This window comes from Rhodovulum euryhalinum (assembly GCF_004342445.1).
Taxonomy (GTDB): domain Bacteria; phylum Pseudomonadota; class Alphaproteobacteria; order Rhodobacterales; family Rhodobacteraceae; genus Rhodovulum; species Rhodovulum euryhalinum.
On the sequence record NZ_SLWW01000004.1, the window covers coordinates 111,590 to 224,238 of the forward strand.

The window sequence follows — 112,649 nt, forward strand, 5'->3', positions numbered from 1 at the left end:
AACCTGCGGCGCACCACCCGCGATGCCGCCGCCGCCGCGCTGGCCGAAGAGGGGGTCGAAACGCGGCCGCATCCGCTGTCACCGGCCGCGCTGGAGGTCACGGCGAATGCCCGCCGGGTGCAGCAGAGCCGCGCCTATGCCGAGGGCCTTGTCGAGTTGCAGGATGCCGCCTCGCAGGCGGTGGCCGACCTGATGCCGCTGGCCCCGGGCGACCGCGTGCTGGACTATTGCGCGGGCGGGGGCGGCAAGACGCTGGCGCTGGCCGGCCGGGTTGCGGCGCGGTTCCACGCCCACGATGCTGCGCCGGAGCGGATGCGCGACCTGCCCGTCCGGGCGGGGCGCGCGGGTGTCGAAGTGACACTGCTCGGGGCGGGCGGCCTGGCGGCGGCAGAGCCCTTCGACCTCGTGCTCTGCGACGTGCCCTGCACCGGAAGCGGCGCCTGGCGTCGCAGCCCCGAAGCCAAGTGGCGCACCGGCCCTGCCGATCTGGCGCGGTTGACCGAAGTTCAGGCGCAGATCCTCGACCGCGCGGCGCCGCTGGTCGGGCCCGGCGGTGCGCTTGGCTATGCCACCTGCTCGCTGATCGGGGCCGAGAACGCCGCGCAGGTCGCGGCCTTTCTGGCCCGCCATCCGGGCTGGACGGTCGCCGCCGAACGGCGCCTGACGCCGCTGGATGGCGGGGACGGGTTCTATGCGGCGGTCTTGCGCCGCGGCCAGGCAGCGGTTCGTGCGGGGGGCGCCCCGTTAACACATGGTTAACCGCCCTTGGCCCACACTGGAGCGCCGATCCGAATCCAGCCGGAGCAAGCCCCCTTGCCGCGTCCCGCCCCCGCCTTCCCGAGCCTTGGCCAAAGCGCCGCCGCCTATGCCGAACGGGCCTGGGCGATCCTTTTGTGCGGGATCGGGCTTGCGCTGATCGCGCGGGCGGTGCCGATGCCGTGGCTTGCGGTGCTCTTGTTGTCGGCGGCGGCGACGCTGGCCGCACTCGCCACCTTCCTGCGTATCGCCGACATGTGGGGCCGCCGGTTGCCGGCCGGCCGGCTGCGGCGGCTTTGTGCCGGGGCACCCGGCGCCTGCGTGCTGACCGACGGGCGGGGTCGGATCCTGCTGGCGAACACCGCGGCGCTGCGCCGGGTCCCGGCCAACCGCGGCCAACCGGTCGCCACGGCGTTCGCGGCGGTCTTTGCCGATCCCGATCGGGCGGTTGCCGGTCTTATCTCGGCCGCCGCGCGGGGCGAGAGCGCGGCGCATGCCCGTCCCGGGCCCGAGGGTGCGCTGCGTCTGACGGTCGAGCGCGCGGCGCCCGGCGTGTTCATCTGGCATCTCGATGGAGGCGAGCCGCCGGCATCCGACAGCGCGCTGCCGATGCTGCGACTTGACGAGTCAGGGCGGGTGCTGTCGCTGAACGCCGCCGCGCGGAACCTGCTGGGGCACATGCCGGCGACTCTCGACGCGCTGCGCCGCAACCGGCCGGCGGCCGCCCACCCCGATGGCGAGGAGATCGAGATCGATACCGTCGAGGGCCCCTTGTGGCGGCGGCTGATGACCCTGCCGGGCCGGGATGGCCAGCGCGAACTTTACCTCTTGCCGCCCGGCAACGTCGCCGGTGAGGCGCGCCCCCCCGAGGGGCTTCTTGATGCGTTGCCGGTCGCGATCCTTCAGATCGACACCGACGGAACCGTGCGGCTGGCGAACGCCCGTGCGCGGCAGCTGCTGGGCGCCGAACCGGGCGAGGCGCTGAACCTGTGCGACCGCCTCGAAGGGCTTGGCCGCTCGGTTGGCGACTGGCTGGCCGAGGCGGCCGAGGGGCGTGCCAGCAACATGGCCGAGGTGCTGCGGGTTGCCCGCGATGACCGCGAGCTGTTCGTTCAGGTGGCGCTGGCGCGGATGGAGGGCAACGGGCTGGTCGTTGTGCTGCACGATGTCACCGAGATGAAGACACTTGAGGCGCAGTTCACGCAAAGCCAGAAGATGCAGGCGATCGGCCAGCTTGCGGGCGGTGTGGCGCATGATTTCAACAACCTGCTGACCGCGATTTCCGGCCATTGCGACCTGCTGATGCTGCGCCATGACGCGGGCGATCCGGATTACGGCGACCTCGTCCAGATCCACCAGAACGCCAACCGTGCAGCGTCGCTTGTCGCCCAGCTTCTGGCGTTCTCGCGCAAGCAGACGCTCAGCCCCGAGGTGCTGGACCTGCGCGACACGATGGGGGAACTGGCGCATCTGCTCGACCGGTTGGTGGGCGAACGGGTGCGGCTGCGCATCCGGCATGGCGATCAGCTTCCGCCGATCCGGGCCGACAAGCGCAAGCTGGAACAGGTCGTGATGAACCTTGTCGTCAACGCCCGCGACGCGATGCCGAGCGGCGGCGAGATACGGCTCGAGACCGCGGCGGTCGAGCTTGCGAGCGACCTTCACCGGGACCGCGCCGTGGTCCCCGCGGGCACCTATGCGGTGGTGCGCGTGATCGACAAGGGCGAGGGCATCCCGCCCGACCGCCTGCCCAAGATCTTCGAGCCGTTCTTTACCACCAAGCGCCCGGGCGAGGGAACGGGGCTGGGGTTGTCCACCGTATATGGAATCATCAAGCAGACCGGCGGCTTCATCTTCGTCGACAGCCAGGTGGGCGCGGGCAGTACCTTCACCCTCTACCTGCCTGCCTATCGCGGCAGTCTCGACGAGACTACGGACACCGAGGCCGAGGGTGAGGACGATGCGCGCGACAGCGGCGTGATCCTCCTGGTCGAGGACGAGGCGCCGGTGCGTTCGTTCGCGGCGCGGGCGATGAAAATGCGCGGCCACACCGTTCTCGAGGCTGAAAGTGGCGAGCAGGCGCTCGAGATCCTCGCCGATCCCGGTCTCAAGGTCGACGTGTTCGTTTCCGACGTGGTGATGCCGGGGCTGGACGGGCCGGGCTGGGTCGCGCAGGCCTTGCAGGATCGTCCGGGCACCAGGGTGGTCTTCGTCTCTGGCTATGCCGAGGACAGCTTTGGCGAGATCCGGGCGCGCATCCCGAACTCGGTCTACCTGCCGAAACCGTTCTCGCTGGCCGACCTGACCACGACCGTCCAGCGCCAGTTGCGCGCACCGGCCGCCAAACCCGCCACGGGCGCCGGGCGTCAGGGCGCGGCGAGCGCCTCGTAAAGCAGGAAATCCTCGGCCCGCGCCGTCCGCAGCATCGCCCGGGTCTCTCTCGAAAGCGCGGTGTCCATGACCGGCGAGCGATTGCTGCGTGGCAGAGTGATCGGTCCGCCGAGCCGCGACTCGAGAAAGGCGATCAGCGCGTCCGGATCGTCATGGCGGAACAGGTGATCGACGCCGCGCCCGTCCCGCCCCGGCGCCACGAACCGGGCCTGGGAGCCGAGATCGGCCCAGGGTGGCCGGGTCTCGGCTAGATAGGCGCGTACGAAAGCGTCGAAACCGATGCCCCGCGTGCTGGTGGGCTTGCCGTCCAGCGCAGGGCGCTGGCGATAGCGATACCAGCTTCTCAGCCAGTCCTCGGGTTCGCGGATCACCGCGGCCGTCTCGATGCCGGTGATCCCCGCCTCTTCGACCAGCGGCAGGAGCCGCGCCCGGAACCGGCGCAACGTCACGTGCTTGAGCCGGGGCGGGGCGCGCACCACCATGTCCGCACGATCGCACAGCGCCGCGGCCAGCGCCGTCGACCCGGTCTTGGGCACCGCCAGAACCGCAAGTCTTTCCCGCACAAAGAGCAGCATCAGCCTCTCCGGTATGGCCCGGCAACCATGCCCGAGCCCCGTGAACGATTCCTTAACCGTTTCCGCGAATGCTGAAGCCACTCGAATTTGACTTGAAATGTTCGTGTTTTGATCTCATAGGTATGAGAACAAGAGGCGAACAAGAGCGATCATTGCCGCCCGCTTCCGGGTGTGGAATAAGGATGGGAAACATGGGCACAGCGAACCTTCTCGACATGGTGGACAAGCGCAATTCCGACAAGCAGAAGGCCCTCGACTCGGCGCTCGCGCAGATCGAGCGGCAGTTCGGCAAGGGCTCGATCATGAAACTCGGCGCCGACAACCCGGTGGCCGAGATCGAGTCGACATCCACCGGTTCGCTCGGGCTCGACATCGCGCTGGGGATCGGCGGGCTGCCCAAGGGCCGGATCATCGAAATCTATGGCCCGGAAAGCTCGGGCAAGACGACGCTGACGCTGCATTGCGTGGCCGAGGAGCAGAAGAAGGGCGGCATCTGCGCCTTCGTCGATGCCGAGCACGCGCTGGACCCGATCTATGCCCGCAAGCTGGGCGTCGATCTGGACGAGTTGCTGATTTCGCAGCCCGATACCGGCGAACAGGCGCTTGAAATCGTCGATACGCTGGTCCGCTCGGGCGCGATCAGCATGGTCGTGGTCGACTCGGTCGCGGCGCTGACGCCCAAGTCCGAACTCGAGGGCGACATGGGCGATTCCAGCGTGGGCGTGCAGGCCCGCCTGATGAGCCAGGCGATGCGCAAGCTGACGGGCTCGATCAGCCGCTCGAAATGCACGGTGATCTTCATCAACCAGATCCGCATGAAGATCGGCGTGATGTTCGGCAGCCCCGAAACCACCACGGGCGGCAACGCGCTGAAGTTCTATTCCTCGGTCCGGCTCGACATCCGCCGGATCGGATCGATCAAGGACCGCGACGAGGTGGTGGGCAACGCCACCCGCGTCAAGGTGGTCAAGAACAAGGTCGCGCCGCCGTTCAAGCAGGTCGAGTTCGACATCATGTATGGCGAGGGGATCTCGAAGACCGGCGAGTTGATCGACCTTGGCGTCAAGGCAGGCGTGGTGGATAAATCCGGCGCCTGGTATTCCTTCGGCGACGAACGGATCGGCCAGGGCCGCGAGAATGCCAAGCAGTTCCTCAAGGACAATCCCGACATCGCGCTGTCGATCGAGGACAAGATCCGCGCCGCCCACGGGCTTGATTTTCACATGGGCGCCGAAGACGGCGACGAGGCGGTGATGGAGGCCTGATCCGGCCGTCACCGCGGAATGACGGGCCCGCCGGGGCGATTCGGCGGGCCTTTTGCATGCGGGCCGGACATCCGCTTGACCGGCCATGCGCGGCGCAGTAGCCACCGCCCATGGCGCGCGCACCCCTTCTTCAGCTTTCCGACATTTCGCTGACATTCGGCGGCGACCCCGTCTTTGCGGGGCTCGACCTTGTGATCCAGCCGGGCGACCGGGTGGCGCTGGTGGGCCGCAACGGTTCTGGCAAGTCGACGCTGATGAAGGTGATGGCGGGGCTGGTCGAGCCTGACAGGGGCGCGCGCGTCCTCTCGCCCGGCACCACCGTCGGCTACATGGAGCAGGATCCCGACCTGGCGGGCTTTGCCACGCTTGGCGATTTCGCGGCAAGCACGCTGGCCCATGGCGAGGAGTACCGGGTGGCTATGGTGGCCGAGGGGCTGAAATTCGACCCCGCGACGCCGGTGGCCACCGCCTCGGGGGGCGAGCGGCGGCGGGCGGCTCTGGCCAGGCTGCTGGCCGAGGCACCCGCACTGATGCTGCTGGACGAGCCGACCAACCATCTCGACATCGAGGCGATCGGCTGGCTGGAATCGCAACTGGCCGAGACACGCTCGGCCTTCGTGCTGATCTCGCACGACCGTGCGTTCCTGCGCGCGCTGGCGCGCGCGACGCTCTGGATCGACCGGGGCGAGGTGCGCCGCCAGGAGCGCGGCTTCGAAGCGTTCGAGGAATGGCGCGACAAGGTCTGGGCCGACGAGGACGAGGCCCGCCACAAGCTTGACCGCAAGATCAAGGCCGAGGGCCGCTGGGCGGTCGAGGGGATTTCCGCCCGGCGCAAGCGCAACCAGGGGCGGCTGCGGGCGCTGCAGGCGATGCGGGCGGATCGCGCGTCGATGATCCGCCGGCAGGGCACCGCCGCGATGGCGCTGGAGGCCGGGCCGCAATCGGGCAGGCGCGTGATCGAGGCCAAGGGCATCTCGAAACGCTTTGCCGACCGCGTGATCCTGCGCGATTTCAGCCTGCGCATCCACCGGGGCGAGCGGGTGGCCCTGGTCGGCCCCAACGGCGCGGGCAAGACCACGCTGTTGAAGATGCTGACCGGCGAACTGGCCCCGGACACGGGCGAGGTGATGCTGGGGACGAATCTCCAGATGGCGGTCTTCGACCAGAATCGCGACGCGCTCGACCCCGAAATGACGCTGTGGGAAAGCCTGACCGGCGACCCCGGGATGCGGGTCTCGGGCAAGGCCGACCAGGTGCTGGTGCGCGGCCAGCCGAAACACGTTGTCGGTTACCTCAAGGAGTTCCTGTTCGACGACGCGCAGGCCCGCGCGCCGGTCCGCTCGTTGTCCGGCGGGGAACGCGCCCGGCTGTTGCTGGCGCGGATCATGGCGCGGGAATCGAACCTTCTGGTGCTGGACGAGCCCACCAACGATCTCGACGTCGAGACGCTGGACCTGCTGGAGGAACTGGTTTCCGAATTCGACGGGACGGTGCTGCTGGTCAGTCACGACCGCGATTTCCTGGACCGGGTGGCCTCGACCACCATCGCGATGGAGGGCGACGGGCGGGCGACGGTCTATGCCGGTGGCTGGTCGGACTATCGCGCGCAGAGGACCGATCCGGCCCCGTCGCCGGCGTCCGTCAAACCGGCGGCCCCGGCCCCGAAACCGGTGGCGGCCAAGGCGAAGAAGGCGGCACAAGGCCTTACGTTCACCGAAAAACACAGGCTGGACGCGCTGCCCGCCGAGATCGAGCGGCTTGAAGCCGAGATTGCCAAGCTTGAGGAACTGCTTGCGGAATCCGATCTTTTCATCCGCGAGCCGGTGAAGTTCAGGAAGGCGACCGAGGCGCTTGCCGCGCGGCAGGCCGCGCTGTCCGAGGCCGAGGAGGAGTGGCTCGACCTTGCCGGGAAGGCCGAGGGCTAGGCCTCAGCGCATCCGCAGCGCGCCGTCCAGCCGGATCACCTCGCCGTTCAGGTAGCAGTTCTCGATGATGTGGCAGGCCAGCCGCGCGAATTCGGCGGGTTCGCCCAGCCGCGGCGGGTTCGGCACGTCGGCGGCCAGCCCGTCCATCACCTCCTGGCCCAGCCCTTCCAGCATCGGCGTGCGAAACACGCCGGGCGCGATGGCCATGACCCGGATCCGCAGGTTCGCCAGGTCGCGCGCCAGCGGCAGGGTCATCGCCGCGATACCTCCCTTGGACGCGGCATAGGCAGCCTGGCCCTTCTGCCCGTCGAAGGCGGCGATGGACGCGGTGTTCACGATCACGCCGCGGCAGCCATCGGCCTCGAAATCGTTGTTCGCCATCTCGGCGGCGGCAAGGCGCAGCACGTTGAAACTGCCGATCAGGTTGATCTCGACCGTGCGGCGAAAGCTTTCCAGCGCGTGCGGGCCGCTGCGGCCCAGCACGCGTTCGGCGGTGGCGATGCCCGCGCAGTTGATGCAGGCGGTGATGCCGCCCATCTGCGCGGCGGCCTCGCCGATCGCCTGCGCGACCGAGCCTTCGTCGGTGACGTCGACCGGCTGGAAGCCAGCGCCGATCTCGGCGGCCAGCGCCATGCCGCGGTCGGTGTCGCGGTCCAGGATCGTCACCGCCGCCTCGGCGGCACAAAGCACGCGCGCCGTCGCCGCCCCAAGCCCCGAGGCCCCGCCCGTCACGATCGCCTTGCTGTCGCTGATGCGCATGGATCCGTCTCCCTGTCTGCCTGTGCGGCCAGACCTAGCCGCGCGCGCGGCGGATTGTCCATGCGTCCTTGCGGCCTACCAGCGTCCGCTCGCGCCGCCGCCCGAGGACCGGCCGCCGCCGAATCGGCCCTGCGATCCGCTGCTCCGGTTGATCGCATAAGGCTTCTCGTCGCGGTGGCCGCAGGCCGGGCAGGACGTGACCGCGCGGCCTTCGCCCGGCTCGGCGGCGGTGGCGGGGCGCACCTCCTCGCGGGTGACGCGCAGTCCGCGATGGCCGCAATCGGGGCACCGCCGCAGCCGGTCCCGGAGAGAGGAAAGCCGGCGGCGGAACACCGCCGCGGCCACGAAGGCCGCGAAAAGCAGCGGCGGCAAAAGCCCCGCGCCCCCGCCGCCGCCGGACGTGCCCGGCGCCGTGCCCGCGGCATGGGGCCGGGCGATCCGCGCGATGGTCGCCGCGGTGCCGGTCTCGATTCCCTGGGCATACCGGTCGGCGCCGAAATCCGGCAGGAAGCTGTCATCCACCACGGCACGCGCGACGCGGTCCCATTCCGCCGGATATCCCGCGCCCAGTTCCAGCCGCATTTCCCGGTCGCGATGGGCGACCAGCACCAGGATGCCGTCGTCACGGTCAGCGTCGCCCACGCCCCAGGCGTTGAAAAGCGCGGTGGCAAAACTCTCGATGTTGTTCCAGGCGCCGTAATCGGCGCGGCGCGGGATGGTCAGCACGGTCATCTCGACGCCGGTCTCGTCCTTCAGTGCCGCGAGCGTCGCGCGCAGCCGGTCTTCGGTCGCCGCGTCGATGATCGTGGCGTGGTCGTTGACGTAAAGATCGTCAAGCGCGGGCCAGTTCCCCGACTGTGCCCCGGCGGGAACGGCCGCGAGAATCAGGATCGGCAGGGCGGCGGGGGCGAGGCTGCGGAACATGGGTGCTTTCCCGGGGGGGCGGTACGCCGACAAGGCTGGGCCAGGTCTTGCCGGTTGTCCAGCCCCGGGGTGGCGGCAAGGTGCCGATCCGGGCGGCGCGGCGGGGGAGAGCGTCACATCCCCGTGTTCGCCCGTTGCGTGCCGCCCGCGTCGCCCTTTGTTTGGAGACAAGGCGCCGCGAGGACGCCTTGCCGGACCGTTTGGCCCGGACACCGGATGAGAGGCAAGGAGAGACAACATGAAATTCGATCGCTTCACCCTTCCGCTGGCAGCCGCGCTTGCCACTGCGGTGGCGGCTCCGGCGGTCGCCGGAAGCTATGACCCGGCCCCGGAACCCGTTCAGGTAGCCCCCGCTGCACCAGCGCCGGTGTTGGGCGGCGACTGGGGCGGCGGCTATGCGGGTCTGCAGCTCGGCTTTGCCGACGTGGATGCGGATGGCGGCCTCAACGGCGACGGCGAGATCTATGGCGTCCATGCGGGCTATCGTTGGGACATGGGCACGCTGGTCTACGGCGTGGAAGTCGACTACGACGACGCCGGGATCGACATCGGCAATGGTGCGGCCGAACTTGACGACGTGATGCGGCTCAAGGGCCAGGTCGGCTATGACATGGGCAGCACGCTTCTTTACGCAACGGCGGGCGTGGCCAATGCCGACACCACGCTTGGCGACGAGACCGGCTGGCTTGCGGGTGGCGGTCTGGCCTGGGCGGTTTCGCCATCGTGGACCGTGGGGGGCGAGATCCTCTATCACGATTTCGACGAGTTCGGGAATTCCGGCATCGGCGCGGACGCCACCACGGCGACGCTGCGCGCCTCGTTCCGGTTCTGAGAGTTCGTCCGGGGCGGCGTCTACGCCGCCGCCCCGGACAATTCGCCCAGGACGCGCGGAATCGTCATCACGTCCTCGCGCGTGCAATCGAACTGACCCACCTGTACCCGGATCACGAAGCGTCCCAGGTGCCGCGTCTGGGTCAGATAGACCCGCCCGTCATCGTTCACCTCTTGCAGCAGGGCCGCGGTTCTGGCCTCATCGCCGAAGGCGAAGGTGAACAGCGACAGGCGCGGCTCGGTCACGATCTGGAATCCGGGCAGGGCGGCGATCGCGTCGCGCGCCTCGGCGGCCCAGGCGACATGGTTGCGGATGCGCGTGCGCAGGCCTTCCAGCCCATAGGCGCGCAGCACGAACCACAGCTTCAGCGCCCGGAACCGGCGGCCGAGTGGCACCGTCCATTCGTTGAAATCGGTGACGTCCGACCGGCCCAGCGTTTGCAGGTAATCCGGCCGCAGCCCCAGCGTGCGCACCTGGGGCGCGGGGTCGGCGAGGAACTGCACCGAACAGTCGAACTGTGCCCCCAGCCATTTGTGCGGGTTCATCACGACCGAATCCGCCGCATCCACACCATCCCACAGGGGCCTGAACTCCGGACAGATCATCGCCGAGCCCGCCCATGCGGCATCGACATGGGAATACAGCCCCTGCGCGCGTGCCACGGCCAGCGCCGGACCGATCCGGTCGAAGGCACCGATCCCGGTGCCGCCCGCGCAGAGGATGACGCCCGCGGGCAGATGACCGGCCGCCCGGTCGGCCCGGATCGCGGCCTCCAGCCGCTCGGGGTCCAGCGCGAAATCGGCATCGGTGGCGATCCTGACCAGGTTTTCCTGCCCGATGCCTGCGATCCGGGCGGCCTTGTCGATCGAGGAATGACCCTGCGCCGAGGCATAGAGCCGGATGCGGGGCTGTCCCGACAGGCCGCCGGCATTTCCCGCCCAGTCCAGCGCGCGCTCGCGCATGGTCAGCACCGCCGACAGCGTGGCGGTGGTGGCGCTGTCGTGGATCGTGCCGGTGAACCGGGCGCCAAGCCCCAGCGCGTCGCGCAGCCAGCCCACAATCACCTGTTCGATCTCGGTCGCGGCGGGGGCCGTCTGCCAGAGCATGCATTGCGCGGCCATCGCGTTCGCCAGCTGTTCGGCCAGCATCGAGGCGGGTGCGGCGTTGGCCGGGAAATAGCCGAAGAACCGGGGGTGCTGCCAATGGGTCATCGCGTCCGGTACGATGCATTCGAAATCGGCAAAGATCGTCTCGATGGGCTCGGGCGCCTCGGGGGCGCGCTGCGGAAGCCTTGCGGCGGTCTCGCCCGGGGCGGTCTGCGCCCGCACCGGCCGGTCGCGCAGGCCCCGGTGGTAGTCTCGCGCCCAGTCGGCGGCGCGTTTCGACCAATGCGCCAGATCGTCGTGGTCCATCGCCGCTGTCTCCCGTCGGATGCCTCCGGCGGGGATATTTCCGGCCAGAAGAAGGGGCAAGGGGGCAGGGCGTCTCAGCCGAGTCCGGCCTGCACCCGTTTCGGCAGGCTCGCGCGGACCACGTCATAGCTTTCGGTCAGGCGCCGGGTCATCTCGGCGTCGTCGCACGCGGTGCAATCGACCGCGATCCAGCCGCCCCGCGGCAGGTAGGGCGCCTTGCCCGCGCGGCCGACCGAGATCAGCATTTCGGCAAAGTCCGGATCGGCGCATTTGACCGACACGCGGCCCGAGCCGGGCGCCATCAGCGCGAAGATCTTGCCGCCGACCTTCCAGACATCGGTTTCCGGCCCGAACGGGCGTTCGCGCACCGCGCCGGGCAGCGCGTCGCAATGGGCGATGATCTGGTCTTCGGTCATGGCCCGAGCCTGCCGCGAGTCGCGGGGCCGTTCAACCCGCTTGGCAGAAGGATGGACCGTTGCTATGACGTGCCCATGACGCAAGGCCGCTTCATTCCCTGCCGCATTACCGGCTGACACCCCCGGGGGCGGGCCGCGCGTCGTATTTCCATCGAAAGGGATATGTGCCAGAACCCGCCGCGGGACGCGCGCGAAGGACGGACGCATGACCGAGATCACCCTCTACAACACCCGGACCCGCAGGAAGGATCCGTTCGAGCCGATCGACCCGGCCAACGTGCGGATGTATGTCTGCGGCCCCACGGTCTATGACCGGGCGCATCTGGGCAACGCGCGGCCGGTGGTGACCTTCGACGTTCTGTACCGGCTCTTGCGCCATGAGTATGGCGAGGGAGCGGTGACTTATGTGCGCAACTTCACCGATGTCGATGACAAGATCAACGCCGCCGCCCGGGCGATGAAGGAGGCGGGCGATCCGCGCACGCTGGAGGAGCTGATCCGCGAGCGGACCGACCAGACCATCGGCTGGTATCATGCCGACATGGACGCGCTGGGGGCGCTGCGCCCGACCCACGAGCCGCGCGCGACCGAGTGGATCGGGGCGATGATCGCCATGATCAAGGGGCTGATCGCGAAGGACCACGCCTATGAGCGCGAGGGGCATGTGCTGTTCCGGGTGCGGTCCTATACCGGGTATGGCGCGCTGTCGGGCCGGTCGGTCGACGACATGATCGCGGGCGCGCGGGTCGAGGTGGCGCCGTTCAAGGAAGACCCGATGGATTTCGTCCTGTGGAAGCCCTCGGACGACGAGTTGCCGGGCTGGGACAGCCCCTGGGGCCGCGGGCGGCCGGGCTGGCATATCGAGTGTTCGGCGATGGCGCATCAATTGCTGGGGGCGTCGTTCGACATTCATGGCGGCGGCATCGACCTGCAATTCCCCCACCACGAGAACGAGATCGCCCAAAGCTGCTGCGCCCACCCCGAGGGCGGTTTCGCCCGGGTCTGGATGCACAACGAGATGCTGCAGGTCGAGGGCAAGAAGATGTCCAAGAGCCTGGGCAATTTCTTCACCGTGCGCGACCTGCTGGACGGAAATTGGAGCGGCGGCTGGAAAGTGCCGGGCGAGGTGATCCGCTTCGTGTTCCTGTCCACGCATTACAGAAAGCCGATGGACTGGACGGCGGAGAAGGCGCAGGAGGCGGAAAAAATCCTGAAAAGATGGTGGGCAGCCGCCCGCTTTGACGAAGGAGAAGGGCAAGTCTCTGAGGAGTTCATCGGAGTACTCTCTGATGACCTCAATACGGCTGGGGCAATTGCGCAGCTTCACATGCTCTATGCCTCCGGCGATTATCCGGCGCTTGTAGCCTCGGCCCGCTTTCTTGGGCTTCTTCCGGTCGAAGGGGGTGATTGGGTCTTACCAAACCCGGAAACGCTCGCCATTGTCGGAATTCCCCTCCTCCTTCGCGAAATCGACGCTGCACGTGCGGAACGAGATTTTGCACGTGCGGACGAAATCCGCGCAGTCCTTCAGAGTGCTGGTGTGATCGTGAAAACGAGCAAAGAAGGAAGCAGTTTTGAAATTGGTGCAGATTTCGACCCAACAAAACTCGAGGCACTGAAGTGACTCTGCTATCGGCGTCGAAGCGGCGCAGCGCCCGGCCCGGCGGGGCGGGCGGGAAGCGCCCGTCCCTTGGGGTGAGACGGGACCGTCGCGCCGGTGGCGCGGCGAAAGCCCGTCGAACGGTCGGGCGCTGTCCGGGCCTGCGGCCCGGACGGGATGATCTCGGAGCGCGGGCGATCCGATGACCAAGGAACGCCTCACCCTCTACGACACCACGCTCCGCGACGGGCAGCAGACGCAGGGGGTGCAGTTCTCGACCGCTGAGAAGGTGCGGATCGCCGAGACACTCGACGCGCTCGGCGTCGATTACATCGAGGGCGGCTGGCCGGGTGCCAACCCCACCGACAGCGCCTTTTTCGAGACCGCGCCCGCGACCCGCGCGCGGCTGACCGCCTTCGGCATGACCAAGCGGGCCGGGCGGTCGGCCGAGAACGACGAGGTGCTGGCCGCCGTCCTGAACGCGGGCACGCAGAGCGTCTGCCTCGTCGGCAAGACCCACGATTTCCACGTCACCACGGCACTCGGCATCTCACTCAACGAGAACGTCGAGAACATCGCCAAATCCATCGCCCATGTTACCGCCCGGGGCCGCGAGGCGCTGTTCGACGCCGAACACTTCTTCGACGGCTGGAAGGCCGACCCGGCCTATGCGCTCGACTGCCTCAAGGCCGCGCACGAGGCGGGCGCCCGCTGGATCGTGCTGTGCGACACCAATGGCGGCACGCTGCCGCGCGAGGTGGGCGAGATCACGGCCGAGGTGATCGCCCGCGGCATCCCCGGCGCGCAGATCGGCATCCACACCCATGACGATACCGGCAACGCGGTGGCGGGCAGCCTGGCGGCCGTGGACGCGGGCGCGCGGCAGGTGCAGGGCACGCTGAACGGGCTGGGGGAACGCTGCGGCAATGCCAACCTGACCACGCTGATCCCGACCTTCCTGCTGAAGGAGCCCTATGCCAGCCGGTTCGAGACCGGCGTGACGGCCGAGGCGCTGACCGGGCTGACGCGGGCCTCACGGCTGCTTGATGACATCCTGAACCGGGTGCCGCGCAAGGCGGCGGCCTATGTCGGCGCCTCGGCGTTCGCGCACAAGGCGGGGCTGCACGCCAGCGCGATCCTCAAGGATCCCGCGACCTACGAACATGTGGATCCTGCGCTTGTCGGCAACATCCGGGTGATCCCGATGTCGAACCAGGCGGGGCAGTCGAACCTGCGCCGCCGGCTGTCCGAGGCGGGGCTTGATGTGCCCGAGGGCGATCCGCGGCTCGCCGCGATCCTCGACGAGATCAAGACGCGCGAGGGCGAGGGCTATTCCTATGACGGCGCGCAGGCCAGTTTCGAACTGGTGGCGCGGCGCATCCTCGACCGCCTGCCCGCCTATTTCGAGGTCAAGCGCTACCGGGCAATGGTCGAGCGGCGCAAGAACCGCTATGATCGGATGGTCAGCCAGTCCGAGGCGGTGGTGGTGGTCAAGGTGGGTGGCGAGAAGAAACTGTCGGTTTCGGAAAGCCGCGATGCCGAGGGACGCGACCGCGGCCCCGTGAACGCGCTCTGGCGGGCACTGGCCAAGGATCTGGGCCCGTACCAGCCCTATATCGACGACATGAAGCTGGTGGATTTCAAGGTGCGGATCACCAATGGCGGGACCGAAGCCGTGACCCGCGTCATCATCGACAGCGAGGACGGGCAGGGGCGGCGCTGGTCGACGGTGGGGGTGTCGCCGAACATCGTCGACGCCAGTTTCGAGGCGCTTCTGGATGCGGTGGTGTGGAAACTGGTGCGCGACGGGGCGCGGGCGTGATGGACTGGGATGCGTTCTTCACCCTGCATGACGGATTGCCGCGCGAGGGGCCCGGCGATGGCGAAAGCCTCGACTGGGCGCTGGCGCTGGCAGGCGTGCCCGAGGACGGCGTGATCTGCGACGCGTGTTGCGGCCCGGGGGCGGATATCGCGGGTCTGCTGGCCCATGTGCCGCAGGGCCGGGTCGAGGCGCCGGACCTGCATGGCCCCTTTGCCATCCGGGCAGCGGCGCGGTTCGCCGACGACCCGCGGGTCACGGTGCGGCAGGGCGACATGGGCGATCTGTCCGGGGCTTACGACCTGATCTGGCCGGCCGGCGCGCTCTACTTCCTCGGGGTGGCCGAGGGGCTGGCCCGCTGGCGCGGCGCGCTGTCGCCCGGGGGCGCGGTGGCCTTTTCCGAAGCCTGCTGGTGCACCTCGGCGCCGTCCGCGGCCGCGCGCGCCGCCTGGGCCGAGGAGTATCCCCAGATGACCGACGAGGCCGGTGTCACGGCACAGGTGAGCGCGGCGGGCTACCGCATCCTTGGCCAGCGGCGGCTGTCCGACGCGGCGTGGGAGGCGTATTGCACGCCGATGGAGGCGCGCATCGCCGCCCTGCGCCCCGGGGCCGATGCGGCGCTGGCAAGTGTGCTGGACGAGGCCGAGACGGAAATCGCCACCTGGCGCGCCTGCCGCACCGAATTCGGCCATCTGCTGACCGTCGCGCGGCCGGCATGAGCCTGGACGCCTGCGCCGAGATCGTCCGCCGGGGCGATCCCGACCGGTTCCTCGCGGTGATGGCGGCGCCGGTGGCGGCGCGGGCGCGGCTTGTGCCGCTCTATGCCTTCAACGTCGAGGTGGCGCGCGCCCCCTGGCTGACCGAGGAACCGATGATCGCCGAGATGCGCCTGCAATGGTGGCGCGACGTGCTTCAGGAAATCGCGGAGGGCGGGCCGGTCCGCCGCCACGAGGTGGCGACACCGCTGGCCGAGGTGCTGGGGCCCGACGAGGCGCGGCTGCTGGACAGCCTCGTGGCCGCGCGGCGCTGGGATGCCTACCGCGACCCGTTCGAGGATCAGGCCGCCTTCGACGCCCATATCGATGCGTGTTTCGGCACGCTCATGTGGGTGGCGTCCCGCCTGCTGGGCGCGGATCGGGGCGAGACGGCCTTGCGCGATCTGGGCACGGCCCAGGGCGTCGCGGCCTGGCTGCTGGCGGTGCCCGAGCTTCGGGCGCGGGGCCGCGCGCCGCTGCCCGATGCCCGGCCCGGGGCGGTCGCCGCGCTGGCGCGCCGGGGGCTCGACCGGCTGGCCGCGGCCCGCGCCGCGCGCTCCGCCGTCCCCGCACCCGCCATCCCCGCGGCGCGGGCGGCCTGGCGTGCGGGCGCGATTCTTGCCCGGGCCGCGGCCGATCCCGCGCGCGTGGCCGAGGGGCGGCTCGCCACCTCGGAATTCCGCCGCCGCGCTGCTCTACTGGTCCGGTCCCTGGCGGGGCGCTGGTAACGGAGGCGGCCTGCATGGCGTCCCATGGCGACGGGGCGTGCCGTCCGCTCCCGGATGCCGCAATGGAGATCTGCCCCCGTCGTTGCGGTTCGCCTGGAAAGCCCAACCGGACGAAGCGCCTTTCGGTCTTCTTCTTGGCGGAAATACTCCGGGGGGTCGCGGGGGGCAGCGCCCCCCGCGCGGGTCGCCCCGGCGTCAGCCGGGGCGAAACCCGAGGGCCCAGATGGGGGTCCGGACCGCCAACCGGCCAGGGACGCGGCCGATCCTACTCGCCCTCGCGCCGGTCCTTCAGCCGGGCCAGCGCGGCAAAGGGTTTCGTGTCCTCGTCCCGCAGTGGTGCCACGCCAGGCGGGCCAAAGACCGCCGCGGCGATCCCGGCCCCCTCGGCGCGGGGATAGAGCGGCAGCGCCAGCGCCAGCGCCTCCTCGACGACCGCCATCAGGTCCAGCACCTCGGGCAGCGGTTCCTCGGTCTCGTCCTCGGGCATCTCGACCTCGTGGCCCGGCGGGGGGGGCGGCATGTCGGCGCGGTAGCTGCGCACCACATCGGCCTCGATCCGCGTCGTCACCGGTGCCAGCGTCACCACGCAGGGCTGCACGACGGTCGCGCCCAGATGACCCGCAAGCCGCCAGTCGCGCCGGCCCTCGGGTGCAAGCGTGCCCTCGAACCGCAATTTCCGCAGCGCCTCTAGCCCCAGCCGCGCCGCGATCCCGGCCCGTGTCTCGGCGTCCGGCACCAGACGCACCGGCATCGGGGCGCGTCCGGATTGTGCCGACAACCGGATTTGCGCTGGGGTCTGTTGATCCTCGGCCATGGGCGGCGTTCCTTTCTTGAACCCGGGTGGCTGTCTGATGTAAGCGGGATAGGAGGCAAGAGCCCTTGTGACAAGAGGTTGGCATGGCAAGGTCCCGGGCAGGTACCGCCAGACTGGCGTTGATCGCCGTGCTTACTGCGGCGCTCGCCGCCTGTTCGCCCATCGTTCGCACCCACGGATACGCCCCCTCCGAGGAGGACCTGTCCGCGATCGTCGTGGGGGTCGATACCCGCGACACCGTGGCCGAGGTGGTCGGAACCCCGTCGGCGAACGGGGTTATGCGCGACAATGCCTGGTATTACGTCGCGAACACCTGGGAAACGGTGGGCCCGCGTGCGCCCGAGAATGTCGACCGCCAGGTGGTCGCGGTCTCATTCGCCGAGGATGGCACCGTCGAGAATGTCGAGCGCTTCGGCCTGGAACAGGGCCGTGTGATCGCGCTGAACCGCCGGGTCACCGACTCGAACGTCAAGGGCATCTCGTTCCTGCGCCAGTTGCTGGGCAATATCGGGAACTTCCGGGCCGAGGACGTGATCGGGCCCGATTCCTGATCCCCTAGCCCGACTTCTCGAAGTCCAGCGCGACCCCGTTGATGCAATAGCGTAGACCGGTGGGCCGCGGCCCGTCGGGGAAGACGTGGCCGAGATGCGCGTCGCAGCGCGCGCAATGGACCTCGGTCCGCGTCATCAGGAAGCCGCGATCGATGCTTTCGCCCACCGCCTCTGCATCGAGCGGCCGGGTGAAGCTGGGCCAGCCGGTGCCGCTGTCGAACTTGTCGGCCTGATCGAACAGGGGGGCGCCGCAGCAGACGCATTTGAACCTGCCCGCCTCCTTTGGGAAATCGTCATGGGTGAAGGCCCGCTCGGTGCCGTGTTTCCGCGTCACCTTGTAGGCCAGGTCCGAAAGCTGCGCGCGCCATTCGGCGTCGGTCCTCGTGATCTTCTGGGTCATGATGTCTCGCGTCCCCGTCGTTCTGGTGTCACATCTTGTGTGCTATCGCCTGCCCACGCATATTTAGGCGGGCGGACGTCCTCCGCCAGTCCGGTGGAGAGGTCACGATGCTGTCACTTCGCAAGGGGCGCTACGCCGCCCGCCTCGCCGGGACGCCGGCCGATGTCGAGGCGGCCCAGCGGCTGCGCCATCGCACCTTCCGTGCGCGCTCCGGGGCTGACGAGGGGCTGGATGCCGACGCCTTCGACGCGCTCTGCCACCATGTGCTGGTCGAGGAGGTGCGCAGCGGAACGCTGGTCTGCTGTTTCCGCCTGTTGCCGCTGAAGGGCGGGGCCGAGATCGGGCAGAGCTATTCGGCGCAGTATTACGAATTGTCCGCGCTGGCCAAATTCGACGGCCCGATGGTCGAGATGGGCCGGTTCTGCATCCACCCGGACTGGAAGGATCCCGATATCCTGCGCGTCGCCTGGGGGGCGATGACGCGGTTCGTGGACGAGACCGGCGTCGAGATGCTGTTCGGCTGCTCGTCCTTCAAGGGCACCGAGGCCGAGACCTACATGGACGCCTTTGCGCTGCTCAAGGACCGCCACCTTGCCCCCAATCGCTGGCTGCCGCGGGTCAAGGCGCCCAACGTCTTCCGGTTTGCGCAGATGCTGGGGCTGGTGAAGCCCGACGCCAGGCGCGCCATGCTGGGCATGCCGCCGCTGTTGCGCACCTACCTGGTGATGGGCGGCTGGGTCAGCGACCACGCGGTGGTCGACCGCGATCTCGACACGCTGCACGTGTTCACCGGGCTCGAGATCCGCGCGATCCCGCCCGCCCGCAAGCGGCTGTTGCGCGCCGCCGCGGGGTGATGGTCGGGCGGCCGCCCACGCCGCCTTGCCCATGGACAGCCCCCGCGCACGGTTATACATCGGGGCGAACATCCCGAGACCCCGAGGCGCGACCGACATGCCCAGCCTGAACGACATCCGTTCGACCTTCCTGCGCTATTTCGAGAAGAACGGCCACGAGGTCGTGGACAGCTCGCCGCTCGTTCCGCGCAACGACCCGACGCTGATGTTCACCAACTCGGGCATGGTGCAGTTCAAGAACCTGTTCACCGGCGTCGAGAAGCGCGCCTATACCCGCGCGACCACGTCGCAGAAATGCGTCCGCGCGGGCGGCAAGCACAACGATCTCGACAATGTGGGCTATACCGCGCGGCATCATACCTTCTTTGAAATGCTGGGGAATTTCAGCTTCGGCGACTATTTCAAGGAAAACGCGATCCCCTTTGCCTGGGAATTGCTGACCCGCGATTTCGACATCCCCGCCGAGCGGCTGCTGGTGACCGTCTACCACACCGACGACGAGGCGGCGAACATCTGGAAAAAGGTCGCGGGCCTGCCCGACGAGCGGATCATCCGCATCCCGACCTCGGACAATTTCTGGCAGATGGGCGATACGGGCCCCTGCGGCCCCTGCACCGAGATCTTCTACGACCACGGCGATCACATCTGGGGCGGCCCTCCGGGCAGCAAGGACGAGGACGGCGACCGGTTCATCGAGATCTGGAACCTGGTCTTCATGCAGTTCGAACAGTTCGAGGACGGCACCCGCCGCGAACTGGCCGCGCAGTCGATCGACACGGGCATGGGGCTGGAACGGATCGGGGCGCTGTTGCAGGGCAAGCACGACAACTATGACACCGACCTGATGCGCGCGCTGATCGAGGCCTCGGCGCATGCGACCTCCACCGAACCCGACGGCCCGGGCAACGTGCATCACCGGGTGATCGCGGATCACCTGCGGTCCACCTCGTTCCTGCTGGCCGACGGGGTGACGCCGTCGAATGACGGGCGCGGCTATGTGCTGCGCCGGATCATGCGCCGCGCGATGCGGCACGCGCACCTGCTGGGCGCGTCCGACCCGGTCATGCACCGGCTGGTGCCGGCGCTGGTGACCCAGATGGGTGCCGCCTATCCGGAACTCCGCCGTGCACAGGCGCTGATCGAGGAGACGCTCAAGCTGGAGGAAACCCGGTTCAAGCAGACGCTGGACCGGGGCCTTCGGCTGCTGGACGACGAACTCGCGCGGCTGCCCGAGGGCGCGGCGCTGCCGGGGGATGCGGCGTTCAAGCTCTACGACACTTACGGCTTTCCGCTGGACCTGACGCAGGACGCGCTGCGCGAGATGGGGCGCAGCGTCGATATCGCCGGGTTCGACGCCGCCATGGCCGAGCAGAAGGCCAAGGCGCGTGCGTCCTGGTCGGGCTCGGGCGAGGCAAAGGAGGCGCGGGTCTGGTTCGAGGTGGCAGAGCGCGTCGCGCCCACCGAATTCCTGGGCTACGACACCGAGGTGGCCGAGGGTCAGGTCATGGCGCTGGTCGTCGAGGGCAGCGAGGTGGATGTGATCCCCGCGGCGGGCGAGGGCTGGATGGTCGTCAACCAGACGCCGTTCTATGCCGAATCCGGTGGCCAGGTGGGGGATACGGGTACGTACCTGAAACCCGAGGGCGCCGGGACGATCCTTGACACGCAAAAGATGCCGGGCGGGCTTTTCGCCCACAAGGTGTGCCCCGAGAAGGCGGCGCTGGCAGTTGGCGACGCGCTGGAACTGCGCGTCGATCATGCGCGGCGCAGCGCGATCCGGGCGCACCACTCGGCCACGCACCTGCTGCACGAGGCGCTGCGCCAGACGCTGGGCGATCACGTGGCGCAAAAAGGGTCGCTGAACGCGCCCGACCGGCTGCGCTTCGATTTCAGCCACGGCAAGGCGATGACGGATGCGGAACTGGCGGCGGTGGAGTCCGAGGTCAACGCCTTCATCCGGCAGAATTCCCCGGTGGAAACCCGCATCATGACGCCGGATGACGCCCGCGCCATCGGGGCGCAGGCGCTTTTCGGCGAGAAATACGGTGACGAGGTGCGCGTGGTGTCGATGGGCCGCGCGCCGACCGGCAAGGGGCAGGACGGCAATACCTGGTCGCTGGAACTCTGCGGCGGCACCCATGTCCGGCAGACCGGCGATATCGGCCTTTGCGTCGTGCTGGGCGACAGCGCGTCCAGCGCGGGCGTGCGCCGGATCGAGGCGCTGACCGGTCAGGCCGCGCTTGACCACCTGATCGCCCAGCAGAACCGGCTGGCCGAGGTGGCCGAACTGCTGCGCGCCCAGCCCGCCGACGTGGTGGCCCGGGTGCGTGCGCTGGTCGAGGACCGCCGGGCGCTGGAGAACGAGGTGGCGACGCTGCGCCGCGACCTTGCGCTGGCCGGACCGGCCGGCGCGGCGCCCGAGGCCCGCGCGGTGGGCGGCGTGCCGTTCCTCGCGCAGGTGCTCAAGGGCGTTTCGGGCAAGGACCTGCCGCCGCTGATCGACGAACACAAGGCGCGGCTGGGATCGGGCGCGATCCTGCTGATCGCCGAGGCCGACGGCAAGGCCGCGGTCGCCGCGGGCGTGACCGCCGACCTGACGGCGCGCGTCTCGGCCGTCGATCTGGTCAAGGCGGCGGTTGCTGAACTGGGCGGCAAGGGCGGCGGCGGGCGGCCCGACATGGCGCAGGGCGGCGGCAAGGATGCCGTGAACGCCGAGGCTGCGATCAAGGCCGCCGAAGCCGTGCTGGAGGGCTGAACCATGGGCGCACTCTGGATCGCCAACGTGCATGTCACCGACGAGGCGGCCTACAAGCGCTATGCCGCACTTGCGACCGAGGCCATCGCCGAACATGGCGGCGTCTTCCTCGCCCGCGGCGGCCGCTACCGGCAACTGGAAGGCCGGGACCGGGCGCGCAACGTGGTCGCGCGGTTCCCCAGTCTCGAAGCGGCCGAGGCCTGCTACAATTCGGCGAAATACCAGCAGGCGCTGGACCATGCCCGCGGCGCCTCGGAACGCGATCTCGTCATCGTCGAAGAGGTCTGAGCGGCGCGCGTCTCAGCCGTTGCCGCGGCGCACGAAGCGCGCGGCTTCGGCCGCGGCGGTTCGCAGTGCGCGAGCCTTGTTGACGGTTTCCTGCCATTCGGCCTCGGGGTCGCTGTCATAGACCACGCCGCCCCCGGCCTGGATGTATAGCTTGTCGTCCTTGACCACCGCCGTGCGCAGCGCGATGCACATGTCCATGTCGCCGCCGGCGGCGAAATAGCCGACGCCGCCGCCATAGACGCCGCGCTTTTCGGGCTCCAGTTCGTCGATGATCTCCATTGCGCGGACCTTGGGCGCGCCCGACACCGTTCCCGCGGGCAGCCCCGCCAGCAGCGCGGACAGCGCGTCCTCGCCCTCGGCAATCTCGCCCACGACGTTCGACACGATATGCATGACGTGGGAATAGCGCTCGATCACGAACTGTTCGGTCGGCCGCACGGTGCCGATCCGGGCCACCCGGCCCACGTCGTTGCGGCCGAGGTCGAGCAGCATCAGGTGTTCGGCCAGTTCCTTGCGGTCGGCCAGCAGGTCCGCCTCTAGCGCGCGGTCCTCTTCGGGCGTTGCCCCGCGGGGGCGGGTTCCGGCGATGGGCCGGATCGTTACTTCGCCGTCGCGCAGCCGCACCAGGATTTCAGGGCTGGCGCCCACCACCTGGAAGCCGCCGAAGTTGAAGAAGAACATGAAGGGCGAGGGGTTGGTGCGCCGCAAGCTTCGGTAGAGCGCGAAGGGCGGCAGCGGGAAATCCTGGGTCCAGCGCTGCGCCGGCACGACCTGAAAGATGTCGCCCGCGCGGATATAGTCCTTGGCCTTTTCCACCGCGGCCATGTAGCCGTCCTTGGTGAAGTTCGACACCGGCTCGCCCACCTCGCGCGCCTCGCCGAAATCGCGGGTCTCGGCGGGTACCGCGCTGTCCAGATCGCGCAGCGCGTCCATCACCCGTTCGGCGGCCTGCGCATAGGCGGCGCGCGCCGACAGCCCCGGTTCGGGCCGGGCGGGCGAGACCACGATGACCTCGCCCTTGACCCCGTCGAGCACCGCGACGACCGAAGGACGCAGCATCACCGCGTCGGGCAGGCCCAGCGGGTCGGGGTTGACGTTGGGCAGGCGTTCGACCAGCCGGATCATGTCGTAGCCCAGATAGCCGAACAGGCCCGCTGCGATCGGCGGCAGGTCCTCGGGCATCGGGATCGCGCTTTCGGCCAGCACCGCGCGCAGCGTCGAAAGCGGGTCGCCCTCCATGTCCTGCCACGCGTCGGCGTCGAAGCGGGCGGCGCGGTTCACGCGGGACGCCTCGCCCCGACATTCCCAGACCAGATCGGGCTTGAAGCCGACGACCGAGTAACGCCCGCGCACCTCGCCGCCGGTCACCGATTCCAGCATGAAGCTGTCGGGCCGGGCGCCCGCAAGCTTCAGCATCAGCGATACCGGTGTGTCCAGGTCGGCGGCAAGCCGGGCATGGACGACCTGCGCCTTGCCGGCATTGTAGGCGGCTTCGAAGGCCGCGAATTCGGGGATGATCTTCGCCATGGTTCTACCGGAACTGCGCATGGACGGCGTTGATCGCCGCCTGGTCAAGCGTCAGGCCGCCGGAATTGACCAGCTCCTGCGCGAAATAGGCATATAGATCCTGGGCCATACCCTGGCCGGCCTGGGCGGCGATGGTTTCGCGCAGGAAACCGGCGGCGGGATCGTCGGGATCGGGGGGCAGGACCGCATCCAGCCGGATCAGCCACGCTGCCTCGTCCGCGGTCACAACGCGGGTCTCGCCGGGCTCGGCCATCGCGAACAGCGCATCCGAAAGGGCAGGCGGCGTCAGCCCGCCGCGCGACAGGCCCTCTTGCACCTCGACCTCGACGCCGAGCGTCTCGATCGCCTCGCCCGCGGCCAGCCGGCCGGCCAGCGCCTCGGCCCGCTGGCCAAGCCGGGCCAGCGTCTCGGCCGCCCGCGCGTCGGCCGCCACCTGGTCGCGCACGGCATCCAGCGGGCGAAGGGTGGGGGGAACCTCCTCGTCCAGCCGGATCGCAAAGATGCCGCCATCCTCGAGTTCCAGAATCTCGGGGAAATCGTCCTCGGCCAAGGCCATGGCTGCGTCGCGAAATGCCTGGTAGGCGGCGATGCCGTCCTCGTTCGCGCCGGTGAAGTCGACCTGGCCAAGTTCCATGTCGGTCTCGGCGGCCAGGTCCTCCAGCGTCGCACCCGCCGCCAGCCTGTCCTCGAAATCAGCCAGCATGTCGCCGATCATGCGGGTGGCGCGGTCGCGGGCGGCCTCTTCCACCAGGCTTTCGCGCGCGTCCTCGAACGGTGTTTCCTGAGCGGCAAGGATGCCGTTCACCCGGAACAGCGCCGGGCCCAGATCGGACATGTGGGGCCCCGTCACGCCCGGCGCCGTCAGCGCAAAGACCGCCGCGCCCGCCGCGCCGCCGATATCGACCTCGGCGATGTCGCCCATGTCGATATCCGCAAGTCCGAGCCCGCGCGCCTCGACCGCCGCATCGAAGCTGGTCTCGCCCGCCGCGATCGCGTCCGCCACGGCCTGCGCCTCTGCTTCGTCCGGGAACACGAGCCGCTCGACCAGCCGCCGTTCGGGCTGGACGAACTCGTCGATCCGTTCCTCGTAGAGGGCGCGCAGCATCTCCTCGTCGGGTTCGATCCGGTTCAGCATCATGTCGGGCGTCAGCCAGGCATAGGTGATCCTGCGGGTTCGCGGCGCGGTATAGGCGTCGGGGTTGGCCTCGTATTGCTGGGCGATCCGGGCCTCGGTCGGCTCGGGGACCGGCGTCTCCAGGTCGTCGGCGGTCAGCCGGATCAGGCTGGCGCTGCGCCGCTCGGCGATGAAGTCGTACAGCGTGTCGGCATAGGTCTCGGGCGTGCCGAGCCCGGCCACCACCCCCGCCTGCAACAGAGACCGCGCAGTATCCTTGCGGATCTGGGTCTCGAAAGCGCTTTCCGTCATGCCGTTCTGCTGCAGCACGAAACGGTAGGTCTCGCGGTCGAACTGGCCGTCCGGACCCTGGAAGGCCGGCACTGCCAGCACCTCGCGGGCGACCGTCGCGTCGCCGACCGAAACGCCAATGCGCCGAACCTCGTTGTCCAGCGCGGCGTTGGCAATCACGCGCGCGCGCACCTGCTCGACCAGCCCGCCCGCCTCGGCCTCGGCAAAACTCAGCGCCTTGCCGGTGGCGGCCTGCTGGGCGTTCAACTCCTGCCGCAGGGCACGGGCATAGGAGTCGACGGCGATCTTCTCGTCCCCCACGGATCCGATCGCGTCGATCGAGCCGCCGAAATTCGAGATGCCGAAGCCGCCCAGCCCGAGGATCAACAGGCCCATCAGAACCCAGACGGCGGCCTTTGATGCCTGCTTGCCGACGGATTTGGACATGGGGCTCGCCTCCCTGCGCTGACGCGGTTTCCGAAGGTGTGTAGGGGCAAGAGGCCCCGCCCGCAAGGGTCAGGGGCGGAACGCAGACAGCCGGTCGAACATCCGCCCGATGCCCTGCCGGTCGATATTGGCGAAGGCGATCCTCACCTGCTTGCGTGCGCCGGTATCGGTCTCGGGCAGGAACATCGTGCCGGGCAGCAACAGCACCCCCGCCTCGGCCACCAGCCGGCGGGCCAGGTCGTCCGAGGGGATCGGCCAGGGATGGGCGGCATAGGCGAAATAGGCCCCGGCCCCCATCAGGGTCCAGCCCTCCAGCGCCGGGAACCCCGCCTCGATCGCCGCGCGCCGGTCGAGGATTTCCGCGCGTTCCCCCGCCAGCCACTGGCCGAGGTTGCGCATCCCCCAGAGCGCCGCGCGCTGGCCCAGCTGGTTCGGGCAGATCGCGACCGTGTCGAGGAATTTCTCGACATGGGCCAGCCGGTCGCGATGCGCCACCATCGCGCCGACCCGGTGGCCGGTCAGCCGGTAGGCCTTGGAGAAGGAGTAAAGGTGGATCAGCGTGTCGGCCCAGTCGGGATCGGCGAACAGGTCGTGCGGCGCGCCGCTGCCGGAATGAAAGTCGCGATAGGTCTCGTCGAGGATCAGCGCGATGCCATGGCGGCGGCAGAGCGTCCGGAAGTCGGCGATCACCTCGGCGGGGTATTCCACGCCCGCGGGGTTGTTCGGGCTGACAAGGACGATGGCGCGGGTCCGGTCGGTGATGAGTTGCCCTGCGCGGCTCGCCTCGGGGATCAGGTTGTCGCCGGTGGCCAGCGGCACGGTGCGGATGCCGGCCATGTCCAGCCACATCTTGTGGTTGAAGTACCAGGGCGTCGGCAGGATCACCTCGTCGCCCTCGCCGGCGATTGTCGCCATCACCGCGCAGAAGGCCTGGTTGCAGCCCTGGGTGATCGCCACCTGCGCGGGCGCGATCTCGCCGCCGTAGGCCGCCGACCATTGCGCCGCCAGTTCCGCACGCAGCTCGGGCAGGCCCAAAACCGGGCCGTAGAGATGCGCGGCCGTTTCGGTCAGCGCGGCCTCGGCGATGGCCTGGCGCAGCGGCTCGGGCGGGGGTTCCATCGGGGCGGCCTGGCTGACATTGATCAGCGGCCGGTCGGCGGGGAACTCGATCCCCTCCAGCCAGCGCCGCGCCTCCATCACCGGGGGCGGGAAGGTCGCGGCCATCCGAGGGTTCAGCGGGCCGAACACGCCTCAGGCTCCCCGGTAGGGTTCGACATATTGCAGCGCCATGTCCCAGGGGAAGAAGATCCAGGTATCCTGGCTGACCTCGGTGATATAGGTGTCGACCATCGGCTTGCCCTTGGGCTTGGCGTAGACGGTCGCGACATGTGCCTTGGGCATCAGCTTGCGCACGACTTCCAGCGTCCGGCCGGTATCCACCAGGTCGTCGACGATCAGAACGCCGGTGCCGTCGCCCACCAGCTCCATGTCGGGGGTCTTGATGACGCGCGGCTCGGTCTGGGCCTGGTGGTTGTAGGATTTCACGCTGATCGTATCGACCATGCGGATGTCGAGTTCCCGCGCCACGATCATCGCTGGCGCCATGCCGCCCCGCGTGATCGCCACCACCGCGCGCCAGGCCCCGTCATCGGGCCCGTGCCCGTCCAGCCGCCAGGCCAGCGCGCGCGCGTCGCGGTGAATCTGGTCCCAACTGACGTGAAAGCCCTTTTCGTGGGGCAGGCGGTCGGATGGCGACATGGGCGTTCCCCTTCTGGCTGGCGTTACTTGCGCCCGGTGACCGCGTCGATATCCGGCGCATCCACGGCCTTCATCCCCACGACGTGATAGCCCGCGTCGACATGGTGCACCTCGCCGGTCACGCCGCTGCCGAGATCGGACAGCAGGTACAGCGCCGACTTGCCGACCTCGTCCTGGCTGACATTGCGCCGCAGCGGCGAGTTCAGTTCGTTCCACTTCATGATGTAGCGGAAATCGCCGATGCCGCTGGCCGCCAGCGTCTTGATCGGCCCGGCCGAGATCGCGTTGACCCGGATGCCGTCCTTGCCCAGATCCTCGGCCAGATAGCGCACCGAGGCCTCGAGCGCAGCCTTGGCCACGCCCATCACGTTGTAATGCGGCATCACCCGTTCGGCGCCGTAATAGGTCAGCGTCAGCGCCGAGCCGCCCTCGGTCATCATCCGCGCCGCGCGCTGGACGACGGCGGTGAAAGAGAACACCGAGATGTCCATCGTCATCGCGAAATTGTCGCGCGTGGTGTCGACATAGCGGCCGCGCAGCTGTTCCTTGTCGGAAAAGCCGATGGCGTGGACGATGAAATCCAGCCGGTCCCAGCGTTTCGCCAGGCCGTCGAACAGCGCGTCGAGCGAGGCTTCCGCGGAGACGTCACATTCCAGAACGATGTCCGAGCCCAGGCTTGCGGCCAGGGGTTCGACGCGCTTCTTCAGCGCCTCGCCCTGGTACGAAAACGCAAGTTCCGCCCCGTGGGCGGCGCAGTGCTGCGCGATGCCCCAGGCGATCGACTTGTCGTTGGCAAGCCCCATGATAAGACCGCGCTTGCCTTCCAAGAGTTTCGTTGACATCCGGCGTCCCTCGATCACCTTGCAGAAAGTTGACGCCGGTGTAGGGCAATTGCCCCGACCCATCAAGACCGCCAAGACAAGCGGGCAGGAGCGCGCACAGATGACCGACCGACAGGGACTATTCGCCGGCGACGACCCGTTCGCCATCGCCCGGGCCTGGTTGGCCGAGGCCGAGCGGACCGAGCCGAACGACCCGAACGCCATCGCGCTGGCGACCGTCGATGCCGCGGGGCTGCCGAACGTGCGGATGGTGCTGCTGAAGGAGATCGAGCCCGACGCCTTCGTCTTCTACACCAATTACGACAGCGCCAAGGGGGCAGAGATTTCCGCAACCGGCAAGGCCGCTTTCGTGCTACACTGGAAAACGCTCAGGCGTCAGGTTCGTGTCCGGGGCGTGACCGAGCGTGAGGAGGGGGAGAGGGCGGATGCCTATTTCGCGTCGCGTGCACTGAAAAGCAGGCTGGGGGCCTGGGCCTCGCGGCAGTCGCAGCCGCTGGGATCGCGGGGCGAGCTGATGGCAGAGGTGGCGCGGGTCACGGCGCAGAAAGGCATCGCACCCGATCGCCCGCCGTTCTGGGGGGGTATCCGGATCCGGCCGCTGGAAATCGAGTTCTGGGCGGACGGGGCGTTCCGGCTGCACGACCGGTTCCGCTGGCGACGCGAGACGATTGACGCGGACTGGACGATCGCGAGACTGTTCCCCTGACATTCGCGCTTCGTGAATTGCAGGGGAATCGAGGCTGACGGGAATCTGCTTGCATCGCGTCCAGCGTCTGTGAAAAGGGATGCTCGGGAGGTAATCGGTTCACTCCGGTTTGGGGAAGATGACCAGGGATATCGAGATGCCGCCCCGCCGTGTGCAGGGGCACGTTAAATGGTTCGACCCGACGAAAGGGTTCGGATTTGTCGTGGCCGAAGGCGGTGGACCGGACATCTTGCTGCATGCCAATGTGCTGCGCAATTTCGGCCAGAGTTCTGTCACCGACGGTGCCGGTGTCGACCTGATGGTGCAGGAGACCGCGCGCGGTCTGCAGGCGACCGAGGTGCTGCGCATCGACCCGCCCGCACAGGGCAATGGCCCGGTCTTCGAGGATGCGCTGCGGCTTGATCCCGACGAGCTTGAGGCGCTGCCGCTGGAACCGGCGCGGGTCAAGTGGTTCGACAAGTCCAAGGGCTTCGGCTTTGCCAACGTGTTCGGCCGGAACGAGGACGTGTTCGTTCACATAGAGGTGTTGCGCCGGTCGGGCCTTGCCGATCTTCAGCCCGGCGAGGCGATCGCCATCCGGGTGACCGAGGGCCAGCGCGGCCAGCTTGCGGTGATGGTAGGGCCATGGGAATGTGCGGTTTCACCGGTCTCGCAGGACTGATCCTGGCGCTCGGGTTCGCGGGCACCGCGGTCGCGCAATGCGCCGAGGGCCAGGTTGACCTGCGGGGCGACTGGGGCAGCGCACGGTTCGCCGTAGAGATTGCCGATGACGACGCCGAGCGGGCGCAGGGACTGATGCACCGCACGTCGATGCCCGCCTCGGCGGGCATGCTGTTCGTCTATGACCGTCCGCAGCGCGTCGCCTTCTGGATGGAGAACACGCTGATCCCGCTCGACATGATCTTCCTCGGTCCGCGGGGCCGGGTGCTGAAGGTGCACGAGAACGCGCGCCCCCGCGACCGCACGCCGATCGACGGGGGCGAGGGGGTGCTGGCGGTGCTCGAGATCAATGGCGGGCTGGCCCGCCGGCTGGGCATCGGCCCGGGCAGCGAACTGCGCCACCCGGCCTTTGGCCCGGACGCGGTCTGGCCCTGTCCGTAAATCGCTTCCCTTGGCGCCCGCCCGGCGCTATTGAGGCGGCCACGGGGCGTAGCGCAGTCTGGTAGCGCGTCGGTTTTGGGTACCGAAGGTCGTGGGTTCGAATCCCGCCGCCCCGACCATCCCACCCCCTGATTCCCTGTTTCAGCCCCCGAATCCGGTCTGGCTGACCCCCGTTAACCCCTTCTGCCGACGTTAATTTTCGTTACTGCGCCGACTCGGTCGCGCGCATCCGAAAATGCAACCTGGACGTGTAACCGCTTGTTCCCGGCGGTTTTTCACCAATGCGCGCGGCGGCCCCGGGGATGGCCATGCGCCGGGTGAATCGTCGGGCTGTGATCCCTCTGCCCGGTCAACCCCAAAAACTTGTGGGAAACCGTGAAAATTGCGTTGACGAATTGTGGCAGTCTACGTCACCTTGTGTTGGCCGGGCGCGATAACACTATATCTAGTGGCGGCGCGGGGCGAGACGACACACCGGAACAGGGGCGCCACCCGCGGGGCGGGGGCGTGGCCCGGCGGCTTGGGGGCCGGGCAACGGCTACGTCTTGCGCAGCGGCATGGATTTCGGGGCCCGGGCGCCGCTGCGGCGGGCGGGCTTGCGACAGGATAGAACGGGGCAGACGCATGAAGATCGAACGCAGATTCACCACCGAAGCGACCGGCGCCTATGGCGCGATCGAGTTCACCACCACGACCTCGGAGATCCGCAACCCGGACGGCACGGTGGTGTTCCGCCTCGACGCCGTCGAGGTGCCGGCGGGCTGGAGCCAGGTCGCCTCGGACGTGATCGCGCAGAAATACTTCCGCAAGGCGGGCGTGCCCGCGCGGCTGAAGAAGGTGCGCGAAAAGGACGTTCCGGAATTCCTGTGGCGGTCGGTGCCCGACGAGGCGGCGCTGGCCGACCTCCCCGAGGAGGAGCGCTTTGGCGGCGAGACCTCTGCCTGCCAGGTCTTTGACCGGATGGCCGGGGCGTGGGCCTATTGGGGCTGGAAGGGCGGCTACTTCACCACCGAGGCGGACGCCCGCGCCTATTACGACGACATGCGCTACATGCTGGCCACGCAGATGGCGGCGCCGAACAGCCCGCAATGGTTCAACACCGGGCTGCACTGGGCCTATGGCATCGACGGGCCGGGGCAGGGGCATTTCTACGTCGACTGGAAGACCGGCAAGCTGACCCGGTCGAAATCGGCCTATGAACACCCCCAGCCGCATGCCTGCTTCATCCAGTCGATCAAGGACGACCTGGTGAACGAGGGCGGCATCATGGACCTGTGGGTCCGCGAGGCGCGGCTGTTCAAGTACGGCTCGGGCACCGGCACCAACTTTTCCTCGCTGCGCGCCGAGGGCGAAAAGCTGTCGGGCGGCGGCAAGTCGTCGGGGCTGATGGGCTTCCTGCGCATCGGCGACCGGGCGGCGGGCGCGATCAAGTCGGGCGGCACCACGCGGCGCGCGGCCAAGATGGTGATCTGCGACATGGATCACCCGGACATCGAGGACTTCATCAACTGGAAGGTGATCGAGGAGCAGAAGGTCGCAAGCCTCGTGGCCGGATCCAAGATCCACGAACAGCACCTGAACGCGATCTTCGCTGCGATCCATGCCTGGGACGGCAAGGAAACCGACGCCTATGATCCGGCGGTGAACGGCGGGCTGAAATCCGCGATCCGCGCGGCGAAAAAGGCGCTGATCCCCGAGGCCTATGTCAAGCGCGTGCTGGACTACGCGCGCCAGGGCTATGCGTCGATCGAGTTCCCGACCTACGACACCGATTGGGACAGCGACGCCTATGCGACCGTCTCGGGCCAGAACTCGAACAACTCGGTCCGGGTGACCGACGCCTTCCTGCGCGCGGTCAAGGAGGATGCCGACTGGGAACTGGTGCGGCGCACAGACGGCAAGGTCGCCAAGACCATCAAGGCGCGCGATCTGTGGCAGCAGGTGGGCCACGCCGCCTGGTCCTGCGCGGATCCGGGCATCCAGTTCCACGACACGATCAACGGCTGGCACACCTGCCCCGAGGACGGTGCGATCCGCGCCTCGAACCCGTGCTCGGAATACATGTTCCTCGACGACACGGCCTGCAACCTGGCCTCGATGAACCTGCTGACCTTCCAGAAGGACGGGGTGTTCCAGGCCGAGGATTACGTGCATGCCACGCGGCTGTGGACCCTGACGCTGGAAATCAGCGTGATGATGGCGCAGTTCCCCTCGAAGGAAATCGCGCAGCTGTCCTATGACTTCCGCACGCTGGGCCTGGGCTATGCCAATATCGGCGGGCTCCTGATGAACATGGGGCTGGGTTATGACAGCGACGAGGGCCGCGCGCTGTGCGGCGCGCTGACCGCGATCCTGACGGGCATCGCCTATGCGACCTCGGCCGAGATCGCGGGCGAACTTGGGCCCTTCCCGGGGCATGCCCGCAACGCCGACCACATGCTGCGCGTCATCCGCAACCATCGCCGCGCGGCGCAGGGCAAGACCGACGGCTATGAGGGGCTTGCGGTGCGGCCGGTGCCGCTGGACCACCATCATTGCCCCGACCGGCGGCTGGTCGAGCTTGCCCGGGGGGCCTGGGACGAGGCGTTGTGCCTTGGCGAAAAGCACGGTTTCCGCAACGCGCAGGTGTCCGTGATCGCGCCCACCGGCACGATCGGCCTGGTGATGGATTGCGACACCACCGGCATCGAGCCCGACTTCGCGCTGGTCAAGTTCAAGAAGCTGGCGGGCGGGGGCTATTTCAAGATCATCAACCGCTCGGTCCCCGCGGCGCTGGAAACGCTGGGCTACGGTCCCGCGCAGATCGAAGAGATCGTTGCCCATGCCGTGGGCCATGGCAGCCTTGGCAACTGCCCCGGCATCAACCACACCGCGCTGATCGGCCATGGCTTCGGCCGGGCGGAACTGGACAAGATCGAGGCCGCGCTGCCGTCCGCCTTCGACATCCGCTTCGTCTTCAACCAGTGGACCCTGGGCGAGGCGTTCTGCAAGGACGTGCTCGGCATCCCCGCCGACAAGCTGAACGATCCCACCTTCGACATGCTGCGGCATCTGGGCTTCTCGAAGGCCGAGATCGAGGCGGCGAACGACCATGTCTGCGGGACGATGACGCTGGAAGGCGCGCCGCATCTGGACCCGGCGCATTACCACGTCTTCGACTGCGCCAATCCCTGCGGCAAGAAGGGCAAGCGGTTCCTGTCGGTCAACAGCCACATCCACATGATGGCGGCGGCGCAAAGCTTCATCTCGGGCGCGATCTCGAAGACGATCAACATGCCCAACTCGGCCAGCATCGAGGATTGCCTCGACGCCTACGAACTGTCCTGGTCGCTGGGGGTGAAGGCCAACGCGCTGTACCGCGACGGCTCCAAGCTGTCCCAGCCGCTGGCGGCGTCGCTGGTCGAGGACGACGAAGAGGCCGAAGAGGTGCTGGCCACCGGCACGCCCACGGAAAAGGCGCAGGTCATCGCCGAGAAGATCATCGAAAAGGTCATCGTCAAGGAGATCGTCCGCTCGAACCGCGAAAAGCTGCCCGAGCGGCGCAAGGGCTACACGCAAAAGGCCATCGTCGGCGGGCACAAGGTCTACCTGCGCACCGGCGAATACGCGGACGGCAGCCTTGGCGAGATCTTCATCGACATGCACAAGGAAGGTGCCGGTTTCCGCGCGATGATGAACAACTTCGCCATCGCCGTCAGCGTCGGCCTGCAATACGGCGTGCCGCTGGAAGAGTTTGTCGAGGCCTTCACCTTCACCCGGTTCGAACCGGCGGGGATGGTGCAGGGCAACGACTCGATCAAGAACGCCACCTCGATCCTCGACTACATCTTCCGGGAACTGGCCGTGTCCTATCTCGACCGCACGGATCTGGCCCATGTCAAACCCCAGGGCGCGTCCTTCGACGATCTGGGCGGCGGCGATGCCGAGGGCAAGCCGAACGTGGCCCCCGTGTCGGAAAGTGCGGCGTCGAAATCGCTTGAGGTGCTGAAACAGATCAGCTCGACCGGCTACCTGCGCAAGCGGCTGCCGCAGGAACTGGTGGTGTTCCAGGGCGGCATCGGCGGCGCGGCGACCGCGCTCGACAGCACGGCCGACGCCTTCGCGGCGATCCAGACGCTGGCCCCTGCAACCGGTGCCGCGACGGCGGTCGCCACCGCGCTCGACCCGCGCACCAAGGCCCGCATGCAGGGCTACGAGGGCGACCCCTGCGGCGAATGTGGCAACTACACGCTGGTGAGGAACGGCACCTGCATGAAGTGCAACACCTGCGGGGCGACGAGCGGGTGTAGTTGAGAGATTGGGGGTCGTGGGGATCGGTGTTGCAGCACCGACCCCCGGCCCATCCCGCAAGAGCGAAGCACGCTGCGGGAAAGGCTAGTTCGGCCCTCTCGGGTCGACTGATGGAACGAGGAACACGACCGGACGAGCGGATCAATAGCGTGCTGAGAAATACAGGATCGGTCCACAGGAATGTGGGCTCACCTGGGGAAAAGAGGAGTGACAGTGATGTCGCGACGCAAGAACTCGGAGGTTACCAGCGCAAAAGCGGCCTCAGCCGCATCCAAAGTGCTGGGCAATCCGAGATCCTCGAAAGCTGCCAAATCCGCAGCCGCGTCGGCGCTGACTCAGCGACCGAACAAGAAATAAACTGGCTGGGCGGATCTTCCTGCCCCGCACTACGTGAGATCCGAGGCGGGTGCGCTCGCCTTTGACGTCGAGAAGGCCCAGGCAAAGCCATAGAGCATCGAGCGGTAAGCACAGAGCCTGATCGACGATCCTGGCCCCCTCATATCCGAGGGGGCCTTTCTTTTGCGGACGCGGGTCACCTCTGGCGACAGGGGGGCAGGCGGCCCGGGCATGATTTCAGACATATGCAAATCGGCTTGTGGATGCGAGAAAAGACCGGATCCCGGCCGGAGGTGCGCCATGATCCGTCTTGCCCTCGCGCTGTCCACCCTGGCCATGCCCCTTGCGGCCGCCGCGCAGGGCCACGCCCCGTCCCCCTATGCCGGGTGGGAGGGCCGCGAGATCAAGAGCCTGTCCGACAGCGACCTCGACGACCTGCGCGCGGGCCGCGGGTGGGGCCTTCGACGCCGCGTTCCGCGCGGGCGACGTGACCCCGGACCGGTTCGCGCGCTGATCGACGCGGCCGCACGCGCCCGGGCCGAGCTGCGCTTCGTCCACCTCGCGCGCCACCTTGACACACCGCCCCTGCTGACGGACGACCAGATCGCCCGCTACAACGCCTTGCGCGGCTATGGCGCCGCCGCCCCCTGCGCCGCCGTTCCCCGGGGCCACGACCCCGCGATGTGGCGGCGTCACAATACTTGCGAGTGAGGTGCGCCCGATGTCCCTGCTGACGATCCCGATCCGCGCGGCCGCCGTCCTGGCCTTTCTGGGCCTCGCCATCCCCGCGCTGGCCGATCTGCGCCCGGTGCCGGTGGCCGAGGGCGTCTGGGCCATCGTCGGCGACAAGGGCCAGCGCAGCCCCGACAATTTCGGCAACAACGCGACCTTCGGGCTGATCGTCACCGACGCGGGCGCGGTCCTGATCGACGCGGGGGGCAGTTGGCGGGGGGCCGAAGACCTGCACGACGCGATACGGCAGGTGACCGACCGGCCGGTGATTCTGGTCATCAACACCGGCGGGCAGGACCATCGCTGGCTCGGCAACGGCTACTGGGCCGCGCAAGGGGCCCGTATCGTCGCGTCCGCGGCGGCGGTCGCGGATCAGACGGCGCGCGCCTCGGTGCAGATGACGATGCTGAGCCGGTTGATCGGCGCGGGCCTTGCGGGCACGCAGCCTGTCCATGCCGCCGAGACGTTCGAGGACCGGCTGGATCTGACCATCGGCGGCCGCCTTGTCGAGATCGTCCACCCTGGCCCCGCCCACACGCCGGGCGATGCCTTCGTCTGGCTGCCCGAGGCGCGCGTCGTCTTCGCCGGCGACATCGTCTTTGCCGAGCGGCTTCTGGGCGTGCTGGAGTTTTCCAGTTCGGCGGGCTGGATCGAGGCCTTTGCGGCGATGGCCGCGCTCGGGCCCCTGCACGTCGTCCCCGGCCACGGCGATCCGACCACGCTGGACCGCGCCCGGGCGGATACCTACGACTATCTCGTCACGCTGCGCGAGCGGATGCGCGCCCATATCGACGCGGGCGGCGACATCCTCGGGTCGGTCGCGGTGGAGCAGTCCGCCTTCGCGCATCTGGAGCAGTTCGGCAGCCTCGCGGGGCGCAACGCCCAGCAGGTCTTCACCGAGATGGAATGGGAGTGACCGGAGGGACGCGACCGCAGCCGGTGCCGGTGCCCGATGCCGTTTGTCCGGACGCGACGAAGCTCCCCGCAGGGGCGGGACGGCAGGCACGCTCAGGGTCACATGAAGCCGGGATCCAGCATGGACATCCCGGTGCTTCCGTCCTCGGCCGCCCCCGGAGACGGCCAGCGGCCGGTGCGATCCCTTTCCGTGCATGGCGGTTCTTCCCTGTCCGGTCCCCGATGGCGAGGGCCGGGGCAGGGTGATCGCGGACGGCCTGACCGCGGATATCATCAACGCGCTCGCGCGAAACCGCTGGATGCGGGGGGCCACCTGCAACGCCGCCTTTGCGCTGGGCCGTTCCGGCGAACCGCTTGACGAAATCCTCCAGCGCCCGAACGCGGACGTTGGGCCCCGGCGTCAGGCGCCGCGCGACAGCGCCGCGATCCCGGTCCGTGCCATTTCCTTGAGCCCGAGCGGGCGCATCAGTTCGGCGAAGGCGTCGACCTTCTGCGGCGTGCCGGTGATCTCGAAGACGAAGCTTTCCAGCGTCGAATCCACCACGTTGGCGCGAAAGATGTCGGCCAGCCGAAGCGCCTCGACCCGCTTCTCGCCCGCGCCATGGACCTTGAAGAGCGCCAGTTCGCGTTCGACCGATGGGCCCTCGACGGTCAGGTCGTGCACCTCGTGCACCGGGACGATCCGGCCGAGCTGGGCCTTGATCTGCTCGATCACGGCGGGCGTGCCGGTGGTGACGATGGTGATGCGGCTGGTGTGCCCGGTGTGGTCGACCTCGGCCACGGTCAGGCTGTCGATGTTGTAGCCCCGCCCCGAGAACAGCCCGATCACGCGCGCCAGCACGCCCGGTTCGTTGTCGACGATCACCGCCAGCGTGTGCCGCTCGACGGTATCGGCGTTGGGGTCGCGCAGGTCATAGGCCGAAAGCTTCGAGGTGCCCTTCTGGATGTTCAGTGCTGCTGCCATGTCTGTTGCGTCGTCCTTGTGCCCCGGCGGGGGCGTTTCGGTTACGGGCGGCATGGCCGCCCTGTCGCGGCCCGGTTCAGAACCGCATGTCGATCTCGGCATAGCCCGGCGTTGCCACCGGCGGGCCGCCCCAGATCAACGACTGGTAGCTCGCGTCCGACAGGATCACCGAGTCCAGAAACGCCATGTCGGGCGGGGCGCCCGTGGGACCGACGAAGGCGAAGGTCGCGATGATCCCCGGCCGCCCGGCCAGCCCGTAGCTGTGGAAATAGACCGTTTCGGCGCCCATCGCGACCTGCGGCCCGCGGCCCGGGAAATACATCCCGCCCGAACCCGCCAGCGGCAGGAATTCGCCCCGCATCGTCGCGCCAAAGCGCAGGCCCGTTCCCACCGAAGGCGGCACGCCGTCGCCGCGAAAGCTCTCCATATAGACGATGCGGCCGGCCGCGTCGGTCGTGACCGACAACTGGTTGCCGGCCGGCTGCTGCCAGCGCGTCGCCGTGTAGCCGGGGTTGGCCACCCCGACGGCGGTGGGCGGGCCGAGCGTGGCGAAGGCCGCCGCGCTTTGCCCGATGTCGAGACCCGCGAAATCCTGCGCCGCCGCGGCAAGCGGCGCGCATGCGGCCAGCGCCGCGAGGATGACGCGGCGCCGGATCACACCAGCACCGCCCCGCCGGCCTTGATCGCGTCCTCGCCGGTGTCGTCACCCAGCAGCATCCGGTTGTGCGGCTCGCCGGACGGGATCATCGGATAGCAGTTCTCGTGCTTTTCCACGAGGCAGTCGAAGATCACCGGCCCGTCATAGGCCAGCATCTCGGAAATCGCGTCGTCCAGATCGGCCGGGTTGTCGCACCTGATCCCCTTGCAGCCGAAGGCCTCGGCCAGCTTGACGAAGTCGGGCAGCGCCTCGGACCAGGAATGGGAATAGCGTCCGCCATGCAGCAGGGTCTGCCACTGGCGCACCATTCCCAGGCGTTCGTTGTTCAGGATGAACTGCTTGACCGGGGTGCGGAACTGTACCGCGGTGCCCATCTCCTGCATGTTCATCAGCCACGAGCCTTCGCCGGCCACGTTGATCACCAGCGCGTCCGGATGCGCGACCTGCACCCCGATGGACGCCGGCAGGCCATAGCCCATGGTGCCCAGCCCGCCCGATGTCATCCAGCGGTTCGGCGCCTCGAAGCCCAGGAACTGCGCGGCCCACATCTGGTGCTGGCCGACCTCGGTGCAGATGTAGCGGTCCTTGCGGTGGCGGGTCAGCGCCTCCAGCCGTTCGAGGGCGTATTGCGGCTTGATGACCGTGTCCGAGTTCCGGTAGCGCAGGCACTCGACCTTCTTCCAGTCGGCGATCTGCGCCCACCAGCGGGCCAGACCCTCCTTGTTGACCTTGCGGCCGCGCGACTTCCAGATGCGCAGCATGTCCTCCAGAACATGGGCGACGTCGCCGATGATGGGAATGTCGGCGCGGATGGTCTTGTTGATCGACGAGGGGTCGATGTCGATATGCGCCTTGACCGATCCCGGGCTGAAATCGGCCAGCCGCCCGGTGATCCGGTCGTCGAACCGCGCGCCGATGTTGATCATCAGGTCGCAATCGTGCATCGCGAGGTTGGCCTCGTAAAGCCCGTGCATCCCCAGCATGCCCAGCCAGTTCTTTCCGCTGGCCGGGTAGGCGCCCAGCCCCATCAGCGTCGAGGTGATCGGAAAACCCGTGGCGTCCACCAGTTCGCGCAGCAATTGCGTCGCCGCATCGCCCGAGTTGATGACCCCGCCGCCGGTGTAGAAGATCGGCCGCTCTGCGGTCTCCATCGCCTCGACAAGGCGGGTGATCATCTCGCGGTCGCCCTTCACCTGCGGGTGATAGTGGCCCTGGCCTGCCTCGCGCGGGCCGACATAGCTGCCGGTGGCGAACTGGACGTCCTTGGGAATGTCGATCAGCACCGGGCCGGGACGGCCCGAGGTCGCGACATGGAACGCCCGGTGGATCGTCTCGGCCAGCTTGTCGGTCTCCTTCACCAGCCAGTTGTGCTTGGTGCAGGGGCGGGTGATGCCGACCGTGTCGGCCTCCTGGAAGGCGTCGTTGCCGACCATGAAGGTGGGCACCTGGCCGGTGAGCACGACCAGCGGGATCGAATCCATCAGCGCGTCGGTAATGCCGGTCACCGCGTTGGTCGCGCCCGGCCCCGAGGTGACCAGAACGACGCCCGGCTTGCCGGTCGAGCGGGCATAGCCTTCGGCCATGTGCACCGCGCCCTGTTCGTGACGCACCAGGATGTGGCGGATGTCGTTCTGCTGGAACAGTTCGTCATAGATCGGAAGCACGGCGCCGCCCGGATAGCCGAAGATTACCTCGACGCCCTGGTCCCTGAGCGCCTGAACCACCATCCTCGCGCCGGTCATCTGTGTCATCTGTCGTCTCTCCGTGCTGTCCGCCGTCGGTGCCTTGCTTCGGCCGCGCATAAAAAAACCCCCGGTTGGAGCGGGGGCGCATGGGGGAAACCCTGGGGTCCGTCTCTACCGGCCCATGCGCCTGTCTTTCGTGCCTACAAGTACGATCGCCATCGGGGCTCTCCAGTTTTGCGTGCGCGGGACATTAGGAGTGCTCTGGCCGGGGGTCAACCCGGAATGGCCAGAATTTTCGTACCCTGCGGCAACGGATCCTTTGCATTTGTTGCCCCCGGGGCGGGTCTGGCGCAAAGTTCGCAAATCCGTCGGGCCGGGCGACGCCGGCGCGGATGCGGGCGGGGTTCCGGGCGGCTGCCCATTCGCCGGGCGGGACGGACCGCCGCATGCCCGGTTTTCGGGCGCCGGGCGGACATGCCGCGCAAGGAAATATCCCATCCTGACGATTCCGCCTATTTATCTGCTGGAAACGTGCCGCTAGATTGCGCCCACTCAAAGGATCCGCCCGCTCGATCGGCGGGCGCCAAACCGGGAGGAATATTATGGATCGCCGTTCTTTTCTGAGGACTTCCGCGCTTGGCGGCTCGGCCGCGGCCGCCGCGACGCTGGCCGCCCCCGCCTATGCCCAGGGCAAGCGGACGCTGACACTTGTCACCACATGGGGCCGCGGGCTGGCGGGCGTGCATGACGCTGCGCAGTATTGCGCCGACGCGATCACCGCGATCACCGACGGCCAACTGACCGTGGACCTCAAGGCCGCGGGCGAGCTTGTGGGCGCGTTCGAGGTGTTCGACGCCGTCTCGGCGGGCCAGGCCGACATGTACCATGGCGTGGACTACTACTTCCTCGGCCAGCACCCGGCGCTGTCCTTCTTCAGCCAGGTGCCCTTCGGCATGACGTTCCAGGAATACAACAACTGGTTCCACCACGGTGGCGGCCGTGAACTGGCGGACGAGCTTTACACCATCTTCGGGCTCAAGTGCTTCTCGGCGGGCAATACCGGGCCGCAGTCGGGCGGCTGGTACGCCAAGCAGATGAACAGCCCCGAGGACTTCCAGGGGCTCAAGTTCCGGATGCCGGGCCAGGGTGGCCAGGTGATGGGCAAGCTCGGCGCCTCGGTGCAGAACCTGCCGGGCTCCGAAGTGTACCAGGCGCTGGCGTCGGGCGCGATCGACGGCACCGAATGGATCGGGCCCTGGGCCGACGAGAAGGCCGGTTTCCAGGAGATCACCAAGATCTACTACACCGCCGGTTTCCACGAGCCCGGGCCGAACCTGAACCTGACGGTGAACCTCGAGGTCTTCGAAAGCCTGACGCCGGCACATCAGGCGGCGATCCAGAACGCCGCGGGCGCCTGCAACATCTGGAACATGTCGCAGTTCATGGCCAACAACGCGGCCGCGCTGACCCGTCTTCAGGCCGGTGGCGTGCAGGTGATGGAGTTCCCCGACAGCGTCTGGGATGCCTTCGGCGCCGCCGCGCAGGAGGTCATCGCCGAACCGATGGGCGACGAACTCTACAAGAAATGCTACGACAGCTACATGGCCTCGCTGAAAAGCTCGGCCAGCTGGAGCGGCCGGTCCGAAGCGGCCTTCTCGGTGCAGCGCAACCGGATCATGGGCCTCTGAACCACGATTGACAGGACCGCGCCCCCGCCCCAGGCGGGGGCGCCTTCTTTGGCGTCGCGCATCGGACCCGCGGGGGGACGAAGGGCCCGATCCGCGACGCCTGAGCAACAGGGGGTTGGATCATGGAAGAGAGCGCATCGCCCGGCGCGCTCGGCGCGCTTCTGGACGGCGGGGTCTGGTTTCTCAAGAACCTTGTCCTTGCCTTCTACCATTTCGGCTATGCCGTCACCCATCCGGGGCTGTGGCTCGACTGGTCGAACAACGAGGCGATCATGCGGGTCGTCTATTTCGGCGGCTCGGTCGAGTTCTTCTTCGTCGTGCTGGCGGCATTCCTGGTGCTGACCGGCCTCGGGCTGTGGCGGCGGTCGATCATGTGGGGGGCGGTCCGGGTGCTGGAAGGCTTTGCCAACACGGTGGGCCGGTTCTTCGCCTGGGCCGGTCTTCTGATGGTGCTCCAGCAGATCATGATCGTGTTCCTGCAGCGCATCTTCCGCGTCGCCGAGATCCAGCTTGGGCCGCTCGGCTACGGCTTTGCCAAGGACCTGTCCTGGTGGTCCGAGGAACTGAAGCTTTATAACGCGATGATCGTCTGCCTGTGCGCGACCTACACCTTCGTGCAGTCGGGCCATGTGCGGGTCGACCTGGTCTATGCGGGCGTCAGCTTTCGCACAAAGCGGCTGATCGACATGTTCGGTGCCCTGTTCTTCATGATGCCGGTGGCGGTGCTGACCTGGCTTTATTCCTGGTTCTTCCTCTGGCGCCACCTGATCACGCCCAAGCCATCGGCCTCGGAGTCGTTCGACCGGCTGATGATGAAGGCGCGGGCGCTGCGCTGGAACGTCGAGACCATCGGCTTTTCGCCCAACGGCTTCAACGGCTACTTCCTGTTCAAGGTGCTGCTGCTGGCGCTGACGGCGATGATCTTCGTGCAGGCGGTGGCGTTCTTCTACCGCTCGTTCCTCGAATATGTCGAGGGCGAGGACAGCGCCGGAAAATACCTCGACCGGGACAGCCTCGGCGCCGGTGAAGAAGCCTATGAAGGCACGCATTAAGGGGGCAGGGCGGGCATATGTTCTTCGGACTTGACGGTATCGAGATCGGCCTGATCATCGTTTTTCTCTGCCTGTTCGCGGGGATTCTCTCGGGCTTTCCGGTGGCCTTTGCCATCGGCGGGGCGGCGGTGATCTCGTTCGGGATCGTCGCCGCGCTGGACAGCGCAGGGCTGTTGATCCACCAGGCGATCGACACCGGAAGCGCGGCCTATAACGGGCTGATCGCACAGGGGATCCATCCCAACGAGATATCGGTGTTCCGATACCCCGAATTGCCGCGCTACGAGACCGCGCTGTTCCCGCAGGGCTGGGAAGTGGCGATGGACCGCAACGTCAGTTTCATCGTCAACCGGATCAACGAGCGCGTGCTGGCGGGCCAGTCCATCGAGACGCTGCTGGCGGTGCTGATGTTCGTGCTGATGGGCATCACGCTGGAACGGTCCAGGATCGCCAACGACCTGCTCACGACCATGGCGCGGGTCTTCGGGCCGTGGCCGGGCGGGCTGGCGGTGTCGGTGGTGGTGGTGGGTGCGTTCCTTGCCGCCTCGACCGGCATCGTGGGCGCGACCGTGGTGACCATGGGCCTGTTGTCGCTGCCGACAATGCTGCGGAACCGCTATTCGCCCGAACTGGCGACCGGGGTGATCGCGGCCAGCGGCACGCTGGGCCAGATCATCCCGCCCTCGATCGTGATCGTGCTGCTGGGCACGCTGGCGGGCGATCTCTACGCCACCGCGCAAGAGGAACGCGCGCAGACCGTCGGCTGTTCGGACGCGCTGACCTATCTGGGCGAGGCGGCGGTGGTGTCGGTCGGCACGCTGTTCCAGGCGGCGATCCTGCCGGGCATCCTGCTGGCGGTGCTGTATGCCGCCTATGCCTTCGGCTTTGCCCTTCTGTTCCCTGCCAAGGCGCCGCCCGTCAGTTTCGGCGGGCCGTCGGGTCCGGCCAAGTCGCGCGCCGAGTCTCTGACCTGGTTTGTCGGTGCACCGGTTGCGCTGGTCGGCGGCGCGTTCCTGCTGGGCGCGGTCGGGCTGGTCGGCAGCCAGGATGTGACCGTCAGCGCCTATACCGAGTCCGGCCAGGCGGCCGAGTTGCGCACCAATGTCTCGGATCAGTGCAAGGCCGCGATGATCGAACTGCACGGCCAGCAGAAATGGGACCGCGCGGTGGCCCAGCAACAGACGATCGAGGCCGCAGGCGGCGCGGTCGGCATGCACGAGCGGACAGAGGACGAGATCGCCGCCGCCCGCGCCGACAAGATCGCCAGTGCCGCGCCGCTGTCCACGCCGATCATGGTGACGCTGGTGGCGCTGGGGCTGTTGCTGACCACCGCCCGGGGTGTCGTGCCTGCGGCCGATCCGCGGCCTCTCCTGATCGGTGCGGGGGGGCTGGTGCTGGCGGTTCTGGTCGACGCGGCGCTGATCTCGCCGCTGACCTCGCCGGGGCTGACCTTCCTGTTGCTGGCGGTTCCGGTCGGCATCGCGCTTTATGGCGTCAGGCATGCGGTGGGGATGCTGGCCCAGTCCGATCTGTTGCGGGTGGTGTTTCCGCCGCTGGTGCTGATCGTGGCGGTGCTGGGGTCCATCATCGGCGGCATCACCAACCCGACGCCCGCGGCGGCGCTGGGGGCGGGCGGGGCGCTGATGCTGGCGGCCTATCGCAAGCTGAGGGAAGAGAACCGCACCGGCCGGGTGATCATCTGGGCCTCCTTCGCGATTGTCATCATGATCCTGGTCGGCGTGAATTTCGACCTGCGGATGACCCGCGGCAGCGTGTCCTTCGAGGACTGGGTGGCGTTCTTCGTGGCCCAGGGCGCCTATCACTTCGCGATGTTCGGCATCCTTTATGCCTGCTGGGTGCTGTTCCGCTCGGGCGTGCTGCCGCCTGTGGTGCGCGAGACCGCCAAGGTCACGAGCATGGTGTTCATGATCCTGATCGGCTCGCAGCTTCTGAACCTCGTGGTGATCTCGTTCGGAGGCGAGCACTACATCCAGCAGTTCCTGCGCAGCTTCGACAACGAGTTCACCGTGTTCCTCGTGGTGATGCTGGTGCTGTTCATCCTGGGCTTCGTGCTGGATTTCCTCGAGATCATCTACATCGTGGTGCCGATCGTGGGCCCGGTGATCTATGGCGGCACCTTCGATCCGTCCTGGGTGACCATCATGATCGCGGTGAACCTGCAGACCTCGTTCCTGACGCCGCCCTTCGGATTCGCGCTGTTCTACCTGCGCGGGGTGGCGCCCAAGGAGGTGACGACGATGCACATCTATCGCGGCATCATCCCCTTCGTGCTGATCCAGGTGGCAGGGTTGGCGATCCTGTGGCTGTTCCCCGGGATCGTGACCATCGTGCCCGACCTTCTGCCCTCGGGCTGATCCCTGAAATCCGGGCAGCGCCTGCCCAACCCCCCTGCAGGCGCTGCCCTTCGTACGGGAACGGGAGTGCCGCGCGCCGGTGGCCGATCCGGACGCGGGCCTGTCTCAGCCGTCCCCGATCGGGTTGATGTCGCCGACCAGCCGCAGCATGTCGGCCATGGTGAAGTCGCCCGGCGTGGCGGACGGCAGGCTGGGACGCCAGCCCGGGCCGCGCTGCCACAGATAGGACTGGTGGTCGCCGTGCACGAGGCCGACCAGCACCTCGGCCACGATGGCAGAGCCCACAGGCCCCAGCCGCGCGCCGCCGCCTTTCACCTCGGCCTCTTTCAGGATGTAGTACCAAAGCGGCGTCTGGGTGTGCAGCCCGTGCCGGGCCGCCACCGCGCCATCGGGGCCGCTGGCCAGTTCGTCGGCGGTGATCCGGTTCGCGATGTTCATCGCGTCCGCGACCGACTGGCCCGAGGGCAGGCCCATCTGCACCCCCCGCTTGAGGTTGCGGAAGGCAAGGTTGCCGCCGCCGCCCGGCAGGGTATGCAGTTCCGCTGCGAGGAACGGGTCAAGCTTGCGCGTGGCCTGGGGCGTCATCGTGTCGTCGAGGTCGTAGAACCGCCGCCAGTCGATGATCCAGTTCGACGGCAGGTGCGATACCGGCAGGGGCGCGGTGGGCGATTGCGGCGCCAGATCGCCGATGATCTGCCCGGAAAGCCCGGTAAAGCCGAACAGCAGAGAGAAATCGGCGTTCGGGAAGACGCGGTTGTAGTCGTAATCCTGCCGGACCATGGAATGGCCCAGCCGGTAGGCCGCGCCCGAGAATTCCACCGGCATGTAGGGGAACTTCTTGAAGCGGTAGAACTTGCGCCCGTCATGCAGGATCCGGTCGACGGTTCCGGGCTGGGTCAGCCGGCCCAGGAAGTCGTGCAGCACCAGCCACTGGTAATGCCAGGTCACGGTCTGGCGGGCCTCGTGGAACAGGTGCTCGTCCGCGATCCCCTGGTCCGCCAGGTGGTCCACCACCTTGTTGTGGAACTTCAGGAAGGAAAGATGGGTCTGGGCGACGATCAGGTTCTCGTCGTTGCGATGGTCCCCGATCAGCGCCTGGCCTTCGGGGCTGCGCGGCAGGTCATTGCGGAATTCGCCCGTGACGTTGCCGAAACCGACGGTGATGTTGCGGCCGAGCAGGAGTTTCGGCGTCGTCTTGCCGGTCGCGGGGTCTCGGGCATACATGTGCGGGCTGCCATCGGGCCCCCGGCCATAGATGCTGTCCAGATCGAGGCTGGGGCTGCGGAAGTTCTGCACCGCGGTCGGGTCGCGCATCTTCTCGCCCAGCGAGGTCAGGTCCAGCGTGATGTCGTGGTCGATGAACTGGCCGAAATAGGTGAAGCCCGCCGGGATGCGCGGGTTGTCCCCGCTGAGGCCGCCCGGGTCCAGCATCGCCTGGGCCAGCGCCTGCAGGCGGTCGTCGTCGACATGCAGCCCGGGCAGCCCCGGGAACATGCGGCCGAACTTGCCCGGATCGTCATGGCCTGACAGCGTGTCAAGATAGGCGCGGGTCGGATGGCGGCCCGCGCCGCCGTGATGGGGGTTCAGATTGACGGCGTAAGTCAAAGCAGTAGCCTCCCTTGAAAACGGGTGATCCCTGGTTGAATGAACCGGCTTCAAACTCGTTGGAACTGTTCCAAGACTACCACGGATCGCCCGTGCGGACGGGTGCGACTTTCCTTACCTTGGGGCAAGTTGGGGGTCGGGTATTCCGGAACATGATCGCGGCCCGCGCGCGGCGGTGCCGTTCCGGCCCCGATCCGGGTGCGCTCAGCCGCGGATCGGGCGGGTATCGGGCAGGGTGATGCGCGCAACCTGTTCGGCGATCGGCGCGACCGACAGGGGATGGGTTTCGCCCGAATGGGTCTCGGGGTCGCCGATGTCCTGCCACGTGCCGTTCTTGTAGATTTCGAGCGCGTCGTAATTCGCCTTGTAGCCCATCTTCGGGCTGCCCGGCACCCAGTAGCCGAGGTAGACATAGGGCAGGCCCGCCTCGCGCGCGATCTCGACATGGTCGAGGATCACGTAGGTGCCGACCGAGGCCCTGATCCGGTCGGGTTCGTAGAAGGAATAGACCATCGACAGCCCGTCATCGAGGATGTCCGTCAGGCTGACCGCGACCAGCGGGCGGTGGCGGCTGCCGGGCTCGGGCGGGGCGCTGTATTCCACGACGCGCGAGCGGATCGGCGTTTCCTCGATCATCGCGGCGAATTCGAAGATGTCCATGTCGGCCATGCCGCCATTGGCGTGCCGGCTGTCGAGATAGCGGCGGAACAGCGCGTATTGCTCTTCGGTGGCCCAGGGGGCGCTGGCCTGCCGCTTCAGGTCGGCATTGCGGTTCCATGCCTTGCGCTGGCTGCGGCTCGGCTTGAAATCGGCGACCCGGATGCGCGCCGACAGGCAGGCCGCGCAATCGGCGCAGGCCGGCCGGTACAGCACGTTCTGCGACCGCCGGAAGCCCTGTTTCGACAGCGAGTCATTCAGCGTCTCGGCATTGTCGCCTTGCAGCGCGGTAAACAGCTTCCGCTCCATCCGCCGGGGCAGATAGGGGCAGGGCTGCGGAGCCGTCACGTAGAATTGTGGCGCGAGGGGGAGAGTGTGGCGCATATCCGTCGGGGTCGGGCAGAATTCGGACTTGGTTTCGCCACAAAGCTAACACCCGATCGCGCGCGATGCCAAGGGGATCGGGTTCAGTTCCGTGCAGGACGGTTAATGGCGGCGGTCCCCAGCATCAGGTCGTGCAGGCCCTGGGCGCGCGCGCCGGTCAGCATCAGCACGATCGAGGCGACCTGCGGCAGCACGAAGGTCATGCTGAGCGAATAGAACAGCGTGTGCAGCGCGGCCGTCCGGGTATCCAGCCGCTCGCCGCGGGCGTTGCGGAGTTCGATCGCCATCAGGCGCATCCCCCAGGTGGCCGACCCGCGGGCGAGTGTCACCGTGCGGTAGACAAAGCCCACCAGCGCCACGAAGAGCGGCAGCACGAACACTGCCGCAAAGGCCGTGAACGGCAGCGCCAGCAGCGAAAGCAAGATCACCAGCACCGTGTCCACCACCCAGGCGACAAGCCGCTTCGACGGCACGTCCTCGTAGAACTCGGCATGCAGGACGGGGTCGGGCAGGCCCCAATAGGGATCGTGCTGGTCGGTCATGGGCAACATCTAGGCGGTCTCGCGGCGTGAGGGAAGGGCCCCGCGCCCAGGGGCGGGCGCGGGGCCGTCGCGGGGTCAGGCGCCGGCGGGCGCCTCGGGCGTCTCGCGGGCGCGGCGGGCGCGGTCGTCCATGAACTGGTCGAACTCGGCCTTGTCCTTGGCCTCGCGCAGGCGTTGCAGGAACTCTTCGAAGGCCTGCTGTTCCTCTTCGAGGCGGCGCAGCGTTTCGGCCTTGTAGGTGTCGAAGGCCGAATTGCCGGTGCTGCGCCAGGCGTGGCGGGCATTGTGAAACCGGTCGTGGCGGGACGTGCAGCGTCCGTTGAACATGCGTCTGCTCCAGATCATGTAGAAGAGAAGGGCGAGGCCGACGGGCCAGAACAGGATGAAGCCGAGCACCATTGCGGCGATCCAGGCCCCTTTCCCGCGCTCGTCGAGCCAGGTTTCGGCCCGGCCGGGCCAGGTGGCGACGGAAGACATGTGCGTTCTCCTTGGGTCGTGGTCGGGTCGGATGTGAATGATGTTCACATTTCCGCAGATCGGTATTCCACCCCGCCCGGTCAAGGGCTGATGTAAAGGTTTTTCACATCTTGCCGGTCAGAGGGTGAAATCGGCCACCCGCGCCCCGGTCAGCCCCGGCAGCACATGCGGATCCAGCGGGAAGACATGGCGCGGCGTGCCCGCGGCCGCCCAGACCGTGTCGAACTCCAGCAGGCGGGGGTCGAGAAAGGCGCGGATCGGCGTCAGGTGGCCCACCGGCGCCACGCCGCCGATGGCGAACCCGGTCTGGGCACGGATCAGGTCCGCATCGGCCTTGCCCAGGGGTTCGCCCGCCAGCGCCGAAGCCTTGGCATCGCAGACCCGGTTGCCGCCCGCGGTCAGGAACAGGATCGCCTCGCCCGAGGCCTCGCCGCGAAAGACGATGGACTTGGCGATCTGGTCAAGCGCGCAGCCTACCGCGGCCGCGGCTTCCTCGGCGGTGCGGGTCTGGCCAAGCTCGCGGATATCGGCGGCGATCCCGGCCGCCAGCAGGGCGTCGCGCACCCGTTTCAGGCTCTTGCTCATGTCCTGTCCCTTGGTTCCTTGCCGTGGACTATCCGCAGGCGCGGCGTGGGGTGCAACCCCGTTGACCCCCGCGCCTGCGCCCGGCATCAAGAGGCCATGAGCCTAGCGTCCCGCCTGACCCGTTCGCCCCTCCCGCACGAACCCGACCGCGCCGCCGAGGCGGCCGGCCGCTTTGCCGGCCAGCCGCCCGAGATCCGCGCATTGCTGGAAGGCACGGCGGGGTGCAGCCCCTATCTGTGGGGCCTGATGACCCGCGAGGCCGACTGGCTGGAGGCCGCACTTGCCGATGATCCGGACGCGGTTTTCGCCGCACTGCTGGACGAGGTGCGCGCGCTGCCGCTCGACGCGCTGAAATCGGGGCTCAGGCAGGCAAAGCGGCGCGCGGCGCTGTGGATCGCGCTGGCCGATCTGGGGGGCGCCTGGCCGCTGGAGCGCGTGACCGGGGCGCTGACCGATTTCGCCGATACCTGCGTGGACGTGGCGCTGAGGCGGCTGGTCGCGGCCGAGATCGCGCGCGGCAAGCTGCCCGGCCTGACCGAGGCGGATGCGGATACCGCAGGCGGAATGGTGGCGCTGGCCATGGGCAAGCAGGGCGCGCACGAGCTGAACTATTCCTCGGATATCGACCTGATCATGCTGTTCGACCAGGACCGCTTTGACGAGGCCGATTTCCACGAGGTGCGCAGCGGTTTCGTCAAGATCACCCGCCGGATGACCGCGCTGCTGTCCGAACTGACCGGCGAGGGTTATGTGTTCCGCACCGACCTGCGGCTGCGCCCCGATGCCAGCGTGACGCCTGTCTGCATCTCGATGGAGGCCGCCGAACGCTATTACGAAAGCCTCGGCCGGACATGGGAGCGGGCGGCCCATATCAAGGCCCGGCCCTGCGCGGGCGATATCGCGGCGGGCTGGGCCTATCTCGACCGGCTGCGCCCCTTCGTCTGGCGCAGGCATCTGGATTTTGCCGCGATCCAGGACGCCCATGACATGCGGCTGAAGATCCGCAATCACAAGGGGTTGCACGGCGCGCTGGCGCTGGAAGGCCATGACATGAAGCTGGGGCAGGGCGGCATCCGCGAGATCGAGTTCTTCACCCAGACCCGGCAGTTGATCGCGGGCGGGCGCGACCCCGACCTGCGCGTGCGCGGCACCGTCGAGGGGCTGGCGCAGCTTGCGGCCAAGGGCTGGATTCCGCAGGACGTGGCCGACAGGCTGACCGCGGATTACCGCGCCCATCGCGAGGTCGAGCACCGGTTGCAGATGGTCAACGACGCCCAGACCCACAAGCTGCCGGGGAACGCGGACGGGATCGCCCGGATCGCGCATTTCTGCGGCTGGGCCGATGCCGATGCCTGGGGGGGCGCGCTGAAGCAGCGGCTCGTGCGCGTGGACGGGCTGACCGAGGACTTCTTCCAGCCCGACCGGAGCGGCCGCGCCGATGGTCTGCCGGAGCTGCCGGAAAACGCCGGAGAGTTCGTCGATCGCTGGCCGCATTACCCCTGCCTGCGCTCGGCCCGGGCGCGCGAGATCTTCAACCGGCTGAAGCCCGACCTGCTGACCCGCCTGACTGCCGCCCCCCGGCCCATCGAGGCCTTCGCCGCCTTCGACGGCTTCCTCAACGGCCTGCCGGCGGGGGTACAGCTTTTCTCGCTGTTCCAGGCGAACCCGCAGCTGATCGACCTGATCATCGACATCACCTCCGTCTCGCCGGAACTGGCGCAGTACCTGTCCCGCAACGCGGGCGTTCTGGACGCGGTGATCGGCGGCGATTTCTTCCAGCCCTGGCCCGGGCGCGCGGCGCTGACAACGGCGCTGGTCCGCAGGCTGGCCGCGCTTGATGACTATGAGCGCCAGCTTGACGCGGCGCGGGCCTGGGTCAAGGAATGGCACTTCCGCGTCGGCGTGCATTTCCTGCGCGGGCTGATCGACGCGGCCGAGGCCGGGCGCGAATATGCCGATCTGGCCGAGGCGGTTCTGGCGGCGCTGTGGCCGCATGTGGTCGCGGGGTTCGCGGCCAAGCACGGGGCCCCGCCGGGCAAGGGGGCGGTGGTGCTGGGCATGGGCTCGCTGGGGGCGGGGTCGCTGACCGCGAAATCCGATCTGGATCTCATCGTGATCTACGATGCCGACGGGGTCGAGGCGTCGGACGGCCGCCGTCCGCTGGCGGCACGCGCCTATTACGCGCGGCTGACCCAGGCGCTGGTCACCGCGCTGACCGCGCCGATGGCCGAGGGCAAGCTTTACGAGGTCGACATGCGCCTGCGCCCCTCGGGCAACCAGGGCCCGGTGGCGACCTCGCTTCAGAGCTTCCGCAACTACCAGACGGGCGAGGCCTGGACCTGGGAACATCTGGCGCTGACGCGGGCCCGCGCGGTGGCGGGGGATCCGGCGCTGGCCGACGAGGTCGAGGCGTTCCGCCGCGAATTGCTGGCCCAGAAGGCCGATGTGGGCCGGGTGCTGGCGGGCGTCGTCGACATGCGCCGCAGGCTGGCCGAGGCCAAGCCCGCGAAATCGGCCTGGGATGGCAAGCAGGGGCCGGGCCGGGGGCAGGACATCGAGCTGATCGCCTCGGCCGCGGCGCTGATCGCGGCCAGCCCGGCCACGGCGGTTGCCGACCAGATCGCCGCCGGGGTCGCGGCGGGCTGGCTGCACGAGAACGAGGCGCGGGTGCTGTGCGATACCTACACGCTGTCGCGCAAGGTGCAGGGCGCGGCCAAGCTGATCTCGGACGCACCGCTTGAACCCGCGAAGCTTGGCGAAGGCGGGCGGACCTTCCTGTTGCGGGGTACGGGGGCCGCGGATGCTGTGGCGCTCGAGGCGCTGCTGGACCGGGCGCGGGCGGCGGCGGCGGATGCGATCGAGGCGGTGATCGCGCGCGGGCCGGTGGAGGAACGCCATGCGGATTGAGGTGGCCGACCCCAAGGGGCTGATCCGCGAGGCCTATCGCATCGAGGGCATCGGGGCGGGCGATTGCCGGTCGATCTTCCTCGACTGGGCGCTGTCTCTGCCCCCCGGGGTCGCCGCGGCGCAGGCGTTGAAGCGGCTGATCGCGGAATATGGTCCGGCCGCGCCCGACCACCCGATGACGGCGGTTCTGCGCGCCGGGCTCGACGACGGCCCCGACGCACGGCGGCGGGGCGGGGCGCGGGGGCGGCGAAGCTGAACGACCGGCCGGCGGCTGCCGCTAGCGCCCCAGCCCGGCGGCGGCGCGGGCCAGTGCGGCGATCCCGGTCCAGTCGCCGGCGGTGACCATCTCCTTCGGGGCGACCCAGGATCCGCCGACGCAAAGCGTGTTCGGCAGCGCGAGGTAGTCGGCGGCGTTGCCCGCCCCCACGCCGCCCGTGGGGCAGAACCGGATGCGGGGCAGGGGACCGGCCAGCGCCCTCAGCGCCGCCACCCCGCCCGCGGCCTCGGCCGGGAAGAACTTCTGCACCGTGTAGCCCCGTTCCAGCAGCGCCATCGCCTCGGTCGCGGTCGCGGCCCCCGGCAACAGCGGCAACTCGCCCGCCCGCGCGGCGTCCAGCAGCATCGGCGTCGCCCCCGGCGAGACGCCGAAGCGCGCGCCTGCGCCTTGCGCGGCCTCGACATCGTCGGGCGTGATCAGCGTGCCCGCACCGACGATGGCGCCCTCGACCAGGGCCATCTCGCGGATCGCCTCCAGCGCGGCGGGGGTGCGCAGCGTGACCTCCAGCACCGGCAATCCGCCCGCCACCAGCGCCTCGGCCAGCGGCCGGGCCTGGGCGGCGTCCTCGACCACGAGGACCGGGATGACCGGGGCGCGGCGGCAGAGGGCTTCGGTGATCTCGCTGGCGGCGTGGGGGGTCATCTTGGGCCTTTCGCAGGTGGGTCGGGTCGGCGTTGCCATCCAGGGCAGGAAGGCGGGGCTAGACAATCAGGCTTGCGCCATCGGTCGCGGGGCTGGCATGGGCGCGGAACGCGGCGAAAAGCTCGCGCCCCAGTCCCGTGCCGTTGGCCGAGAGATCGGGCGTGACGGGCGCGCGGTCAAGCGCGCCGGGGGTCGTGACGTCCAGCGTGCCCGCGCTGGCATCCAGCCGGATCACGTCGCCGTCCCGCAGCCGCGCCAGCGGTCCGCCTTCGGCCGCCTCGGGGCTGATATGGATCGCCGCGGGCACCTTGCCGCTTGCTCCCGACATCCGCCCGTCGGTCACCAGCGCGACCTTCAGCCCGCGGTCCAGCAGCACCGACAACGTGGGGGTCAGGGCGTGAAGCTCGGGCATGCCGTTGGCCTTGGGCCCCTGAAAGCGGACGACAACGATGGTATCGGCGGTGAATTCTCCGCGCCTGAAGGCGGCCTTGACCTCCTCCTGGTCGTGGAAGATGCGCGCGGGCGCCTCGATCACGTGACGCTCGGGCGCGACCGCCGAGGTCTTGACGATGCCGCGGCCAAGATTGCCCGACAGCGCCCGAAGTCCTCCGGTCGCCTGGAACGGGTCGCGTGCCGGGCGCAGAATCTTGTCGTTGAGGCTGGCCGTGGGGCCATCTTCCCAGGTCAGCGTGCCGCCCGCGAGTTTCGGCTCGCGCGTATAGGCGGCAAGCCCAGCCCCCGCCACGGTGCGCGTATCGGGGTGCAAGAGTCCCGCCTCCAGCAACTCGCCGATCATGTAGCCAAGCCCGCCCGCCGCGTGGAAATGGTTCACGTCGGCCAGCCCGTTCGGATAGACCCGCGCCATCAGCGGCGTCACCTCGGACAGCCGCGCGAAATCCTCGATATCAAGGACGATCCCCGCCGCCCGCGCCATCGCGGGCAGGTGCAGCACCAGGTTGGTCGACCCCCCGGTCGCCATCAGCCCGACGATCCCGTTGGCGAAGGCGCGTTCGTCCAGCACATGGCCCGCGGGGGTATAGGCGTTGCCCAGCGCGGTGATCTCCAGCGCGCGTTTCGCCCCGGCCACGGTCAGTGCGTCGCGCAAGGGCGTGCCGGGGTTGACGAAGCTCGCGCCAGGCAGGTGCAGGCCCATCACCTCCATCAGCATCTGGTTGGAATTCGCGGTGCCGTAGAAGGTGCAGGTGCCGGGGCCGTGATAGGAGGCCATCTCGGCCGCCATCAGCGCGTCGCGCCCGATCTCGCCGGCGGCGAAACGCTGGCGCACCTTCGCCTTTTCGTCGTTGGGCAGGCCGCTGGTCATCGGCCCCGCGGGCAGGAACACCGCCGGAATGTGGCCAAAGCTGGCGGCGGCGATCACCAGTCCCGGCACGATCTTGTCGCACACCCCCAGGAACACCGCCGCGTCAAAGCAGTTGTGCGACAGCGCCACTGCCGCCGACAGCGCGATCACGTCGCGTGAAAAAAGCGACAGCTCCATCCCCGTCTGGCCCTGCGTGACCCCGTCGCACATCGCGGGCACCCCGCCCGCGACCTGCGCGGTGCCGCCCGCCTCGGCCGCGGCGGCCCGGATCAGGTCGGGGAAGCGTTCGAAGGGCTGATGCGCCGACAGCATGTCGTTATAGGCGGTGACGATGCCGAGATTCGGGGCGCGGCCTTCGGCCAGCCGGTCCTTGGCGCTGCCCATCGCGGCATAGGCATGGGCCTGGTTGCCACAGGCAAGATGCGCGCGCGCGGGGCCTGCCTCGGCGGCCCGCGCGATCCGGTCGAGATAGGCGGTGCGCGTCGCCTGCGACCGCGCGGCGATCGCCTCGGTCACCTCGGACAGCACGGGGTGAAGCGCCATGGCATCTCTCCTTCGGGCCGGTGGGGGCGTGGCCGTGCTATACAGGGTTAGCGCTAACAATGGAACCCCGCCGCATCGCGCCACAATTCCGATCCCTCTTTTCGCCGCGCACCGGCGGGCGTATGGGAAGGGCATGACAGAGACCCGCCCCACCGTCCGACTTCGCCCCAAGGCCGAGGCCCGCGCCATCCGCCACGGCTTTCCCTGGATCTATGCCGACGAACTGGTGACCGACCGGCGCACCAGGGCGCTGGCGCCCGGCAGTCTTGCCCGGCTCGAGGATGCCGAGCGGCAGCCGCTGGGGCTGGTGACCGTCAATCCGAACTCGAAGATCATCGCGCGGATGCTTGACCCCGATCCCGAGGCCGAGATCGGCGCCGACTGGCTGGCGGCGCGCCTGTCGCAGGCCCTGGCGCTGCGCGAGCGGCTTTATGAGGCGCAATATTACCGGCTGGTCCATGCCGAGGCCGACGGGCTGCCCGGCGTGGTGATCGACCGGTTCGGCGACGCGGCCGTGATCCAGCCCAACGCCGCGTGGGCCGAAACCCATCTGGATGCGCTGGTCGCGGCGCTGGTCGCGGTGACGGGCGTCTCGACCGTGGTCAAGAACGGCACGGGGCGCGCCCGCGGCCTGGAGGGGCTGGCCGAGGAAACCGTGGTCGTCCGCGGTGCGCTGGCGGGGCCGGTGCCGGTGCCGATGAACGGCGCGACCTACATGGCCGACCTTCTGGGCGGGCAGAAGACGGGGCTGTTCTACGACCAGCGGCCCAACCATGCCTTCGTGCAGGGGCTGGCGCGGGGGGCGCGGGTGCTGGACGTGTTCTCGCATGTCGGCGGCTTTGCACTGGCCGCGCTGGCCGGCGGCGCAGAGCGCGCACTGGCCGTCGATGCCTCGGCCCCGGCGCTGGCGCTGGCCGGGCAGGGCGCGGCGGCGATGGGCGCGGAAAACCGGTTCGCCACGCGGCAGGGCGACGCCTTCGACACGATGACGGCGCTGGCCACCGAGGGCGCGTGCTTCGATCTGGTGATCTGCGACCCGCCTGCCTTTGCGCCGTCGAAACAGGCGCTGGAGGCGGGGCTGCGCGCCTATGAACGGGTGGCCCGGCTGGCGGCGGGGCTGGTGGCGCCGGGCGGTTTTCTGTGCCTCTGTTCGTGTTCGCACGCGGTCGATCTTGCGCGGTTCCGCGCGGCGTCGGCCCGCGGGATCGGCAAGGCCGGGCGGCGGTCGCAGATCGTCTTTACGGGCTTTGCCGGGCCAGACCACCCGGTGCTGCCGCACCTGGCCGAGTCGGGTTATCTCAAGGCGCTGGTGTTCCGGCTCACGGCATGAAGGTGCTGCTGGACGCCTGCGTCCTCTACCCCACGGTGCTGCGCGAGATCCTGCTGGGCGTGGCGGCCGAGGGGCTGTTCACGCCGCTCTGGTCGGCGCGCATCCTGGAAGAATGGGCCCGCGCCGCGCGCAAGATCGGCCCCACCGGCGAGGCGCAGGCCCGCGCCGAGATCGCGCTGGTCCGCGCCGCCTGGCCCGGGGCCGAGGTCGCGCCGCGCAAAGGGCTGGAGGCGCGGCTCTGGCTGCCCGATCCGGACGACATCCACGTGCTGGCCGCCGCGATCGCCGGGGGGGCGGACCTGATCGTGACCTTCAACGCGCAGGATTTCCCGCGGCAGTCGCTGGCCGAAGAGGGGCTGCACCGCGAGGGGCCGGACGCCTTCCTGATGGGACTCTGGCTGGCCGATCCCGACCCCATCGCGCGGGCGGTGGCGCGGGTTCACGCCGAGGCCGAGCGGCTGTCGGGCGAGGCGCTGCCCCTGCGCGCCCTGCTGAAACGCGCCCGGCTGCCGCGTCTGGGCAAGGCGCTGGGCTAGGGGCCCCGTCACTCGACCGTGACCGCCGCCCAGCGGGCTTCCAGCTCCTCGATGGCGCGCACCCGTTCCGCGGTCTTCGGATGGCTCATCAGCCAGGCGGGCATCACCCCGCCGCGGCCTGCGGTCAGCCGGTCGAGCTTGTCGAACAGCGATTTCTGCGGCCCGGTTCCGATCCCCGCCTTGGTCAGAAGCGCCGCGGCATAGGCGTCGGCCTCGTATTCGTCCTGGCGGCTCAGCCGGGCGGCCAGCACGGAGGCCAGCGTGTTGGCCACGACAACGCCGATCCCCGGCAGGAACCGGCCCAGAACCATCGCCAGCGCCGTTCGCAGTGCGTTCTGCCCGGAAAAGTCGATCATCCGACGCCGCGCATGTCCCAGCGCCACATGGCCCATCTCGTGCGCGATCACGCTGGCCAGTTCCTCGGCGGTGACCTCGCCCGCCCGGTAGCGATCGTAGAAACCGCGCGTCAGGAAAATCCGCCCGTCCGGCGCGGCCAGCCCGTTCACCGGCGCGATCTCGTAGATGTGAACGCGGATCCGCGGCAGATCCAGCGCCTCGGCCATCCGGTCGGTCAGGCGTTTCAGCCGCGCATCGGCCAGTTCCGACGATCGCGCGTCCAGCTCGCGCGCCGTCCGCCAGGCCGAGAAGCGGTACATGGCAAGGGCGTAGAGAACGGCCAGAAGGATCGGCGTGAGCTTCAGCATGGGGGGGATATGGGGCAGGGGGCGTGCGCTGGCAATCCGCGCGGCGGTGTCGGGGCAGGTGCTTCGCAACGAAATGTGAACCTCTTGCGCCGATCCTTGCCGCGATGCGACACGCTCAGAACGAGGTGCGAATGATCCTGCGCGGCCAGGCGCTGGCATTGCTGCTGATCGCGGCCATCGGGGCGCTGCCCCGGGGCGGTGCGGCGCAGGCGGTGTCGCTGCTGGGCGATGGCGGACTTTTCGCGGCGCGGGGCGCACTGGTTGCGGTCCGTAACCCCGATCCGTCGACGGGCGGCGGGGCAAGCCTTTTCGCCGGCCGCGAGGGCGCCAGCCTGTTTGCCCCTCTGCCGCCGCGGGCGGAACCTTTGCCCGCCCCGGGTGCGGCACAGCGCCCCGTCGCCTTGCCGCTGACCGGCGCGCGCGGCTTCTTCGCAGAACGCATCCGCGACCTGATCGCCAAGGCCGAGGCCGGGCCGAAAGGTTATGACGCGGTACAGCACGGTGCGCGGATCGGCCCCCCCCGCCGCCCGACCGACATGACCATCGGCGACATCTATGCCTGGATCAAGGCGACCCCGGGACAGCCCCACGCCATCGGCCGCTACCAGTTCATCCCCTCGACGCTGCGCCGCCTGGTGGCCGAGCTTGGCCTCGACGAGCGTACGCGATTCTCGCCCGCGGTGCAGGACCGGCTGGCCGACGTGCTGCTGGAAGACGCCGGGTTGAGCGATCTGCTGGCGGGCGCCATCGACCGGCGTGCCTTCATGAACAACCTTGCCCGGATCTGGGCCGGGTTTCCCAATTCCAGCGGCAAGTCACACTACCACGGCCTTGCCGGCAACCGCGCGACAATGAGCTGGGCACAGTTCGAGACGCAGATGGGCCGCATCTTCCCGGGCTGAACGCGCGGGCCTCAGCGCCCCAGCGCCTTCATGCCCCGTTCGATCCCCTCCAGCGTCATCGGGACCATCTGTCCCTCGAAGATCTCGCGGATCATGGCGATTGACTGGGTATAGCCCCAATGGGCCTCGGGCACCGGGTTGATCCAGAGGTTGTCCGGCCAGTGCGCCCGGGCGCGCTCCAGCCAGAGGCGGCCCGGCTCGGCATTCCAGTGCTCGCTGGCGCCGCCGGCAAAGGCGATCTCGTAGGGGCTCATGCTGGCGTCGCCGACGAAGATGCACTTGTAGTCCGGCCCGTAGGTGCGCAGCACTTCGGCGGTGGGGATCACCTCGGACCAGCGGCGGCGGTTGTCGCGCCAGACGCCTTCGTACAGGCAGTTGTGGAAGTAGTGGTATTCCAGGTGCTTGAATTCCGACCGCGCGGCCGAGAACAGTTCCTGCACCACGCCCACATGGTCGTCCATCGACCCGCCCACGTCGAGAAACAGGATCACCTTGACCGCGTTGTGCCGCTCGGGCCGGGTCCGGACGTCGAGATAGCCATGGTCAGCGGTCGCGCGGATCGTCTCGTCGAGGTCCAGTTCCTCATGCGCCCCCTGGCGGGCCCAGCGGCGCAGCCGCTTCAGCGCCACCTTGATGTTGCGCGTGCCCAGTTCCACACTGTCGTCGAGATTGCGGAACTCGCGCCGGTCCCACACCTTGACCGCCTTGCGGTGGCGCGAGACGTCCTGGCCGATGCGCACGCCCTCGGGGTTGTAGCCCCAGGCGCCGAAGGGCGAGGTGCCCGCGGTGCCGATCCACTTGTTGCCGCCCTGATGGCGGCCCTGCTGGTCGCGCAGACGCTCCTTAAGCGCCTCCATCAGCTTGTCGAATCCGCCCAGCGCCTCGATCTCGGCGCGCTCTTCCTCGGTCAGGTGTTTTTCGGCGAGCTTGCGAAGCCACTCCTCGGGCAGGTCCAGCGCGTCCAGAACGTCCTCGGGGGCGATCTGTTCCAGCCCGCCGAAACTCTCGGCAAAGGCGCGGTCGAACCGGTCGAGCAGGCGTTCGTCCTTCACCATGGCGGTGCGGGCGAGGTAGTAGAACCCCTCGGCATCATAGGTCACGAGCCCGGCCTTCACCCCTTCGAGAAAGCCGAGGAACTCCCGCAGGGAAACGGGAATTCCGGCATCGCGCAGGGTCTGGAAGAACGGCAGGAACATGGACGAAGACTAGGGCGGAAGGGGCGTGCCGGGAAGGGGTTGCAGCAGCCGGGCGCGCGATTTCGCGGTGCGGCCCTGCCTCAGCCCGCCCCGCCGGGGGTCAGTGCCGCGATTTCCTCGATCCGGGTGCGCACCTCGGCGTCCGAGCCGAACCCGTAGCGCGCCCAGCCCAGCGCATCCTCGCGCACGATGCGCGCCTCGCCCGGACGGCCAAGCGCGTCAAGCGCCCCGGCCTTTATCATCAGCATCGTCGCCAGCAACGAGGCGTTCTGCCCGCGCATCGCCGCGCTGATATTGCGGTTGACCAGATCCAGCGCGGTGCGGGCCTGTCCGGCCGACAGCGAGAACGCAGCGAGATGCATCGCCACATGGGCCTCGTGAACCCGCGTGTCGGGCCGCGCGGCATAGATCTGTCCGGCCCGCAGGAAGGCCGCCAGCGCCACCTCGCCGTCGCGGCCAAGCGACATCCGGCCCAGCGCGAACAGGCTGAAGGCCAGCCGCGAATCCTGCCAGCCGCGCGCCTCGGCGATCTGGACGGCGCGTTCCGCGGCGGCCCGGCGGCGCGGCATCGGGGTGGCGGGACCAAGCGCTGTCTCGATCGCGTCGATCCAGTCGCGGGTGGTGGGCGGGACGGCCGCGCCGGTGCGTCCCTCGCCCCGCGGGTTCAGCCGTGCCAGCAGCCCGGGCAGCACGCGCGCCACCTCGGCCCGCGTCATCCCCGAGCGCAGGTCGGGCGCGGTGTAGAGGCGCAGGATCAGCATGTCGAAGCCGGTCAGCACCGTATGGAAATTGTCGTCGTTGAAGACGGAATCGGGCAGCCGGTAAAGGTCGTTCAGCGGGCCGATCGCCTGGGCCAGTTCCTCGTGCAGGCAGTCGCGCACCTCCTGCGGGCTGACATCGCCGGGCAGGAAGATCGCCACCTCGTCGCGCGTGACCAGCGTGGTCCAGTCCACCGTGCCGGTGCGGCGGGCCTGGCGATACTCGTCCCAGCCCGAGACGCGCGGCGCGACGAAGCAGGCCGCCTGCGGCACCAGCCGTTGCAACCGGGCCCGGGGCACGACCTCGATCGTCACCTCGGCGGGCCCGTCGGCGCCGACGCGGGTGATGTCGATCCCCGCCTCTTGCCGCAGGCGCGCCAGCAGCGCGGCAAGGTCCGGGCCCAGGCTGGGCGGCGCGGTCCCGGTCACCCGCACCCGCACCGGCCCCTCGAAGCGGGACATCACCGCCAGCGGTCGGCCGCTTTCCATCCGGAAGGACAGGTCCAGGAAATCCCGCGCGATCTGGGCGTTCGGGCGCGCCGGCGCCTCGGGCGCGCGGGCGGCGAAGGTCTTCATCGGCGGCAGCGTGGCGGGCAGGGTCGGCAGGCGGCCCGGCATCTCGGACACCGGGACGGCGCAGGCGGCAAGCGCAAGGCACGCGGCGACCAGGGCGGAACCGCGCATCAGCGCGGCCCCCTCTGGTACTTGATGAACGGCGTAAGCTGCCCGATCCGGTCATAAAGCGCGCGCGCCTGCGCATTGTCGGCACTGGTCATCCAGTAGACCGTGGGCACGTCGCGCGACTCTGCCACCGCGTAGACCGCCCGGATCAGCGCCGTGCCGACGCCTTTGCCGCGCACGCTGACATCGGAGTAGAGATCCTGAAGGTAGCACACGCCCTCGGGCTTCCAGCAGTGGCGGTGAAAGATGAAATGCACCAGCCCCACCGGCCGCCCGCCCATCAGCGCCAGCCGGCAGCCCATGTCCGGGTCGCCCCCGTGCAGCAGCCGCGCAAAGGTCGTCTCGTAGACCTCGGGCGCGACAGTGGTGTCGTAGAAGTCGAGATAGGCCGTCCACAGCCGCCGCCAGTCGGGCAGGTCCTCGGGGCGGAGCGGACGGACGGTGATATCGGACAAGGATGGACCTTTCGCAAGCGGCGCGGGCGTCTGCCCACACCCCATCTTGCGAAAGCTGGCGCCCGGGCACAAGGGCGCGGCGCGGGGCGGCTGATTTCGGCGAGCGGCGTTGCCGCGCTGCCCCGTTGACGTCCCGCCCCCGCACGGGCGAGGGTCGGGGCAGGGCGGGTGCAGTCTTGACGAGACTACGCCATTGGCGTATATATATTTCGGAACGATGGTGTGAAACGGGCGCAGCTTGACTATTTCATCCTGCCGGTGGTGCTGGACGAGGATGCGCCGCATCTGCATCTCGACGAAGGCGACATCGCGCAAATCGTGACGTTGCTGTTGCGCGATCCGACGGCGGGGGTGGAGACCGCGAAGGGCCTGATCCGGTTCCGCTGGCGCGGCCACGACGTCTATCACCGGTTCCATATCGGCGATGACGGCATCCGGGTCTACCTGTTCCGCATCAAGCCCGCGCCGCGCCCGCCGAACCGGCTGGCGGCGCTGGCGCCGGCGGCGGGGCGGATGTCCGAGGCGCTGATCCGCGACAAGGTGAACCGGCTGCTCTACATGGAGGAGTGACGATGGCGAAGGCACAGAGGAAACCACGGGCGGACGAGACCGCCGGACAGGATTCCGGGCGCGATATGGCGCTCGACGCACTGGCCGAGGCGCAGTTGCGTGCCCACATGTCGGGCGAACTGGCCCTGAGCCCGGTCGCCGCAATTCCCTATCCGATGATCGACCTGCCGGCGCTGCGCGCGCGGCTGGGGCTGAGCCAGCAGGGATTCGCGGACCGCTTTGGCTTTTCGCTGGGCGCGCTGCGGAACTGGGAACAGGGACGGCGCCTGCCCGACCGCTCGGCCCGGATCCTGTTGCGCTTCATCGAGCGCGAGCCCCAGACGGCGGCCGAGATCGCGGCCGAGATGGGCGCCTAGGGTCCGGGCCTGCGGCGCACCTGTCCACGGGCCGTGCCCGGCCTCAGCCCCGCCGCGCCATGAAGGCCAGCCGCTCGAAGAGCTGGACATCCTGTTCGTTCTTCAACAGCGCCCCGTGCAGCCGCGGCAGCGCGTTCCGCCCGTCGCGGCGCAGATCCTCGGGCGCCAGATCCTCGGCCAGCAAGAGCTTCAGCCAGTCCAGCACCTCTGAGGTCGAGGGCCGCTTCTTCAGCCCGTCCATCTGGCGGATCTCGTAGAACTGGGTCAGCGCGGCGTGCAGCAGATCCTGCTTGATCCCCGGATGGTGCACCTCGACGATCCGCTTCATCGTGTCCACGTCCGGAAAGCGGATATAGTGGAAGAAGCAGCGCCGGAGAAACGCATCGGGCAACTCCTTCTCGTTGTTCGAGGTGATGATCACCACCGGGCGGTGCACCGCCTTGACCGTCTCGCCGGTCTCGTAGACATGGAATTCCATCCGGTCGAGTTCCTGAAGCAGGTCGTTCGGGAACTCGATATCCGCCTTGTCGACCTCGTCGATCAGCAGCACCACCCGTTCGGGTGCGGCAAAGGCCTGCCACAGCTTGCCGCGCTTGATGTAGTTGCCGATGTCGTGGACGCGTTCATCGCCAAGCTGGCTGTCGCGCAGCCGACTCACCGCGTCGTATTCGTAAAGCCCCTGCTGGGCGCGGGTCGTCGACTTGATGTGCCATTCGATAAGCTTCATGCCCAGCGATTGGGCAACCTCGCGGGCAAGCTCGGTCTTGCCGGTGCCGGGCTCGCCCTTGACCAGCAGCGGGCGTTGCAGCGCGACCGCGGCGTTCACGGCCACCCGCAGGTCGTCCGAGGCCACGTAACTGTCCGTCGAGCTGAAGGCCATGCCAGATCCCCGCCAATTCCGACCGTTTTCCAAGCGACCTTAGCGCCCCTTCACAAACTGGCAAGCGCCATGTATTTGGCCACAACACTAGTGACACGGTGCGGCGATGGGGCTATAGCCAGCCCCGTGATGTGCCGGGGGAGAGATCGTGATGAAGGAGTTTTCGCCCGGTCCGAATGAGGGAGCAGGGATGAAAGCCGAAGTTTTCTTGCCCGACGATTACCGTCCTGCGGAAGACGAACCCTTCATGAACGAGCGTCAGCTCGAATACTTCCGCCGCAAGTTGATCGCCTGGAAAAACGACATTCTCAACGAAAGCCGCGAAACCCTTGAAGGGCTTCAGGATTCCAGCCGCAACATTCCCGACATCGCCGATCGCGCCAGCGAAGAGACCGACCGCGCGCTGGAACTTCGCACCCGCGACCGGCAACGCAAGCTGGTGGCAAAGATCGACGCGGCGCTGCGCCGGATCGAGACGGGCGAATACGGCTATTGCGAGGAAACCGGCGAGCCGATCTCGCTGAAACGGCTCGACGCGCGCCCGATCGCGACCCTCAGCCTCGAGGCGCAGGAGCGCCACGAACGGCGCGAGCGGGTTCACCGCGACGACTGAAGACCCGGGCAGGGAGAGGCGCATGCCCCTGACTGGGCGCAAGCTAACGATCCTCGGGGCCGGTATCGCCGGCCTCGCGGCCGGGACGGCCCTTGCCCGGCGCGGTGCCGAGGTTGTGGTGCTGGAACGCGCCGACGCGATCCGCGAGGTGGGCGCCGGCCTTCAGATCAGCCCGAACGGCGTGGCGGTGCTCAAGGCGCTGGGTCTTGCCGAGCCGCTGGCGGCGCACGGGGTCCGCGGACGGGCGGTGGTGCTGCGCGACTTCCGCGCGGGGCGCGAGGTTCTGCGGCTGGATCTCACGGCCGGGGCGGGCGCGTATTATTTCATCCACCGGGCGGATCTGATCGAAATGCTGGCGGGCGCCGCGCGCGCGTCCGGGGTTCAGATCCGGCTTTTGCAGGACATCACCGGGCTCGCGCTCGAGGACGGGCGCGCGCATCTGACCACGGCACAGGGCGCCCATCTCGCTGCCGATGTCCTGATCGGCGCGGACGGGCTGCATTCGGTGGTGCGCGGCGTGCTGAACGGCCGCACGGCCCCGGCCTTCACCGGGCAGGTGGCCTGGCGCGCGGTGGTGCCGGCCACGGGGCCGGTCGCGCCGGTGGCCCATGTTTTCATGGGGCCGGGACGGCATCTGGTGCATTATCCGCTCAGGGGCGGCGAGGTCATCAACATCGTCGCCGTCGAGGAACGCGAGACCTGGGCCGACGAGGGCTGGAACCACGACGACGACCCCGGCCACCTGCGCCGTGCCTTTGCCGGGTTCGGCGGCGGTGTGCCCGAACTTCTGTCCCGGGTGGAACGGGTCAATCTGTGGGGGCTCTTCCGCCATCCCGTCGCCGAGTGCTGGCACAGGGGCCCCGCGGCGATCCTGGGGGACGCGGCGCACCCGACCTTGCCCTTCCTGGCCCAGGGGGCGAACATGGCGCTCGAGGATGCCTGGGTGCTGGCGGCCTGCCTGGAACGGCACCGCGATACGGAAACGGCATTTGCCGCCTACCAGGCCGAACGCCGCCCGCGCACGATCAAGATCGTCGAAATGGCCACCAGGAACGCGCGGAACTATCACCTGAGCTTTCCGCCGCTGCGCGCCGCGGCCCATGCCGCGCTGCGCCTGGGCGGCGTGCTTGCGCCCGGCGGACCGCTGAAACGCTTTGACTGGGTCTACGCCCATGACGTGGCCGCCCGCCACCCGCTGACCGCCGCGCCGATGCCCTGAGGCGCGCGGACACGCAGCTTCTTCTTGGTGCAAATACTCCCGCCGGAGGCACCGCGCCCGGAACGGGCGCGGCCCGCGGCCGCGTCGACCGGATCTCAGGCGTCGAGCGTCACCCAGACCGGAACATGGTCCGAGGGTTTGTCGCGGCCGCGGATTTCGGCCTCGATATGGCAATCCGTCATCAGGTCGGCGGCCTGGGGTGTCAGCAGCATGTGGTCGATGCGGATGCCATCATTGCGGTTCCAGGCGCCCGCCTGATAATCCCAGAACGAGTAGTGCCCTGGGCCCTGCACCCGTGCGCGGAATGCCTCGGTGAAGCCCAGGTTCACGATCCGCCGGAAGGCCGCCCGGGTGTCCGGCAGCGCCAGCGCGTCGCTGCGCCATGCTTCGGGGCGGGCGCAGTCCTCGTCCTGGGGGATGACGTTGTAATCGCCCGCCATGACCGCGGGGTCCTCGGCGGCCAGCAGGTCGCGCGCGCGGGTCTCCAGCCGCGCCATCCAGGCCAGCTTGTAGTCGTATTTCGGCCCCGGCGCCGGATTGCCGTTCGGCAGGTAGAGGCAGCACAGCCGCACCGTGCGCCGGTTGCCGGTGACGGTCGCCTCGATCCAGCGTGCCTGTTCGTCCGCGTCGTCGCCCGGCAGGCCGCGCGTCACGTCCTCGATCGGGCGCCGCGACAGGATCGCGACGCCGTTGAAGCCCTTCTGGCCGTGGGTTTCCACGTTGTAGCCGCGCTCTTCGAACGGCTCGCGCGGAAAGGTGTCGTCGGTTGACTTGATTTCCTGCAACAGCGCCACGTCCGGTGCGGCCTCATCCAGCCAGCCCAGCACCGTTTCGATCCGCGCCTTGACGCCGTTTATGTTGAAGGTCGCGATCCGCATCCGCCGCCTGCCCCCGTTCCCGTCACCTGCCGGGACTATCCCCGGACGGGCCGGGGATGTCCATGGCGGGCGCCGCGGTTGTTGCGATCACAGGTCCTTGCGGACGGACTTCTTGCCGGTGATCATCGGGCGGACGAGGTTCTCGCCCTTCCACTTGTTGTAGAATCCGATGGCCGCGACATGCAGCGCCACGATCGCCAGCACCGCCCAGCCCAGAATCGCGTGCCAGGACAGCGCCGTGCGCGCGGCATCCGTGCCGACATATTCCGCAAGCGGGCCCACGTTGATGTAGTCCTCGGGATCGGCGAACAGTCCCGTGGCGGCCTGCACGGCGATCAGGCCCAGGATGATGAACACGAAAAGCCCGCCCAGCGGGTTGTGCCCGGGCCAGTAGCTGGGCTTGCGATGGAACATGTGGCCAAGATATTTTGCTATCGGGACAGGGCCGTAGATGAAGCTGCCAAAGCGCGCATTGCGGGGGCCGACAAAGCCCCAGACGGCGCGGAACGCCAGCAGGCCCAGAACCGCGTAGCCGAACCAGAAATGCAGCGTCATCACGTCGGGGCCGAACTGTCCCAGAAGCCACGCCCCGGTGACGGCGATTGCCAGCGACCAGTGGAACAGCCGCAGAAGCGGATCCCAAACCCTGACGGTTTCGATTTCGACCCGGCGTTCGTTATCGGCCCGGGCGGTCTCGCCGCCCGGGCCGGCACCGGTGGTGCCCGTATCCTTCATCGATCAGAAGTCCTTGGCACGGTAGTCGTCGTGGCAGCCCTTGCAGGTGCCGCCAAGCTGCTGGACCGCCTTGCCGAGTTCGGCCTTGTCGAGGCCGGCGACCGAGTTCAGCGCTTCGACCGCCTGGACATAGGCCATGCCTTTTTCCTGCACGCCGGCCATGTCTTCCCAGATCGCGGGCAGCGCGCGGGTCTTGCCGGGCATGTCGGCGTTCGAGGTGCCGGGCGCATAGAGATGGCCCATGTTGTAGGATGTCAGCAGCTTGAGGTTGTCGGCATGGCTCTGGGCGGCGGCACCGTCATAGTCGGTATCGCCCTTCACCATGGACACCAGCGCATCCATGTTCGCGCCGAGCAGGCTGTAGAAGCCGCGGCGGGCGTCGACCACGCCTTCGAGGTCGGCGGCCATGGCGGCGGCCGGCAGGGTGGCGAGGGCGGCCGTCAGAAGAAGAACCTTGCGCATGAATCTCTCCGTAGTGTGTTCAGGGGTTTCGAAACTTCGCTAGCACGCGACCGTCCCTTGGTCACGTCACAGTTGTATGTCGTCTCCGTCATGTCACTTTTCCATGGGGCGATCTGCCGCGTTTGCGGCGTTTCGAGCCAGAATCCATGGCTTGCACGGAGACCGTGCGCCAGCGCGCAATTCCGCGACGGCCCGGGCGCCCGGCGTCAGGCCCCGGCCATCCGGTCCACCGCGGCCAGTTGGGCGCCATGGCGGCGCCGCGCCCCCGCTGCGGCGACGAGGGCCGCGAAAAGTGCGCGCTGGCGGCGGGCGTAGAGCAGGTGTTCGGGATGCCACTGCACGCCGAGGGCGAAGGGATCGCGGTCGCGTTCGATCGCCTGGACCATGCCGCCCCGGTCGCGGGCGGCGACCACCAGCGCCTCGCCCAGCCGGTCGACCGCCTGGGAATGGAGCGCGTTGACCCGCATCGGGCCGGTACCCGCGATCTCGGCCAGCCGCGTGCCGGGGGCGATCTCGACGCGCTTCTTCGGCAGGATTGTCCACACCCGGTCGGATGCGGTGTAGGTGCCATAGGCGTCCTGATCGAGCGTACCGCCAAGCGCGACGTTGATCATCTGTGCGCCGCGGCAGATCCCCAGCACGGGCTTGCCCAGGGCGATCGCCGCCTCGACCAGGCGGCGTTCCAGCGCGTCGCGGGCGGGGTCCAGCCGCGCCGAGGTCACCAGCCGCCCGCCATAAAGGTCGGGCGAGATATCATCGCCGCCGCCGATGATCAGCCCGTCGACGGTGTCCAGATCAGCGGGCCGTCCCGCCCCCCAGCGCCGCGCGCGCCCGCCCGCGAGCCAGACGTTCAGCGCCACCAGCGGAAAGATCCGCCATCCCGAGCGCGCCGAGGTGGTGACCGCGATACGGGGGCGGTGGCTCATCGGGTTTCCCAAAGCGCGAGCGCATCCAGACGCTCTTCGAGATGGGCGAACCAGTCGCCCCGCATCGTGGTCAGCGCGCCCCGGTAGGCCAGCCAGTCGGAGGCCAGCCGGTCCAGCGCCGCGGTGTCGGCGGCCAGCCGCTCGACCATCACCCAGCGGTTCCAGTCATAGGCGATGCGCCAGCCGGGCTCGTCGATCCGGCAATCGGGCAGGCGGTAGTGAAAGGTGGGCCGCGCCGAAACAAGGCCGCCGGCCCCTTCGAGCACCCCGCCCACGCGGTCGGCATCGAGGTGGCGGAACAGCGGCAGCAGGTCCAGCCCGCGGTTCCGGGTCGGCGTCTCGGCCAGGTAGGCGTCGATGAAGGCGGCGAGGTCCCAGCCGGCGGCCTCGCCCGCCAGCCGGTCGACCAGACGGCGCGGCCAGGGGTCGACGAAGGGCAGCACGCGGCGCGCCGGGTCGATCGGGTCGGCCTTTCTGAGCCAGTCCTCGATCAGGGCAAACGCGCGCGCAACCGGCAGGATCGTATCCAGCGTTTCTGCGGCGACCTCGGGGTTCAGGTGCAACCCGAAGCCCAGAAGCAGCCCGTCGCGGCTGCCCTGCGCGCCCGCCTCCCGCAGCGCGCCCCGCAGCCGGTCCAGCGCGGGCAGGTGGCCGGGGGCCAGCGGCGGGGTCACGATCTCGACCGGCACCACCGCGCGGCTGAGGTCAAGGCCCAGATCGGCAAGCTTGCCGCCCGCCTTCTCGCGCCAGATGGTGTCGAGGCAGACCTCGACCGCGCCCCAGTCCGTGCCCTCGACGACCAGCTCGTGCGCGGTTTTCTCGTGCACCCGGCCACCCAGGGCATCCGCCACGACCCGGGCGGCTTCGGCCTCGGTCAGCCCGCCGAACTCGATCTCTATCCCGGCCCGGCGGGGCGCACCCCCGGCGTTGGTTTCGGGGCACAGCGGCAGGAACCTGTCGCGCGGCACGAGGGCGGCAAGACTGTCCATCGGGCCTGGCCTTTCCGGGGGCCGCCCCCCCCTTGCACTACATGGAAAACGAGGTGCCGCAGCCGCAGGAACTCGACGCGTTCGGGTTTTCGATCACGAAGCGCGCGCCGATCAGTTCCTCGGTAAAGTCGATCGTGGCGTTCGACAGAAAGGGCAGCGAGACGGAATCGACCACCACGGTCTCGCCCGCGCCCTCAAGCACCGTGTCGTCGGCCGCCGGCGCGTCCAGCGTGATCGCGTACTGAAAGCCCGAGCAGCCGCCCCCCTCGACCGCGATGCGCAACGCCTTGCCCTGGGCCGCGGCGCCGATTTCCGCGAGGCGGGCAAAGGCGCGGTCGGTGACTTTCGGCGGAACGGTCAGGTCCATCGCGGATTCCCCTGTGTCCAAACGGTTTCCCGTTCAATATATGGGGTTCGACACTGGGAACAAGCGAAGAGGCCCCGGATGCTGGCCCCCTATGCCTGCGACCCCGCGAAAACCCGCGGGCGGCTCTTTCCCGAGGAGGAAAGCGCCTTCCGCTCGGCGTTTCAGCGCGACCGCGACCGGATCATCCATTCCTCGGCCTTCCGCCGGCTGATGCACAAGACGCAGGTCTTCGTGGTGCACGAGGGCGACAGCTTTCGCACCCGGCTGACCCATTCGATCGAGGTGGCGCAGGTCGCGCGCACCATCGCCGGTGTGCTCGGCCTGAACGGCGAGCTGACCGAGGCCGTGGCGCTGGCCCATGACCTTGGCCACACGCCGTTCGGCCATACCGGCGAGGACGCGCTGGCCGCGGCGATGGCGCCCCATGGCGGATTCGACCACAACGCGCAGGCGATCCGGATCGTGACCCGGCTGGAACGCCACTATGCCGAATTCGACGGGCTGAACCTGACCTGGGAGGCGCTGGAGGGGATCGCCAAGCATAACGGCCCCGTCACCGGCCCGCTGCCCTACGCGCTGGCCGATTACAACGGCTGTCACGACCTGGAACTGGCCACCCATGCCAGCGCCGAGGCGCAGGTCGCAGCCCTGGCCGACGACATCGCCTACAACAACCATGACCTGCATGACGGGCTGCGCGCGGGGCTCTTCACCGAAGAGGAACTGGCCGGCCTGCCGATCCTCGATGCCTGCTTTGCCGAGGTCGACCGGGCCTATCCGGGACTGGACTGGAACCGCCGCCGCCACGAGGCGACGCGCCGTTTCTTCGGGGTGATGGTCGAGAACGTGATCGCGACCGCGCGCACCACGCTGGCCGAGGCCGCGCCCGCCAGCGCCGAGGAGGTGCGCGCCCTGGGCCGCCCGGTGGTGCGCTTCACCGATGCGCTGTGGTCGGATCTGAAACAGATCCGCGCGTTTCTGTTCCGCCGGATGTACCGCGCGCCCTCGGTGATGGCGGTCCGTGCCGAGGTGACGCGGGTGGTCGAGGCGCTGTTTCCGCTCTACCTGAATGATCCTTCGCTCTTGCCCGGGAAATGGCGCGAGGATGTGGCCGCGGCGGCGGACCGGACGGAACTGGCAAGGATCGTGGCCGATTACATCGCGGGCATGACCGACCGGTTCGCTATGCAGGAACATGCGCGGCTGACCGGCGGCGCGGGACAGGGGGGCTGATGGCGACCGGAACCGAAGGAGCGCTGAACCCCGTTATGGCCTTCGCGCTGGTGGGCGCGCTGGGGGTCGGGGCGCAGTGGCTGGCCTGGCGCCTGCGGCTGCCCGCGATCGTTCTGATGCTGGTGGCGGGCCTTGTGGTCGGCCCCGGGCTGGGCGTGTTCGATCCCTCGCGCGACATCGGCGACTTGATGTCGCCGATCATCGCCATCGCGGTCGCGATCATCCTGTTCGAGGGCGGGCTTACGCTGAACGTTCGTTCGCTTGCCGATGCCGCGCCCGGGGTGTTGCGGCTGGTGATCCTGGGTGCGCCGCTGGGCTGGCTGTTCTCGGCACTGGCGCTGCACTACGCTGCGGGGCTTGGCTGGGCGGCGTCCGCCGTGTTCGGGGGGATCCTGATCGTCACCGGCCCCACGGTGATCGCGCCCTTGCTGCGCCAGGCCCGCCTCGCACGCCGTCCCGCGCAACTGCTGCAATGGGAGGCGATCGTCAACGACGCGGTGGGCGCGCTGGCCGCGGTGCTGGCCTTCGAGGTGGTGATCGTCCTGAACTCGAATGTCAGCCCCGGCGCGGCGGCGGGCGACATGGCGTTCGGAATTCTGCTTGCGCTTGGGCTGGGGCTTCTGTCGGGCTGGGGGCTTTCGAGCGCGTTCCGCCGGGCGCTGGTCGCGGAATACATGAAGGTGCCGGTGCTGTTCGCGGTGGTGCTGCTGACCTTTGCGCTGTCGGACGCGGTGCTGCACGAAAGCGGGCTTCTGGCGGTGACCGTCATGGGGGTGTTCATCGCGAATGCCGATCTGCCCTCCTATGACGAGATCCGCCGCTTCAAGGAACACGCGACGATCCTGCTGGTGTCGGGCGTGTTCATCCTGCTGGCCGCCGACATGGACATCGACACACTCAGGACGCTTGACTGGCGGGCGCTTGGCTTCGTGCTGGCCGCGATCCTGCTGGCGCGGCCCCTGACGGTGCTGGTCTCGCTGGCCTTCTCGCCGGTGCCGTGGCGCGAGCGGCTGCTGGTCGCCTTTACCGGTCCGCGCGGGGTCGTGCTGGTCGCGGTGGCGGGGCTGTTCGGCGAACGGCTGACCGAGCTGGGGTTCGAGGACGGGGCGCGGATCGCGCCGCTGGCCTTCGTGCTGGTGGCGGCGACCGTGGTGCTGCACGGCTTTACCATGGTGCCGTTCGCCCGCTGGCTGGGCCTGACCGGGGCCGAGAAGCCGGGGGTGATCCTGGTGGGCGGGTCAAGCTTTGCGACCGGCCTTGCCGAGGCGCTGCACAAGGCCGATGTCCCGGTGCTGCTGGCCGATCCGAACCGGTCGCGGCTGCGTTCGGCACGCGACGCGGGCCTGCCCACCTTCTACGGCGACATCCTGTCCGAGGCGGCCGAACATTCGGTCGAGCTTGTCAGCTATGGCTCTGTCGTGGCCGCCACCGACAACGATGCCTACAACACGCTGGTCGCCACCGACCTTGCCCCGGAATTCGGCCGCGAGCATGTCTATCAGCTGAAACGCGCCCGGCAGGAAAGCCGCCGCCACGCGCTGCCCGCCTCGCTGGGCGGGCGGGCCATCGGCGGCGGGCATGGCTATCTCGACCTGACCCGGATGATGACCGAGGGCTGGCGGTTCCGCACGACGAAGCTGACCGAGGAATTCCCCATCGAGGCCTGGCGCAAGGCAGCGCCCGATGCCGTGCCCCTTGCGGTGATCGGTCCGAACGGCACCCCGCGCCTCGTCTCGGACGAGAACGGCTTGCGCGCCGGGGCCGGCAGCCGGGTCGTTGCGCTGGTCCCGCCGGGCGAGACGGCGACACCCGCGGGCTGAGCGGGGGCGTTGACCCCGGCCGCGCCCGTGGTAAACCGCGCGAGCCACCGAAAGGGATGCAGATGAACCTCTTCTCCGATCTCCGCGCGCTCGTGATCGACAGCCTCGCCGCGATGGAGGCCGAGGGCGCGCTGCCCGCCGGGCTCGACCTGTCGAACGTCGCGGTCGAGCCGCCGCGCGATGCCGCCCATGGCGACATGGCCACCAACGCCGCGATGGTGCTGGCCAAGCCCGCCGGGCGGAAGCCCCGCGACATCGCCGAGGCGCTGGCGCCGCGCCTCATGGCCGATCCCCGCGTCACCCTGGCCGAGGTGGCGGGGCCGGGCTTTCTGAACCTGCGCCTCGCGCCCGCCGTCTGGCAGGGCGTCGTCGGCCGGGTGCTGGCCGAAGGCACCGGGTTCGGGCGGTCCGGCATGGGGCAGGGGCAGAAGGTCAATGTCGAATATGTCTCGGCAAACCCCACCGGCCCGTTGCATGTGGGCCACACCCGCGGCGCGGTCTTCGGCGATGCGCTGGCGAACCTGCTGGCCTATTCCGGCCATCGGGTGACGCGCGAATACTACATCAACGATGGCGGCGCGCAGGTCGACGTTCTGGCCCGCTCGGTCTACCTGCGCTACCTCGAAGCGCATGGCCAGGAGGTGGCGTTCGAGGACGGCACCTATCCCGGCGACTACCTGATCGAGGTCGGGCAGGCGCTCAAGGACAAGGTGGGCGACGCCTATGTCGGCCAGCCCGAGGACGTCTGGCTGACCGAGGTGCGCGACTTTGCCACCGACCGGATGATGGACCTGATCCGCGCCGATCTGGCCGCGCTGGGCGTCGCGATGGATGTCTTCTTCTCCGAGAAGTCGCTGTACGGCACCGGCCGGATCGAGGCCGCGATCGAGGCGCTGAAGGCCAGGGGCCTGATCTATGTCGGCGTGCTGGAGCCGCCCAAGGGCAAGACTCCCGAGGACTGGGAGCCGCGCGAGCAGACGCTGTTCCGGTCCACCGAACATGGCGACGACGTGGACCGGCCGATCATGAAGTCGGACGGGTCCTGGACCTATTTCGCCCCGGACATCGCCTATCATTTCGACAAGATTTCCAGGGGCTTCGACGCGCTTATTGATGTGTTCGGCGCCGATCACGGCGGCTATGTCAAGCGCATGAAGGCCGCCGTCTCGGCGCTGTCGGGGGGTGCCGTGCCGCTCGACATCAAGCTGACGCAGCTGGTCAAGCTCTACCAGAACGGAGAGCCCTTCAAGATGTCGAAACGCGCGGGCACCTTCGTGACCTTGCGCGACGTGGTCGACCAGGTGGGGCCGGACGTCACCCGGTTTCACATGCTGACGCGCAAGAACGACGCGCCGCTCGATTTCGATTTCGCCAAGGTTCTGGAACAGTCGAAGGACAACCCCGTTTTCTACGTGCAATACGCCCATGCCCGGATCTGCAGCGTGCTGCGCAAGGCCGCCGAGGCGGGGATCGTGGCGGATGATGCAACGCTTGCCGCGGCCGATCTGGCAAAACTCGGCCACGAGGCCGAGATCGCGGTCGCGAAAAAGCTGGCCGAATGGCCGCGTCTGGTCGAGATCGCCGCCCGCAGCCATGAACCGCACCGGGTGGCCTTCTACCTTTACGAACTGGCATCCGACTTCCACGCGCTGTGGAACAGGGGCAACGAGGACCCCTCGCTGCGGTTCCTGCAGGAGGGCGATCCGGCCACAAGCCAGGCCAAAATCGCGCTGGCCCGGGCCGTCGCCGTTGTCATTTCGGCCGGTCTTGGTATTCTTGGCGTCACCCCGCTCGACGAAATGCGCTGAAAAACAAGGCGCAGCCCGGAGCGGGGATTGAGACAGGCAAGAAACAACCGGCGGACAACGAGCCCCGGGAAACGAGGCGGCTATGGCAGATATCGATTTCGATGCGTTCGGTGCGCCGGGCCGGGACGGTCCCGAACCCGCGCTCAAGACCATGTTGCACTGGGCCGGGGGTGTTGTGTCGCTCTCGCTGGTGGCGGGGCTCTGCGTCTGGGGCTACCAGATCATGGTGCGTGATGTGAGCGGCGTGCCGGTCGTCCGCGCGCTGGAAGGTCCGATGCGGATCGCGCCCGAGGATCCCGGCGGCCAGCAAGCGGAACATCAGGGGCTTGCCGTGAACAGTGTCGCCGCCGAGGGCGAGGCGGCCCCGCCCGCCGACACGCTGCGGCTTGCCCCGGCCCCGGTGGTGCTGGCCGACGAGGACCGGCCCGTCGCCGTGCTTGCCCCCGCCGAATTGACCGCCGCGCCCGACATGCCCGCCGACGGGATATCTGCACCCGAACCCGTCGTGGCCGAACTGGCGCTGTCCGGGGAGACCGCGCGCGATCCCGTGGCCGAGACGGGGGCCGCGCCCGAGGTGACGGCCGAAGAAGAGATCGTGTCGCTGGTGGCGCTGCCCAGGGGGGCGCTCAGCCACTCGCCCCGGCCGATCGCCCGGCCGGACAACGTGGACCTTGCCGCGCAGGCCGCCATCGCCGCGGCCTCGGCCGCGCTTGCGCCCCGCGATACGGCGGATCTGGCGGGTGCGGATGTGATCGCGGGGACTGCGCTGGTCCAGCTTGGCGCCTTCGACAATGCCGACGAGGCCCGCAGCACCTGGGACGCGCTGGCCGCGCAGGGCCGGTTTGCCGAGTTCTTCGACCAGAAATCCCGTGTCATCCAGGAAACCGAGGGCGGCGGGCGCACCTTCTATCGTCTCCGCGCCGCGGGCTTTTCCGACATGGCCGACGCGCGCCGGTTCTGCGCGGCGCTGATGGCCGAGGGCGCGGACTGCATTCCGGTGGTGGCACGGTGACGCGACGGGCCGGGGCCTATATCCTGGGCTGTTCCGGCCCCGCGCTCACGCCGGCCGAGCGCCGCTTCTTTGCAGAGGCCAACCCGCTCGGCTTCATCCTGTTCTCGCGCAATGTCCGCGATCCTTCGCAGGTGCGCGCGCTGGTGGATTCGCTGCGCGAAACCGTCGGGCGCCGGGTGCCGGTCCTGATCGACCAGGAGGGCGGGCGCGTCCAGCGTCTGACCGCCCCTTACTGGCGGGTCTGGGCGGCGGCAGCGGCCCAGGTCGAGGCGGTGGGATCCGATCTTGCCGCCCGGTCGATGTACCTGCGTTCGCGCCTGATCGCGCGCGAACTGAACCTGCTGGGGATCGACGTCAATTGCGCGCCGGTGGCCGACATCGCGCGGCCCGAAACGCATGCAGTTCTGAAGAACCGCTGCTATGGCACCGAACCTGCGCACGTGATCCGGATCGCCCGCGCCGTGGCGGACGGGCTGCTGGAAGGCGGGGTCCTGCCGGTCCTGAAGCACATCCCCGGCCATGGCCGGGCGACCCTCGACAGCCACAAGGATCTGCCGCGGGTCAAGACCTCGCACTCGGTGCTTGAGGCGACCGATTTCGCCCCGTTCCGCGCGCTGTCGGACCTGCCGATGGCAATGACCGCCCATGTCATCTATGACACGCTGGATGCGGGGACCCCGGTCACCACCTCGGGTGAGGCCGTGCTGTTCCTGCGCAGGGGCCTCGGGTTCCAGGGCTTCCTGATGACCGATGACATCTCGATGAAGGCGCTGTCGGGAAGTCTGACCGCGCGCTGCGAGGCCAGCCTTGGGGCCGGCTGTGACGCGGTCTTGCATTGCAACGGCAATCTCGCCGAAATGGAAGAGGTCGCGGCGGCCTCTGGCACGATGTCCGAAAAGGCCGCGGCGCGTCTGGCGCGGGCGCTGGCCCGGCGGCGCGCGGCGGTGCCGGGCGACATCGCGGCACTGGCGGCCGAGCTTGACGGGATGCTGGGAACCAAGCGCAATGCCTGAACAGGGCGCCGACAGCTTCGATGAGGGGCCCGCGCGGGACCCCGTCGCCGCCCGGCTGGCCGCCGAGGCGCTGATTGTCGATGTCGAGGGTTTCGAGGGCCCGCTCGATATGCTGCTGACGCTGGCCCGCACCCAGAAGGTCGACCTGCGCCGGATCTCGGTGCTGCAACTGGCCGAGCAGTATCTCGTTTTCGTCGAGCAGGCCAAGGCGCTCCGGATCGAACTGGCGGCCGACTACCTGGTGATGGCGGCCTGGCTCGCGTTCCTGAAATCGCGGCTGCTGCTGCCGCCCGACCCGACCGACGAGGGCCCCTCGGGCGAGGATCTGGCCGCGCACCTGGCGTTCCAGTTGGAACGGCTCGAGGCGATGCGGGGGGCGGCGGCGCGGCTTCTGGGGCGCGACCAGAAGGGGCGCGACTTCTTCGTGCGCGGCACGCCGTCGGACGTCGCCCGCATCCGCCGCGTGGAATATACCGCGACGCTGCTGGACCTGATGCAGGCCTATGCGCGGATCCGCACCAAGGACGAGTTCCGCCCCTACGTGCTGGACCGGGATGCGCTTTACACGATGGAAGAGGCGCTTGAGCGGATGCGCGGGCTCTTGGGCTATGCCGGCGAGTGGGTGGACCTTGCGACCTGGCTGCCCGAGGGCTGGAACGCCGACCCGGTCCGCCGCCGCACCGCGACCGCGGCGCATTTCGCCGCCAGCCTCGAACTCGTCAAGCAGGGCCAGCTGGAACTGCGCCAGGCCGAGACCTTCGCGCCGATCCATATCCGGCGGAAGACGCGGCAATGACCCGGCCCGAGCCCGAGCAGGAGGAAAGCCTTTTCGAGGCCCCGCCCATGGCCGAGCAGGAGCGCATGGTCGAGGCGATCCTGTTCGCCTCGGCCGAGCCGCTGCGCGTGGCCGAGTTGAACGCGCGGATGCCGCATGGCTGCGACGCGGCCGCGGCGCTGGCGCATCTTGCCCGCCGCTACGAGGGGCGGGGGGTCCGGCTGGTGCGCGTGGGCGAGTCCTGGGCATTCCGCACTGCGCCCGACCTGGGTTTCCTGATGCAGAAGGAAACGGTCGAGCTGCGCAAGCTTTCCCGTGCCGCGATCGAGACGCTGGCGATCGTGGCCTATCACCAGCCGGTCACCCGCGCCGAGATTGAGGAGATCCGCGGCGTCTCGGTCAGCCGGGGCACCGTCGACCAGTTGCTGGAACTGGAATGGATCCGCTTCGGCCGCCGCCGGATGACCCCGGGCCGGCCCGTCACCTATGTGGTGACCGAGGAATTCCTCGACCATTTCGGGCTGGAAAGCGCGCGCGACCTGCCGGGGCTCAAGGATCTGCGGGCCGCAGGGCTGCTGGACAGCCGGCCGATGCCCGGCGCCCCGGACGACGACGGCGAGGGCGAGGACGGCCAGGCCGACATGTTCGAGGACGAAAGCTGATCCTGCGGCCTTGCCGGGGATCAGGCCCAGGATCAGCCCGCGCCGACCTCGGCAAAGACCTGTTTCAGCGCGCCTTCCAGCTTGTCGAACATCTCGTCCATCTGCGCGTCGGTCAGGATGAACGGCGGGCAGAGCACGATGGACTGTCCCAGCGGCCGGCAGATCAGCCCGTGATCGGTGCAGGTGTTGGCGATCCGCTCGCTGACTGACAGTTTCCCCGGGAAGGGCGTCTTCGTCGTCTTGTCCGCCACTGCCTCCAGCGCGCCCATCAGCCCCTTGCCGCGCCATTCGCCGATATTGGGATGTTCGGCAAGCCGCGCCAGCCCCGCCTCGAACCGCGGGGTCAGGGCGCGCACATTGTCCAGCAGCCCCTCGTTCAGCACAACGTCGATCGCCTTCAGCGCGATCGCGCAGCCCACCGGGTGGCCCGAGGCGGTGAAGCCGTGGGGGAAATCCTCGGCGTCCTCGGCGGCGGCTTGCAGCCGGTCGGCAAGCTCGGGGCCCAGGATCACCGCGCCCATCGGAAAATAGCCCGCGGTCAGCGCCTTGGAACTGATGATCGCGTCGGGGGTGAAGTCATAGGTCTGGCACCCCCAGACCTCGCCCGTGCGGCCAAAGCCGCAGATCACCTCGTCGGCGATCAGCGGGATGCCGTGGCGCTTCAGGATCGGCCCGATCGCCTGGAAATAGCCTGCACTGGGCGGAATCACGCCGCCTGCGCCCATCACGGGTTCCGCGACAAAACCCGCGATGGTCTCGGCGCCCTCGCGCGCGATCACCTCTTCCAGTTCGGCGGCGAGGCGCGCGGTGAACTGGGTCTCGGTCTCGTCCTCGCGCCCCTCGCGCCAGTAATGCGGGCAGGTCAGGTGGATGAAGCCCGGCAGCGGCAGCCCGAACAGGTCGTTATAGGGCTTGCCGGTCATCGAGGCGGCGGCCACCGTCACCCCGTGATAGCCGTTGACCCGCGTCAGGATCTTGCGCCGCTCCGGCTGGCCCTCGGCCCGGCCGAGAAACCACAGCATCTTGAGCATGGTGTCATTCGCTTCCGACCCCGAATTCGTATAGAACACCCGGCCGCGCGCGAAGGGCGAGACCTCGACCAGACGTTCGCTCAGCATCACGGTCTGGTCCGACATCCGCCCGAAAAAGGCGTGATAGCCGGGCAGGCGGGCATATTGCTCCTGCGCGGCCTCGGCCAGCCCCGCATGGTCGAATCCCGCCACCATGTTCCAGAGCCCGGAATTGGCATCCAGATAGCGCCGCCCGTTGGTGTCGACGACATAAGGCCCCTCGCCATGGCTGACGACGACCGTGCCGCGCGCCCGCACCGAGGGCAGGTCGGTGAAGCCATAGAAACTGTGCGCCGCGGCGCGGGCTTCCCAGCTGTTGGGGGCTGTGTCGGGCATGGTCAGGGCTCCTTCGGCGTTGGTGGGGCGACGCTACCCCCGGCTCGTTCCGGGTGCAATCGCGCGTTGCACGACCGCCCCCCGGGCCGTAGCGTCGGGGCCGAACGAAGGGGCCCGACGAAAGGGGAACCGCCGCCATGGCCCAGCAGCCACCCGGCCGGATCACGCTCTGGGGCACCGAGGTCTTCGTTGCCGCCGCCGAGGAAGGCACGCTGTCGGCCGCGGCGCGGCGGCTGGGGGCCAGCGTCTCGGCGGTGTCACAGCAGCTTGCCGCGCTCGAGACGGCGCTGGGGGCGGCGCTTCTCGATCGCGCGGCGCGCCCGCTTGTCCTGACGCAGGCGGGCGAGATGTTCCTGCGCCGCGCCCGCACGATCCTGGCCGAGGCCGACGAGGCGCGCGCCGAGATCGCTGCCCGCGACCTGTCGGCGCGCGCGCTGATGCGGCTGGGCATGATCGAGGATTTCGAGGCCGACGTGACGCCGCGGCTTCTGTCCGAGATGGCAGGGGAACTGACCCGCTCGCGCTTTCAACTGGAAACCGGCCCCAGTCATCGGCTGCTGGGCCTTCTGGACGCGCGTGCGCTTGACATGGTTGTCGCGGCCGATCCGGGGCAGGGGGCCGACTGGATGGAACTGCACCCGCTGCTGGTCGAACCTTTCGTGGTCGCGGCCCCCAGGGGGGCGCTGGCGCCGGGCGACGATGTGCTGGCCCGGCTGGGTGCGCTGCCGCTGGTGCATTACACGCAACGCCACCAGATGGGCCGCCAGATCGCCGGGCACCTCGCCGCGCAGGAGATCCGGCCCGCCGTCCGGTTCGAGCTGGACAGCTATTCCGCGATCCTCGCGATGGTTGCGGGCGGCGCGGGCTGGACGATCCTGACCCCGCTGGGCCTGTTGCATGCGCGCCGGTTTCTCGATGCGGTCGACGTGGTGCCCCTGCCGCTTGCGCCGCTGTCGCGGCGGATCGCGCTGATCGCGCGGGCCGGTGTGCTGGGCGAGGTGCCCGCGCGGATGGCGGACCGGCTGCGCCCGCTGCTGGCCGAGGGCGTGGTGGACGAGGCGGTGGCGCGTCTGCCCTGGTTGCGGGCGGGCCTGCGCGTGCTCTGAGCCCGGTCTCAGGGCATGCGGAAATGCTTGGACAGCTTCAGCCCCTGGCCCTGGTAGTTCGACGCGATGCCCGCGCCATACAGCGTCTCGGGCCGCGCGGCCATCCGTTCATAGACCAGCCGCCCCACGACCTGCCCGTGTTCCAGCACAAAGGGCGCCTCGTGGCAGCGCACCTCCAGCACCCCGCGCGATCCCGACCCGCCCGCCGCGTCATGGCCGAATCCGGGGTCGAAGAAGCCCGCGTAATGCACCCGGAACTCGCCCACCATGGCGAGGTAGGGCGCCATCTCGGCGGCATAATCGGGCGGGATATGCACCGATTCGCGGCTGACCAGGATGTAGAAGGCGCCGGGGTCGAGGATGATCCGGCCCTTGTCGGTCCGGATCTCCTCCCAGAACTCGGCGGCATCGTGGCCGCCCACGCGGTCGAGGTCGATCACGCCGGAATGGGGCTTGGCGCGATAGCCGACCAGATCGCCCTCGGCCGGTTTCAGGTCGACTGAAAACCCGAGGCCGCCAGAGATCACCGCAGGCCCCCCCGCCACCAGCCCCTCGGCGTCATGCAGGGCCCGAAGCTCGGCATCCGACAGCACCGCCTGGCCGCGGCGAAAGCGGATCTGGTTCAGCCGCTGGCCTGGGCGGACCAGCACCGAGAACGAGCGCGGGCAGATCTCGGCGTAAAGCGGACCGTCATAGCCGGGGCGGATGCGGTCGAACTCGACCCCGCCATCGGTGATCGCGCGGGTCAGAAGGTCAAGCCGTCCAGTCGAGCTTTTGGCATTGGCCACGGCCTGGATGTCTGCTGGCAGCGCCAGCCGCTCCATCAGCGGCACGACGTAGACGCAGCCCTTTTCCAGAACCGCGCCGCCCGACAGGTCGATCCGGTGCATCTCGAAATCGGCCAGCCGCTCGGCCACCGTGCGGCCTGTCCCCGCCAGGAACGAGGCGCGCACCCGGTAGGCGACATCGCCCAGACGCAGGTCGAGAGAGGCGGGCTGGACCTGACCCTCGGCCAGCGGCGCGGCAAGGCCGATCGCGCCCGTTTCGATCAGCGCGCGGATCTCCTGCGCGGGCAGCACGCCGGTGCCGGTCATCGGATCCCCCTTGGCTGCGCCCCTTGCCGCTGTGCCCGGGGTCGATTGCACCCCGGTCCGATTGCGCCAGGGGCGGTCCCCGGAAACATCACCGCCCGCGGCCGGCAAGGCACGCGGGCGGTTGAAATTATGGTCGGGCTAGCAGGACTTGAACCTGCGACCTTCCGCCCCCCAGACGGACGCGCTACCAGACTGCGCCATAGCCCGATGTGGGGCGTGTCATACCATGTCTGACGCCGGGGGCAAGCCGCAAAAACCGCTTTCAGAGCGGCGGAGTCGGGTCGCCGCCGCCGGCTTTCATCCGCGCGCCGAGGGCCCGCAGCCGGTTCAGCGCCTGCGCGGTCACATCGCGGTCGGCGGCCAGCGCCTTGCGCAGCGCGGGGGTGCGAATCCGGGTGCGCAGCGGCGGTTCCACCGGGCTGAATGCCGGGTCGTCATCCGCAGGATCGGTGCGCGCGATATCCGTGCCCAGCGGCTGCGGTTCCGCGGCGATCAAGGGCTCGGGCTCCGGCTCGACCTCGGGGGCCGGTTCGGGCTCCGGTTCCGGCAGGGCCTCGGGTTCCGGCCCGGTCATGGCCGCGTCTTCGGGTTCCGGCTCGGCCAGGGCGATGTCCGGTTCGAGATCCGGCACGGTGAACGCGTCGGCGTCCGGTTCGGTGAACGCGGCGGATTCGGATTCCGCCTCGGCCGCCGGGGGGTCGGGCGTGGCGGGGGCAGCGGGCTGCCCGGTCTCGGACGGCGGCGCATGGCGGCGGAACGCCGGTATCACCGGCGCCGCCTCGGCCACGTCCGGTTCGGGCGCGGCTTGCGGCGGGGCAAGCTCTAGCCCCGGCAGAATCGCCTCGTCGGGTTCCGGACGCGGCCTGCGCGCCAGCCGCACCACCGGCGCCGCTTCGGGCTCGGCCTCTTCAAGCATGGGCGCCTCGGCGAACGCGTCGCTCGGCGACTCGGTCCCGGCATCCTCGACGCGCATGGCATGGCCTTCGATCAGCATGCCCGCCGCATTCTCGTCGAGCGGTGGCGACAGCGCGGCGACAAAGCGCACGCCCTCTTCGCGCAGGATCTTCTGCACGCCCCGGATCGTCAGCCCGTCCTCGTGCAGCAGTTTCTTGATGCCGCCCAAAAGCATCATGTCGGCCGGCCGATAGTAGCGCCGCCCGCCCGCCCGCTTTACCGGCTTGACCTGGGTGAACCGGCTTTCCCAGAACCGAAGCACGTGTGCAGGCGTGTCAAGCCAGGCCGCAACCTCGCTGATCGTGCGAAAGGCTTCGGGAGATTTTTCCATGAAATCGTTGCCTTAGCCCTTTCGCCGCGCATTCCCGTCGGCAACGCGGTCCTTCATCAGGTGCGAGGGCCGGAAGGTCAGGACGCGGCGGGGCAGGATCGGAACCTCCTCGCCGGTCTTGGGGTTGCGGCCCACGCGCGCGGCCTTTTCGCGCACCGAGAAGGTGCCGAAGGACGAGATCTTGACCGTCTCTCCGCTGACCAGCGCATCCGACATGTGCTGCAGCACGCTCTCGACGAGGTCCGCGGATTCGTTGCGCGACAGTCCCACCTCGCGAAACACGGACTCTGTCAAATCCATACGTGTCAGCGTGTTGCCCGCCATGGCGCCCCTCCGATGCAAGCTGAAATTTCCCGTCTGCTCAGGAGCTTGGGAGAAACCGATTTCCGAGTCAATAACAACGGCTTGCGGGACGGGTCTTGCGCAGGGTCCTACCAGCGCAGAACCACCGACCCCCAGGCCAGCCCGCCGCCGATCGCCTCGGTCACGACAAGGTCGCCGGGCCGGATCCGGCCCTCGGCCTTGCCGACCGACAAGGCCAGCGGGATCGACGCCGCCGACGTGTTGCCGTGGTCCTGCACGGTGACGATCACGCGCTCCATCGGCAGGTGCAGCCGCTGGGCGGTGGCCTTGATGATCCTGAGATTGGCCTGGTGCGGGACCAGCCAGTCGACATCCGCGCCTGTCAGCCCGGCCTTGTCCAGCGCCGCATGCGCGGTGTCGGCCAGTTTCTCGACGGCGTGGCGGAAGACCTCCTTGCCCAGCATCCTCAGATACCCGGTCGTCCCCGTCGAGGTGCCGCCGTCCACGTAAAGGATATCGCGGTGGCGCCCGTCGGAATGGAGGTCGACCGACAGGATGCCTCGGTCGTCCGCGCTGCCCTGGCCCTCGCCCGCCTCCAGCAGGACGGCGCCCGCGCCGTCGCCGAACAGCACGCAGGTGCCTCGGTCTTCCCAGTCCATGATCCGGCTGAAGGTCTCGGCCCCGATCACCAGGATGCGCCGGGCCTGGCCCGTGGCGATCATTGCGTTGGCGTTGGCCATAGCAAAGACGAAACCCGCACAGACCGCCTGCACGTCGAAGGCGAACCCGCGGGTCATGCCAAGGCCCGCCTGCACCATGGTCGCCGCCGAGGGGAAGGTGAAATCGGCGGTCGAGGTCGCCAGCACGATCGCGTCGACATCGTCGGGGCCAAGCCCCGCATCGTCGAGCGCCGCCCGCGCCGCCTTGATCGCCATCTCTGACGTGGTCTCGCCCTCGGCTGCGAAATGGCGCCGCTCGATCCCCGAGCGGGTCCGAATCCATTCGTCCGACGTGTCGAGGCTTTTCTCGAACTCGGCGTTCTCGACGACGCGCGCGGGCAGGTAGTGCCCGACTCCCCTGACAATGGCCCTTGTTACCATTTCTACCGCTCGCCCCCGGCCACGTCCCCGAACCCATCGTGGACCGGGCCCTTGGCGGATGCAACCCGCGCCGCCAGACGTTCGGTAAAGCCCGACTGCGCCAGTTCGAAGGCCAGGCGCACCGCCGCCGCGACGCCGGTCTCGTCCGAGGCGCCGTGGGATTTCACCACCGTACCGTTGAGGCCGAGGAACACGCCGCCATTGACCCGGCGGGGGTCGATCCGTTTTTTCAGCCGGTTCAGCGAGGTCAGCGCCAGAAGGGCGGCAATCCGCGACAGCGGCGTGGCCCTGAACGCCTCGCGCATGAAATCCCCGATCAGCCGCGCGGTGCCCTCGCCGGTCTTGAGGGCGATATTCCCGGTAAAGCCGTCGGTCACGATCACGTCGACATGGTCGGACGGGATGTCGCCACCCTCGACAAAGCCGACGAAGCGGAACTGGCCCGCCTCGGCGGCGGCCTCGATCATCTCATGGGCGGCCTTCAGTTCGGCCCGGCCCTTGTTCTCCTCGGTGCCGACATTCAGGATGCCGACCCTCGGCCGCTCCAGCCCCAGCCCGTTGCGCGCATAGGACGTGCCCATCAGCGCGTATTGCAGCAGGTCGTGCTCGTCCGCGCGCACGTCGGCGCCCACGTCCAGCATCACGTTGAACCCCTGCGGATTGCGCGAGGGCCATAGGCAGGCAATGGCGGGCCGGTTGACGCCGGGCAGCTTGCGCAGACGCACGATCGACAACAGCATCAGCGCGCCGGTATTGCCGCAGGACACGCAGACCGTGGCCTCGCCATTGCGAACGCTGTCGATGGCCGACCACATGGACGTGCCCTGGCCATGCCGCATCACGTGGCTGGGCTTGGCGTCCATGGTGACGACATCGCAGGCATCGCGAATCTCGACCCGGCCCTCCAGCACCCGGCGGCGGGCGAGCAGGCGGTCAAGCTCGTCCTTGCGGCCATGCAGGATGAAGCGGATATCGGGATTCTTGGTGGCGGCCTTGGCAAGGCCGGCCACCACGGCGGAAGCGCCACGGTCCCCGCTCATCGCGTCCACCGAGATCACGGTGCGCGTGGATCGGGCCCGCGGCTCTTGGATGTGCTCCGTTTTCATGTTCGACGCGGGGGAGGCCGGCCCGGAGCCGTCAGGCCGCGTCTTCTTCGTCCAGGTCGAACTCGTCGGTCCGGGCCACGACCTCGCGCTCGTCATAGTGCCCGCAGGCCGCGCAGACGTGGTGCGGGCGCTTCAGCTCGCCACAGTTCGAGCACTCTGCCGGATTGCCGGGCACGAGAGCATCGTGTGAACGGCGCATGTTGCGGCGGGAGCGCGTGACTTTATTCTGAGGGACAGCCATGTCTCAACCTCGATCCTTCGGGGCCTCGGCCCTGTGTGTTCTGACTTGGGAAAGCCCGTCTGTCAGCGCGTGGCCGCGCGGCGTAACCCATCGTGCAAGCGAGGCCGGGAACATACTGCGATTCTGACCGGGCGCAAGTGTTTTTCTGGGCCGTTGAAGCCGCCGACCTGACGCCGGGGAAGGCAGCGTCCGGCATGGCTTTTCCGCCCTCAACTGGTGGGGTCGGGCCGCAGCGTCAGCCAGATCAGCGCGCCGCCCGCCAGCGCGAGAAAGGGCACCATCGCAAGGTTGACCGCGGCCCAGCCCTCGGCCGCCGAGCCCCCCGAACAGTTCATCAGCCCGCCCGAGGCCAGCGACGCGAAGGTGACGCCGCCGAACACGAGAAGGTCGTTCATTCCCTGCACCGCGCCGCGTTCTTCCGGCCCGTGCGCCTGGGCCAGCATCGCGGTCGCGCCGATGAAGCCGAAGTTCCATCCGACGCCCAGCAGGATCAGCGCGGCGAAGAACTGTTCCAGCGCGACGCCGCTCAGCGCCACGCCCCCCGCCGCGGCGAGGATCGCAAGACCTGCCGCGACGATCCGGTGCGCGCCGAACCGTGCGATCAGGTGGCCGGTGAAGAAGCTGGGCAGATACATCGCCAGCACATGCGCGGTAACGATGTCGGCGGCGATCCCGGTGTCGAAACCGCAGCCCACGACGGCCAGCGGCGTCGAGGTCATCACCAGGTTCATCAGCGCATAGGACACCATCGCGCAAATGATGGCGACCGCGATCGCGGGGTCGCGCAGGAACTCGGCACGGCTGCGGCCCCGGTGGTGGGCCGGGTCGCGCCGGGGCGGGCGCGGGATATCGAGAAACAGGAACAGCAGGGGGCCTGCAAGGTTGATCGCGATCACCGCCAGGTAGGTGCCGAGGAAGGGCACCACCATCGCCTCGGCCGTCACCTTGACAAGCTGCGGGCCGATGATCGCGGCGGCCAGCCCGCCCGCCAGAACATAGGAAATCGCCTTGGGCTGGAAATCCCCGGTCGCTGTGTCGGCGGCGGCGAAGCGGTAGAAGCCCTGGGCCGAGACATAGATGCCCGTCAGGAACGATCCCGCCAGGAACAGCGGAAAGGACGCCTGGACCAGCGCAAGTGCCCCGATCGCCCCGCCCGCCGCACCGCCAAGCGTGCCCAGCATGAAGCCCGCCCGCCGACCCATCCGCTGCATCAGCGCGGCAAGCGGTGTGGCGGTCAGCATCGACCCCAGAACGATCAGCGAAATCGGCAGCGTCGCCCAGCAGGGATCGGGCGCCAGCGACTGGCCCGCAAGCCCGCCGATGGTGAAGATCATCGGGACCTGCGCGCCGATCAGCGCCTGGGCCGCCGCAAGGACGGCGACATTGCGCCGGGCGCGCGTGTCGGGCAGGGCGGGGACGGCATCGGTCATGGTCTTCCCCTAGCGCGGGCCACGCGCCCTGGGAAGGGGAAAGCCCGCAGGCGCGGGCTGCCCCGGGTAGGACCGTATCCGGGCGCCCGCGCTAAGGTCGACGCGGACAGCCGGGATGCCTGCTTTTCGCTCACCCATCGACCGGCGTACCGGCGAGCATGAAACCCGTAGGACAGCCTTTAGCCCCTGTTGCGCCGGGCGATCGCGGCTGCGTCCGGTCCGGCCCCTGGGCCTTACTCCGTCTCCGAGCCGAAGAGCGGCACCGTCGAGATCGACATCTTGGCCGAGCCCTGTGTCAGTTCGCGTGCATGGGCCAGGTAGATCAGCGTGCGGTTGGACTCGTCATAGACCCGCTTGATCCTCAGCGATTTCAGGATCAGCGAGCGGCCTTCGCGGAACACTTCCTCGCCGTCCTTGCCGCGGTCGATGTCGCCGATCTCGATCGGCCCGGTCTGGCGGCAGGCGATCGACGCGTTCGACGGATCCTCGAACCAGTTGCCCTGGCTCAGCCGGTCCAGCAGCGAGCGTTCGAAATAGGCGATGTGGCAGGTCACGCCCTTGACCTTGGGATCGGCCACCGCCTCGAGGATGATGTCGTTGCCGGTCCAGTCCACGCCGACCCGGCCCACCTCCTCGGCCGGAGCGGCAAGCGGGGTCAGGGCGATCAGGGTGGCGAACAGGGCAGGGCGGATCATGGCAGGGTCTCCGGGGTTTCCTCTGCCCAAGGTAGGTGCGACGCCCGCACCCCGCCACCGCGATTGACGCCGCACCCGCCGGGGTGCTATTTAATGAACAAGCGTTCAATAAGTGCCGTGAGGAGGCGCGTCCTTATGTTTACCGCCACGATGGAATTCGACCTCGACGAGGATACCGCCGCGCTTCGCGAGATGGTCCACCGCTGGGCACAGGAGCGGGTCAGGCCGATGGCCGCCGAGATCGACCGCACCAACGTCTTCCCGGCCGAGCTGTGGCGCGAGATGGGGGAACTTGGCCTTCTCGGGATCACGGTGCCCGAGGAATATGGCGGGGCGGGCATGACCTACCTGGCCCACACCATCGCGATCGAGGAAATCGCGCGGGCCTCGGCCAGCGTCTCGCTGTCCTACGGCGCCCATTCCAACCTCTGCGTCAACCAGATCAAGCTGAACGGCACCGACGAACAGAAGCGGAAATACCTGCCCGGCCTTCTTTCGGGCGCGACTGTCGGTGCGCTGGCGATGTCCGAGGCGGGCTCGGGCTCGGATGTCGTGTCGATGAAGCTGCGCGCGGAAAGGCGGAACGGCTATTACGTGCTGAACGGCACGAAATACTGGATCACCAACGGCCCCGACGCCGACACCCTGGTGGTCTATGCCAAGACCGACCCGGACGCCGGACCCAAGGGTATCACCGCCTTCATCATCGAGAAATCCATGAAGGGGTTTTCCACGTCTCCGCATTTCGACAAGCTCGGGATGCGTGGGTCCAACACCGGAGAGTTGATCTTCGACGACGTGGAAGTCCCCTTCGAGAACGTCCTTGGCGAGGAGGGCAAGGGCGTTCGGGTGCTGATGTCGGGGCTGGACTACGAACGGGTGGTCCTGGCCGGCATCGGCACCGGAATCATGGCCGCCTGTCTGGACGAGATCATGCCCTACATGCGCGACCGCAAGCAGTTCGGCGAAAGCATCGGGAATTTCCAGCTGATGCAGGGCAAGATCGCGGACATGTACACCGCGATGAACAGCGCGCGGGCTTATGTCTACGCGGTCGCACGCTCTTGTGATCGCGGCGCTGTGACGCGGCAGGACGCCGCCGCCTGCGTTCTTTACGCGTCCGAAGAGGCGATGAAACAGGCCCACCAGGCCGTGCAAGCCATGGGCGGCGCTGGATTTCTGGCCGATTCGGCCGTCAGCCGCCTGTTCCGCGATGCCAAGCTGATGGAGATCGGCGCGGGCACATCCGAGATCCGGCGCATGCTGGTGGGGCGTGAACTCATGAAGGCGATGGGTTAAAGTTGAGTTGTAAAGTCAACTTTAGAGGTGTTCCCATGCGACTCCCCCTGATCCTTGCCGCCGCGCTTGCCGCCGCTGCCCCCGCCCTCGCGCAGGAGGTGAAGTTCTCCCCCGATGCCACGCTCGACTGCATGGAAAAGCAGCGCGTGCCGGGGGCGGATGCCACCTGCATCGGTGAATCCGCCCGGGCCTGTTTCCAGCGGATGAAGAACCCCGCCAATTCCGACATCGCCGCCTGCATGGGCAAGGAATCGGAATACTGGAAGGGCCGGATGGACGCGGCCTACGACAAGATGGCGGGCCTTGCCGCCGTGGCCGACGAGGCCTTTGCGAAGACGGCGAAATCGAAGGACATCCCCTTCAGCCTGGTCGAGGATCTGGCGATCCAGCAGCAGAAATGGGCCGAGTGGCGCGAGATCCGCTGCGCGGTCGAGGCGATGATGCGCCGCGGCTCGCCCTACACGATGACGGCGGCCGCCAGCTGCACGATGAAACGGATCGGTGAACAGGCGCTCTTCCTCGAAGACGCGGTCACCTACATGGAAACCAAGTAGACCGGCCCGGTCTGGCCCCCGGGGGAGAGGGGGCCAGCCGCGGCGCAGGCAAGGGAGGAGACGGCAGATGGGAACGGCACGCGCGACGGCCTCCGGACGGGGATCGGCACCATGCGGCTGACCTCTGCCGCCCTTCCCGGTTCCGAGGCGTTCCGGGCCAACCGCGCCGCCCATCTCGAGGCGCTGCGCGTCATCGCCGATGCCGCGGCCCTCGCTGCCGAGGGCGGCGGCGCCACGGCCCGCGAGCGGCACCTTTCACGGGGCAAGATGCTGCCGCGCGAGCGGGTGGCGAACCTGCTCGATCCCGGCGCGCCGTTTCTCGAAATCGGGGCGACCGCGGCCCATGGGCTCTATGGCGGCGACGCCCCCAGCGCGGGCGTGATCGCGGGCATCGGCCGCGTCCACGGACACGAGGTCATGGTAGTCTGCAACGACGCCACCGTGAAGGGCGGCACCTACTACCCGATGACGGTCAAGAAACACCTCCGCGCGCAGGAAATCGCCGAGGAATGTGCGTTGCCCTGCATCTATCTGGTGGATTCGGGCGGCGCCAACCTGCCGAACCAGGACGAGGTCTTCCCCGACCGCGACCATTTCGGCCGCATCTTCTACAATCAGGCGCGGATGTCGGCCAAGGGCATCCCCCAGATCGCCGTGGTGATGGGAAGCTGCACCGCGGGTGGCGCCTATGTGCCCGCGATGTCGGATGTCACCATCATCGTGCGCGCCCAGGGCACGATCTTCCTCGCCGGCCCGCCCCTGGTGAAGGCCGCGACCGGCGAGGTCGTGACCGCCGAGGACCTCGGCGGCGGCGACGTCCACACGCGCCTGTCGGGCGTGGCCGATTACCTCGCCGAGGACGACGCGCATGCGCTGGCGCTGGCCCGCCGCGCGGTCGGCCACCTCAACCGCATGAAACCGCAGACCGTCCGCTGGGAAGCGCCCGAAGACCCCGCCTACGACCCCGAAGACCTGCTGGGCGTCGTGCCCGCCGACCCGCGTACCCCCTATGACATCCGCGAAATCATCGCGCGCCTCGTCGACGGCTCGCGTTTCGACGAGTTCAAGCCGCGCTTCGGGGAGAGCCTCGTCACCGGCTTCGCCCACATCATGGGCTGCCCCGTGGGCATCGTCGCCAACAACGGCGTGATCTTCTCCGAATCCGCCCAGAAGGGCGCGCATTTCGTGGAACTCTGTTCCCAGCGCGGCACGCCGCTGATCTTCTTGCAGAACGTCACCGGCTTCATGGTCGGCCGCAAATACGAGAACGAGGGCATCGCGCGGCACGGCGCCAAGATGGTCACCGCGGTCGCCACCACGTCTGTCCCCAAGATCACCATGATCGTGGGCGGCAGTTTCGGCGCGGGCAATTACGGCATGTCGGGGCGCGCCTACCAGCCGCGCTTCCTCTGGACCTGGCCGAATTCCCGCACCGCCGTGATGGGCGGCGAACAGGCCGCGGGGGTGCTGGCGACGGTAAGGCGCGACGCCATCGAACGGGCGGGCGGCACCTGGTCGCCCGAGGACGAGGCCGAGTTCAAGCGCCCCACCATCGAGATGTTCGCGGAACAAAGCCACCCGCTCTACGCCTCCGCGCGGCTCTGGGACGACGGCATCATCGACCCGCGCAAGTCCCGCGCGGTCCTTGCCCTGTCGCTGTCCGCGGCGCTGAACGCCCCGATCCCCGAAACCCGCTTCGGCGTCTTCCGGATGTAGACCCGCCCCTCCTTCTTCTTGGGCCAAATACTCCGGGGGGCGCGGGGGGCTGGCCCCCCGCAGGCGAGCGCAAACAGAGGCACCGATGTTCAGGAAAATTCTCATAGCCAACCGCGGCGAGATCGCCTGCCGGATCATCGAGACGGCGCACCGCATGGGCATCGCCACCGTCGCCGTCCATTCCGAGGCCGACGCGCTGTCCCGCCACGTGGCGATGGCCGACGAGGCCGTGCCGATCGGCGCCGCCCCGCCCGCCGACAGCTACCTGCGCGCCGACCGGATCATATCCGCCGCGCGCGCCACCGGGGCGCAGGCGATCCACCCGGGCTACGGCTTCCTGTCGGAAAACCCCGATTTCGTGGACGCCGTGGACCGGGCGGGCCTGACCTTCATCGGCCCCTCGGCGGACGCGATCCGCGCGATGGGCCTCAAGGACGCGGCCAAGGCGCTGATGGAAAAGGTCGGCGTGCCCGTGGTGCCCGGCTATCATGGTGCCAACCAGGACGATGCCCATCTCGAAGGTGCCGCCGAGGCGATCGGTTACCCCGTGCTCATCAAGGCCGTTGCGGGCGGCGGCGGCAAGGGGATGCGCAAGGTCACCCGCGCCGCCGATTTCGCCGCCGCGCTGGCCTCGGCCCGGTCCGAGGCGCGCAATGCCTTCGGCAACGACGCCGTCCTGATCGAGAAATACATCGAGCAACCCCGCCATATCGAGGTGCAGGTCTTCGGCGACGGCACGAACGCGGTCCACCTCTACGAACGCGATTGTTCGCTGCAGCGCCGCCACCAGAAGGTCATCGAAGAGGCCCCCGCGCCGGGCATGACGCCCGAGATGCGCGCGGCGATGGGCGACGCGGCGGTGCGCGCGGCCACGGCCATCGGCTACAAGGGCGCGGGCACCATCGAGTTCATCGTCGACGGATCGCAGGGGCTTCATCCCGACCGGTTCTGGTTCATGGAGATGAACACGCGCCTTCAGGTCGAGCATCCCGTGACCGAGGCCGTCACCGGCCTCGACCTCGTCGAATGGCAGTTGCGCGTCGCCGCGGGCGAGGGGCTGCCCCTGACGCAGGACCAGATCCCGCTGAACGGCCATGCCTTCGAGGCGCGGCTTTACGCCGAGGACGTGCCCGCGGGCTTCCTGCCCGCCACCGGGCGGCTTGCCCATCTGGCGTTTCCGCCCGGCATCCGTGCCGATACCGGCGTGCGCACCGGCGACGCGATCAGCCCGTTTTACGACCCGATGATCGCCAAGGTCATCACCCACGGCCCCACCCGCGCGGTGGCGCTGAACCGGCTGGCGCGCGCGCTGGAAGAGACAGAGGTCGCAGGCACGGTGACGAACCTTGCCTTCCTCGGCCGGCTGGCCCGGCACGAGGGCTTCGCGCGCGGCGAGGTCGACACCGGCCTGATCGAGCGCGACCTTGCGGCGCTGACCGAGGCCGAGGGACCGTCGCTTGCCGTCCAGGCCGCCGCGATCCTCGAGGCCGCGGCGCTGCCCGAGGGGCCGCTGTCGGGCTTTGCCCTCTGGGCGCCCCTGCGGCGCACGGTGACGCTCGCCCATGGCGGCGACGAGGTGACGGGCGTGGTGTTGGCCGAAGGCCCGGGCCGCGCCCATGTCGAGATCGCGGGCGAGACCCTCGAAGCCCATCGCGACGCGGGCGGCTGGCGCATCGCCGGGATCTCGCCCGGCCGCGTGATCCGCGCGGGCGGCGCGATCCATGTCTTCGCCGGGGCCGCGGGCACGTTCTCCTTCGCCCCGCTCGATCCGCTCGACCGGGCGGCCGCGGCGCATGCCCATTCCGGCGTGATCGAGGCGCCGATGCCCGGGCTCGTCAAGGCGGTGATGGTGGGCGCGGGCGATACGGTGGTGGCGGGCCAGCCGCTGGCCATCCTCGAGGCGATGAAGATGGAACACACGCTGGCCGCCCCCCGCGACGGGGTGGTGGCCGAGGTCATGGTCGAGCCCGGCACCCAGGTCGAGCCCCACGCGCCCCTGATCCGTCTGGAAGAGGAGCAGGCCCCATGATCCGCCTGCACCATTGTCCGCAGGCGCGATCGTTCCGCACCCTTTGGCTGCTGCACGAGATGGGGCTGGAGTTCGAGATCCGGTCCTACTCCTTCTTCGACAAGTCGCTCAGGCACCCGGATTACCTGGCGCTCTCGCCCGCGGGCCGGGTGCCCGCGCTGGAGATCGACGGGCGGGTGCTGTTCGAGTCGGGCGCGATCACCGAATACCTGGTGGAAACCCGGCCCGACTGTGGGCTGGGGCGGTTCCCGGGCAATCCCGACCGTGCCGACTGGCTGGAATGGCTGCATTTCGCGGAAACCATCGGCCAGCACCTCGCCAGTCTGACCCAGCAGCATATCGCCCTGCGCGAGGACTGGATGCGCAGCCCCACGGTGATGCGGCTCGAGGCCAAGCGGCTCGAAAAGGCGCTGGAGGTGGTCGACCGGGCCATCGAAGGGCGCGACTGGCTGCTGCCTTCGGGGTTCTCGGCGGTGGATACCAATGTGGGCTACGGCGTGATGATCGCGCGGCGTTTCGTTCCCGCAGAACTGCTGCCCGGCGTGGATGCCTATTACCGCAGGCTCGCGGAACGGGCCGCGTTCCAGCGGGCGATGGCCGAGGATGGCACGCCCGAGATTTACAAACGCGAGTTCTACGAGGTGCCCGATGGGTGAGCGCGTCGAGATCTTCGAGGTCGGACCCCGCGACGGGTTGCAGAACGAGAAACGCCCGATCCCCACGGCCGAGAAGATCGCGCTGATCGACATGCTGTCGCGCGCGGGGTTCGCCCGGATCGAGGTGGCCAGCTTCGTCAGCCCGAAATGGGTGCCGCAGATGGCCGATGCGGCCCAGGTGCTGGCGGGGATCACGCGGGCGCCGGGGGTCCGCTACGCCGCGCTGACGCCGAACCTGAAGGGCTACGAGGGGGCCAGGGACGCAGGGGCCGACGAGATCGCGATCTTCGGGGCGGCCTCCGAAGGCTTCAGCCGGGCCAACATCAACGCCTCGATCGCCGAAAGCCTCGAACGCTTCGCCCCGGTGGCCGCGGCGGCGCGGGCCGACGGGACGCCCATGCGCGGCTACATCTCGTGCGTGACCGACTGCCCCTATGACGGGCCGACCCCACCGGCCAGGGTCGCTGCGGTGGCCGAAAGCCTGCTGGCGCTCGGCTGCTACGAGATCAGTCTTGGCGACACGATCGGGCAGGGCACGCCCGAATCCGTCACCGCGATGCTGCGGGCGGTGCTGGACGTCGCGCCCCCCGACCGGCTGGCTGGGCATTTCCACGACACCGCGGGGCGGGCGCTGACAAATATCGAGGCGTCGCTGGCGCTGGGGCTGAGGGTGTTCGACGCCGCGGTGGGCGGGCTGGGCGGTTGCCCCTATGCCAGGGGGGCGACGGGCAATGTCGCGACCGAGGCGGTGGCGGCGCGGCTGGCCGAACTTGGTTACGAGACAGGACTTGATCTGGCGGTGATCGACGCGGCGGCGGCGATGGCGCGGGCAATGCGGACGGGCGGGGAAGGCGGGCACCATGCGTGAGGAACTGGGAATCGCGATCGACGGTCGGGGCGTCGCACGACTGACGCTGAACCGTGTGGACAAGCACAATGCGCTGTCCGAAAGCCTGATCGCGGCGCTGCATGCGGCGGCCGGCCGGCTGGGCGCGGACCCGGGCGTGCGCGTCGTGGTGCTGACCGGAAACGGTGCCAGCTTTTGCGCGGGCGGCGATCTGGGCTGGATGCAGGCGCAGATGGAGGCCGACGCCGAGACCCGCGCCGCGGCCGCGCGCCGGCTGGCCGCGATGCTGGGCGCGCTCAACACCCTGCCCAAGCCGTTGATCGGCCGGGTACAGGGGCAGGCCTTTGGCGGCGGCGTGGGGCTGATCTCGGTTTGCGACGTGGCGGTGGGGGTGAACACCGCGCGGTTCGCGCTGACCGAGACGCGGCTGGGGCTGATCCCGGCCACCATCGGGCCCTATGTCAGCGCGCGCCTTGGCGAGGCCGCGTCGCGGCGGGTGTTCCTGTCGGGGCGGCGCTTTGACGCGGGCGAGGCGGTTCAGCTTGGACTGCTGGCCCGCGCGGTGCCCGAATCCGAACTCGACGCCGCGACCGAGGCCGAGGTCGCGCCCTTCCTTGCCTGCGCGCCGGGCGCGGTTGCGCGCGCCAAGGCGCAGTTGCGCGCGATCGGTCCGCGCATTGACGAAGATGTGATCGAGGACAGTATCCGCCGCCTGGTTGCCGCTTGGGAAAGCGACGAGGCCAGCGAGGGAATCGCGGCCTTCTTCGATCGCCGCAAGCCCCGCTGGGCCACCGGCGAGGGCGCCTGACGGGCGCCCCAACCCCCGGAAACAACTTAAGACTTTCCCGGAAACCCCTTGATTGAAAGGGTTTTACATCGCTGCGTCATTCCGGCGCGTTTTCAATGCGCACGACTGTATACATTTCCATCCGGCCGCGATAACAGAGGGGCCGACGGAGGGGGCGGCCTTTGTTGACCCGCCCCCGGAGGCCCGGTTAACGTCGGTGTGGAAAACAAGCGCATCAGATGCAGGAATGCGCGGCAACCAAAGGGAGAACCCGGTGGAAGTGCTTTTGAGCGACTACCTTCCCATCGCGATCTTCTTCGGCATGGCGATCGGCCTTGGCCTGTTGCTCATGCTGTCGGCGGTGGTGATCGCGGTGCGCAATCCAGATCCCGAGAAGCTTTCGGCCTATGAATGTGGGTTCAACGCCTTCGACGATGCGCGGATGACCTTCGACGTGCGATTCTACCTGGTGGCGATCCTGTTCATCATCTTCGACCTGGAAATCGCCTTCCTGTTCCCCTGGGCGGTGTCCTTCGGCGCGATGGGCATGGTGGGCTTCTGGTCGATGATGGTGTTCCTTGCCGTGCTGACCGTCGGCTTTGCCTATGAATGGAAGAAGGGGGCGCTGGAATGGGCGTGACGACCAACCCCACGACCGCCGGGCCCGACCCCGAGCATGCGACCCAGGCGCTGAACGCCGAGTTGCAGGACAAGGGGTTCCTCGTCACCTCGACGGCGGACATCATCAACTGGGCGCGCACCGGGTCGTTGCACTGGATGACCTTTGGCCTCGCCTGCTGCGCGGTCGAGATGATGCATACCTCGATGCCGCGCTATGACCTCGAACGCTTCGGCACCGCGCCGCGCGCCAGCCCGCGCCAGTCGGACCTGATGATCGTCGCCGGCACGCTGACCAACAAGATGGCGCCGGCGCTGCGCAAGGTCTACGACCAGATGCCGGAGCCGCGCTATGTGATCTCGATGGGGTCCTGTGCCAATGGCGGCGGCTATTACCACTACAGCTATTCGGTGGTGCGGGGCTGTGACCGGATCGTGCCCGTGGACATCTACGTGCCGGGCTGCCCCCCGACCGCCGAGGCGCTGCTTTACGGCATCCTGCAGCTTCAGCGGAAGATCCGCCGCACCGGGACGATCGTGCGATGACGGGCACCGACGTGACTTGGTCACATACTTTCGCCGCGGCCCCGGCCCAGAAGGGTGCGGCGCGGCGGCGACCGGCACCCCTGCGGGGGCGCGCGGCCGGCTGCTGCGCCAAGGGAGGAACATGCCATGGATGACGCGCTCCGCGAACTCGGGCGGTATGTCGAGGCCCGCCGGCCCGATTGCGTGATCTCGTGGGAGGTGGCGCATGGCGAGTTGAATGTCACCGCCGCGCCCGCCGCGATTGTGGGGCTGACGGAATTCCTGCGCGCGGATCCCACCTGCCGGTTCTCGTCGCTGGTCGATATCACCGCCGTCGACTACCCCGAGCGCGAGGCGCGCTTCGACGTGGTCTACCACTTCCTGTCGATGTACCAGAACCAGCGCATCCGGGTGAAATGCGCCGTCCGCGAGGACGAGATGATCCCCTCCATCGCGTCGGTCCATCCCTCGGCCAACTGGTTCGAGCGCGAGGTGTTCGACATGTTCGGCATCATCTTCTCGGGCCATCCGGACCTGCGCCGCATCCTGACCGATTACGGCTTTCGCGGGCATCCGCTGCGCAAGGACTTCCCGACCACCGGCTATACCGAGGTGCGCTATTCCGAGGCGCAGAAGCGGGTGGTCTACGAACCCGTCCGGCTGACCCAGGAATACCGCCAGTTCGACTTCATGAGCCCGTGGGAGGGCGCCGACTACATCCTGCCCGGCGACGACAAGGCCGCGGGCGGCAGGGGGTAGGGCAATGTCGAACGAGGCGACCCTTCTATTCGGTGTCGGGGCCACCAAGGCGGGCACCACCTGGCTGCACCGGTACCTGGCCGGTCACCCCGACTGCCATCTGCGCTCGATCAAGGAGCTGCACTATTTCGATGCCCTGGAGGAGGGTCGGGTGACGCGCGTGCGGGAGGAGCTCGACGAAGAGCGGGCCCGCCTCGCCGCGCGTCCCGTTCCAGCCAACCGCGCCCGGGCCGAGGCGCGGGCGAACCGGATCGGCGATCTGGCCGACTGGTCGGCGGCGCTGGCCGATGGCAGCGAGGCCGCCTATCTCGACTACCTGTCGAACGGGCGCGGCACACGCCGCCTGGTCGCCGATATCACGCCCGCCTATGCCCTGCTGCCGGTGGCGCGGCTGAAACGGATGGCCGCCATGGCGTCCGATGTGCGCTTTATCTATCTGTTGCGCGATCCGGTCGACCGGCTGTGGAGCCATGTGCGGATGATCGCGCGCACCCGCGCGAATCCGGGCGAGGCGATCGGCCCGCGGGCCGGCCGCATCCTTGCGCGCGTGCTGGCGGGCGAAGAGACCCATATCGCCAAACGCGGCGACTACTGCGCGGTGCTGACCCGGCTCTGGGCGGCGGTCGACCCGACGCGGCTGTGCCTGTCGTTCTACGAGGAACTGTTCTCGCAGGCGTCCGTCGACCGGCTGTGTGCGTTTCTCGGGATCGCGGCGGTGCCGGCCGAGTTCAGCGTGCGCGTCCATGCCGGGGTTCCCGTGCCGATGAGCCGCGACCAGCGCCGGGCGGCGGCCGAATGGCTGGCGCCGCAATACGATTTCGTGGCCGAACGGCTGGGGCGCGTGCCCGCCGTCTGGCAATCGCATCGCGTGGGGGTGTGAGATGAAGGACAACGCCTTCAACGACGCGCGGACGGGCGAACAGCGGATCCGCAACTTCAACATCAACTTCGGACCGCAACATCCTGCTGCGCATGGTGTTCTTCGGCTGGTTCTGGAACTGGACGGCGAGATCGTGGAACGCGCCGATCCGCATATCGGGCTGCTGCACCGCGGCACCGAAAAGCTGATGGAAAGCCGCACCTACCTGCAGAACCTGCCCTATTTCGACCGGCTGGATTACGTCGCGCCGATGAACCAGGAACATGCCTGGTGCCTGGCCATCGAGAAGCTGACGGGCACGCCGGTGCCGCGCCGGGCACAGTTGATCCGGGTGCTCTATTCGGAAATCGGGCGGGTGCTGAACCACCTGCTGAACGTCACCACGCAGGCGATGGACGTGGGCGCGCTGACGCCGCCGCTCTGGGGCTTCGAGGAACGCGAAAAGCTGATGGTGTTCTACGAGCGCGCCTGCGGGGCCCGGCTGCATGCGGCCTATTTCCGGCCCGGCGGCGTGCATGTGGACCTGCCGCCCGACCTGGTCGAGGATATCGACGCCTGGGCCGAGGCCTTTCCGCAGGTGATCGACGACATCGACGGGCTCTTGACCGAGAACCGCATCTTCAAGCAGCGCAACGTCGATATCGGCGTCGTCAGCCCGCAAGAGGTGCTGGACTGGGGCTTTTCGGGGGTGATGGTACGCGGCTCGGGCATGGCCTGGGACCTGCGCCGGTCGCAGCCCTATGAATGTTACGACGAGTTCGAGTTCCAGGTGCCCATCGGCAGGAACGGCGACTGCTACGACCGCTACCTGGTGCGGATGGAAGAGATGCGCCAGTCGACCCACATCATCCGCCAGTGCTGCGAGAAGCTGCGCCATGAAAAGGGCGAAGTGCTGAATCGCGGCAAGATCGCGCCGCCGAAACGGGCCGACATGAAGACCTCGATGGAGGCGCTGATCCATCACTTCAAGCTGTATACCGAGGGCTTCCACGTCCCCGCGGGCGAGGTCTATGCCGCGGTCGAGGCGCCGAAGGGCGAGTTCGGCGTCTACCTGGTGGCCGATGGCACCAACAAGCCCTACCGCGCCAAGCTGCGCGCACCCGGCTTTCTGCACCTGCAGGCGATGGACCACATCACCCGCGGCCACCAACTGGCCGACGTGGCGGCGATCATCGGCACGATGGACGTGGTGTTCGGGGAGATCGACCGGTGAGTTTCCTCGGCGCCATGCCAGATTTCCGTGGGTCGCACCGCTGTGAGGCCAGCGAAATGTTTCCTGTTTCCGGAGGTATCGCAAGTCGATGCTGAGACGACTTCACCCCGACCAACCCGACAGCTTCGCCTTTACACCGGCCAACCGGGCCTGGGCCGAGGCGCAGATGACCAAGTATCCGCCGGGCCGGCAGGCCAGCGCGATCATCCCGCTGCTGTGGCGCGCGCAGGAGCAGGAGGGCTGGCTGAGCCGGCCCGCCATCGAACATGTGGCCGACATGCTGGGCATGGCGCATATCCGCGCGCTCGAGGTGGCGACGTTCTACTTCATGTTCCAGCTTGCCCCGGTGGGGTCGGTGGCCCATGTGCAGATCTGCGGCACGACGTCCTGCCTGATCTGCGGCGCCGAGGATCTGATCGGGGTCTGCAAGGACAGGATCGCCGCGGCGCCCTTTACCCTGTCGACCGATGGCAGGTTCAGCTGGGAAGAGGTCGAGTGCCTGGGCGCCTGTTCGAACGCGCCGATGGCGCAGATCGGCAAGGATTACTACGAGGATCTGACGGCCGACCGGCTGGCGTGGATTCTCGACGAACTGGCGGCGGGCCGGGTGCCCGCGCCGGGGCCGCAGAACGGCCGCTTCGCGTCTGAACCCAAGGGCGGGCCGACCAGCCTGACCGGGCAGGGCGGACGCAAGATGGCGCACAATGCCTCGGTCGCCCTGGCCACCACGATCGGCGACACGGTCAAGCGGATCGACGGCACCGAGGTGCCGCTGCTGACCCCCTGGCGGCGCGCGGGGGCTGCGGCGGAAGAGGTCAAGACAGAGGGCGGCTGACGCGTTACAAAGGGCGTCGGATGAATAACCGTCGAAGCGGAGACAAGAGATGAACATTTCTCGCAGTGAAGCAAAGTTCAAATGCGCCATCTTCTGGTGGCTCGTGGCGGCCGTGATCGGTGTCACGGCGATGGCCTTCCTCGTCTGGCTTGGCCTGTGGTCGCTGGTGGCCTTCGCCGCCGGCGCGGGAACTGGTATCGTGGCCGGGTTCTTCCTGATCGCGAATTTCTGCCAGACCAGCGCCGAGATGGGCGCCAAGGCCAAGGTGCGGAACGCAGCCGAGGCGGCGCGCAAGCCCTATCTCGAGGCGAATGCCGCCAAGGTGATCACGACCGCCACGAAACCCGGCGCGGGCGTCGTCAAGGCCGCCCCGACCGTGGCCAGATCGGCGCCCAAGCCCGCCGCTGCCGCGAAACCGGCGCCCGCACCTGTGCCCAAGCCCGCGCCTGCGCCCGCTCCGGCACCGGCCGCAGCGCCCGCCGCGACCGCCGAGGTGGGCAAGCGCCCTGCGGCGCTGAAGGCCGCGCGCAAGGGCGGCGCGGACGACCTCAAGAAGATCAAGGGCGTCGGGCCCAAGCTCGAAAAGATGCTGAACGACATGGGCTTCTACCACTACGACCAGATCGCCAACTGGACGGCGGCCGAGGTCGCGTGGGTGGACGAGAACCTGGAAGGGTTCAAGGGCCGCGTCAGCCGTGACGAGTGGGTTGCCCAGGCCGGGATCCTGGCCACGGGCGGCGAGACAGAGTTCTCGAAGAAGGTCGACGAGGGCGACGTCTACTGATGAGGTGACCGCGACGGGCGGGGGCGACAACAGACGGCGCGCGGCGCGCGCGGCGAACGGGTCCACGACAGTGACCCGGACAGCCACCAGCCGCACGCCGCCCGCCTCTTCCCCGGCGGCATATGGCCGCGGGCGGGTTTCCCCGCCCCCTGGCCACCACATTCCGGCACGGCGCGCCGGGCAGGCGTTCTGCGCGTGGTGCCGCGGGAACGCGACGGACGAGAGCCGGCCCGGGGGCCGGAACCAATGGGGACGAACCATGCTGACCGATCAGGACCGCATCTTCACCAATCTCTACGGGATGGATGACCGCACCCTCTCCGGCGCGCGCGCCCGTGGACATTGGGACGGCACGGCGGCAATCATCGCCAAGGGGCGCGACTGGATCATCGACGAGATGAAGAAATCCGGTCTTCGCGGCCGTGGCGGCGCTGGGTTCCCCACCGGTCTTAAATGGTCCTTCATGCCGAAGGAAAGCGACGGGAGGCCGCACTACCTCGTCATCAACGCGGATGAATCCGAGCCGGGCACCTGCAAGGACCGCGAGATCATGCGCCACGACCCCCATACGCTGATCGAGGGGGCGCTGATCGCGTCCTTCGCGATGGGGGCACATGTCAGCTATATCTACATCCGCGGCGAATACATCCGCGAGCGCGAGGCGCTGCAGGCGGCCATCGACGAGGCCTATGACGCGGGTCTCCTGGGGCGCAACGCCGCCGGGTCGGGCTGGGCGTTCGACCTTTACCTGCATCACGGCGCGGGAGCCTATATCTGCGGCGAGGAAACCGCGCTGCTGGAAAGCCTGGAAGGCAAGAAGGGCATGCCGCGAATGAAGCCGCCGTTCCCGGCGGGGTCCGGCCTTTACGGCTGTCCGACCACGGTGAACAACGTCGAATCCATCGCCGTGGTGCCCACCATCCTGCGCCGCGGCGGCGACTGGTTCGCCAGCTTCGGACGGCCGAACAATGCGGGCACCAAGATTTTCGCAATCTCGGGCCATGTGAACACCCCCTGCGTGGTCGAGGAAAGCATGTCGATCGGCCTGCGCGAGTTGCTCGACCGCCATTGCGGCGGGGTGCGCGGCGGCTGGGACAACCTCAAGGCGGTGATCCCCGGCGGCTCGTCGGTGCCACTGCTGCCCGCGGCCGTCTGCGACGAGGCGATCATGGATTTCGACTGGCTGCGCGACCAGAAATCCGGGCTCGGCACCGCGGCGGTCATCGTGATGGACCAGTCCACCGATGTCATCAAGGCGATCTGGCGGCTGGCCAAGTTCTACAAGCACGAAAGCTGCGGCCAGTGCACCCCCTGCCGCGAGGGCACCGGCTGGATGATGCGGGTGATGGAACGGCTGGTGAAGGGCGAGGCCGAGATCGAGGAGATCGACATGCTGTTCGACGTCTCCAAACAGGTCGAGGGCCACACGATCTGCGCGCTCGGCGATGCGGCGGCCTGGCCGATCCAGGGCCTGATCCGGCATTTCCGCGACGAGATCGAGGACCGGATCAAGGCGAAGAAGACCGGCCGGCCCAGCGCGGTGGCGGCGGAGTGAGTGGGCAGCGGTGCATAACCGCGACCGGGCGGGGCTGTTATTGCATGACAGCGCCCCGGCGCCCCATCTCTGGCAGCAAGGGGGCGTGTCGCCCCCCCGCTGTCACGAGAGGAGTGCGTGGAATGCGCCTGATCCCGTCCGCAATCCTTGCCACCGGCCTTGCGGCCACGGCGATCCATGCCGCCGAGGCGAAACCGCACCTGCGCGAGCATGCGGAGATCAACCGGGGGCTGACGATCATCGCCATCTCCGACATGATCCGCAAGAAATGTGATGGCATCGAGCCACGCCTGTTCCGGGCCTATGGCTTCATGCGCGAGCTCAAGCAGATCGCCAACGACGCGGGCTATTCCGATGACGAGATCGAGGCCTATGTCACCGACAAGGCCGAGAAGACGCGCGTCGAGGATGCCGCCCGGGCGTGGCTGTCGGGGCAGGGCGTCGCGCTGGACGAAGAACAAGGTTACTGCCGCGTTGGGCGCGCCGAGATCGAGCGGAAAAGCCAGGTCGGCGTCCTGCTCAGGGCACGGTAGCGATGCGGCCGGGGGGCGACAGCGACAGGCGATGCGACGACGGGCCGGGCCGGACGAGCCACGCCCGCGGCATATGGAACAGGCCGCTCCGCTGAGGTGGAGCGCGCACGAGACGACAAGGCGAGATCATGGCAGAGCTACGAAAGATCATCATCGACGACACCGAGATCGAGGTCGACCCCGCGATGACGGTGTTGCAGGCCTGCGAGGTGGCGGGGATCGAGATCCCGCGCTTCTGCTACCACGAACGGCTGTCGATCGCGGGCAACTGCCGGATGTGCCTCGTCGAGATCGTTGGCGGCCCGCCCAAGCCGGCCGCGTCCTGCGCGATGCAGGTCAAGGATTTGCGCCCCGGCCCCGAGGGCCAGCCCCCCGTGGTCAAGACCAACTCGCCCATGGTCAAGAAGGCGCGCGAAGGGGTGATGGAGTTCCTGCTGATCAACCATCCCCTCGACTGCCCGATCTGCGATCAGGGCGGTGAATGTGATCTGCAAGACCAGGCAATGGCTTACGGCGTGGACTTCAGCCGCTATCGCGAGCCGAAGCGCGCCAACGAGGATCTGGATCTTGGGCCGCTGGTGGGCACCTGCATGACCCGCTGCATCTCGTGCACCCGCTGCGTGCGCTTCACCACCGAGGTCGCGGGGATCACCCAGATGGGCCAGACCGGCCGCGGCGAGGATGCCGAGATCACCTCGTACCTGGGCCAGACGCTGGACAGCGAGTTGCAGGGCAACATCATCGACCTGTGCCCGGTGGGCGCGCTGACCTCGAAACCCTACGCCTTCACCGCCCGGCCGTGGGAGTTGACCAAGACCGAGACCATCGACGTGATGGACGCGCTGGGGTCGAACATCCGGATCGACACCAAGGGGCGCGAGGTGATGCGCATCCTGCCGCGCAACCATGACGGCGTGAACGAGGAGTGGATTTCCGACAAGACCCGTTTCGTCTGGGATGGGCTGCGGCGCCAGCGGCTGGACAAGCCCTATATCCGCGAGAACGGCAAGCTGCGCCCCGCAAGCTGGCCCGAGGCGCTGGCCGCCGCCGCGGCCGCCATCAAGGGCGCCAAGAGGCTGGCGGGGCTGGTGGGCGATCTGGTTCCGGTGGAACCCGCCTTCGCGCTGAAGCATCTGGTCGAGGGGCTGGGCGGGCATGTGGAATGTCGCGTGGACGGGGCGAAACTGCCCGCGGGCAACCGCTCGGCCTATGTCGGCAATGCCGCGATCGAGGATATCGACCACGCGCGGACGATCTACCTGGTCGGCAGCAACCCGCGCGCCGAGGCCCCCGTCCTGAACGCGCGGATCCGCAAGGCCTGGCTGCATGGCGCCACGGTGCACAGGGTCGGCCTGCCCGTGGACCTGACCTATGACGTCACCGAGCACGGCCCCGACCGGGCCGCGCTGATGCGGCTGACCGAGGGCGCCGGGCCGCAGGAGAACGCGCTGGTCATCATCGGGCAGGGTGCGCTGACGGGCGAGGATGGAACGGCTGTTCTGGCCGCGGCGATGCTGCTGGCCGAACGGACCGGCGGCGGCCTGCTGGTGCTGCATACCGCGGCGGCGCGTGTCGGCGCGATGGATGTGGACTGCACCAGCCCGGGCGGCATCGCGGACCTGCTGTCGGGCGCCGACGTGGTGTTCAACCTCGGCGCAGACGAGATCGACATCGCGCCCGGTCCCTTCGTGATCTACCAGGGCAGCCATGGCGACCGTGGCGCGCACCGGGCCGACGTGATCCTGCCCGGCGCCGCCTATGCCGAAGAGCCGGGGCTGTTCGTCAACACCGAGGGCCGGCCGCAACTGGCCCTGCGGGCCGGGTTCCCGCCGGGCGAGGCGCGCGAGAACTGGGCGATCCTGCGCGCGCTGTCGGGCGAGCTGGGCAGCCCGCTGCCCTGGGACACGCTGGCCCAGCTGCGCCAGCGCCTGGTCAAGGCGGTGCCGCATCTCGGCGCGATCGACGACCTGGCCGAGACCCCCTGGGATCCGCTTCGCGCGGGCCCGCTGGGCACGGGCGCCTTCGCCTATGCGATCCGCGACTTCTATCTGACGAACCCGATCGCGCGGGCCTCGCGCCTGATGGCCGAACTGTCCGCCAACGCCAAGGCGCGCCGCGCGGCGCCGCTGGCGGCGGAGTAGGCCGATGGGGCGCAGCCGCCATCCTGTCGCGCCGGTCGTGGCGCTGGCCCTGATGGCCGGGGCGGGAGGCTGTGCGCCTGCCGCGCCCGAGGCCGCGGGCCAGCCGGACGCCCGCGCCCCGGCCTATCTGGGGGTCGAGACGGCGGTGCTCAGCGCCGATCTGGTGAACATGGTGGTGCGCATGCGCGACCCCGAGGATGCCGCCGCGGTCGAGGCCTACGCCCGCTGCGCGGCGGCGGGGTTCGCGCTGGGACAGGGGATGAGCTTTCTGCGCCATGTGCGCACGAAAACCGGCACCGAGCCGGGCGGCGTGGTCACGGCCGACGCCGTCTTTACGATGTCTGCGGCCCTGCCCGAGGGGGTGCGGCCGCTTGACGCCGAGGTGGTCGCGGCCGATTGCGCCGGGCTGGGCATACCGACGGTCTGAGGAACGATAGGGACGAGATGGCGGATTTTCTGGATACCGGGTTCGGGGTGGCGCTGACCATCATGGCGCAGGGGCTGATGGTGATCGCCTTCGTGATGATCTCGCTGCTGTTTCTCGTCTATGGCGACCGCAAGATCTGGGCGGCGGTGCAGATGCGCCGCGGGCCCAACGTGGTGGGCGCCTTCGGGCTGTTGCAGACGGTGGCGGACGCGCTGAAATACGTGGTCAAGGAGGTCGTGATCCCCGCGGGCGTCGACCGGCCGGTCTTCCTGCTGGCGCCGATGATCTCGTTCGTGATGGCTATGATCGCCTGGGCAGTTATTCCCTTTTCGGACAGGCTTGTCCTGGCCGATCTTAACGTGGCGATTCTGTATGTGTTCGCGATTTCCTCGCTCGAGGTCTACGGCGTCATCATGGGCGGCTGGGCGTCGAACTCGAAATACGCCTTCCTCGGCTCGCTGCGCTCGGCGGCGCAGATGGTGTCCTACGAGGTGTCGATCGGGCTGATCATCGTGGGCGTGATCCTGTCCACCGGATCCCTGAATTTCGGCGACATCGTCGCCGCACAGGACGGCAGTTTCGGGCTGTTCAACTGGTACTGGCTGCCGCACCTGCCGATGGTGTTCCTGTTCTTCATCTCGGCGCTGGCCGAAACCAACCGCCCGCCCTTCGACCTGCCGGAGGCGGAGTCCGAACTGGTGGCGGGCTATCAGGTGGAATACTCCTCGACGCCGTTCCTGCTGTTCATGGCGGGCGAATACATCGCCATCTTCCTGATGTGCGCGCTGATGACGCTGTTGTTCTTCGGCGGCTGGCTGTCGCCCATTCCGGGCCTGCCCGACGGGGCGCTCTGGATGGTGGCCAAGATGGGGGTGTTCTTCTTCCTCTTCGCCATGGTCAAGGCCATCGTGCCGCGCTACCGCTATGACCAGCTGATGCGGCTGGGCTGGAAGGTGTTCCTGCCGATGTCGCTGATCTGGGTGGTGATCGTGGCGTTCTTCGCGAAATTCGAATTGTTCGGCGGCGCCTATGCCCGCTGGGCGGTGGGAGGCTGAGACATGGTGCGTATCCTTCTGATGACGGTTGCCCTGGCGGTCGGCGGTCTTGCCGGACCGGCGGCAGCACAGCCCGACGCGGTTGCCATGGCATGCTTTGAAAAGGGCGATTTCGTCTGCGCCTATCGTGAGTTCACCGATTTAATGACGTCGGAGAGCCGCGCGCCGCTCGAGGGACCCGAGGGCGATCTGAGCATCGCCGGCGCGCGCTGGGAGGTGTTGTTCCGCATGGCTGTACCGCAGTTGGGCAACCGGGCCGCGCGAACCGAAGCCGAGCGCCTGCTTGAAATCGTCCGGTCGGACCATGGCGACACGCGCTTCATGTATGCGACGCTGCATCTGGTGCGGGCCGAGACCTGTGCGGCACTGGGCGACGACGCCTGCGCCGCCGAGAGCCGTGACGCACTTTGTGCCAACCAGGAGATCTGGGCCGCCCCCTTCGCGATGCCCGCCCAGGGGGCCGAGATGACCGCGCGGGTTCAGGCCCTTATGTCCCAGTGCGAGGAGTGACATGAGACCGAGCGAACACAGGCGCACCTGCTGGCCCGTCGCGGCCCCGGGCCTCCTCTGCCGCGCGGCCCTGCGCTGCGCACATTCCCGCGAACAGGAGACCGTCCAATGACTACAATGGACTGGAAACGCGCCGGGAAATACTTCCTGCTGCTGGATTTCCTCGAAGGCTTCCGGCTGGGGATGAAATACTTTCTCGCGCCCAAGGCCACGCTGAACTATCCGCATGAAAAGGGGCCTCTAAGCCCCCGTTTTCGCGGCGAACATGCGCTGCGCCGTTATCCCAACGGCGAGGAACGCTGCATCGCCTGCAAGCTGTGCGAGGCGATCTGCCCGGCGCAGGCGATCACCATCGACGCGGAACCGCGTGCCGACGGGTCGCGCCGGACCACGCGCTATGACATCGACATGACGAAATGCATCTATTGCGGCTTCTGCCAGGAGGCCTGTCCGGTGGATGCCATTGTCGAGGGTCCGAATTTCGAATTCGCCACCGAAACGCGCGAGGAGCTGTTCTACGACAAGGCCAAGCTCCTGGAAAACGGTGACCGCTGGGAAGCCGAGATCGCCCGCAACCTCGAACTGGATGCACCCTACCGATGAGCGGATATTCCAAACTCTTCGAGCAGATGCTTGAACAAAGCCACAAGATGGCCCGCGCCTTCAACCCGGCGCTGGAAAGCTTTCAGGTGCACGGCTTCGACAAGCTGATCCCCACCATGCCCAAGGACTTCATCGAGATGATGTGGGGCAACACCTTCAACCGCGAGGGGCTGGATGCCAAGACGCGGCTGCTGGTGGTGCTGGCGGGGCTGACGGTGCTGGGCGCGCAGGCCGACACCCAGTTCAAGCTGACCGTGCGCCACGCGCTTGAGGCCGGCGCGACCGAGCGCGAGATCGCCGAGGTGATCTACCAGATGGCGATGCTGGGCGGCATCCCGGCGATGACGCGGGCGCTGGAACTGGCGCAGGCGGTGTTCGACGAGCGGCACAGGAACGAGGAGGACGGCGGATGAGCGTCGCGGATTTCGCATTCTACTGCTTCGCCTCTGTGACGGTGGCCTCGGGCCTGTTCGTCGTGCTGGCGCGCAACCCGGTCCATTCGGTGCTGTGGCTGATCCTCGCCTTCCTGTCGTCCGCGGGCCTGTTCGTGCTGCTGGGGGCCGAGTTCGTCGCGATGCTGCTGGTCATCGTCTATGTCGGCGCGGTGGCGGTGCTGTTCCTGTTCGTCGTGATGATGCTGGATGTCGATTTCACCGAGTTCAAGGCGAAGATGGCCGCCTATTTCCCCATCGCGGGGCTGATCGGGGCGGTGTTCCTGGCGCAACTCGTGATGGTCTTCGGGGTCTGGCAATCGGCCGATGGGGCGGCCCAGATGCGCGGCGCGCCCACCCCCGACCCGGCCGCGCGGCACAATACCGCCGCGCTGGGGGATCTGATCTATGACGACTACATCCACCTGTTCCAGGCGGCGGGTCTGATCCTGCTGGTTGCGATGATCGGGGCGATCGTGCTGACGCTGCGCCACCGGCCCAACGTCAAGCGGCAGGACGTGCTGGCGCAGATGTATCGCGACCCGGCCAGGGCGATGGAACTGAAGGACGTGAAACCGGGGCAGGGCCTCTGACCGCGGAACGCAACGACAGGCGGGCGGGTGCGCCCGGAGGGACGGAATGATCGGACTTGAACATTACCTGACGGTGGCCGCGGCGCTTTTCGTCATTGCCATCTTCGGGATCTTCGTGAACCGCAAGAACGTGATCGTCATCCTGATGTCGATCGAACTGATGCTCTTGTCGGTCAACATCAACCTTGTCGCCTTCTCGGCCCATCTGGGCGACCTGGTCGGGCAGGTCTTCACCATGTTCGTCCTCACCGTCGCCGCCGCCGAGGCCGCCATCGGCCTTGCGATCCTCGTCTGTTTCTTCCGCAACCGCGGGTCCATCGCGGTGGACGACATCAACGTGATGAAGGGCTAGGCGCACATGGAAAAGATCATCCTCTTCGCCCCCCTGATCGGTGCCATCCTGTGCGGCTTCGGCTGGCGGGTCCTCGGTGAAAAGGCCGCGATGTGGACCACCACGGCGCTGGTCTTCCTGTCCTGCCTGTTCTCCTGGGTGGTGTTCCTGGGCTTTGACGGCGAGATGCGCCAGGTCGATATCTTCCGCTGGATCGAAAGCGGGTCGATGGTGGCCGACTGGGCCATTCGCGTCGACCGGCTGACCGCGATCATGCTGATCGTGGTCACCACCGTCTCGGCCTTCGTCCATCTCTACAGCTTCGGCTACATGGACCATGACGAGAACTGGCGCGAGGGCGAAAGCTATAAACCCCGCTTCTTCGCCTATCTCTCGTTCTTCACCTTCACCATGCTGGCGCTGGTGACCGCCGACAACATCGTTCAGCTGTTCTTCGGCTGGGAAGGCGTGGGCGTCGCGTCCTACCTGCTGATCGGGTTCTATTACCGCAAACCGTCCGCGAACGCCGCCGCGATCAAGGCGTTCATCGTGAACCGGGTGGGCGATTTCGGCTTCCTCCTGGGCATCTTCGCGCTGTTCTTCCTGGTCGATTCCGTGCGCTTCGACGACATCTTCGCGGCCGCCCCCGTGATCGGCGAAACCGACCTGACCTTCCTCAACGGCACCTGGAACGCGGCGAACGTGGTCGGCGTGCTGTTGTTCATCGGCGCGATGGGCAAGTCGGCGCAGCTTTTCCTGCACACCTGGCTGCCCGACGCGATGGAGGGGCCGACGCCCGTCTCGGCGCTGATCCATGCCGCGACCATGGTGACGGCGGGGGTGTTCCTGATCTGCCGGATGTCGCCGGTGATGGAATTCGCCCCCGACGCCAAGACCATGATCGTCGTCGTCGGCACGGCGACCGCGGTCTTTGCCGCGACCGTGGGGCTGGTGCAGAACGACATCAAGCGGGTGATCGCCTATTCGACCTGTTCGCAACTGGGCTACATGTTCGTGGCCGCGGGCGTCGGCGTCTATTCCGCGGCGATGTTCCACCTGCTGACGCATGCCTTCTTCAAGGCGCTGCTGTTCCTCGGTGCGGGCAGCGTGATCCACGCCATGCACCACGAACAGGACATGCGGAACTATGGCGGGCTGAAGGACAGGATCCCCTATACCTTCTACGCCATGCTGATCGGCACGCTGGCGATCACCGGGGTGGGGATTCCGCTGACCCATATCGGCTTTGCCGGGTTCCTGTCGAAGGACGCGATCATCGAAAGCGCCTGGGGCAGCGGTGCGACATGGTCGTTCTGGGCGCTGGTGGGGGCGGCCGCGATGACCAGCTTCTATTCCTGGCGGCTGATGTTCCTGACCTTCTGGGGCAAGCCGCGCGGGGACAAGCACGCGCACGAGCATGCCCATGAGAGCCCGAAGACCATGCTGATCCCGCTGGGGGTTCTCAGTGTGGGCGCGGTGCTGGCGGGCATGGTCTGGTTCGGCAACTTCTTCGGCGACCACGACCAGGTGAACCGGTTCTACGGCATCCCCGTCCACGCAGCGGCGGAAGCCGGGCATGGCGCAGCCGAGGGGCATGGCGCGGAGGCCGGGGCGGGCTATCCCCTGCCCGGCGAAGGCGCGATCTACATGGCGCCCGACAACCACGTGATGGATGACGCGCACCATGCGCCGGTCTGGGTCAAGGTCGCGCCCTTCATGGCGATGCTGATCGGTCTGGGCACGGCCTACCTGTTCTACATCACCACGCCCGACCTGCCCGGCCGCACGGCCAGGGCGTTCCGGCCGGTCTACCTGTTCCTGCTGAACAAGTGGTATTTCGACGAGCTGTTCGATGCGATCTTCGTCAACCCGGCCAAGAACATCGGCCGGGCGCTGTGGAAGGGGGGCGACGGCGGCGTGATCGACGGGGCGGTGAACGGGGTGTCGATGGGGATCGTGCCGTTCTTCACCCGGGTCGCCGGGCGGCTGCAATCGGGCTATCTCTATCACTACGCCTTCGTCATGGTGATCGGCATCGCTCTTCTCATCACGTGGATGATGCTGACCGGGGGGGCGGAATAATGGACAACCTGCTTTCCATCATCACCTTCACCCCGCTTGTCGCCGCACTGATCCTGGGCGTCTTCCTGCGCGGCGAGGATCCCGCGGCGCAGAAGAACGCCAAGTGGCTGGCGCTGATCGCCACGACCGCGACCTTCCTGATTTCGCTGTTCGTGCTGTTCGGCTTCGACCCCTCGAACCCCGGTTTCCAGTTCGTCGAGGATCGCGAGTGGCTGCTGGGGCTGCGCTACAAGATGGGGGTGGACGGCATCTCGATCCTGTTCGTGATGCTGACCACGTTCCTGATGCCGCTGACCATCGCGGCCTGCTGGAACGTCACGACCCGCGTCAAGGAATACATGATCGCGTTTCTCGTGCTGGAGACGCTGATGATCGGCGTGTTCACGGCGCTGGATCTGGTGCTGTTCTACCTGTTCTTCGAGGGCGGCCTGATCCCGATGTTCCTGATTATCGGCATCTGGGGCGGCAAGGACCGGATCTACGCCACCTTCAAGTTCTTCCTCTACACCTTCCTCGGCTCGGTGCTGATGCTGGTCGCCATGGTGGCGATGTTCGTCGATGCAGGCACCACCGACATCCCGACGCTGCTGGCGCACCAGTTCAGCGCGGGCGACATCGTGATCGGCGGCAAGACCATCGTCGGCGGCATGCAGACGCTGCTGTGGCTGGCGTTCTTCGCCAGTTTCGCGGTCAAGATGCCGATGTGGCCGGTCCATACCTGGCTGCCCGACGCGCACGTCCAGGCGCCGACTGCCGGGTCTGTCGTGCTGGCCGCGATCCTGCTGAAGATGGGCGGCTACGGCTTCCTGCGGTTCAGCCTGCCGATGTTCCCGGTGGCGTCCGACATCTGGGCGCCGCTGGTGTTCTGGCTGTCGGCCATCGCGGTGGTCTACACCTCTCTGGTGGCGCTGGCGCAGTCCGACATGAAGAAACTGATCGCCTATTCCTCGGTCGCGCATATGGGCTTTGTCACGATGGGCATCTTTGCCGCGAACCAGCAGGGGCTGGACGGGGCGATCTTCCAGATGATCTCGCACGGCTTCATCTCGGGCGCGCTGTTCCTGTGCGTCGGCGTGATCTACGACCGGATGCACACCCGCGAGATCGACGCCTATGGCGGGCTCGTGAACCGGATGCCGGCCTATGCCTTCGTGTTCATGCTGTTCACGCTGGCCAATGTGGGCCTGCCCGGCACCTCCGGCTTTGTCGGCGAGTTCCTGACGCTGGCCGCGGTCTTCCAGGTCAACACCTGGGTCGCCGCGGTGGCCTGCACGGGCGTCATCCTGTCGGCAGGCTACGCGCTCTGGCTCTACCGCCGCGTGGTGTTCGGCGACCTGATCAAGGAATCGCTCCGCGCCATCAAGGACATGACCACGCGGGAACGCGCGATCTTTGTGCCGCTGGTGGCGATGACCTTGCTGCTGGGCGTCTACCCGGCGCTTGTCACCGACATCACCGGGCCCTCGGTCGAGGCGCTCCTGTCGAACTATCAGACCGCGCTGGTCGAAGCCGAGGCCGCGATGCGGCTGGCCCGGAACTGAGGGGAACGCGATGATCTCTGCCGATCTTTCCGTCGTGCTGCCGGAAATCGCCCTTGCGGTCTATGCGATGGTGGCGATGCTGGCGGCCGTCTACACCAGCAAGGACAAGGCCGCGCCCATCCTGGTCTGGATCACCTCGGCGCTGTTCTTTGCGCTGGCGGTCTGGCTGGGCGTGACCGCGGGCGAGACCCGCACGGCCTTCGGCGGCGCCATCGTCGACGACGGCTTTGCCCGCTTTGCCAAGGTGGTGATCCTGCTGTCGGCCGGTGCCGTCCTGCTGATGAGCATCGAGCACATGCGCCGGTCGCGGTCCTTGCTGTTCGAGTTCCCGATCCTCATCACGCTGGCGGTGGTCGGCATGATGCTGATGGTCTCGGCGCATGATCTGATGACGCTGTATGTCGCGCTGGAACTGCAATCGCTCGCGCTTTATGTCGTCGCGGCGCTGCGGCGGGACAG

The 112,649-nt window shown here is 68.4% G+C and carries 107 protein-coding genes, 2 tRNA genes and 1 pseudogene (2 of these 110 running past the window's edge); 67 read left to right on the top strand and 43 right to left on the bottom strand.

Annotated features, from left to right (window positions below):
• Nucleotides 1–759, top strand: partial view of an RsmB/NOP family class I SAM-dependent RNA methyltransferase gene (locus EV655_RS06300; protein ID WP_132542972.1) — the 3' portion only. It extends 456 nt beyond the left edge of the window; the window shows 759 of its 1,215 coding nt (coding positions 457–1,215); its start codon lies beyond the left edge, outside the window; the stop codon is at nt 757–759.
• Between the two features lie 174 nt (nt 760–933).
• The gene (locus EV655_RS06305; RefSeq protein WP_132543264.1) at nt 934–3,147 is read left to right on the top strand and encodes an ATP-binding protein; all 2,214 of its coding nucleotides are present in this window, start codon (nt 934–936) and stop codon (nt 3,145–3,147) included.
• Here the strand turns inward: EV655_RS06305 and EV655_RS06310 are convergent.
• On the bottom strand, nt 3,123–3,722 hold the full coding sequence (locus tag EV655_RS06310) for a sulfotransferase family protein (protein ID WP_132542974.1): 600 nt from the start codon (nt 3,720–3,722) through the stop codon (nt 3,123–3,125). The two genes, EV655_RS06305 and EV655_RS06310, sit on opposite strands and share 25 nt — an antisense overlap.
• A 191-nt stretch (nt 3,723–3,913) precedes the next feature.
• Here EV655_RS06310 and recA point away from each other — a divergent pair, with 191 nt between their 5' ends.
• Nucleotides 3,914–4,987: a recombinase RecA gene (gene recA / locus EV655_RS06315; protein ID WP_132542976.1), complete on the top strand. Its 1,074-nt coding sequence runs from the start codon at nt 3,914–3,916 to the stop codon at nt 4,985–4,987.
• Nucleotides 4,988–5,097: 110 nt separating this feature from the next.
• Nucleotides 5,098–6,912 carry an ABC-F family ATP-binding cassette domain-containing protein gene (locus tag EV655_RS06320; protein ID WP_132542978.1) on the top strand — a complete coding sequence of 605 codons (1,815 nt, stop codon included), beginning with the start codon at nt 5,098–5,100 and terminating at the stop codon, nt 6,910–6,912.
• A 3-nt stretch (nt 6,913–6,915) separates the two neighbouring features.
• Here the strand turns inward: EV655_RS06320 and EV655_RS06325 are convergent, their stop codons facing one another.
• Nucleotides 6,916–7,671: an SDR family NAD(P)-dependent oxidoreductase gene (locus EV655_RS06325; RefSeq protein ID WP_132542980.1), complete on the bottom strand. Its 756-nt coding sequence runs from the start codon at nt 7,669–7,671 to the stop codon at nt 6,916–6,918.
• A gap of 75 nt (nt 7,672–7,746) precedes the next feature.
• Nucleotides 7,747–8,595, bottom strand: coding sequence for a TPM domain-containing protein (locus tag EV655_RS06330; RefSeq protein ID WP_165905289.1), 849 nt, complete (start codon nt 8,593–8,595; stop codon nt 7,747–7,749).
• 238 nt (nt 8,596–8,833) lie between these two features.
• Between EV655_RS06330 and EV655_RS06335 the strand changes: the two genes are divergently transcribed.
• Entirely contained in the window at nt 8,834–9,427 is a 594-nt protein-coding gene (locus EV655_RS06335; RefSeq protein ID WP_132542984.1) for an outer membrane protein, read from the top strand.
• 20 nt (nt 9,428–9,447) lie between these two features.
• Here the strand turns inward: EV655_RS06335 and EV655_RS06340 are convergent, their stop codons facing one another.
• Complete coding sequence (locus tag EV655_RS06340) at nt 9,448–10,839, bottom strand: pyridoxal phosphate-dependent decarboxylase family protein (protein ID WP_132542986.1); 1,392 nt, start codon at nt 10,837–10,839, stop codon at nt 9,448–9,450.
• A 74-nt stretch (nt 10,840–10,913) separates the two neighbouring features.
• Nucleotides 10,914–11,255 (bottom strand): MmcQ/YjbR family DNA-binding protein, encoded by a 342-nt coding sequence (locus EV655_RS18610; protein WP_165905290.1) that lies wholly within the window; start codon nt 11,253–11,255, stop codon nt 10,914–10,916.
• A gap of 205 nt (nt 11,256–11,460) precedes the next feature.
• Here EV655_RS18610 and cysS point away from each other — a divergent pair, with 205 nt between their 5' ends.
• The 4 genes from cysS (at nt 11,461) to EV655_RS06365 (ending at nt 16,157) form a co-directional block, all read left to right on the top strand.
• The gene (cysS, locus tag EV655_RS06350; protein ID WP_132542990.1) at nt 11,461–12,879 is read left to right on the top strand and encodes a cysteine--tRNA ligase; all 1,419 of its coding nucleotides are present in this window, start codon (nt 11,461–11,463) and stop codon (nt 12,877–12,879) included.
• A 178-nt stretch (nt 12,880–13,057) separates the two neighbouring features.
• Nucleotides 13,058–14,677, top strand: a complete 1,620-nt coding sequence (gene cimA / locus EV655_RS06355) for a citramalate synthase (RefSeq protein WP_132542992.1) — start codon at nt 13,058–13,060, stop codon at nt 14,675–14,677.
• Nucleotides 14,677–15,393, top strand: coding sequence for a class I SAM-dependent methyltransferase (locus tag EV655_RS06360; protein ID WP_132542993.1), 717 nt, complete (start codon nt 14,677–14,679; stop codon nt 15,391–15,393). The genes cimA and EV655_RS06360 overlap by 1 nt, the downstream gene beginning before the upstream one ends.
• Nucleotides 15,390–16,157 carry a squalene/phytoene synthase family protein gene (locus EV655_RS06365; RefSeq protein ID WP_132542995.1) on the top strand — a complete coding sequence of 256 codons (768 nt, stop codon included), beginning with the start codon at nt 15,390–15,392 and terminating at the stop codon, nt 16,155–16,157. Before EV655_RS06360 ends, EV655_RS06365 begins: the two co-directional genes overlap by 4 nt.
• Nucleotides 16,158–16,422: 265 nt before the next feature.
• Here the strand turns inward: EV655_RS06365 and EV655_RS06370 are convergent, their stop codons facing one another.
• Nucleotides 16,423–16,971 (bottom strand): YceD family protein, encoded by a 549-nt coding sequence (locus tag EV655_RS06370; RefSeq protein WP_132542997.1) that lies wholly within the window; start codon nt 16,969–16,971, stop codon nt 16,423–16,425.
• An 83-nt stretch (nt 16,972–17,054) separates the two neighbouring features.
• Between EV655_RS06370 and EV655_RS06375 the strand changes: the two genes are divergently transcribed.
• The gene (locus tag EV655_RS06375; protein ID WP_132542999.1) at nt 17,055–17,522 is read left to right on the top strand and encodes an outer membrane protein assembly factor BamE; all 468 of its coding nucleotides are present in this window, start codon (nt 17,055–17,057) and stop codon (nt 17,520–17,522) included.
• Nucleotides 17,523–17,526: 4 nt separating this feature from the next.
• Here the strand turns inward: EV655_RS06375 and msrB are convergent, their stop codons facing one another.
• Complete coding sequence (gene msrB / locus EV655_RS06380) at nt 17,527–17,922, bottom strand: peptide-methionine (R)-S-oxide reductase MsrB (RefSeq protein ID WP_132543001.1); 396 nt, start codon at nt 17,920–17,922, stop codon at nt 17,527–17,529.
• 107 nt (nt 17,923–18,029) lie between these two features.
• Here msrB and EV655_RS06385 point away from each other — a divergent pair, with 107 nt between their 5' ends.
• The 3 genes from EV655_RS06385 (at nt 18,030) to EV655_RS06395 (ending at nt 21,819) form a co-directional block, all read left to right on the top strand.
• Nucleotides 18,030–18,776: a GNAT family N-acetyltransferase gene (locus EV655_RS06385; RefSeq protein ID WP_132543003.1), complete on the top strand. Its 747-nt coding sequence runs from the start codon at nt 18,030–18,032 to the stop codon at nt 18,774–18,776.
• A gap of 97 nt (nt 18,777–18,873) precedes the next feature.
• Nucleotides 18,874–21,531, top strand: a complete 2,658-nt coding sequence (alaS, locus tag EV655_RS06390) for an alanine--tRNA ligase (RefSeq protein ID WP_132543005.1) — start codon at nt 18,874–18,876, stop codon at nt 21,529–21,531.
• A 3-nt stretch (nt 21,532–21,534) separates the two neighbouring features.
• Nucleotides 21,535–21,819 (top strand): DUF1330 domain-containing protein, encoded by a 285-nt coding sequence (locus EV655_RS06395; RefSeq protein ID WP_132543007.1) that lies wholly within the window; start codon nt 21,535–21,537, stop codon nt 21,817–21,819.
• Between the two features lie 12 nt (nt 21,820–21,831).
• Here EV655_RS06395 and trpE read toward each other — a convergent pair whose 3' ends face one another.
• The 5 genes from trpE to fabI all read right to left on the bottom strand — a co-directional run bounded on the left by trpE (nt 21,832) and on the right by fabI (nt 27,798).
• Complete coding sequence (gene trpE, locus EV655_RS06400) at nt 21,832–23,346, bottom strand: anthranilate synthase component I (RefSeq protein WP_132543009.1); 1,515 nt, start codon at nt 23,344–23,346, stop codon at nt 21,832–21,834.
• A gap of 4 nt (nt 23,347–23,350) precedes the next feature.
• The gene (locus EV655_RS06405) at nt 23,351–25,198 is read right to left on the bottom strand and encodes a peptidyl-prolyl cis-trans isomerase (protein ID WP_132543011.1); all 1,848 of its coding nucleotides are present in this window, start codon (nt 25,196–25,198) and stop codon (nt 23,351–23,353) included.
• Nucleotides 25,199–25,267: 69 nt separating this feature from the next.
• Nucleotides 25,268–26,422 (bottom strand): aminotransferase, encoded by a 1,155-nt coding sequence (locus EV655_RS06410; protein ID WP_424511305.1) that lies wholly within the window; start codon nt 26,420–26,422, stop codon nt 25,268–25,270.
• Nucleotides 26,423–26,449: 27 nt separating this feature from the next.
• Nucleotides 26,450–26,956 (bottom strand): xanthine phosphoribosyltransferase, encoded by a 507-nt coding sequence (gpt, locus tag EV655_RS06415; protein ID WP_132543015.1) that lies wholly within the window; start codon nt 26,954–26,956, stop codon nt 26,450–26,452.
• Nucleotides 26,957–26,979: 23 nt separating this feature from the next.
• Nucleotides 26,980–27,798 (bottom strand): enoyl-ACP reductase FabI, encoded by an 819-nt coding sequence (fabI, locus tag EV655_RS06420; protein ID WP_132543017.1) that lies wholly within the window; start codon nt 27,796–27,798, stop codon nt 26,980–26,982.
• Nucleotides 27,799–27,898: 100 nt separating this feature from the next.
• On the opposite strand from fabI, the gene pdxH reads away from it, so the two are divergent.
• From pdxH to EV655_RS06455, 7 genes are all read left to right on the top strand, one after another.
• Entirely contained in the window at nt 27,899–28,504 is a 606-nt protein-coding gene (gene pdxH / locus EV655_RS06425; RefSeq protein ID WP_132543018.1) for a pyridoxamine 5'-phosphate oxidase, read from the top strand.
• 136 nt (nt 28,505–28,640) lie between these two features.
• On the top strand, nt 28,641–29,165 hold the full coding sequence (locus EV655_RS06430; RefSeq protein WP_243645007.1) for a cold-shock protein: 525 nt from the start codon (nt 28,641–28,643) through the stop codon (nt 29,163–29,165).
• Complete coding sequence (locus EV655_RS06435; RefSeq protein ID WP_132543022.1) at nt 29,129–29,605, top strand: DUF192 domain-containing protein; 477 nt, start codon at nt 29,129–29,131, stop codon at nt 29,603–29,605. Before EV655_RS06430 ends, EV655_RS06435 begins: the two co-directional genes overlap by 37 nt.
• Before the next feature lie 42 nt (nt 29,606–29,647).
• Nucleotides 29,648–29,724: transfer RNA gene (locus EV655_RS06440), tRNA-Pro, on the top strand.
• Between the two features lie 505 nt (nt 29,725–30,229).
• On the top strand, nt 30,230–33,898 hold the full coding sequence (locus EV655_RS06445) for a vitamin B12-dependent ribonucleotide reductase (protein ID WP_132543024.1): 3,669 nt from the start codon (nt 30,230–30,232) through the stop codon (nt 33,896–33,898).
• Between the two features lie 633 nt (nt 33,899–34,531).
• Nucleotides 34,532–34,942 carry a hypothetical protein gene (locus EV655_RS06450; protein ID WP_207901936.1) on the top strand — a complete coding sequence of 137 codons (411 nt, stop codon included), beginning with the start codon at nt 34,532–34,534 and terminating at the stop codon, nt 34,940–34,942.
• 10 nt (nt 34,943–34,952) lie between these two features.
• Nucleotides 34,953–35,879 carry an MBL fold metallo-hydrolase gene (locus EV655_RS06455; protein WP_132543026.1) on the top strand — a complete coding sequence of 309 codons (927 nt, stop codon included), beginning with the start codon at nt 34,953–34,955 and terminating at the stop codon, nt 35,877–35,879.
• Between the two features lie 399 nt (nt 35,880–36,278).
• Here the strand turns inward: EV655_RS06455 and ilvN are convergent, their stop codons facing one another.
• The 3 genes from ilvN to EV655_RS06470 form a co-directional block, all read right to left on the bottom strand.
• Complete coding sequence (ilvN, locus tag EV655_RS06460) at nt 36,279–36,842, bottom strand: acetolactate synthase small subunit (protein WP_132543028.1); 564 nt, start codon at nt 36,840–36,842, stop codon at nt 36,279–36,281.
• A gap of 76 nt (nt 36,843–36,918) precedes the next feature.
• Complete coding sequence (locus EV655_RS06465; RefSeq protein WP_132543030.1) at nt 36,919–37,500, bottom strand: hypothetical protein; 582 nt, start codon at nt 37,498–37,500, stop codon at nt 36,919–36,921.
• A complete protein-coding gene (locus tag EV655_RS06470; RefSeq protein ID WP_132543032.1) occupies nt 37,497–39,251 on the bottom strand; it encodes an acetolactate synthase 3 large subunit in 1,755 nt (584 codons plus the stop codon). The genes EV655_RS06465 and EV655_RS06470 overlap by 4 nt, the downstream gene beginning before the upstream one ends.
• A 536-nt stretch (nt 39,252–39,787) precedes the next feature.
• Between EV655_RS06470 and EV655_RS06475 the strand changes: the two genes are divergently transcribed.
• The 3 genes from EV655_RS06475 (at nt 39,788) to EV655_RS06485 (ending at nt 44,300) form a co-directional block, all read left to right on the top strand.
• Entirely contained in the window at nt 39,788–40,873 is a 1,086-nt protein-coding gene (locus tag EV655_RS06475; RefSeq protein WP_132543034.1) for a TRAP transporter substrate-binding protein, read from the top strand.
• Between the two features lie 122 nt (nt 40,874–40,995).
• Nucleotides 40,996–41,925, top strand: a complete 930-nt coding sequence (locus tag EV655_RS06480) for a TRAP transporter small permease subunit (RefSeq protein WP_132543036.1) — start codon at nt 40,996–40,998, stop codon at nt 41,923–41,925.
• 17 nt (nt 41,926–41,942) lie between these two features.
• Entirely contained in the window at nt 41,943–44,300 is a 2,358-nt protein-coding gene (locus tag EV655_RS06485; RefSeq protein WP_132543038.1) for a TRAP transporter large permease, read from the top strand.
• A gap of 105 nt (nt 44,301–44,405) precedes the next feature.
• Here EV655_RS06485 and EV655_RS06490 read toward each other — a convergent pair whose 3' ends face one another.
• From EV655_RS06490 to EV655_RS06510, 5 genes are all read right to left on the bottom strand, one after another.
• Nucleotides 44,406–45,905, bottom strand: coding sequence for a peroxidase family protein (locus EV655_RS06490; protein ID WP_132543040.1), 1,500 nt, complete (start codon nt 45,903–45,905; stop codon nt 44,406–44,408).
• 204 nt (nt 45,906–46,109) lie between these two features.
• Nucleotides 46,110–46,946 carry an arginyltransferase gene (locus tag EV655_RS06495; protein ID WP_132543042.1) on the bottom strand — a complete coding sequence of 279 codons (837 nt, stop codon included), beginning with the start codon at nt 46,944–46,946 and terminating at the stop codon, nt 46,110–46,112.
• 83 nt (nt 46,947–47,029) lie between these two features.
• Nucleotides 47,030–47,488: an RDD family protein gene (locus EV655_RS06500; protein WP_132543044.1), complete on the bottom strand. Its 459-nt coding sequence runs from the start codon at nt 47,486–47,488 to the stop codon at nt 47,030–47,032.
• Nucleotides 47,489–47,563: 75 nt separating this feature from the next.
• Entirely contained in the window at nt 47,564–47,965 is a 402-nt protein-coding gene (locus EV655_RS06505) for a DUF2852 domain-containing protein (protein WP_132543046.1), read from the bottom strand.
• A 117-nt stretch (nt 47,966–48,082) separates the two neighbouring features.
• Nucleotides 48,083–48,550, bottom strand: a complete 468-nt coding sequence (locus EV655_RS06510; RefSeq protein WP_132543048.1) for a YbaK/EbsC family protein — start codon at nt 48,548–48,550, stop codon at nt 48,083–48,085.
• A gap of 96 nt (nt 48,551–48,646) precedes the next feature.
• Between EV655_RS06510 and EV655_RS06515 the strand changes: the two genes are divergently transcribed.
• Both EV655_RS06515 and EV655_RS06520 read left to right on the top strand, forming a co-directional pair.
• On the top strand, nt 48,647–51,457 hold the full coding sequence (locus tag EV655_RS06515) for a [protein-PII] uridylyltransferase family protein (protein ID WP_132543050.1): 2,811 nt from the start codon (nt 48,647–48,649) through the stop codon (nt 51,455–51,457).
• Nucleotides 51,447–51,713 carry a hypothetical protein gene (locus EV655_RS06520; protein WP_132543052.1) on the top strand — a complete coding sequence of 89 codons (267 nt, stop codon included), beginning with the start codon at nt 51,447–51,449 and terminating at the stop codon, nt 51,711–51,713. The genes EV655_RS06515 and EV655_RS06520 overlap by 11 nt, the downstream gene beginning before the upstream one ends.
• Nucleotides 51,714–51,734: 21 nt before the next feature.
• Here the strand turns inward: EV655_RS06520 and eda are convergent, their stop codons facing one another.
• Together eda and edd are read right to left on the bottom strand one after the other, a co-directional pair.
• Entirely contained in the window at nt 51,735–52,376 is a 642-nt protein-coding gene (eda, locus tag EV655_RS06525; RefSeq protein WP_132543054.1) for a bifunctional 4-hydroxy-2-oxoglutarate aldolase/2-dehydro-3-deoxy-phosphogluconate aldolase, read from the bottom strand.
• A gap of 58 nt (nt 52,377–52,434) precedes the next feature.
• A complete protein-coding gene (gene edd, locus EV655_RS06530; RefSeq protein ID WP_132543056.1) occupies nt 52,435–54,240 on the bottom strand; it encodes a phosphogluconate dehydratase in 1,806 nt (601 codons plus the stop codon).
• Nucleotides 54,241–54,373: 133 nt separating this feature from the next.
• On the opposite strand from edd, the gene EV655_RS06535 reads away from it, so the two are divergent.
• Together EV655_RS06535 and EV655_RS06540 are read left to right on the top strand one after the other, a co-directional pair.
• The gene (locus EV655_RS06535; protein WP_132543058.1) at nt 54,374–55,570 is read left to right on the top strand and encodes an RSP_2647 family RNA methyltransferase; all 1,197 of its coding nucleotides are present in this window, start codon (nt 54,374–54,376) and stop codon (nt 55,568–55,570) included.
• A complete protein-coding gene (locus EV655_RS06540) occupies nt 55,567–56,106 on the top strand; it encodes an RSP_2648 family PIN domain-containing protein (RefSeq protein WP_132543060.1) in 540 nt (179 codons plus the stop codon). The genes EV655_RS06535 and EV655_RS06540 overlap by 4 nt, the downstream gene beginning before the upstream one ends.
• A gap of 8 nt (nt 56,107–56,114) precedes the next feature.
• On the opposite strand, the gene EV655_RS06545 is transcribed toward EV655_RS06540, so the two are convergent.
• Nucleotides 56,115–56,810: a M48 family metalloprotease gene (locus tag EV655_RS06545; RefSeq protein WP_132543062.1), complete on the bottom strand. Its 696-nt coding sequence runs from the start codon at nt 56,808–56,810 to the stop codon at nt 56,115–56,117.
• 131 nt (nt 56,811–56,941) lie between these two features.
• Here EV655_RS06545 and EV655_RS06550 point away from each other — a divergent pair, with 131 nt between their 5' ends.
• Nucleotides 56,942–57,712: a lysozyme family protein gene (locus EV655_RS06550; RefSeq protein WP_243645008.1), complete on the top strand. Its 771-nt coding sequence runs from the start codon at nt 56,942–56,944 to the stop codon at nt 57,710–57,712.
• An 11-nt stretch (nt 57,713–57,723) separates the two neighbouring features.
• On the opposite strand, the gene EV655_RS06555 is transcribed toward EV655_RS06550, so the two are convergent.
• From EV655_RS06555 to EV655_RS06565, 3 genes are all read right to left on the bottom strand, one after another.
• On the bottom strand, nt 57,724–58,908 hold the full coding sequence (locus EV655_RS06555) for a vWA domain-containing protein (RefSeq protein ID WP_132543064.1): 1,185 nt from the start codon (nt 58,906–58,908) through the stop codon (nt 57,724–57,726).
• 80 nt (nt 58,909–58,988) lie between these two features.
• Nucleotides 58,989–60,350, bottom strand: coding sequence for a DUF2927 domain-containing protein (locus tag EV655_RS06560; protein ID WP_132543066.1), 1,362 nt, complete (start codon nt 60,348–60,350; stop codon nt 58,989–58,991).
• Nucleotides 60,350–60,802, bottom strand: a complete 453-nt coding sequence (locus EV655_RS06565) for a GNAT family N-acetyltransferase (protein WP_424511303.1) — start codon at nt 60,800–60,802, stop codon at nt 60,350–60,352. The genes EV655_RS06560 and EV655_RS06565 overlap by 1 nt, the downstream gene beginning before the upstream one ends.
• A gap of 222 nt (nt 60,803–61,024) precedes the next feature.
• Here EV655_RS06565 and EV655_RS06570 point away from each other — a divergent pair, with 222 nt between their 5' ends.
• Nucleotides 61,025–61,372 carry a hypothetical protein gene (locus tag EV655_RS06570; protein ID WP_132543070.1) on the top strand — a complete coding sequence of 116 codons (348 nt, stop codon included), beginning with the start codon at nt 61,025–61,027 and terminating at the stop codon, nt 61,370–61,372.
• 2 nt (nt 61,373–61,374) lie between these two features.
• Nucleotides 61,375–61,728, top strand: a complete 354-nt coding sequence (locus tag EV655_RS06575; protein ID WP_243645009.1) for a helix-turn-helix domain-containing protein — start codon at nt 61,375–61,377, stop codon at nt 61,726–61,728.
• A 43-nt stretch (nt 61,729–61,771) separates the two neighbouring features.
• Here the strand turns inward: EV655_RS06575 and EV655_RS06580 are convergent, their stop codons facing one another.
• Nucleotides 61,772–62,608 (bottom strand): AAA family ATPase, encoded by an 837-nt coding sequence (locus tag EV655_RS06580; RefSeq protein ID WP_132543072.1) that lies wholly within the window; start codon nt 62,606–62,608, stop codon nt 61,772–61,774.
• A 190-nt stretch (nt 62,609–62,798) separates the two neighbouring features.
• Between EV655_RS06580 and dksA the strand changes: the two genes are divergently transcribed.
• The gene (gene dksA / locus EV655_RS06585; protein WP_132543074.1) at nt 62,799–63,221 is read left to right on the top strand and encodes an RNA polymerase-binding protein DksA; all 423 of its coding nucleotides are present in this window, start codon (nt 62,799–62,801) and stop codon (nt 63,219–63,221) included.
• Nucleotides 63,222–63,243: 22 nt separating this feature from the next.
• Complete coding sequence (locus tag EV655_RS06590; RefSeq protein ID WP_132543076.1) at nt 63,244–64,440, top strand: FAD-dependent monooxygenase; 1,197 nt, start codon at nt 63,244–63,246, stop codon at nt 64,438–64,440.
• A gap of 95 nt (nt 64,441–64,535) precedes the next feature.
• On the opposite strand, the gene xth is transcribed toward EV655_RS06590, so the two are convergent.
• The 6 genes from xth to EV655_RS06620 form a co-directional block, all read right to left on the bottom strand.
• Nucleotides 64,536–65,318, bottom strand: a complete 783-nt coding sequence (gene xth, locus EV655_RS06595; RefSeq protein ID WP_132543078.1) for an exodeoxyribonuclease III — start codon at nt 65,316–65,318, stop codon at nt 64,536–64,538.
• 87 nt (nt 65,319–65,405) lie between these two features.
• Nucleotides 65,406–66,053 carry a cytochrome b/b6 domain-containing protein gene (locus EV655_RS06600; protein WP_132543080.1) on the bottom strand — a complete coding sequence of 216 codons (648 nt, stop codon included), beginning with the start codon at nt 66,051–66,053 and terminating at the stop codon, nt 65,406–65,408.
• A gap of 3 nt (nt 66,054–66,056) precedes the next feature.
• Nucleotides 66,057–66,515, bottom strand: coding sequence for a c-type cytochrome (locus EV655_RS06605; RefSeq protein ID WP_132543082.1), 459 nt, complete (start codon nt 66,513–66,515; stop codon nt 66,057–66,059).
• 206 nt (nt 66,516–66,721) lie between these two features.
• Nucleotides 66,722–67,441 (bottom strand): gamma-glutamyl-gamma-aminobutyrate hydrolase family protein, encoded by a 720-nt coding sequence (locus tag EV655_RS06610; RefSeq protein ID WP_132543084.1) that lies wholly within the window; start codon nt 67,439–67,441, stop codon nt 66,722–66,724.
• Complete coding sequence (locus tag EV655_RS06615; RefSeq protein WP_132543086.1) at nt 67,438–68,430, bottom strand: amidoligase family protein; 993 nt, start codon at nt 68,428–68,430, stop codon at nt 67,438–67,440. Before EV655_RS06615 ends, EV655_RS06610 begins: the two co-directional genes overlap by 4 nt.
• A gap of 37 nt (nt 68,431–68,467) precedes the next feature.
• The gene (locus tag EV655_RS06620; RefSeq protein WP_132543270.1) at nt 68,468–68,791 is read right to left on the bottom strand and encodes a HesB/IscA family protein; all 324 of its coding nucleotides are present in this window, start codon (nt 68,789–68,791) and stop codon (nt 68,468–68,470) included.
• 84 nt (nt 68,792–68,875) lie between these two features.
• On the opposite strand from EV655_RS06620, the gene EV655_RS06625 reads away from it, so the two are divergent.
• The 7 genes from EV655_RS06625 to scpB all read left to right on the top strand — a co-directional run bounded on the left by EV655_RS06625 (nt 68,876) and on the right by scpB (nt 77,120).
• Nucleotides 68,876–70,030: a deoxyguanosinetriphosphate triphosphohydrolase gene (locus tag EV655_RS06625; RefSeq protein WP_132543088.1), complete on the top strand. Its 1,155-nt coding sequence runs from the start codon at nt 68,876–68,878 to the stop codon at nt 70,028–70,030.
• Nucleotides 70,030–71,850, top strand: coding sequence for a cation:proton antiporter (locus tag EV655_RS06630; protein ID WP_132543091.1), 1,821 nt, complete (start codon nt 70,030–70,032; stop codon nt 71,848–71,850). The genes EV655_RS06625 and EV655_RS06630 overlap by 1 nt, the downstream gene beginning before the upstream one ends.
• Before the next feature lie 62 nt (nt 71,851–71,912).
• Nucleotides 71,913–73,658 carry an arginine--tRNA ligase gene (gene argS, locus EV655_RS06635; RefSeq protein ID WP_132543093.1) on the top strand — a complete coding sequence of 582 codons (1,746 nt, stop codon included), beginning with the start codon at nt 71,913–71,915 and terminating at the stop codon, nt 73,656–73,658.
• 82 nt (nt 73,659–73,740) lie between these two features.
• A complete protein-coding gene (locus EV655_RS06640) occupies nt 73,741–74,670 on the top strand; it encodes an SPOR domain-containing protein (protein WP_132543095.1) in 930 nt (309 codons plus the stop codon).
• Complete coding sequence (gene nagZ, locus EV655_RS06645) at nt 74,667–75,683, top strand: beta-N-acetylhexosaminidase (protein ID WP_243645010.1); 1,017 nt, start codon at nt 74,667–74,669, stop codon at nt 75,681–75,683. The genes EV655_RS06640 and nagZ overlap by 4 nt, the downstream gene beginning before the upstream one ends.
• Nucleotides 75,676–76,479: a segregation and condensation protein A gene (locus tag EV655_RS06650; protein ID WP_132543099.1), complete on the top strand. Its 804-nt coding sequence runs from the start codon at nt 75,676–75,678 to the stop codon at nt 76,477–76,479. The genes nagZ and EV655_RS06650 overlap by 8 nt, the downstream gene beginning before the upstream one ends.
• Nucleotides 76,476–77,120, top strand: a complete 645-nt coding sequence (scpB, locus tag EV655_RS06655) for an SMC-Scp complex subunit ScpB (RefSeq protein WP_132543101.1) — start codon at nt 76,476–76,478, stop codon at nt 77,118–77,120. Before EV655_RS06650 ends, scpB begins: the two co-directional genes overlap by 4 nt.
• Before the next feature lie 32 nt (nt 77,121–77,152).
• On the opposite strand, the gene EV655_RS06660 is transcribed toward scpB, so the two are convergent.
• On the bottom strand, nt 77,153–78,526 hold the full coding sequence (locus EV655_RS06660; RefSeq protein WP_132543103.1) for an aminotransferase: 1,374 nt from the start codon (nt 78,524–78,526) through the stop codon (nt 77,153–77,155).
• A 137-nt stretch (nt 78,527–78,663) separates the two neighbouring features.
• Between EV655_RS06660 and EV655_RS06665 the strand changes: the two genes are divergently transcribed.
• Complete coding sequence (locus EV655_RS06665) at nt 78,664–79,632, top strand: LysR family transcriptional regulator (protein ID WP_132543104.1); 969 nt, start codon at nt 78,664–78,666, stop codon at nt 79,630–79,632.
• Between the two features lie 8 nt (nt 79,633–79,640).
• Here the strand turns inward: EV655_RS06665 and EV655_RS06670 are convergent, their stop codons facing one another.
• The 9 genes from EV655_RS06670 to EV655_RS06710 all read right to left on the bottom strand — a co-directional run bounded on the left by EV655_RS06670 (nt 79,641) and on the right by EV655_RS06710 (nt 86,886).
• Nucleotides 79,641–80,726, bottom strand: a complete 1,086-nt coding sequence (locus EV655_RS06670; RefSeq protein ID WP_132543105.1) for a 2'-deoxycytidine 5'-triphosphate deaminase — start codon at nt 80,724–80,726, stop codon at nt 79,641–79,643.
• Between the two features lie 130 nt (nt 80,727–80,856).
• Nucleotides 80,857–80,933: transfer RNA gene (locus EV655_RS06675), tRNA-Pro, on the bottom strand.
• 55 nt (nt 80,934–80,988) lie between these two features.
• Nucleotides 80,989–82,011, bottom strand: coding sequence for a MerR family transcriptional regulator (locus tag EV655_RS18840; RefSeq protein WP_243645011.1), 1,023 nt, complete (start codon nt 82,009–82,011; stop codon nt 80,989–80,991).
• Nucleotides 82,012–82,023: 12 nt separating this feature from the next.
• Nucleotides 82,024–82,335, bottom strand: coding sequence for an integration host factor subunit alpha (gene ihfA / locus EV655_RS06685; RefSeq protein WP_132543107.1), 312 nt, complete (start codon nt 82,333–82,335; stop codon nt 82,024–82,026).
• 107 nt (nt 82,336–82,442) lie between these two features.
• Nucleotides 82,443–83,414 carry a beta-ketoacyl-ACP synthase III gene (locus EV655_RS06690; protein WP_132543109.1) on the bottom strand — a complete coding sequence of 324 codons (972 nt, stop codon included), beginning with the start codon at nt 83,412–83,414 and terminating at the stop codon, nt 82,443–82,445.
• Between the two features lie 2 nt (nt 83,415–83,416).
• On the bottom strand, nt 83,417–84,520 hold the full coding sequence (gene plsX, locus EV655_RS06695) for a phosphate acyltransferase PlsX (protein WP_132543111.1): 1,104 nt from the start codon (nt 84,518–84,520) through the stop codon (nt 83,417–83,419).
• Nucleotides 84,521–84,551: 31 nt separating this feature from the next.
• Nucleotides 84,552–84,761 carry a 50S ribosomal protein L32 gene (gene rpmF / locus EV655_RS06700; RefSeq protein ID WP_132543113.1) on the bottom strand — a complete coding sequence of 70 codons (210 nt, stop codon included), beginning with the start codon at nt 84,759–84,761 and terminating at the stop codon, nt 84,552–84,554.
• A gap of 209 nt (nt 84,762–84,970) precedes the next feature.
• Nucleotides 84,971–86,191 (bottom strand): MFS transporter, encoded by a 1,221-nt coding sequence (locus EV655_RS06705; RefSeq protein ID WP_132543115.1) that lies wholly within the window; start codon nt 86,189–86,191, stop codon nt 84,971–84,973.
• 233 nt (nt 86,192–86,424) lie between these two features.
• Nucleotides 86,425–86,886, bottom strand: a complete 462-nt coding sequence (locus tag EV655_RS06710; RefSeq protein WP_132543117.1) for a CreA family protein — start codon at nt 86,884–86,886, stop codon at nt 86,425–86,427.
• 135 nt (nt 86,887–87,021) lie between these two features.
• Here EV655_RS06710 and EV655_RS06715 point away from each other — a divergent pair, with 135 nt between their 5' ends.
• The 27 genes and pseudogenes from EV655_RS06715 to nuoN all read left to right on the top strand — a co-directional run.
• Nucleotides 87,022–88,185 (top strand): isovaleryl-CoA dehydrogenase, encoded by a 1,164-nt coding sequence (locus EV655_RS06715; RefSeq protein WP_132543119.1) that lies wholly within the window; start codon nt 87,022–87,024, stop codon nt 88,183–88,185.
• A gap of 35 nt (nt 88,186–88,220) precedes the next feature.
• Nucleotides 88,221–88,739, top strand: coding sequence for a lysozyme inhibitor LprI family protein (locus EV655_RS06720; RefSeq protein WP_132543120.1), 519 nt, complete (start codon nt 88,221–88,223; stop codon nt 88,737–88,739).
• A gap of 111 nt (nt 88,740–88,850) precedes the next feature.
• On the top strand, nt 88,851–90,455 hold the full coding sequence (locus EV655_RS06725; protein WP_132543122.1) for a carboxyl transferase domain-containing protein: 1,605 nt from the start codon (nt 88,851–88,853) through the stop codon (nt 90,453–90,455).
• An 85-nt stretch (nt 90,456–90,540) separates the two neighbouring features.
• Entirely contained in the window at nt 90,541–92,484 is a 1,944-nt protein-coding gene (locus tag EV655_RS06730) for an acetyl-CoA carboxylase biotin carboxylase subunit (RefSeq protein ID WP_132543124.1), read from the top strand.
• Nucleotides 92,481–93,140, top strand: coding sequence for a glutathione S-transferase family protein (locus tag EV655_RS06735; RefSeq protein WP_132543126.1), 660 nt, complete (start codon nt 92,481–92,483; stop codon nt 93,138–93,140). Before EV655_RS06730 ends, EV655_RS06735 begins: the two co-directional genes overlap by 4 nt.
• Nucleotides 93,133–94,008: a hydroxymethylglutaryl-CoA lyase gene (locus EV655_RS06740; protein WP_132543128.1), complete on the top strand. Its 876-nt coding sequence runs from the start codon at nt 93,133–93,135 to the stop codon at nt 94,006–94,008. Before EV655_RS06735 ends, EV655_RS06740 begins: the two co-directional genes overlap by 8 nt.
• Nucleotides 94,001–94,795 (top strand): crotonase/enoyl-CoA hydratase family protein, encoded by a 795-nt coding sequence (locus EV655_RS06745; protein WP_132543130.1) that lies wholly within the window; start codon nt 94,001–94,003, stop codon nt 94,793–94,795. Before EV655_RS06740 ends, EV655_RS06745 begins: the two co-directional genes overlap by 8 nt.
• A gap of 253 nt (nt 94,796–95,048) precedes the next feature.
• Complete coding sequence (locus tag EV655_RS06750; RefSeq protein WP_132543132.1) at nt 95,049–95,414, top strand: NADH-quinone oxidoreductase subunit A; 366 nt, start codon at nt 95,049–95,051, stop codon at nt 95,412–95,414.
• The gene (locus tag EV655_RS06755) at nt 95,405–95,938 is read left to right on the top strand and encodes a NuoB/complex I 20 kDa subunit family protein (RefSeq protein WP_132543134.1); all 534 of its coding nucleotides are present in this window, start codon (nt 95,405–95,407) and stop codon (nt 95,936–95,938) included. The genes EV655_RS06750 and EV655_RS06755 overlap by 10 nt, the downstream gene beginning before the upstream one ends.
• A 126-nt stretch (nt 95,939–96,064) precedes the next feature.
• Entirely contained in the window at nt 96,065–96,676 is a 612-nt protein-coding gene (locus EV655_RS06760; protein ID WP_132543136.1) for an NADH-quinone oxidoreductase subunit C, read from the top strand.
• A 4-nt stretch (nt 96,677–96,680) separates the two neighbouring features.
• Nucleotides 96,681–97,556 carry a sulfotransferase family protein gene (locus EV655_RS06765; protein ID WP_132543138.1) on the top strand — a complete coding sequence of 292 codons (876 nt, stop codon included), beginning with the start codon at nt 96,681–96,683 and terminating at the stop codon, nt 97,554–97,556.
• A gap of 1 nt (nt 97,557) precedes the next feature.
• The gene (locus tag EV655_RS06770) at nt 97,558–98,769 is read left to right on the top strand and encodes an NADH-quinone oxidoreductase subunit D (RefSeq protein ID WP_132543140.1); all 1,212 of its coding nucleotides are present in this window, start codon (nt 97,558–97,560) and stop codon (nt 98,767–98,769) included.
• Nucleotides 98,770–98,857: 88 nt separating this feature from the next.
• Nucleotides 98,858–99,574: pseudogene (nuoE, locus tag EV655_RS06775) on the top strand (NADH-quinone oxidoreductase subunit NuoE); the annotation flags it as partial.
• Between the two features lie 79 nt (nt 99,575–99,653).
• Complete coding sequence (locus EV655_RS18845) at nt 99,654–100,388, top strand: NADH-quinone oxidoreductase subunit E (protein WP_243645012.1); 735 nt, start codon at nt 99,654–99,656, stop codon at nt 100,386–100,388.
• A gap of 259 nt (nt 100,389–100,647) precedes the next feature.
• On the top strand, nt 100,648–101,943 hold the full coding sequence (gene nuoF, locus EV655_RS06790) for an NADH-quinone oxidoreductase subunit NuoF (protein ID WP_132543144.1): 1,296 nt from the start codon (nt 100,648–100,650) through the stop codon (nt 101,941–101,943).
• 122 nt (nt 101,944–102,065) lie between these two features.
• The gene (locus EV655_RS06795; RefSeq protein ID WP_132543146.1) at nt 102,066–102,476 is read left to right on the top strand and encodes a DUF5333 domain-containing protein; all 411 of its coding nucleotides are present in this window, start codon (nt 102,066–102,068) and stop codon (nt 102,474–102,476) included.
• A gap of 128 nt (nt 102,477–102,604) precedes the next feature.
• Nucleotides 102,605–104,617: an NADH-quinone oxidoreductase subunit NuoG gene (nuoG, locus tag EV655_RS06800; RefSeq protein ID WP_132543148.1), complete on the top strand. Its 2,013-nt coding sequence runs from the start codon at nt 102,605–102,607 to the stop codon at nt 104,615–104,617.
• 4 nt (nt 104,618–104,621) lie between these two features.
• Nucleotides 104,622–105,044, top strand: coding sequence for a hypothetical protein (locus EV655_RS06805; protein WP_132543150.1), 423 nt, complete (start codon nt 104,622–104,624; stop codon nt 105,042–105,044).
• Nucleotides 105,045–105,061: 17 nt separating this feature from the next.
• Nucleotides 105,062–106,099: an NADH-quinone oxidoreductase subunit NuoH gene (nuoH, locus tag EV655_RS06810; protein ID WP_132543152.1), complete on the top strand. Its 1,038-nt coding sequence runs from the start codon at nt 105,062–105,064 to the stop codon at nt 106,097–106,099.
• Nucleotides 106,100–106,102: 3 nt separating this feature from the next.
• Complete coding sequence (locus EV655_RS06815; protein WP_132543154.1) at nt 106,103–106,609, top strand: hypothetical protein; 507 nt, start codon at nt 106,103–106,105, stop codon at nt 106,607–106,609.
• Between the two features lie 108 nt (nt 106,610–106,717).
• On the top strand, nt 106,718–107,212 hold the full coding sequence (gene nuoI, locus EV655_RS06820) for an NADH-quinone oxidoreductase subunit NuoI (RefSeq protein WP_132543156.1): 495 nt from the start codon (nt 106,718–106,720) through the stop codon (nt 107,210–107,212).
• A complete protein-coding gene (locus tag EV655_RS06825) occupies nt 107,209–107,625 on the top strand; it encodes a carboxymuconolactone decarboxylase family protein (protein WP_132543158.1) in 417 nt (138 codons plus the stop codon). The genes nuoI and EV655_RS06825 overlap by 4 nt, the downstream gene beginning before the upstream one ends.
• Nucleotides 107,622–108,236, top strand: a complete 615-nt coding sequence (locus EV655_RS06830; protein ID WP_132543160.1) for an NADH-quinone oxidoreductase subunit J — start codon at nt 107,622–107,624, stop codon at nt 108,234–108,236. The genes EV655_RS06825 and EV655_RS06830 overlap by 4 nt, the downstream gene beginning before the upstream one ends.
• 46 nt (nt 108,237–108,282) lie before the next feature.
• Nucleotides 108,283–108,588, top strand: coding sequence for an NADH-quinone oxidoreductase subunit NuoK (gene nuoK, locus EV655_RS06835; protein ID WP_132543162.1), 306 nt, complete (start codon nt 108,283–108,285; stop codon nt 108,586–108,588).
• A 6-nt stretch (nt 108,589–108,594) separates the two neighbouring features.
• Entirely contained in the window at nt 108,595–110,649 is a 2,055-nt protein-coding gene (gene nuoL / locus EV655_RS06840) for an NADH-quinone oxidoreductase subunit L (protein WP_132543164.1), read from the top strand.
• A complete protein-coding gene (locus tag EV655_RS06845) occupies nt 110,649–112,190 on the top strand; it encodes an NADH-quinone oxidoreductase subunit M (protein ID WP_132543166.1) in 1,542 nt (513 codons plus the stop codon). The genes nuoL and EV655_RS06845 overlap by 1 nt, the downstream gene beginning before the upstream one ends.
• Before the next feature lie 10 nt (nt 112,191–112,200).
• Nucleotides 112,201–112,649, top strand: the beginning of a protein-coding gene (gene nuoN / locus EV655_RS06850; protein WP_132543168.1) for an NADH-quinone oxidoreductase subunit NuoN. It continues 994 nt past the right edge of the window; only the first 449 of its 1,443 coding nucleotides appear in the window; it begins with the start codon at nt 112,201–112,203; the stop codon falls past the right edge of the window.

Coding starts and splice junctions, on each gene's coding strand:
- dksA (WP_132543074.1), top strand. CDS start 62,799: ATGAAAGCCGAAGTTTTCTTGCCCGACGATTACCGTCCTGCGGAAGAC.
- EV655_RS06320 (WP_132542978.1), top strand. CDS start 5,098: ATGGCGCGCGCACCCCTTCTTCAGCTTTCCGACATTTCGCTGACATTC.
- nuoI (WP_132543156.1), top strand. CDS start 106,718: ATGACTACAATGGACTGGAAACGCGCCGGGAAATACTTCCTGCTGCTG.
- xth (WP_132543078.1), bottom strand. CDS start 65,318: ATGCGGATCGCGACCTTCAACATAAACGGCGTCAAGGCGCGGATCGAA.
- msrB (WP_132543001.1), bottom strand. CDS start 17,922: ATGACCCAGAAGATCACGAGGACCGACGCCGAATGGCGCGCGCAGCTT.
- EV655_RS06395 (WP_132543007.1), top strand. CDS start 21,535: ATGGGCGCACTCTGGATCGCCAACGTGCATGTCACCGACGAGGCGGCC.
- EV655_RS06560 (WP_132543066.1), bottom strand. CDS start 60,350: ATGCGCGGTTCCGCCCTGGTCGCCGCGTGCCTTGCGCTTGCCGCCTGC.
- EV655_RS06705 (WP_132543115.1), bottom strand. CDS start 86,191: ATGACCGATGCCGTCCCCGCCCTGCCCGACACGCGCGCCCGGCGCAAT.
- nuoH (WP_132543152.1), top strand. CDS start 105,062: ATGGCGGATTTTCTGGATACCGGGTTCGGGGTGGCGCTGACCATCATG.
- EV655_RS06760 (WP_132543136.1), top strand. CDS start 96,065: ATGGATGACGCGCTCCGCGAACTCGGGCGGTATGTCGAGGCCCGCCGG.
- EV655_RS06670 (WP_132543105.1), bottom strand. CDS start 80,726: ATGACCGGCACCGGCGTGCTGCCCGCGCAGGAGATCCGCGCGCTGATC.
- EV655_RS06430 (WP_243645007.1), top strand. CDS start 28,641: ATGCCGCCCCGCCGTGTGCAGGGGCACGTTAAATGGTTCGACCCGACG.
- EV655_RS06665 (WP_132543104.1), top strand. CDS start 78,664: ATGGCCCAGCAGCCACCCGGCCGGATCACGCTCTGGGGCACCGAGGTC.
- recA (WP_132542976.1), top strand. CDS start 3,914: ATGGGCACAGCGAACCTTCTCGACATGGTGGACAAGCGCAATTCCGAC.
- EV655_RS06340 (WP_132542986.1), bottom strand. CDS start 10,839: ATGGACCACGACGATCTGGCGCATTGGTCGAAACGCGCCGCCGACTGG.
- nuoL (WP_132543164.1), top strand. CDS start 108,595: ATGGAAAAGATCATCCTCTTCGCCCCCCTGATCGGTGCCATCCTGTGC.
- EV655_RS06845 (WP_132543166.1), top strand. CDS start 110,649: ATGGACAACCTGCTTTCCATCATCACCTTCACCCCGCTTGTCGCCGCA.
- ilvN (WP_132543028.1), bottom strand. CDS start 36,842: ATGGCAGCAGCACTGAACATCCAGAAGGGCACCTCGAAGCTTTCGGCC.
- EV655_RS06815 (WP_132543154.1), top strand. CDS start 106,103: ATGGTGCGTATCCTTCTGATGACGGTTGCCCTGGCGGTCGGCGGTCTT.
- EV655_RS06370 (WP_132542997.1), bottom strand. CDS start 16,971: ATGGCCGAGGATCAACAGACCCCAGCGCAAATCCGGTTGTCGGCACAA.
- pdxH (WP_132543018.1), top strand. CDS start 27,899: ATGACCGACCGACAGGGACTATTCGCCGGCGACGACCCGTTCGCCATC.
- EV655_RS06825 (WP_132543158.1), top strand. CDS start 107,209: ATGAGCGGATATTCCAAACTCTTCGAGCAGATGCTTGAACAAAGCCAC.
- nuoK (WP_132543162.1), top strand. CDS start 108,283: ATGATCGGACTTGAACATTACCTGACGGTGGCCGCGGCGCTTTTCGTC.
- EV655_RS06795 (WP_132543146.1), top strand. CDS start 102,066: ATGCGCCTGATCCCGTCCGCAATCCTTGCCACCGGCCTTGCGGCCACG.
- EV655_RS06630 (WP_132543091.1), top strand. CDS start 70,030: ATGGCGACCGGAACCGAAGGAGCGCTGAACCCCGTTATGGCCTTCGCG.
- EV655_RS06770 (WP_132543140.1), top strand. CDS start 97,558: ATGAAGGACAACGCCTTCAACGACGCGCGGACGGGCGAACAGCGGATC.
- EV655_RS06335 (WP_132542984.1), top strand. CDS start 8,834: ATGAAATTCGATCGCTTCACCCTTCCGCTGGCAGCCGCGCTTGCCACT.
- EV655_RS06505 (WP_132543046.1), bottom strand. CDS start 47,965: ATGTCTTCCGTCGCCACCTGGCCCGGCCGGGCCGAAACCTGGCTCGAC.
- EV655_RS06475 (WP_132543034.1), top strand. CDS start 39,788: ATGGATCGCCGTTCTTTTCTGAGGACTTCCGCGCTTGGCGGCTCGGCC.
- EV655_RS06605 (WP_132543082.1), bottom strand. CDS start 66,515: ATGCGCAAGGTTCTTCTTCTGACGGCCGCCCTCGCCACCCTGCCGGCC.
- EV655_RS06650 (WP_132543099.1), top strand. CDS start 75,676: ATGCCTGAACAGGGCGCCGACAGCTTCGATGAGGGGCCCGCGCGGGAC.
- EV655_RS06625 (WP_132543088.1), top strand. CDS start 68,876: ATGCTGGCCCCCTATGCCTGCGACCCCGCGAAAACCCGCGGGCGGCTC.
- EV655_RS06690 (WP_132543109.1), bottom strand. CDS start 83,414: ATGGTAACAAGGGCCATTGTCAGGGGAGTCGGGCACTACCTGCCCGCG.
- EV655_RS18840 (WP_243645011.1), bottom strand. CDS start 82,011: ATGGAAAAATCTCCCGAAGCCTTTCGCACGATCAGCGAGGTTGCGGCC.
- EV655_RS06765 (WP_132543138.1), top strand. CDS start 96,681: ATGTCGAACGAGGCGACCCTTCTATTCGGTGTCGGGGCCACCAAGGCG.
- scpB (WP_132543101.1), top strand. CDS start 76,476: ATGACCCGGCCCGAGCCCGAGCAGGAGGAAAGCCTTTTCGAGGCCCCG.
- EV655_RS06715 (WP_132543119.1), top strand. CDS start 87,022: ATGTTTACCGCCACGATGGAATTCGACCTCGACGAGGATACCGCCGCG.
- EV655_RS06410 (WP_424511305.1), bottom strand. CDS start 26,422: ATGGCCGCGACCTTCCCGCCCCCGGTGATGGAGGCGCGGCGCTGGCTG.
- EV655_RS06805 (WP_132543150.1), top strand. CDS start 104,622: ATGGGGCGCAGCCGCCATCCTGTCGCGCCGGTCGTGGCGCTGGCCCTG.
- EV655_RS06550 (WP_243645008.1), top strand. CDS start 56,942: ATGATCCTGCGCGGCCAGGCGCTGGCATTGCTGCTGATCGCGGCCATC.
- rpmF (WP_132543113.1), bottom strand. CDS start 84,761: ATGGCTGTCCCTCAGAATAAAGTCACGCGCTCCCGCCGCAACATGCGC.
- trpE (WP_132543009.1), bottom strand. CDS start 23,346: ATGGCGAAGATCATCCCCGAATTCGCGGCCTTCGAAGCCGCCTACAAT.
- EV655_RS06735 (WP_132543126.1), top strand. CDS start 92,481: ATGATCCGCCTGCACCATTGTCCGCAGGCGCGATCGTTCCGCACCCTT.
- EV655_RS06450 (WP_207901936.1), top strand. CDS start 34,532: ATGATCCGTCTTGCCCTCGCGCTGTCCACCCTGGCCATGCCCCTTGCG.
- EV655_RS06375 (WP_132542999.1), top strand. CDS start 17,055: ATGGCAAGGTCCCGGGCAGGTACCGCCAGACTGGCGTTGATCGCCGTG.
- EV655_RS06455 (WP_132543026.1), top strand. CDS start 34,953: ATGTCCCTGCTGACGATCCCGATCCGCGCGGCCGCCGTCCTGGCCTTT.
- nuoG (WP_132543148.1), top strand. CDS start 102,605: ATGGCAGAGCTACGAAAGATCATCATCGACGACACCGAGATCGAGGTC.
- EV655_RS06545 (WP_132543062.1), bottom strand. CDS start 56,810: ATGCTGAAGCTCACGCCGATCCTTCTGGCCGTTCTCTACGCCCTTGCC.
- EV655_RS06495 (WP_132543042.1), bottom strand. CDS start 46,946: ATGCGCCACACTCTCCCCCTCGCGCCACAATTCTACGTGACGGCTCCG.
- EV655_RS18610 (WP_165905290.1), bottom strand. CDS start 11,255: ATGACCGAAGACCAGATCATCGCCCATTGCGACGCGCTGCCCGGCGCG.
- EV655_RS06535 (WP_132543058.1), top strand. CDS start 54,374: ATGACAGAGACCCGCCCCACCGTCCGACTTCGCCCCAAGGCCGAGGCC.
- EV655_RS06365 (WP_132542995.1), top strand. CDS start 15,390: ATGAGCCTGGACGCCTGCGCCGAGATCGTCCGCCGGGGCGATCCCGAC.
- EV655_RS06405 (WP_132543011.1), bottom strand. CDS start 25,198: ATGTCCAAATCCGTCGGCAAGCAGGCATCAAAGGCCGCCGTCTGGGTT.
- EV655_RS06485 (WP_132543038.1), top strand. CDS start 41,943: ATGTTCTTCGGACTTGACGGTATCGAGATCGGCCTGATCATCGTTTTT.
- EV655_RS06470 (WP_132543032.1), bottom strand. CDS start 39,251: ATGACACAGATGACCGGCGCGAGGATGGTGGTTCAGGCGCTCAGGGAC.
- eda (WP_132543054.1), bottom strand. CDS start 52,376: ATGACCCCCCACGCCGCCAGCGAGATCACCGAAGCCCTCTGCCGCCGC.
- nuoF (WP_132543144.1), top strand. CDS start 100,648: ATGCTGACCGATCAGGACCGCATCTTCACCAATCTCTACGGGATGGAT.
- cimA (WP_132542992.1), top strand. CDS start 13,058: ATGACCAAGGAACGCCTCACCCTCTACGACACCACGCTCCGCGACGGG.
- EV655_RS06600 (WP_132543080.1), bottom strand. CDS start 66,053: ATGAAGGATACGGGCACCACCGGTGCCGGCCCGGGCGGCGAGACCGCC.
- EV655_RS06520 (WP_132543052.1), top strand. CDS start 51,447: ATGCGGATTGAGGTGGCCGACCCCAAGGGGCTGATCCGCGAGGCCTAT.
- alaS (WP_132543005.1), top strand. CDS start 18,874: ATGCCCAGCCTGAACGACATCCGTTCGACCTTCCTGCGCTATTTCGAG.
- EV655_RS06360 (WP_132542993.1), top strand. CDS start 14,677: ATGGACTGGGATGCGTTCTTCACCCTGCATGACGGATTGCCGCGCGAG.
- EV655_RS06830 (WP_132543160.1), top strand. CDS start 107,622: ATGAGCGTCGCGGATTTCGCATTCTACTGCTTCGCCTCTGTGACGGTG.
- EV655_RS06590 (WP_132543076.1), top strand. CDS start 63,244: ATGCCCCTGACTGGGCGCAAGCTAACGATCCTCGGGGCCGGTATCGCC.
- EV655_RS18845 (WP_243645012.1), top strand. CDS start 99,654: ATGAACATTTCTCGCAGTGAAGCAAAGTTCAAATGCGCCATCTTCTGG.
- EV655_RS06575 (WP_243645009.1), top strand. CDS start 61,375: ATGGCGAAGGCACAGAGGAAACCACGGGCGGACGAGACCGCCGGACAG.
- EV655_RS06730 (WP_132543124.1), top strand. CDS start 90,541: ATGTTCAGGAAAATTCTCATAGCCAACCGCGGCGAGATCGCCTGCCGG.
- EV655_RS06725 (WP_132543122.1), top strand. CDS start 88,851: ATGCGGCTGACCTCTGCCGCCCTTCCCGGTTCCGAGGCGTTCCGGGCC.
- EV655_RS06540 (WP_132543060.1), top strand. CDS start 55,567: ATGAAGGTGCTGCTGGACGCCTGCGTCCTCTACCCCACGGTGCTGCGC.
- EV655_RS06480 (WP_132543036.1), top strand. CDS start 40,996: ATGGAAGAGAGCGCATCGCCCGGCGCGCTCGGCGCGCTTCTGGACGGC.
- edd (WP_132543056.1), bottom strand. CDS start 54,240: ATGGCGCTTCACCCCGTGCTGTCCGAGGTGACCGAGGCGATCGCCGCG.
- EV655_RS06325 (WP_132542980.1), bottom strand. CDS start 7,671: ATGCGCATCAGCGACAGCAAGGCGATCGTGACGGGCGGGGCCTCGGGG.
- EV655_RS06710 (WP_132543117.1), bottom strand. CDS start 86,886: ATGATCCGCCCTGCCCTGTTCGCCACCCTGATCGCCCTGACCCCGCTT.
- EV655_RS06755 (WP_132543134.1), top strand. CDS start 95,405: ATGGGCGTGACGACCAACCCCACGACCGCCGGGCCCGACCCCGAGCAT.
- gpt (WP_132543015.1), bottom strand. CDS start 26,956: ATGTCGCCATCCGACCGCCTGCCCCACGAAAAGGGCTTTCACGTCAGT.
- argS (WP_132543093.1), top strand. CDS start 71,913: ATGAACCTCTTCTCCGATCTCCGCGCGCTCGTGATCGACAGCCTCGCC.
- EV655_RS06720 (WP_132543120.1), top strand. CDS start 88,221: ATGCGACTCCCCCTGATCCTTGCCGCCGCGCTTGCCGCCGCTGCCCCC.
- EV655_RS06510 (WP_132543048.1), bottom strand. CDS start 48,550: ATGAGCAAGAGCCTGAAACGGGTGCGCGACGCCCTGCTGGCGGCCGGG.
- EV655_RS06615 (WP_132543086.1), bottom strand. CDS start 68,430: ATGGACAGTCTTGCCGCCCTCGTGCCGCGCGACAGGTTCCTGCCGCTG.
- EV655_RS06555 (WP_132543064.1), bottom strand. CDS start 58,908: ATGTTCCTGCCGTTCTTCCAGACCCTGCGCGATGCCGGAATTCCCGTT.
- EV655_RS06580 (WP_132543072.1), bottom strand. CDS start 62,608: ATGGCCTTCAGCTCGACGGACAGTTACGTGGCCTCGGACGACCTGCGG.
- EV655_RS06660 (WP_132543103.1), bottom strand. CDS start 78,526: ATGCCCGACACAGCCCCCAACAGCTGGGAAGCCCGCGCCGCGGCGCAC.
- EV655_RS06385 (WP_132543003.1), top strand. CDS start 18,030: ATGCTGTCACTTCGCAAGGGGCGCTACGCCGCCCGCCTCGCCGGGACG.
- EV655_RS06500 (WP_132543044.1), bottom strand. CDS start 47,488: ATGACCGACCAGCACGATCCCTATTGGGGCCTGCCCGACCCCGTCCTG.
- EV655_RS06640 (WP_132543095.1), top strand. CDS start 73,741: ATGGCAGATATCGATTTCGATGCGTTCGGTGCGCCGGGCCGGGACGGT.
- EV655_RS06515 (WP_132543050.1), top strand. CDS start 48,647: ATGAGCCTAGCGTCCCGCCTGACCCGTTCGCCCCTCCCGCACGAACCC.
- EV655_RS06330 (WP_165905289.1), bottom strand. CDS start 8,595: ATGTTCCGCAGCCTCGCCCCCGCCGCCCTGCCGATCCTGATTCTCGCG.
- cysS (WP_132542990.1), top strand. CDS start 11,461: ATGACCGAGATCACCCTCTACAACACCCGGACCCGCAGGAAGGATCCG.
- EV655_RS06610 (WP_132543084.1), bottom strand. CDS start 67,441: ATGAGCCACCGCCCCCGTATCGCGGTCACCACCTCGGCGCGCTCGGGA.
- EV655_RS06740 (WP_132543128.1), top strand. CDS start 93,133: ATGGGTGAGCGCGTCGAGATCTTCGAGGTCGGACCCCGCGACGGGTTG.
- EV655_RS06435 (WP_132543022.1), top strand. CDS start 29,129: ATGGGAATGTGCGGTTTCACCGGTCTCGCAGGACTGATCCTGGCGCTC.
- fabI (WP_132543017.1), bottom strand. CDS start 27,798: ATGTCAACGAAACTCTTGGAAGGCAAGCGCGGTCTTATCATGGGGCTT.
- EV655_RS06445 (WP_132543024.1), top strand. CDS start 30,230: ATGAAGATCGAACGCAGATTCACCACCGAAGCGACCGGCGCCTATGGC.
- EV655_RS06310 (WP_132542974.1), bottom strand. CDS start 3,722: ATGCTGCTCTTTGTGCGGGAAAGACTTGCGGTTCTGGCGGTGCCCAAG.
- EV655_RS06745 (WP_132543130.1), top strand. CDS start 94,001: ATGCGTGAGGAACTGGGAATCGCGATCGACGGTCGGGGCGTCGCACGA.
- EV655_RS06305 (WP_132543264.1), top strand. CDS start 934: ATGCCGTGGCTTGCGGTGCTCTTGTTGTCGGCGGCGGCGACGCTGGCC.
- ihfA (WP_132543107.1), bottom strand. CDS start 82,335: ATGGCGGGCAACACGCTGACACGTATGGATTTGACAGAGTCCGTGTTT.
- plsX (WP_132543111.1), bottom strand. CDS start 84,520: ATGAAAACGGAGCACATCCAAGAGCCGCGGGCCCGATCCACGCGCACC.